The 110,962-nt window shown below is 72.1% G+C and carries 104 protein-coding genes and 2 pseudogenes (2 of these 106 running past the window's edge); 57 read left to right on the top strand and 49 right to left on the bottom strand.

Translation table 11 applies throughout. The features are described 5' to 3' along the window. From AB0K12_RS15115 to AB0K12_RS15090, 6 genes are all read left to right on the top strand, one after another. Positions 1-894 carry the 3' portion of an MFS transporter gene (locus tag AB0K12_RS15115; protein WP_364560370.1) on the top strand. 531 nt of this gene lie to the left of the window's left edge, so the window shows 894 of its 1,425 coding nt (coding positions 532-1,425); its start codon lies off the left edge, out of view; it ends in the stop codon at positions 892-894. A gap of 14 nt (positions 895-908) precedes the next feature. Further along, complete coding sequence (locus tag AB0K12_RS15110) at positions 909-1,997, top strand: LLM class flavin-dependent oxidoreductase (protein WP_364560368.1); 1,089 nt, start codon at positions 909-911, stop codon at positions 1,995-1,997. 3 nt (positions 1,998-2,000) lie between these two features. Next, on the top strand, positions 2,001-3,836 hold the full coding sequence (gene asnB / locus AB0K12_RS15105; RefSeq protein WP_364560365.1) for an asparagine synthase (glutamine-hydrolyzing): 1,836 nt from the start codon (positions 2,001-2,003) through the stop codon (positions 3,834-3,836). Between the two features lie 91 nt (positions 3,837-3,927). Next, positions 3,928-4,122 carry an MbtH family NRPS accessory protein gene (locus tag AB0K12_RS15100; RefSeq protein WP_364560362.1) on the top strand — a complete coding sequence of 65 codons (195 nt, stop codon included), beginning with the start codon at positions 3,928-3,930 and terminating at the stop codon, positions 4,120-4,122. Between the two features lie 23 nt (positions 4,123-4,145). After that, positions 4,146-4,781 (top strand): DUF2461 family protein, encoded by a 636-nt coding sequence (locus AB0K12_RS15095; protein WP_364560360.1) that lies wholly within the window; start codon positions 4,146-4,148, stop codon positions 4,779-4,781. 1 nt (position 4,782) lies between these two features. Further along, positions 4,783-5,607, top strand: a complete 825-nt coding sequence (locus AB0K12_RS15090; RefSeq protein ID WP_364560358.1) for a class I SAM-dependent methyltransferase — start codon at positions 4,783-4,785, stop codon at positions 5,605-5,607. An 87-nt stretch (positions 5,608-5,694) separates the two neighbouring features. Here the strand turns inward: AB0K12_RS15090 and AB0K12_RS15085 are convergent, their stop codons facing one another. The 3 genes from AB0K12_RS15085 to AB0K12_RS15075 are packed head-to-tail and all read right to left on the bottom strand — an operon-like array spanning position 5,695 to position 10,212. Continuing rightward, complete coding sequence (locus tag AB0K12_RS15085) at positions 5,695-7,080, bottom strand: FAD-dependent oxidoreductase (RefSeq protein ID WP_364560355.1); 1,386 nt, start codon at positions 7,078-7,080, stop codon at positions 5,695-5,697. After that, complete coding sequence (locus AB0K12_RS15080; RefSeq protein ID WP_364560352.1) at positions 7,028-9,028, bottom strand: molybdopterin oxidoreductase family protein; 2,001 nt, start codon at positions 9,026-9,028, stop codon at positions 7,028-7,030. The genes AB0K12_RS15085 and AB0K12_RS15080 overlap by 53 nt, the downstream gene beginning before the upstream one ends. Further along, the gene (locus AB0K12_RS15075) at positions 9,025-10,212 is read right to left on the bottom strand and encodes an MFS transporter (protein WP_364560350.1); all 1,188 of its coding nucleotides are present in this window, start codon (positions 10,210-10,212) and stop codon (positions 9,025-9,027) included. Before AB0K12_RS15075 ends, AB0K12_RS15080 begins: the two co-directional genes overlap by 4 nt. Before the next feature lie 221 nt (positions 10,213-10,433). On the opposite strand from AB0K12_RS15075, the gene AB0K12_RS15070 reads away from it, so the two are divergent. From AB0K12_RS15070 to AB0K12_RS15020, 11 genes are all read left to right on the top strand, one after another. Beyond that, entirely contained in the window at positions 10,434-11,675 is a 1,242-nt protein-coding gene (locus AB0K12_RS15070) for a cation:proton antiporter (protein WP_364560348.1), read from the top strand. Positions 11,676-11,732: 57 nt separating this feature from the next. Beyond that, positions 11,733-12,749, top strand: a complete 1,017-nt coding sequence (locus AB0K12_RS15065) for an LLM class flavin-dependent oxidoreductase (RefSeq protein ID WP_364560345.1) — start codon at positions 11,733-11,735, stop codon at positions 12,747-12,749. Between the two features lie 41 nt (positions 12,750-12,790). Next, on the top strand, positions 12,791-12,979 hold the full coding sequence (locus AB0K12_RS15060; RefSeq protein ID WP_364560343.1) for a tautomerase family protein: 189 nt from the start codon (positions 12,791-12,793) through the stop codon (positions 12,977-12,979). A gap of 5 nt (positions 12,980-12,984) precedes the next feature. Further along, the gene (locus AB0K12_RS15055; protein WP_364560340.1) at positions 12,985-19,224 is read left to right on the top strand and encodes an amino acid adenylation domain-containing protein; all 6,240 of its coding nucleotides are present in this window, start codon (positions 12,985-12,987) and stop codon (positions 19,222-19,224) included. Next, the gene (locus AB0K12_RS15050; RefSeq protein ID WP_364560337.1) at positions 19,221-21,689 is read left to right on the top strand and encodes an AMP-binding protein; all 2,469 of its coding nucleotides are present in this window, start codon (positions 19,221-19,223) and stop codon (positions 21,687-21,689) included. Before AB0K12_RS15055 ends, AB0K12_RS15050 begins: the two co-directional genes overlap by 4 nt. Continuing rightward, positions 21,686-22,486, top strand: coding sequence for an alpha/beta hydrolase (locus tag AB0K12_RS15045; RefSeq protein WP_364560334.1), 801 nt, complete (start codon positions 21,686-21,688; stop codon positions 22,484-22,486). The genes AB0K12_RS15050 and AB0K12_RS15045 overlap by 4 nt, the downstream gene beginning before the upstream one ends. Next, positions 22,467-22,862, top strand: coding sequence for a RidA family protein (locus AB0K12_RS15040; protein ID WP_364560331.1), 396 nt, complete (start codon positions 22,467-22,469; stop codon positions 22,860-22,862). Before AB0K12_RS15045 ends, AB0K12_RS15040 begins: the two co-directional genes overlap by 20 nt. Continuing rightward, positions 22,859-24,034: a SagB family peptide dehydrogenase gene (locus AB0K12_RS15035; protein ID WP_364560328.1), complete on the top strand. Its 1,176-nt coding sequence runs from the start codon at positions 22,859-22,861 to the stop codon at positions 24,032-24,034. Before AB0K12_RS15040 ends, AB0K12_RS15035 begins: the two co-directional genes overlap by 4 nt. Continuing rightward, the gene (locus AB0K12_RS15030; protein ID WP_364560325.1) at positions 24,034-25,068 is read left to right on the top strand and encodes a zinc-binding dehydrogenase; all 1,035 of its coding nucleotides are present in this window, start codon (positions 24,034-24,036) and stop codon (positions 25,066-25,068) included. Before AB0K12_RS15035 ends, AB0K12_RS15030 begins: the two co-directional genes overlap by 1 nt. A gap of 124 nt (positions 25,069-25,192) precedes the next feature. Next, a complete protein-coding gene (locus AB0K12_RS15025) occupies positions 25,193-26,677 on the top strand; it encodes a DHA2 family efflux MFS transporter permease subunit (protein WP_364560322.1) in 1,485 nt (494 codons plus the stop codon). Between the two features lie 521 nt (positions 26,678-27,198). After that, positions 27,199-28,488, top strand: a complete 1,290-nt coding sequence (locus tag AB0K12_RS15020; protein ID WP_364560319.1) for an MFS transporter — start codon at positions 27,199-27,201, stop codon at positions 28,486-28,488. Here AB0K12_RS15020 and AB0K12_RS15015 read toward each other — a convergent pair. Together AB0K12_RS15015 and AB0K12_RS15010 are read right to left on the bottom strand one after the other, a co-directional pair. Further along, positions 28,449-29,621: a globin domain-containing protein gene (locus AB0K12_RS15015; protein WP_364560316.1), complete on the bottom strand. Its 1,173-nt coding sequence runs from the start codon at positions 29,619-29,621 to the stop codon at positions 28,449-28,451. The genes AB0K12_RS15020 and AB0K12_RS15015 overlap by 40 nt on opposite strands. A 440-nt stretch (positions 29,622-30,061) precedes the next feature. After that, a pseudogene (locus tag AB0K12_RS15010) lies at positions 30,062-30,202 on the bottom strand (transposase); the annotation flags it as partial. 276 nt (positions 30,203-30,478) lie between these two features. Here AB0K12_RS15010 and AB0K12_RS15005 point away from each other — a divergent pair. The 5 genes from AB0K12_RS15005 to hypF are packed head-to-tail and all read left to right on the top strand — an operon-like array spanning position 30,479 to position 34,776. Next, entirely contained in the window at positions 30,479-30,970 is a 492-nt protein-coding gene (locus AB0K12_RS15005) for a helix-turn-helix transcriptional regulator (protein WP_364560313.1), read from the top strand. Further along, positions 30,949-31,533 (top strand): SIS domain-containing protein, encoded by a 585-nt coding sequence (locus AB0K12_RS15000; RefSeq protein ID WP_364560310.1) that lies wholly within the window; start codon positions 30,949-30,951, stop codon positions 31,531-31,533. The genes AB0K12_RS15005 and AB0K12_RS15000 overlap by 22 nt, the downstream gene beginning before the upstream one ends. After that, on the top strand, positions 31,530-31,739 hold the full coding sequence (locus AB0K12_RS14995) for a HypC/HybG/HupF family hydrogenase formation chaperone (RefSeq protein ID WP_364560307.1): 210 nt from the start codon (positions 31,530-31,532) through the stop codon (positions 31,737-31,739). Before AB0K12_RS15000 ends, AB0K12_RS14995 begins: the two co-directional genes overlap by 4 nt. Next, entirely contained in the window at positions 31,736-32,494 is a 759-nt protein-coding gene (locus AB0K12_RS14990) for an SIS domain-containing protein (RefSeq protein ID WP_364560304.1), read from the top strand. The genes AB0K12_RS14995 and AB0K12_RS14990 overlap by 4 nt, the downstream gene beginning before the upstream one ends. A 5-nt stretch (positions 32,495-32,499) precedes the next feature. After that, entirely contained in the window at positions 32,500-34,776 is a 2,277-nt protein-coding gene (gene hypF, locus AB0K12_RS14985; protein ID WP_364560301.1) for a carbamoyltransferase HypF, read from the top strand. Positions 34,777-34,868: 92 nt separating this feature from the next. Here the strand turns inward: hypF and hypE are convergent, their stop codons facing one another. The 12 genes from hypE to AB0K12_RS14925 all read right to left on the bottom strand — a co-directional run bounded on the left by hypE (position 34,869) and on the right by AB0K12_RS14925 (position 45,273). Next, positions 34,869-35,954 (bottom strand): hydrogenase expression/formation protein HypE, encoded by a 1,086-nt coding sequence (hypE, locus tag AB0K12_RS14980; protein WP_364560298.1) that lies wholly within the window; start codon positions 35,952-35,954, stop codon positions 34,869-34,871. After that, positions 35,951-37,090 carry a hydrogenase formation protein HypD gene (gene hypD / locus AB0K12_RS14975; RefSeq protein WP_364560294.1) on the bottom strand — a complete coding sequence of 380 codons (1,140 nt, stop codon included), beginning with the start codon at positions 37,088-37,090 and terminating at the stop codon, positions 35,951-35,953. Before hypD ends, hypE begins: the two co-directional genes overlap by 4 nt. Before the next feature lie 11 nt (positions 37,091-37,101). After that, entirely contained in the window at positions 37,102-37,374 is a 273-nt protein-coding gene (locus AB0K12_RS14970; protein WP_345392733.1) for a HypC/HybG/HupF family hydrogenase formation chaperone, read from the bottom strand. Positions 37,375-37,527: 153 nt separating this feature from the next. Next, complete coding sequence (locus AB0K12_RS14965; RefSeq protein WP_364560291.1) at positions 37,528-37,737, bottom strand: hypothetical protein; 210 nt, start codon at positions 37,735-37,737, stop codon at positions 37,528-37,530. A gap of 10 nt (positions 37,738-37,747) precedes the next feature. Next, entirely contained in the window at positions 37,748-38,416 is a 669-nt protein-coding gene (locus AB0K12_RS14960) for a DUF5947 family protein (RefSeq protein ID WP_364560288.1), read from the bottom strand. Continuing rightward, positions 38,413-38,814, bottom strand: coding sequence for a hypothetical protein (locus tag AB0K12_RS14955; RefSeq protein WP_364560285.1), 402 nt, complete (start codon positions 38,812-38,814; stop codon positions 38,413-38,415). Before AB0K12_RS14955 ends, AB0K12_RS14960 begins: the two co-directional genes overlap by 4 nt. Further along, entirely contained in the window at positions 38,807-40,600 is a 1,794-nt protein-coding gene (locus AB0K12_RS14950; protein WP_364560282.1) for a nickel-dependent hydrogenase large subunit, read from the bottom strand. The genes AB0K12_RS14955 and AB0K12_RS14950 overlap by 8 nt, the downstream gene beginning before the upstream one ends. A 36-nt stretch (positions 40,601-40,636) precedes the next feature. Then, positions 40,637-41,695, bottom strand: a complete 1,059-nt coding sequence (locus AB0K12_RS14945) for a hydrogenase expression protein HypE (protein WP_364560279.1) — start codon at positions 41,693-41,695, stop codon at positions 40,637-40,639. Continuing rightward, the gene (locus AB0K12_RS14940; protein ID WP_364560276.1) at positions 41,692-42,051 is read right to left on the bottom strand and encodes a hydrogenase maturation nickel metallochaperone HypA; all 360 of its coding nucleotides are present in this window, start codon (positions 42,049-42,051) and stop codon (positions 41,692-41,694) included. Before AB0K12_RS14940 ends, AB0K12_RS14945 begins: the two co-directional genes overlap by 4 nt. Further along, positions 42,044-42,541 carry a hydrogenase maturation protease gene (locus AB0K12_RS14935; protein WP_364560273.1) on the bottom strand — a complete coding sequence of 166 codons (498 nt, stop codon included), beginning with the start codon at positions 42,539-42,541 and terminating at the stop codon, positions 42,044-42,046. The genes AB0K12_RS14940 and AB0K12_RS14935 overlap by 8 nt, the downstream gene beginning before the upstream one ends. Further along, positions 42,538-43,842, bottom strand: coding sequence for a hypothetical protein (locus AB0K12_RS14930; RefSeq protein WP_364560270.1), 1,305 nt, complete (start codon positions 43,840-43,842; stop codon positions 42,538-42,540). The genes AB0K12_RS14935 and AB0K12_RS14930 overlap by 4 nt, the downstream gene beginning before the upstream one ends. Positions 43,843-44,046: 204 nt before the next feature. Then, the gene (locus tag AB0K12_RS14925; RefSeq protein WP_364560267.1) at positions 44,047-45,273 is read right to left on the bottom strand and encodes a riboflavin synthase; all 1,227 of its coding nucleotides are present in this window, start codon (positions 45,271-45,273) and stop codon (positions 44,047-44,049) included. Between the two features lie 303 nt (positions 45,274-45,576). Here AB0K12_RS14925 and AB0K12_RS14920 point away from each other — a divergent pair, with 303 nt between their 5' ends. Together AB0K12_RS14920 and AB0K12_RS14915 are read left to right on the top strand one after the other, a co-directional pair. Next, the gene (locus AB0K12_RS14920; RefSeq protein ID WP_355412840.1) at positions 45,577-45,804 is read left to right on the top strand and encodes a hypothetical protein; all 228 of its coding nucleotides are present in this window, start codon (positions 45,577-45,579) and stop codon (positions 45,802-45,804) included. A 127-nt stretch (positions 45,805-45,931) separates the two neighbouring features. Further along, positions 45,932-46,720, top strand: coding sequence for a hypothetical protein (locus AB0K12_RS14915; RefSeq protein WP_364560264.1), 789 nt, complete (start codon positions 45,932-45,934; stop codon positions 46,718-46,720). Positions 46,721-46,766: 46 nt separating this feature from the next. Here the strand turns inward: AB0K12_RS14915 and AB0K12_RS14910 are convergent, their stop codons facing one another. Beyond that, positions 46,767-47,684: an NADP-dependent oxidoreductase gene (locus AB0K12_RS14910; protein WP_364560261.1), complete on the bottom strand. Its 918-nt coding sequence runs from the start codon at positions 47,682-47,684 to the stop codon at positions 46,767-46,769. A gap of 103 nt (positions 47,685-47,787) precedes the next feature. On the opposite strand from AB0K12_RS14910, the gene AB0K12_RS14905 reads away from it, so the two are divergent. Next, on the top strand, positions 47,788-48,627 hold the full coding sequence (locus AB0K12_RS14905; RefSeq protein ID WP_364560258.1) for a helix-turn-helix transcriptional regulator: 840 nt from the start codon (positions 47,788-47,790) through the stop codon (positions 48,625-48,627). Here AB0K12_RS14905 and AB0K12_RS14900 read toward each other — a convergent pair. Beyond that, positions 48,624-49,097, bottom strand: coding sequence for a MarR family transcriptional regulator (locus AB0K12_RS14900; RefSeq protein WP_364560255.1), 474 nt, complete (start codon positions 49,095-49,097; stop codon positions 48,624-48,626). The genes AB0K12_RS14905 and AB0K12_RS14900 overlap by 4 nt on opposite strands. Before the next feature lie 95 nt (positions 49,098-49,192). Here AB0K12_RS14900 and AB0K12_RS14895 point away from each other — a divergent pair, with 95 nt between their 5' ends. Continuing rightward, on the top strand, positions 49,193-49,615 hold the full coding sequence (locus tag AB0K12_RS14895; protein WP_364560252.1) for a Rid family hydrolase: 423 nt from the start codon (positions 49,193-49,195) through the stop codon (positions 49,613-49,615). Between the two features lie 6 nt (positions 49,616-49,621). Here AB0K12_RS14895 and AB0K12_RS14890 read toward each other — a convergent pair whose 3' ends face one another. The 3 genes from AB0K12_RS14890 to AB0K12_RS14880 are packed head-to-tail and all read right to left on the bottom strand — an operon-like array spanning position 49,622 to position 52,008. Next, positions 49,622-50,668, bottom strand: coding sequence for a LacI family DNA-binding transcriptional regulator (locus AB0K12_RS14890; RefSeq protein ID WP_364561413.1), 1,047 nt, complete (start codon positions 50,666-50,668; stop codon positions 49,622-49,624). Positions 50,669-50,705: 37 nt separating this feature from the next. After that, positions 50,706-51,041: a hypothetical protein gene (locus AB0K12_RS14885; protein WP_364367939.1), complete on the bottom strand. Its 336-nt coding sequence runs from the start codon at positions 51,039-51,041 to the stop codon at positions 50,706-50,708. A gap of 4 nt (positions 51,042-51,045) precedes the next feature. Beyond that, positions 51,046-52,008 (bottom strand): DUF6772 family protein, encoded by a 963-nt coding sequence (locus AB0K12_RS14880; RefSeq protein WP_355417244.1) that lies wholly within the window; start codon positions 52,006-52,008, stop codon positions 51,046-51,048. Between the two features lie 538 nt (positions 52,009-52,546). Here AB0K12_RS14880 and nikB point away from each other — a divergent pair. From nikB to AB0K12_RS14840, 8 genes are read left to right on the top strand one after another with little or no spacing between them, the layout of a single operon-like run. Beyond that, positions 52,547-53,470, top strand: a complete 924-nt coding sequence (gene nikB, locus AB0K12_RS14875) for a nickel ABC transporter permease (protein ID WP_345392793.1) — start codon at positions 52,547-52,549, stop codon at positions 53,468-53,470. A 2-nt stretch (positions 53,471-53,472) separates the two neighbouring features. Next, complete coding sequence (locus tag AB0K12_RS14870) at positions 53,473-54,390, top strand: ABC transporter permease (protein ID WP_364560248.1); 918 nt, start codon at positions 53,473-53,475, stop codon at positions 54,388-54,390. Further along, positions 54,390-55,394, top strand: coding sequence for an ABC transporter ATP-binding protein (locus AB0K12_RS14865; protein ID WP_364560245.1), 1,005 nt, complete (start codon positions 54,390-54,392; stop codon positions 55,392-55,394). The genes AB0K12_RS14870 and AB0K12_RS14865 overlap by 1 nt, the downstream gene beginning before the upstream one ends. Continuing rightward, positions 55,378-56,391 (top strand): dipeptide ABC transporter ATP-binding protein, encoded by a 1,014-nt coding sequence (locus AB0K12_RS14860; RefSeq protein ID WP_364560242.1) that lies wholly within the window; start codon positions 55,378-55,380, stop codon positions 56,389-56,391. Before AB0K12_RS14865 ends, AB0K12_RS14860 begins: the two co-directional genes overlap by 17 nt. Beyond that, a complete protein-coding gene (locus AB0K12_RS14855; protein ID WP_364560239.1) occupies positions 56,388-57,035 on the top strand; it encodes a histidine phosphatase family protein in 648 nt (215 codons plus the stop codon). Before AB0K12_RS14860 ends, AB0K12_RS14855 begins: the two co-directional genes overlap by 4 nt. A gap of 48 nt (positions 57,036-57,083) precedes the next feature. Next, entirely contained in the window at positions 57,084-57,863 is a 780-nt protein-coding gene (locus tag AB0K12_RS14850; RefSeq protein ID WP_364560236.1) for a hypothetical protein, read from the top strand. Positions 57,864-57,875: 12 nt separating this feature from the next. After that, complete coding sequence (locus tag AB0K12_RS14845) at positions 57,876-59,387, top strand: ABC transporter substrate-binding protein (protein WP_364560233.1); 1,512 nt, start codon at positions 57,876-57,878, stop codon at positions 59,385-59,387. Positions 59,388-59,411: 24 nt separating this feature from the next. Continuing rightward, on the top strand, positions 59,412-60,614 hold the full coding sequence (locus tag AB0K12_RS14840) for a phospholipase D-like domain-containing protein (protein ID WP_364560230.1): 1,203 nt from the start codon (positions 59,412-59,414) through the stop codon (positions 60,612-60,614). A gap of 55 nt (positions 60,615-60,669) precedes the next feature. Here AB0K12_RS14840 and AB0K12_RS14835 read toward each other — a convergent pair whose 3' ends face one another. From AB0K12_RS14835 to AB0K12_RS14825, 3 genes are all read right to left on the bottom strand, one after another. Beyond that, positions 60,670-62,109 (bottom strand): NAD(P)/FAD-dependent oxidoreductase, encoded by a 1,440-nt coding sequence (locus AB0K12_RS14835; protein ID WP_364560227.1) that lies wholly within the window; start codon positions 62,107-62,109, stop codon positions 60,670-60,672. 1 nt (position 62,110) lies between these two features. Further along, on the bottom strand, positions 62,111-62,671 hold the full coding sequence (locus AB0K12_RS14830) for a hypothetical protein (protein WP_364560223.1): 561 nt from the start codon (positions 62,669-62,671) through the stop codon (positions 62,111-62,113). 72 nt (positions 62,672-62,743) lie between these two features. Then, a complete protein-coding gene (locus AB0K12_RS14825; RefSeq protein WP_345392820.1) occupies positions 62,744-63,172 on the bottom strand; it encodes an organic hydroperoxide resistance protein in 429 nt (142 codons plus the stop codon). A 236-nt stretch (positions 63,173-63,408) separates the two neighbouring features. Between AB0K12_RS14825 and AB0K12_RS14820 the strand changes: the two genes are divergently transcribed. From AB0K12_RS14820 to AB0K12_RS14810, 3 genes are read left to right on the top strand one after another with little or no spacing between them, the layout of a single operon-like run. Further along, complete coding sequence (locus AB0K12_RS14820; RefSeq protein ID WP_364560220.1) at positions 63,409-64,722, top strand: molybdopterin-dependent oxidoreductase; 1,314 nt, start codon at positions 63,409-63,411, stop codon at positions 64,720-64,722. After that, positions 64,719-65,204, top strand: coding sequence for a hypothetical protein (locus AB0K12_RS14815; protein WP_364560218.1), 486 nt, complete (start codon positions 64,719-64,721; stop codon positions 65,202-65,204). The genes AB0K12_RS14820 and AB0K12_RS14815 overlap by 4 nt, the downstream gene beginning before the upstream one ends. 43 nt (positions 65,205-65,247) lie before the next feature. Further along, a complete protein-coding gene (locus AB0K12_RS14810) occupies positions 65,248-65,859 on the top strand; it encodes an SAM-dependent methyltransferase (RefSeq protein ID WP_364560215.1) in 612 nt (203 codons plus the stop codon). Positions 65,860-65,871: 12 nt separating this feature from the next. Here AB0K12_RS14810 and AB0K12_RS14805 read toward each other — a convergent pair. The 7 genes and pseudogenes from AB0K12_RS14805 to AB0K12_RS14775 form a co-directional block, all read right to left on the bottom strand. Beyond that, positions 65,872-66,015, bottom strand: a pseudogene (locus AB0K12_RS14805) (transposase); the annotation flags it as partial. Between the two features lie 10 nt (positions 66,016-66,025). Beyond that, positions 66,026-67,390 carry a glycosyltransferase 87 family protein gene (locus AB0K12_RS14800; RefSeq protein ID WP_364560212.1) on the bottom strand — a complete coding sequence of 455 codons (1,365 nt, stop codon included), beginning with the start codon at positions 67,388-67,390 and terminating at the stop codon, positions 66,026-66,028. An 84-nt stretch (positions 67,391-67,474) separates the two neighbouring features. After that, positions 67,475-68,464 (bottom strand): NAD-dependent epimerase/dehydratase family protein, encoded by a 990-nt coding sequence (locus AB0K12_RS14795; RefSeq protein ID WP_364560208.1) that lies wholly within the window; start codon positions 68,462-68,464, stop codon positions 67,475-67,477. Continuing rightward, the gene (locus AB0K12_RS14790) at positions 68,461-69,105 is read right to left on the bottom strand and encodes a TIGR04282 family arsenosugar biosynthesis glycosyltransferase (protein WP_364560205.1); all 645 of its coding nucleotides are present in this window, start codon (positions 69,103-69,105) and stop codon (positions 68,461-68,463) included. The genes AB0K12_RS14795 and AB0K12_RS14790 overlap by 4 nt, the downstream gene beginning before the upstream one ends. Further along, the gene (locus AB0K12_RS14785) at positions 69,102-69,767 is read right to left on the bottom strand and encodes a glycosyltransferase family 2 protein (protein WP_364560202.1); all 666 of its coding nucleotides are present in this window, start codon (positions 69,765-69,767) and stop codon (positions 69,102-69,104) included. Before AB0K12_RS14785 ends, AB0K12_RS14790 begins: the two co-directional genes overlap by 4 nt. Positions 69,768-69,944: 177 nt before the next feature. Then, on the bottom strand, positions 69,945-70,292 hold the full coding sequence (locus AB0K12_RS14780) for an STAS domain-containing protein (RefSeq protein WP_364560199.1): 348 nt from the start codon (positions 70,290-70,292) through the stop codon (positions 69,945-69,947). A 23-nt stretch (positions 70,293-70,315) separates the two neighbouring features. After that, positions 70,316-71,380: an AraC family transcriptional regulator gene (locus AB0K12_RS14775; protein WP_364560196.1), complete on the bottom strand. Its 1,065-nt coding sequence runs from the start codon at positions 71,378-71,380 to the stop codon at positions 70,316-70,318. Between the two features lie 112 nt (positions 71,381-71,492). Between AB0K12_RS14775 and AB0K12_RS14770 the strand changes: the two genes are divergently transcribed. After that, positions 71,493-72,971 (top strand): nitrilase-related carbon-nitrogen hydrolase, encoded by a 1,479-nt coding sequence (locus AB0K12_RS14770; RefSeq protein WP_364560193.1) that lies wholly within the window; start codon positions 71,493-71,495, stop codon positions 72,969-72,971. Here AB0K12_RS14770 and AB0K12_RS14765 read toward each other — a convergent pair. From AB0K12_RS14765 to AB0K12_RS14750, 4 genes are all read right to left on the bottom strand, one after another. Further along, a complete protein-coding gene (locus tag AB0K12_RS14765; RefSeq protein ID WP_364560190.1) occupies positions 72,925-73,920 on the bottom strand; it encodes an AraC family transcriptional regulator ligand-binding domain-containing protein in 996 nt (331 codons plus the stop codon). The two genes, AB0K12_RS14770 and AB0K12_RS14765, sit on opposite strands and share 47 nt — an antisense overlap. A gap of 110 nt (positions 73,921-74,030) precedes the next feature. Beyond that, positions 74,031-74,855: a patatin-like phospholipase family protein gene (locus AB0K12_RS14760; RefSeq protein ID WP_364560188.1), complete on the bottom strand. Its 825-nt coding sequence runs from the start codon at positions 74,853-74,855 to the stop codon at positions 74,031-74,033. A gap of 42 nt (positions 74,856-74,897) precedes the next feature. Further along, positions 74,898-77,099 carry a polysaccharide lyase 8 family protein gene (locus tag AB0K12_RS14755; protein ID WP_364560186.1) on the bottom strand — a complete coding sequence of 734 codons (2,202 nt, stop codon included), beginning with the start codon at positions 77,097-77,099 and terminating at the stop codon, positions 74,898-74,900. Between the two features lie 33 nt (positions 77,100-77,132). Beyond that, positions 77,133-77,600, bottom strand: a complete 468-nt coding sequence (locus AB0K12_RS14750; protein ID WP_364560183.1) for an ATP-binding protein — start codon at positions 77,598-77,600, stop codon at positions 77,133-77,135. 195 nt (positions 77,601-77,795) lie between these two features. Between AB0K12_RS14750 and AB0K12_RS14745 the strand changes: the two genes are divergently transcribed. Continuing rightward, on the top strand, positions 77,796-77,954 hold the full coding sequence (locus AB0K12_RS14745; RefSeq protein ID WP_364560180.1) for a hypothetical protein: 159 nt from the start codon (positions 77,796-77,798) through the stop codon (positions 77,952-77,954). Positions 77,955-77,972: 18 nt separating this feature from the next. Here the strand turns inward: AB0K12_RS14745 and AB0K12_RS14740 are convergent, their stop codons facing one another. Beyond that, positions 77,973-80,261: a xanthine dehydrogenase family protein molybdopterin-binding subunit gene (locus AB0K12_RS14740; protein WP_364560177.1), complete on the bottom strand. Its 2,289-nt coding sequence runs from the start codon at positions 80,259-80,261 to the stop codon at positions 77,973-77,975. A 74-nt stretch (positions 80,262-80,335) separates the two neighbouring features. Between AB0K12_RS14740 and AB0K12_RS14735 the strand changes: the two genes are divergently transcribed. The 5 genes from AB0K12_RS14735 (at position 80,336) to AB0K12_RS14715 (ending at position 84,007) form a co-directional block, all read left to right on the top strand. Beyond that, a complete protein-coding gene (locus AB0K12_RS14735) occupies positions 80,336-80,815 on the top strand; it encodes an MSMEG_6728 family protein (RefSeq protein ID WP_364560174.1) in 480 nt (159 codons plus the stop codon). Between the two features lie 100 nt (positions 80,816-80,915). After that, complete coding sequence (locus AB0K12_RS14730; RefSeq protein WP_364560172.1) at positions 80,916-81,515, top strand: sulfite oxidase-like oxidoreductase; 600 nt, start codon at positions 80,916-80,918, stop codon at positions 81,513-81,515. Between the two features lies 1 nt (position 81,516). Continuing rightward, the gene (locus AB0K12_RS14725) at positions 81,517-82,245 is read left to right on the top strand and encodes a ferredoxin reductase (protein ID WP_364560170.1); all 729 of its coding nucleotides are present in this window, start codon (positions 81,517-81,519) and stop codon (positions 82,243-82,245) included. A gap of 1 nt (position 82,246) precedes the next feature. Beyond that, the gene (locus AB0K12_RS14720) at positions 82,247-82,513 is read left to right on the top strand and encodes a DUF6510 family protein (protein ID WP_345392893.1); all 267 of its coding nucleotides are present in this window, start codon (positions 82,247-82,249) and stop codon (positions 82,511-82,513) included. A 93-nt stretch (positions 82,514-82,606) separates the two neighbouring features. After that, a complete protein-coding gene (locus AB0K12_RS14715) occupies positions 82,607-84,007 on the top strand; it encodes an LCP family protein (protein WP_364560167.1) in 1,401 nt (466 codons plus the stop codon). Between the two features lie 69 nt (positions 84,008-84,076). Here the strand turns inward: AB0K12_RS14715 and AB0K12_RS14710 are convergent, their stop codons facing one another. Continuing rightward, complete coding sequence (locus AB0K12_RS14710; RefSeq protein ID WP_364560164.1) at positions 84,077-84,247, bottom strand: DUF3073 domain-containing protein; 171 nt, start codon at positions 84,245-84,247, stop codon at positions 84,077-84,079. Between the two features lie 86 nt (positions 84,248-84,333). On the opposite strand from AB0K12_RS14710, the gene AB0K12_RS14705 reads away from it, so the two are divergent. Continuing rightward, entirely contained in the window at positions 84,334-84,666 is a 333-nt protein-coding gene (locus tag AB0K12_RS14705; protein WP_043615149.1) for a metalloregulator ArsR/SmtB family transcription factor, read from the top strand. Here AB0K12_RS14705 and AB0K12_RS14700 read toward each other — a convergent pair. Then, positions 84,663-85,076, bottom strand: a complete 414-nt coding sequence (locus AB0K12_RS14700) for a hypothetical protein (RefSeq protein WP_364561440.1) — start codon at positions 85,074-85,076, stop codon at positions 84,663-84,665. The genes AB0K12_RS14705 and AB0K12_RS14700 overlap by 4 nt on opposite strands. Between AB0K12_RS14700 and AB0K12_RS14695 the strand changes: the two genes are divergently transcribed. From AB0K12_RS14695 to AB0K12_RS14685, 3 genes are read left to right on the top strand one after another with little or no spacing between them, the layout of a single operon-like run. After that, the gene (locus tag AB0K12_RS14695) at positions 85,068-85,214 is read left to right on the top strand and encodes a hypothetical protein (protein ID WP_364561410.1); all 147 of its coding nucleotides are present in this window, start codon (positions 85,068-85,070) and stop codon (positions 85,212-85,214) included. The two genes, AB0K12_RS14700 and AB0K12_RS14695, sit on opposite strands and share 9 nt — an antisense overlap. Before the next feature lie 10 nt (positions 85,215-85,224). Next, positions 85,225-86,103: a 1,4-dihydroxy-2-naphthoyl-CoA synthase gene (locus AB0K12_RS14690; protein WP_345392905.1), complete on the top strand. Its 879-nt coding sequence runs from the start codon at positions 85,225-85,227 to the stop codon at positions 86,101-86,103. A 9-nt stretch (positions 86,104-86,112) separates the two neighbouring features. After that, positions 86,113-87,042, top strand: a complete 930-nt coding sequence (locus AB0K12_RS14685; protein ID WP_364560159.1) for an aminoglycoside phosphotransferase family protein — start codon at positions 86,113-86,115, stop codon at positions 87,040-87,042. An 84-nt stretch (positions 87,043-87,126) separates the two neighbouring features. Here the strand turns inward: AB0K12_RS14685 and AB0K12_RS14680 are convergent, their stop codons facing one another. Next, positions 87,127-88,050 carry an NADP-dependent oxidoreductase gene (locus tag AB0K12_RS14680; protein WP_364560156.1) on the bottom strand — a complete coding sequence of 308 codons (924 nt, stop codon included), beginning with the start codon at positions 88,048-88,050 and terminating at the stop codon, positions 87,127-87,129. 133 nt (positions 88,051-88,183) lie between these two features. On the opposite strand from AB0K12_RS14680, the gene AB0K12_RS14675 reads away from it, so the two are divergent. Genes AB0K12_RS14675 through AB0K12_RS14665 form a run of 3 tightly spaced genes read left to right on the top strand, consistent with a single transcriptional unit; the run spans position 88,184 to position 95,681 of the window. Continuing rightward, positions 88,184-88,735, top strand: coding sequence for a hypothetical protein (locus tag AB0K12_RS14675; protein ID WP_364560154.1), 552 nt, complete (start codon positions 88,184-88,186; stop codon positions 88,733-88,735). Next, positions 88,735-90,828 (top strand): flotillin family protein, encoded by a 2,094-nt coding sequence (locus tag AB0K12_RS14670; protein WP_364560152.1) that lies wholly within the window; start codon positions 88,735-88,737, stop codon positions 90,826-90,828. The genes AB0K12_RS14675 and AB0K12_RS14670 overlap by 1 nt, the downstream gene beginning before the upstream one ends. Next, positions 90,825-95,681, top strand: coding sequence for a DNA repair ATPase (locus tag AB0K12_RS14665; RefSeq protein WP_364560150.1), 4,857 nt, complete (start codon positions 90,825-90,827; stop codon positions 95,679-95,681). Before AB0K12_RS14670 ends, AB0K12_RS14665 begins: the two co-directional genes overlap by 4 nt. Positions 95,682-95,771: 90 nt before the next feature. Here the strand turns inward: AB0K12_RS14665 and AB0K12_RS14660 are convergent, their stop codons facing one another. Next, the gene (locus tag AB0K12_RS14660; RefSeq protein WP_364560147.1) at positions 95,772-97,400 is read right to left on the bottom strand and encodes a TlrC/CarA/OleB/SrmB family ABC-F type ribosomal protection protein; all 1,629 of its coding nucleotides are present in this window, start codon (positions 97,398-97,400) and stop codon (positions 95,772-95,774) included. Positions 97,401-97,546: 146 nt separating this feature from the next. Then, on the bottom strand, positions 97,547-98,416 hold the full coding sequence (gene dapA, locus AB0K12_RS14655; protein ID WP_364560144.1) for a 4-hydroxy-tetrahydrodipicolinate synthase: 870 nt from the start codon (positions 98,414-98,416) through the stop codon (positions 97,547-97,549). Between the two features lie 71 nt (positions 98,417-98,487). On the opposite strand from dapA, the gene AB0K12_RS14650 reads away from it, so the two are divergent. Then, positions 98,488-99,357: a LysR substrate-binding domain-containing protein gene (locus AB0K12_RS14650; protein ID WP_364560142.1), complete on the top strand. Its 870-nt coding sequence runs from the start codon at positions 98,488-98,490 to the stop codon at positions 99,355-99,357. Between the two features lie 11 nt (positions 99,358-99,368). Here the strand turns inward: AB0K12_RS14650 and AB0K12_RS14645 are convergent, their stop codons facing one another. From AB0K12_RS14645 to AB0K12_RS14630, 4 genes are all read right to left on the bottom strand, one after another. Next, the gene (locus AB0K12_RS14645) at positions 99,369-100,298 is read right to left on the bottom strand and encodes a serine hydrolase (protein WP_364560139.1); all 930 of its coding nucleotides are present in this window, start codon (positions 100,296-100,298) and stop codon (positions 99,369-99,371) included. A 2-nt stretch (positions 100,299-100,300) separates the two neighbouring features. Then, positions 100,301-100,804, bottom strand: a complete 504-nt coding sequence (locus AB0K12_RS14640; RefSeq protein WP_364560136.1) for a flavoprotein — start codon at positions 100,802-100,804, stop codon at positions 100,301-100,303. Between the two features lie 43 nt (positions 100,805-100,847). Further along, positions 100,848-102,209, bottom strand: coding sequence for an MFS transporter (locus tag AB0K12_RS14635; protein WP_364560133.1), 1,362 nt, complete (start codon positions 102,207-102,209; stop codon positions 100,848-100,850). Between the two features lie 113 nt (positions 102,210-102,322). Further along, positions 102,323-103,054, bottom strand: a complete 732-nt coding sequence (locus AB0K12_RS14630) for a class I SAM-dependent methyltransferase (RefSeq protein ID WP_364560130.1) — start codon at positions 103,052-103,054, stop codon at positions 102,323-102,325. Between the two features lie 178 nt (positions 103,055-103,232). On the opposite strand from AB0K12_RS14630, the gene AB0K12_RS14625 reads away from it, so the two are divergent. The 3 genes from AB0K12_RS14625 (at position 103,233) to AB0K12_RS14615 (ending at position 106,114) form a co-directional block, all read left to right on the top strand. Beyond that, positions 103,233-104,564 carry an LCP family protein gene (locus AB0K12_RS14625; protein WP_364560127.1) on the top strand — a complete coding sequence of 444 codons (1,332 nt, stop codon included), beginning with the start codon at positions 103,233-103,235 and terminating at the stop codon, positions 104,562-104,564. A gap of 147 nt (positions 104,565-104,711) precedes the next feature. Further along, a complete protein-coding gene (locus AB0K12_RS14620) occupies positions 104,712-105,650 on the top strand; it encodes an ATP-binding protein (RefSeq protein WP_364560124.1) in 939 nt (312 codons plus the stop codon). Positions 105,651-105,727: 77 nt separating this feature from the next. After that, complete coding sequence (locus tag AB0K12_RS14615) at positions 105,728-106,114, top strand: SCO5389 family protein (protein WP_364560121.1); 387 nt, start codon at positions 105,728-105,730, stop codon at positions 106,112-106,114. Between the two features lie 128 nt (positions 106,115-106,242). On the opposite strand, the gene AB0K12_RS14610 is transcribed toward AB0K12_RS14615, so the two are convergent. The 3 genes from AB0K12_RS14610 to AB0K12_RS14600 form a co-directional block, all read right to left on the bottom strand. Beyond that, positions 106,243-107,223 (bottom strand): LLM class flavin-dependent oxidoreductase, encoded by a 981-nt coding sequence (locus AB0K12_RS14610; RefSeq protein WP_364560118.1) that lies wholly within the window; start codon positions 107,221-107,223, stop codon positions 106,243-106,245. Between the two features lie 64 nt (positions 107,224-107,287). Next, on the bottom strand, positions 107,288-107,959 hold the full coding sequence (locus tag AB0K12_RS14605; protein ID WP_364560116.1) for a ribonuclease HII: 672 nt from the start codon (positions 107,957-107,959) through the stop codon (positions 107,288-107,290). Positions 107,960-107,986: 27 nt separating this feature from the next. Continuing rightward, positions 107,987-109,006 carry a LysR family transcriptional regulator gene (locus AB0K12_RS14600; RefSeq protein WP_364560113.1) on the bottom strand — a complete coding sequence of 340 codons (1,020 nt, stop codon included), beginning with the start codon at positions 109,004-109,006 and terminating at the stop codon, positions 107,987-107,989. Positions 109,007-109,085: 79 nt separating this feature from the next. Here AB0K12_RS14600 and AB0K12_RS14595 point away from each other — a divergent pair, with 79 nt between their 5' ends. Both AB0K12_RS14595 and AB0K12_RS14590 read left to right on the top strand, forming a co-directional pair. Further along, positions 109,086-110,369 carry a pyridoxal phosphate-dependent aminotransferase gene (locus AB0K12_RS14595; RefSeq protein WP_364560111.1) on the top strand — a complete coding sequence of 428 codons (1,284 nt, stop codon included), beginning with the start codon at positions 109,086-109,088 and terminating at the stop codon, positions 110,367-110,369. A gap of 141 nt (positions 110,370-110,510) precedes the next feature. Next, positions 110,511-110,962 carry the 5' portion of a GNAT family protein gene (locus AB0K12_RS14590; RefSeq protein WP_364368876.1) on the top strand. Its footprint extends 193 nt past the window's final position, so only the first 452 of its 645 coding nucleotides appear in the window; its start codon is at positions 110,511-110,513; its stop codon lies off the right edge, out of view.

The raw sequence follows: 110,962 nt of genomic DNA, 5'->3' as shown, positions 1-110,962 counted from the left end.
GGCGTCTTCGCCTCCACGCTCACCCTGGCGACGGAGTCGGTGCCGGCGCGCTGGCGCGGCCTGGTCTCCGGGGTGGTCGGCGGCGGCGGCACCGCGATCGGCAGCCTGCTGGCCGCGCTGGCCCTGTTCGCCACGACCAGGATCTTCCCCGGCGAGGCGTTCAACGAGTGGGGCTGGCGGGTGATGTTCCTGGCCGGCGGCCTGCCCGTGCTGGTCAGCGTGCTCGTGGTGAAGTACGTCGACGAGTCGCCGCTCTGGAGCGCCAAGGAGGACGGCGCGGAGAACCCGCTGACCCCGCTGCTCTCCCGTGGACCGCACAGGAAGGCGCTGGCGGCCAACATCGCCGTGGTCTTCGGCGTCGCCACGTTCTTCCTGCTCACGCTGGGGTTGCTGCCCAGCTTCCTGCAGCTGGTCAACGGGCTGAGCGTGGCGACGGTGAGCGTGGTCCTGGTCTGGGTCAACCTCGGGGCCTTCGCCTTCGCGCCGCTCAGCGGCCATCTCAGCGAGCGGTACGGCAGGCGCCGCGTGCTGCTGTGCGCCTCGGCGCTCAACATGGTGGCGCTGCCCTGCCTGTACCTGTGGCTGGCCGGCGTGTACTCGCCCCTCCTGGTGGCGCTGCCCGCGCTGCTGCTGTCGGGGCTGACCATCGCCGCGTTCGGGCCGCTGCCCATCTTCCTGAACGAGCGCTTCCCCACCGCGATCCGCGCCTCGGGGACGGCCCTGTCGATCAACGGCGGGTTCGCCCTGGCGGGGCTGGTGCCTCCGGTGGTCAACGCTCTGAGCGGCGGTCCCGCGCAGCTGCCCGTCTACGTGGCGGCCGGCCTGGTGCTGGCCGGCGTGGTGAGCGTGACCACACTCTCCCGCACCTCGGAACCGAAGCGCGGGCTCACCTGACCGAGAGGACGATCATGACAACGCTTTCCGGGACCCGGCCTTCGGGGGTCCAGATCGCTCCGTGGGTTCCCGCCGACGAGATCCTGGCCGCCAGCTCGGTGCTGAGCAGCGGGTTCCGCACCATCTGGGTGCCCGACCAGATGCTGGCGCGCAACTCCCACGTGCTGATGTCGGCGATCGCCGCCGGCCGGCACGTGGGCGTGGCCAGCGGCGTGACCATCCCGTTGTCGCGCAACCCCATCGACATCGCCGCCGCGATGGCCACGATCGCCGAGCTGGTGGCGCCCGGCTACGCGGTGCAGATGGGCGTCGGGACGGGTGGCTCGCTGGTGACCAGCATGTTCACCAGGCGTTCGGTGCTCACCCTGCTGCGGGAGAGCATCGGGCTGATCAGACGGCTGTGGGCGGGCGAGATCGTGCTGCTGCGCGACTATCCGTCATTGAGCGAGCGGCTGGGCTGGCGCGACGACGCCATCGCGCGGCTGTCGTTCCCGCTGACCAGAGACATCCCGATCCTGATGGCCATCGGCGGGCCCAAGAGCAGGGCACTGGCGGAGGACCTCGCCGACGGGCTGATCTGCACGAGCACCTACCCCGCGGTGTCGTACGCGGCCCTGGAGGCCGGCGACCACGAGACCGTGGGCGACGTGGTGGCGCTGGCACGGCGGCGGGCGGCGGCCGGCCGGCCGTTCCGCCTGCTCTACGGCCTCAACTGCTGCGTCTCGAACGACGGCGCCGCGGCCAGGGAGTTCGGCCGCAGGCAGGCGGCCATCGTGGCCGGCAACCCGGTCCTCTGGCCCGACCTGGAGCGGGCCGGGTTCGACATGGAGTCGGCGGCCATGGTGCGCGCGGCCCTGCGCGGCGGCAGACCGCTGCCTGAGGCCGCCCAGTACGTCTCCGACGACCTGCTGGACGGGCTCATCGTGTCGGGGACGCCCGAGGCGTGCGCCGCGCGCCTGGAGACCCTGGCGAGCCTCATCCACTCCGTCGGCTTCGACGACTTCTACATCGGCTCGCCGCTGGGCCCCGACATCGCCGAGGCGTCCCGGCTGCTGGTCGACAAGGTGCTGCCTGCGGTGTGGCCGCAGGAGCTGGGGAGGTAACGCATGTGTGGAATCACCGGATGGGTCGCCTTCGACCGCGACCTGCGCCATGAGCGGCCGACGCTCGAGGCGATGACCCGCACGATGACCTGCCGCGGGCCCGACGCGGAAGGGCTGTGGACGGCCCCGCACGCCGCTCTGGGGCACCGCCGCCTGGCCGTCATCGACCTGGAGGGCGGCCTCCAGCCGATGACCGCCTCCGTGCCCGGCGGCGAGGTGTGCCTGGTCTTCAGCGGCGAGGTCTACAACTTCACCGAGCTGCGCGGCGAGCTGGAACGGCTCGGCGAGCGGTTCACGACCTCCAGCGACACCGAGGTCGTCCTGCGCGGTTACCTGCGCTGGGGCGAGCAGGTGGCCGAGCGGCTGAACGGCATGTTCGCCCTGGCCATCTGGGACGACCGCGTGGAGAAGCTGGTGCTGATCCGCGACAGGCTCGGCGTCAAACCGCTCTACATCGCCCCCACCAGGGACGGCCTGCTGTTCGGGTCCGAGCCGAAGGCGATCCTGGCGCACCCGGCCGCCGAGCGCGTGGTCGACGCCGAGGGGCTGCGCGAGTGGCTGGCCTTCGTCATGACGCCCAGGCACGCGATCTGGCACGGCATGCGGCAGGTCGAGCCGGCGACCGTGGTCACCGTGGACGCCTCCGGCGTGCGGGAGCGTACGTACTGGCGGCTCGCGACACGGGCGCACACCGACGACCTGGAGACCACGATCGCCCAGGTGGGCAACCTGCTCGGCGACACCGTGCGCCGGCAACTGGTCGCCGACGTGCCCCGCTGCGTGCTGCTGTCCGGCGGCCTCGACTCCAGCGCGCTGACCGTGCTGGCCGCCGCGCACCTCGGGGCCGAGGCCGTGCCCACGTTCTCCGTGGACTTCGTCGGCCAGTCGGACGGCTTCCTGCCCGACGACCTGCGCGGCACCCCCGACGCGCCGTTCGTGCACGCCGTGGCCGAGCACGTCGGCGCCGACCACCGCGACATCGTGCTCGACCACGCCGCGCTGGCCGACCCGCAGGTGCGCCGCAAGGCGCTGGAGGCCCGCGACCTGCCCGTGGGCTTCGGCGAGATGGACTTCTCCCTCTACCTGCTGTTCAAGGCGATCGGCGAGCGCTCGACCGTCGCCCTGTCAGGGGAGGCGGCCGACGAGGTCTTCGGCGGCTACCGGCAGTTCCACGACGACCGGATCCGGTGGGCCGACGAGTTCCCGTGGATCGCGGTCAACGCGGGGCCGCTCGACCGGGACGCGCTGTGGCTGAAGCCGGACGTACGCGACGCGCTCGACCTGGACGGATACCGGCGTGACCGCTACGCCGACGCCGTACGCGAGGTGGAGCGGCTGGACGGCGAGAGCGACCTGGAGTTCCGCATGCGGCTCATGAGCCACCTGCACCTGACCCGGTTCGTGCGCTTCCTGCTGGAGCGTAAGGACCGGCTGAGCATGGCGGTGGGGCTGGAGGTCCGGGTGCCGTTCTGCGACCACCGGCTGGTCGAGTACGTCTACAACGCCCCGTGGGCCATGAAGAACCACGACGGCAGGGAGAAGAGCCTGCTGCGCAGCGCCGTCCGCGATCGGCTCCCCGCGGCCGTGGCGGAGCGGGTGAAGAGCGCCTACCCCTCCACCCAGGACACCTCGTACGTCAAAGCGCTGCAGGAGCAGACCAGGGAGCTGCTCAGGCAGCCGGGACACCCGGTGTTCGCCCTGGCCGACCGGCGCCGGCTGGAGGCGGCCACCCGGCAGGAGCCTTCCGCGGTCGACAAGCTCGCCAGGCTCGGCATGGAACGCGTGCTCGACGTCATGCTGTGGCTGGACATCTACCGCCCTGACGTGCGGCTTCCCTGACGGGCGTACCGCCGGCAGGACACATCGATGACGGGCGGCTTCGCAGAATGGCATCATGCGAACACCGCTCCCCTTACTTAAGGAGTTCCGCATGCCCGAGAAGTCATTTGCAGTCGTGCGCAACCACGAGGAGCAGTACTCCATCTGGCCGGCCGGTCAGGATATTCCGAGCGGCTGGGAGGCCGTCGGCGTGGAGGGCACGAAAGAGTTCTGCCTTTCCCGCATCCAGGAATTGTGGACCGACATGCGCCCGCTGAGCCTGCGCACCGCGACGGCGGACGCCTGACCCGAAAGAAAAGGGGGATCCAGGTGACCGCGTTCACCGGATGGAGCAGCGAACTCGTCACTTTCTTCGCCGGCCTGGAAAAGGACAATTCGCGAAGTTACCTGGACGCCCACCGCGACCTCTACCGGCGAGCAGTCTTGGAGCCTGCCGAGGCGCTCGCCGCCGCACTCGAACCCACGTACGGTAAGGCGCACATCTTCCGGCTCCGCAAGGACGCCCGGTTCGCAGACGGCCGGCAGCCGTACCACACCCATCTCGGCGTGCAGTTCGCGGGAGACGGGACGCACCACTACCTGTCGGTGTCCGCGCACGAGCTGATCGCGTCCGTGGGGGTGGTCCGCGCCCGCGGGGCCTGGCTGAGCCGCTTTCGCGCGGCGGCGGCCGGCCCCGCGGGCGCGCGGCTCCTGGCGATCATCGCGGACCTGGAGACCGGCGGCTTCACCGTGCCGGGGGAGACGCTGAAGACGGCTCCTCGCGGCTACCCGCGGGACCACCCCCACATCGCCCTGCTGCGCCGCACCGGCCTCGCGGCCACCCTGCGCCGGCCGGCGTCGCTCTGGCTGGACGACCCCGGGGTCACCGAGCTGATCACCGGGGCGTGGGAGCGTGCGGCTCCGTTGAGCGGCTGGCTGCGCCGCTATTCGCCTTTGGAGGATTGACGTGCCCATCTCCCCTGCGACGGTCCGTTCATCGTCGCTCAAGCACTATCAGCGTTCCGCGTGGTCGGCGGGTGACTACACCTCCGTCGCCGGCACCACCACGATCGCCAGCGAGCTTCTGATCGAGCACCTCGACGTACGGCCGGGCGAGCGCGTGCTCGACGCCGCCTGCGGCAGCGGCAACGCCACCATCGCCTGCGCGCGGCGCTTCGCCGACGTCACGGGGCTGGACTTCTCCGCCTCGATGCTGGACGACGCGCGGCGGCGCATGGAGGCCGAGCGGGTGTCCGCGCGGCTCATCGAGGCCGACATCGAGAACATCCCGCTGCCCGACGGGGACTTCGACGTCGTCGTCTCCGCCTTCGGCGCCATGTTCGCGCCCGACCAGAAGCGCACCGCGGCCGAGCTGCTGCGGGTCTGCCGGCCCGGCGGCCGGATCGGCCTGGCGTCCTGGACGGCCACCGGGTCCCTGGGCGGCCTGTTCGAGATCATGTCCCGCTACATCCCGCCCACCCCCGGCACGCCGCAGCCCACCGGCTGGGGCGACCCCGACCGGCTGCGCGAGCTGTTCGGCGGCGGGATCGCCGGCGTCAGGACGGCCCGCAGGGACTTCGTCTTCCGCTACCGCTCCCCCGAGCACTGGCTGGAGCACTTCAAGACCAACTTCGGGCCCACCAGCATGGTCTTCTCCGTGCTGCCGCCACGTCAGGCGGCGGCGCTGGAGCGGGACCTGATCGAGATGTGGGTCCCGTGGAACAGGGCCACCGACGGCACGCTGGTCGCGCCCGTCGAGTACCTGGAGGCCATCCTGGTCAAGCAGCCCTGAGGCGAGTAGGAGAGGCCGGCCGCACGTGCGGCCGGCCTCTCGTCGTGCCGGCCGGTTCCCCGTGGTGTCAGCCGGTTCCTCGTAGTGTCAGCCGGCCTCGGCGATGGGGGTGAGCGGGGTTCCGAAGGAGCCGAGCAGGGACTCGATGGCGGGCAGGCAGGTGCCGCAGCCGGTCCCCGCGTGGGTCTCCCTGCCGATGGCCGCTGCCGTGTCGGCGCCCGCCAGCCACGCGGTCCTGATCCGTTCCTTGGAGACGGCGTTGCAGTGGCAGATCGTCGCCGTACTCGGCAGCCTGGCCAGGTCATGCGCCGGGCCGTGCGCCGGGTCGCGGGCGGCCAGCTCGGGGAAGAGCAGGCTCTCCGGCCCGGCGGGCAGGCGGGCCTGCCGGTCGTACAGCTGGGTGAGCACGCCCGCCGCGTCGCCGCGGCCCAGCAGGATCGCGCCGGCGAGCCGGTCGTCACGGATGACCAGCTTCCTGTAGACCCCGGCGGCGGGATGGCTGAAGGTGACGGTCTCGCCGTCCGCGTGCACGTCGCCCAGCGAGGCCACCTCCAGACCGGGCGCCTTGAGCCTGGTGACCAGCCGCGACCCGCGATAACGGGCCGGCTCGCCCGCGAGGTGGGCGGCGAGCACGGCGGCCTGCTCCCAGCAGGGCCCGACCAGGCCGTAGACGACGCCGCAGTGCTGGGCGCACTCGCCGATGGCGTACACGTACGGGTCGTCGGTGCGCAGCAGGTCGTCCACCACGACACCGCGCTCGACGGTCAGGCCCGACTCGCGCGCGAGCGACGTGACGGGACGCACCCCGCAGGAGGCGACCACCAGGTCGGCCGCGATCGGCGTGCCGTCGCTGAGCACCACCCCGTCGGGCTCGACCGCCGCGACGCTGACGCCGACACGGACGGTGATGCCGAGGCCGGCCAGCGTCCTCGCGAGGATGTCGCCTCCGCGGGCGTCGAGCTGGCGTTCCATGAGGTGGCCCGCGAGGTGCACGACGGTCACCCTGACGCCCCGTACCGCGAGCCCGCGTGCCGCCTCGATGCCGAGCAGGCCGCCGCCGATCACCACGGCGTGGTGCGCGGTGCTGGCGCGGGCGACGATGCGGTCGCAGTCGTCCAGCGTGCGGAACGGCAGGGCGCCTTCGATGCCGGGCACGGGCGGCACGAGCGGCTCGCTGCCGGTGGCGAGGACGCAGACGTCGTAAGGGGTGCGGCCGCCGTCCTCGGCGACGACCTGCCGCGCCGCCCGGTCGATCGCGGTGACCCGCACGCCCGCGCGCACCTCGACGTCGCCGGGCAGCGGCGTCGCGAGCTGGCTCGCGCGGGTGGCGCCGGCGAGCACGCCGGAAAGCAGCACCCTGTTGTACGGCAGGCGCGGCTCCGCCCCGAACAGGGTGATGTCCGCGCCGCGCAGCCGTGCGTCACTGACCAGCCGGGCGCCGGCCATGCCGCCGCCTATCACTACCACTCTCACGGACGGCCTCCACGCGTACGGCGCACACCTTCAGCTCCGGCATGCGCGACAGGGGATCCAAAGCTGGATTCGTCAGGAAATTGGCTCCCGGCCAGTGGAAGGGCATGAACACCGTGTCGCGCCGGACGCCGGCGCTGATCCTGGCGGGCACGACAACGCTGCCCCGCCTGCTGCTCACGCGGACGGCGTCGCCCTGCGCCACGGACAGCCGGGCCGCCAGGTCGGGGTGCAGCTCGACGAACGGCCCTGGGACGGCACGGTCGAGGTCACGGACCCGGCGGGTCTGCGCGCCGCTCTGGTAGTGCTGCAGCACCCGTCCGGTGGTGAGATAGACCGGGTAGTCGGCGCAGACGTCCTCGGCAGGCGGGCGGAACCCGACGGGCACGAAGCGCGCCCTGCCGTCCTCGGTGGCGAAGCGGTCGAGGAACAACCGGGGCCCGCCCCAGAAGCCGCCGGTGTCGTAGTCGATGGGCGCGTAGTCGACGGGGCCGCCGGCGCCGGCCCGCCGGAGCTCGGCGAAGACGCGCCGGGGGTCGGGGGTGAAGTCGCCCGGGGCGTCCATCCGCCGCGCGAGCTCGTGCATGACCTCCAGGTCCGATCGCACCTCCGGCGGCGGTACGGTCGCCCGGCGGCGGCGGACGACCCTGCCCTCCAGGGTCGTCATGGTGCCGTCCTCCTCCGCCCATTGGGTGACGGGCAGCACCACGTCGGCCATGCGGGCGGTCTCGGACGGGACGACGTCGCACACCAGCAGGAAGTCGAGGGCGCGCAGCCGCTCCCGTACGCGGGCCGTCTCCGGCGCGGAGACCGCCGGGTTGGAGCCGAAGACCAGCAGCGCCCTCGGCCCGTCCTCGGTGCCCAGCGACTGGAGGAGCTCGTACGCCGACCGCCCAGGCCCCGGCAGGTCCTCGGGGCGCACTCCCCAGACGCGGGCGACGTGCGCGCGGGCCTCGGGGTCGCGGATGTCGCGGCAGCCGGGCAGCTGGTCGGCCTTCTGCCCGTGCTCGCGCCCGCCCTGGCCGTTGCCCTGCCCGGTGAGCGTGCCGAAGCCGGAGCCGGGACGGCCGGGCAACCCGAGTGCGAGCGCCAGGTTGACGAAGGCCGTCACCGTGTCCACGCCCTTGGCGTGCTGTTCCGAGCCGCGCGCGGTGAGCACGACGGCGGGCCGCCGCGCGAGCGCGCGTACCGTCTCGCGCAGCAGCCGCACCGGCACCCCCGTGATCCGCTCGGCTCGCTCGGGCCAGTAGGCGTTGGACTCCGCGACCGCCGCGGCGAAGCCGCTGGTCCGTTCCGCGATGTAGCCGGCGTCGATGAGGTCGTCGGCGACCGCTATGTGCAGCAGCCCCAGCGCCAGCGCGAGATCCGTGCCGGGGGTGAGCTGCAGGTGCAGGTCCGCGAGCCGGGCGGTGGCCGTCGCCCGCGGATCCACCACGATCAGCCGCTTCGCGCCGCGCAACCGGCGGACGAGGGGCGGCATGGTCTCGGCCGGGTTGGCCCCGGCCAGCAGCACCGTCTCCGCCCGCGCGAGGTCGTCGGCGGGGAACGGCAGGCCGCGATCGACGCCGAAGGCGCGCCGCACCGCGACGGCCGCCGACGACATGCAGAAGCGCCCGTTGTAGTCGATCTGGCTGGTACGCAGCGCGACCCGGGCGAACTTGCCCAGCAGGTACGCCTTCTCGTTGGTCAGGCCGCCCCCGCCGAACACGGCCACGCCGTCAGGCCCGTGGGCGTCCTGGATCTGCCGGATGCGCGTGACGGCCAGATCGAGCGCCTCGTCCCACGTCGCCGCCCGGCCGCCCACCAGGGGCGTGGTCAGCCGGTCGGGCGCGCGCAGCACCTCAGCCGCCGTCCAGCCCTTCTGGCACAGGCTCTCGGCGGAGATCAGCCCGCCGGCCGAGACGTCCATGCCGCACTGGAGGGCGCAATAGGGGCAGTGCGTCCTGGTCATACCCGCGCCTCGGCCAGGCTGGGCCGCCACCACAGCAGCACCGTGCGCAGGTAGCACCACCACGTCACCCCGCAGCAGGCGAGGTAGAACAGCACGAACGCGGCCAGCGCCGCGCCCGCGCCGCCGAAGGCCGCGTACGACTCGCCGAACGCCCGGTTGATGAAGAAGCCGCCCAGCGCGCCCACGGCCGACACCAGGCCGAGCGCGGAGGAGGTCGCCCGCCTGCCGCCCTCCACGCTGCCTTCGACCGCGGTGAAGATGGCCGGGATCATCCGGTAGGTGGAGCCGTTGCCCGCGCCCGACGCGACGAACAGCAGCATGAACCCCGCGAAGAACGCCAGGAACGCGCCAGAGGCGAGCGCCGCCCACACCGCCAGCGCGCCGGCGCCCATGACGGCGAAGGTCCAGAAGGTCACCTTCGCGCCGCCGTACCGGTCGGACAGCCAGCCGCCGAGCGGCCTGGCCAGCGACCCGGCCAGCGGGCCCGCGAAGGCCGGCGCGGCGACGGCGGCGTACGGGAACTCGTTGCTCATCAGCAGCGGGAAGGCGGTGGCGTAGCCCATGAACGAGCCGAACGTGCCGATGTAGAGGAACGACATGATCCACATCTGCCGGTGGCGTACCACCCGGAACTGCTCGCGCACACTCGCCCTGGCCGAGGCCAGGTTGTCCATCCCCCACCAGGCGGCGAACGCCGCGACCAGCAGCAGCGGCACCCAGACCCACCCGGCGGCGGCCGCCCCGTAGGCGGCGACCACCGCGGGGATGAGCACCTGGACGGAGCTGACCCCGATGTTGCCTCCCGCCGCGTTGAGTCCCAGGGCGACGCCCTGCTTGCCGGCGGGGAAGAAGTTCGTGATGTTGGCCATGCTGGAGGCGAAGTTCCCGCCGCCGAGCCCGGCCGTCGCCGCGATCACCAGGAACATCCAGTACGGCGTCCCAGGGTCGCGTACCGCCACCACGAGCAGCAGGGCGGGCACCAGCAGCAGCAACGCGCTCAGGACGGTGAAGTTCGCGCCGCCCATCCGCGCGGGCAGGAACGTGTAGGGGATCCGCAGCACGGCGCCCACCAGATTGGGCAACGCCACCAGCCAGAACAGCTGGTTCACCGAGAGATCGCGGCCGCCGAGCTCCAGGGTGACCACACTCCAGACCGTCCACACGGCGAATCCCAGATGTTCCACGACTATCGACAGCACGAGATTGCGCCAGGCGACTTTCCGGCCCACCGCCCGCCAATAAGCCGCGTCCTCGAGTCGTAAATCGTCGATACCGCGACGCCGGGAAAGACGAATGACCATGCTTTCTATAATGAGGCAGATAGCGGGCGCGAAAACAATCACAGAAACAAAGGATGGTCGTGGTGATAGAATCCCCCGTCGCGCTTATCCCCCATCATCAGCTATTGATCTTCCTGTTGCAAGGCTGCGCGCTGTTAGTGGCCGCCCGGCTGCTCGGCGCGCTGGCCAGGTCCGTCGGGATTCCCGCGATCGTGGGCGAATTGACGGCGGGTGTGCTGCTCGGGCCGACCGTGTTCGGCAACGTGGCGCCCGAATTCTTCGCGTGGCTGTTTCCGCGCGATCCCGCCCAGTTCCACCTGCTCGACGTCGTGGCCCAGCTGGGCGTGCTCCTGCTGGTCGCGCTGACCGGCGCCGAGCTGGACGCCGGCGTGCTGCGCAGCCGCCGCCGCGCGGTCGTCGCCATCAGCGTCGCGGGGATGCTCGTGCCGCTGTGCCTGGGCGTCGCGACAGGGTTGCTGATGCCGGCCTGGCTGCGGCCCGACGGCGCGGATCCGCTGGTGTTCGCCCTGTTCCTGGGCGTGGTGATGGGCGTGAGCGCGCTGCCGGTCATCGCCAAGACGCTGATGGACCTCGGCCTGCTCGGGCACCGCGTCGGCCAGCTGATCATCGCATCAGGCGTGCTGCAGGACGTCGCCGGCTGGCTGCTGCTCATGGTCGTCTCGGCGCTGGCGGCCTCCGGCCTGTCGGGGGGCGGCTGGGCCGTGTCGCTCGCCGCCCTGCCCGTGCTGGCGTTCGTGCTGCTCATCGGCAGGCCGCTGGCCCGCTGGACGGTCCGTACCGCGCCGAACTCCGGGGTCACCGCGATCGTCACCATGACGCTGGTGGGGGCGGCGACGGCGCACGCCATGGGGCTGGAGCCGGTCTTCGGCGCGCTGCTCGCGGGCCTCGCCATCGGCTCCGTACGCGCGCACGTCGGCCAGGCGCTGGCCGTGGTGCGTACGTGGGTGATGTCGGTGCTCGCGCCGCTGTTCTTCGCCACGGTGGGCCTGCGCATGGACCTGACGGCGCTGGCCGAGCCCGCGATCCTGGCCGTGTCGGCGGCGGTGCTCTGCGTCGGCGTGACAGGCAAGTTCGCCGGCGCCTGGATCGGCGGCGCCTGCTCCCGCATGGACCGCTGGGAGCGCCTGGCGGTGGGCGCCGGAATCAACGCCCGCGGCGTGGTCGAGGTCATCATCGCGGCAGTCGGCCTGCGCCTCGGAATTCTCGACGCCACCATGTACACGGTCATCGTGCTGTTCGCCGTCGCCACGTCATTGGCCGCCCCGCCGATCCTGCGATTCGCCACCCGCAGGCTGCCCGCGGACGAAACGGCGGTGTCCCGCCGGCGAGACCTCATCGTTGACTGAATGGCCGTCCCGAGTATCGTCGTGGCCACATGAATTTGTTTCGCCGTGGAGCTGCTCATGAAATTCGGGATTGGCATCGGCCGCACTTTGTCGGCCTATCAGGCGGCTAATGTCGCGACGCTTGCTGACGAACTTGGATACGAGCACTGCACCTTCATCGAGTCGCAGAACCTGTGTCGCGACTCGACCGTCATGATGGCGCTCGCAGCCGAGCGCACGACGCGCATCAAGCTCGGCCACGCGGTCACCAATCCGTATATCCGGCATCCCGCCGTATTGGCCAACACCATTGCCACGATCGACGAGCTGTCCGGCGGCCGTGCCTTTCTCGGCATCGGCGCGGGCGGCAGCGCGGTCGCCATGGTGGGCCGCAGCGCGCGCCCGCTGGGCGAGCTACGGGACGTGGTCTCCTTCTTCCGCTCGTTCGTCGCGGGCGAGGAGGCGACCTGGCACGAGGCGCCGATGCGGTCGGGATGGTCGCGCAGAGACATCCCCGTCGTGCTCGGCACCCACGGCGCGCGCAGTTGCCGGCTCGCGGGAAGCATCGCCGACGGCGTGTTCCTGCCGGGCCTCGACCCGCGCATCGCCGCGTGGAAGCGGGAACGGGTGGCCGAAGGCGCCGCGCAGGCCGGCCGGACGCCGGCCGACCTGCAGCTGTGGAGCAGGGGCGCGGTGTTCGTCCACGAGGACGTGGACTACGCCAGGGAGTTCGTCCGCTCCTACGCCGCCACCTCGGCCTTCTTCCTGTGGCGCTCGGCGGTCAGCCGCCCTGAGCCGGTGAACCGCCTGCTCGCCTCCGCGCTGCCCGCGGGCGTGGTGGAGGAGATGGCCAAGCTGGCCGAGCGCTACCAGTGGGAGCAGCACGAGGCCAAGGGCGCGGCACACGCCCGCGACCTGTCCAGCGAGCTCATCGACTGCTTCGCGATCTACGGCCCGCCTGAGCGCTGCGTGGAGCGCCTGGCCGCCCTGGCCGACGTCGGCGTGGACGCGGTGTCGTTCACCCTGTACGGCGTCCCGGACAAGGCCGACATGATCACCCGCATCATCCACGACGTGGCCGGTCAGCTCCGCTGACGACCGGTCGGCTCCGCTGACGATTCGGAAGGAATGCGCCAATGCCGTTCATCACGGTGCTCATGCTCAGCGGCAAGGATCTCGACCAGCGCCGCAGATTCGCAGAAGAGGTCACCAAGTCGGCCGAGGCGACGCTGGGCGCCAGGCCCGAGGAGGTGCGCGTCCGGTTCGTGGAGATGACACGCAGGGATTTCGCCCGCGCCGGACGACTGATGTGTGACGAGGTGTGAGGAACATGGGTGTGGCTACGCTGACCGGCACGGGCGTCCGGGCGTCGGCCCGGCAGTCCCGGTTGTGGTATTTGCAGCATCTGCACGACGCCGTCGCCCCCTTCACCACGGGCGACGCGGTGATCGTCGACGGCCCGCCGCGCGAGGAGCGGCTGCGCGCCGCGATCGCCCAGCTCCATCTGCGGCACGCGGAGTTGCGCTCCGGTTTCGCCGCCTCCGACGGAGTGATCCGCAGGGTGCCGGCCGACCAGCCGCCGCCCACCGTGGTCGTGGAGGAAGGCGAGGAGTACGCCGTCGCGCGATGGGCGGCGCAGGCGGCCAGGATCCCCTTTGACATCGCGGACGGCCCGCTGTGGAGAGTGCGCGTCCTGTCGTTGCCGGACGGGCGGCACGTGGTGCTGCTCGTCGCCCACCATGTGATCGCCGACGACTTCCGGGTCCGCGACCTGCTGGACGAGCTGCTCACCTGCTATGACGGCGGCTCGCCAGGTCCTTGCGCCGACCCGGTGCCGGCGCTGGAGTCGGATGACGCCGTGGAGGCGGCGGCCTGCCGGCTGCACGGCGCGCCCACCGGTCTCGAACTGCCGGCCGACCGGCTGCGCCCGCCCGTGCTGAGCTACCGGGGCGGCCGGGCCCGCGCCGACGTCGAGGCGGCCGTGCTGGAGCGGGCCGGCGGCGAGGAGGCGCTGCTCGCCGCGTTCGCGGTGCTCGCCCACCGCTACACCGGGTCCGAGGAGATCGTCGTCGCGGTGCACGACCCGGCGGTGACCGTCGAGGGCGCGGTCAACCCGCTCCCCGTGCGCATCGACCTGACCGGCGACCCCGTCTTCGCCACCGTGCTGCAGCGCGTGCGCGGCGCCGTCGAGGAGGCGCGCGCCCACGGCGCGGTGCCGTTCGAAGCGGTGATCGGCCGCGTGGAGCGCGAGCACGACCCCAGCCGCCGGCCGCTGTGCCAGCTCGCCTACTCGTCGTCGCAGTCGTCGCGGCCGCGGCACCGCGCGGTGGAGGTGGACACCGGCGTCGCCCTGTTCGACCTCGCCCTGTCCGCCCGGCCGCACGAGCACGGCGCGTCCCTGACCTTCGACTACGACGCCGATCTGTTCACGGCCGAGACCGTGCGGCGCTTCGGGGCCAACCTGGTCACGCTGCTGACGAGCGTCGCGGAGCACCCCGAGGTGCCGATCTCGCGGCAGCGGGTCCTGACCGGCGAGGAGAGCGCGCTGATCGCCCGGCACCAGGACGGCGGCCCCGTAGCGGGTGACGCGCTGGTGCACCGGCTCATCGCCGAGCAGGCCGCCCGCCGGCCCGGCGCGTGGGCGCTGATCTCCGAGTCCGCGCGGCTGACCTTCGCCGAGCTGAACGGCCGGGCCAACAGGATCGCCCACCACCTGCGCGACCTCGGCGTACGCCGCCAGACCCCCGTGGGCGTGTGCCTGCCCAGGTCGGCCGAGATGGTCGTGGCCGTGCTCGGCGTGCTCAAGGCGGGCGGCGCGGCCGTCCTGCTCGATCCCGCGCAGCCCGCGCGGCGGCTGGCGATGATGCTGGACGACTCCAGGCCGCTCGCCGTGCTCACCGCCGAGGAGCAGCTCGGCAAGGTGCCCGGCACGTACGCCGGGCACATCTGGTGCCTCGACCGCGACGGCGACCTGCTGAACCGGTCGTCCGCCGCCGACCCCGACGAGTGGGCGCACCCGCTGTCGGTCTGCCAGATCGCCTACACGTCCGGCTCGACCGGCGAGCCGCGCGGCGTGGCGTTCAACCACGCGGCGGTGATCAGGGGCGCGATGGGCACCCGGCAGTGCTACCGGCTGACCGAGGACGACCGGGGCACGTGGATCTCGGCGCCCGGGTTCGGCATCTCGTTCGTCAACGAGCTGTGGCCGTTCCTGACCGCGGGCGCGGCGGTGCACATCGCCGGCGAGCTGACCGTGAGCACGCCGTTCCGGCTGCGGGACTGGCTGGTGGACAACGGGATCACGGTGTCGCTGGTGACCAAGGCGCTGGCCGAGCGGCTGTGCGCGGTCGACTGGCCGGAGGAGGTGGCGCTGCGGACGCTGCTGGTGTCCGGTGAGCGGACCGGTTGGCTGTCGTCCACGGTGCCGTTCGAGGTGGCCGTCATCTACGGCTCGACCGAGACCACGAACGCCACGACCTGCCTGAACGAGACGGCCGGCACTCGCATCACGCCCAGGCGGATCCCCGAGGAGGAGCGGCGGTCGATCTCGTCGCCCATCGGGCTGCCGGTGCCGGGCGCGCGCGTGTACGTGCTGGACGCCAACACGCAGGTCGTCCCCATGGGCGTGCCCGGCCAGATCCACGTGGGCGGCGAGCTGCTGCAGAGCGGCTACGTCAACAGGCCGGGCCTGACCGCCGCCAAGTGGCTGCCCGACCCGTACGCGGGCCGCGCCGGCGCCCGCATGGTGGCCAGCGGCGACATCGGCCGCATGCTGCCCGACGGCTCGATCGAGATCCTCGGCCGGGTGGACGACCAGATCAGCCTCAACGGCTACCGCGTCGAGCCCGGCGAGGTGGCCGCGCGCCTGCTCGAACATCCGGCGGTGCGGCACGCCGCGGTCGTCGTCCGCGAGGACGAGCCGGGCGAGCGGCGGCTGGTCGCCTACGTGGTGCCGGAGGTCAATCGCCGGGTGCACAAGTCGGAGCTGCTTGAGCTGCTGCGCGAGCAGCTCCCCGGCTACATGGTGCCGGGGGCGTGCGAGCTGATCGACGCGCTGCCGACGCTGCCCAACGGCAAGCTCGACAAGAGCCGCCTGCCCGCGCCCGACCGGGGCAGCCGCTCGGTCACCTACGAGGAGCCCGCCACCGAGGTGGAGCGGGAGCTGGCCGAGATCTGGCGCTCGGTGCTGCGCACCGACACCGTGGGCGCCGACGACAACTACTTCGAGCTGGGCGGCGACTCGCTGACCGGCATGGAGCTGATGGCCGCGATCAGCGCCGCCTTCGGCGTCGAGCTCGCGCTGTCCGTCCTGTTCGAGGCGCCCACCGTCCGGGAGATGAGCCGGGCGATCGAGCGGGAGCGCGACGGTGACGGGGCCCGCGCCGCGGACAAGGACGCGCTGCCGGTGATCCGCACCGACCCCGCCGCCCGGTACGAGCCGTTCCCGCTCACCGACATCCAGCACGCGTACTGGATCGGCCGACTGACCGGCATGGAGCTGGGCGACGTCGGCTGCCACGGCTACCAGGAATGGGACGTCGCCGACCTCGACGTCGAGCGCCTGCGTGAGGCCATCGACCGGCTGGTGCGCAGGCACGACATGCTGCGCGCGGTCGTGACCGGCGACGGCCGCCAGCGGGTGCTGCCCGAGGTGCCGCCGTACCAGGTGGAGGTGACCGACCTGCGCGGGGCCGGCGCGTCCGAGCGCGCGGCCGCGCTGGCCGAGATCCGCGAGCGGCTCTCCCACGAGGTGCTGGCCGCCGACCGGTGGCCGCTGTTCGGCGTGCGGGTGACCCGGGTGGACGAGGTCGTCTCCCGCGTGCACATCAGCTTCGACCTGCTGATCTTCGACGCCAGGAGCGCCCGCGTCTTCACCCAGGAGCTGTCCAGGCTCTACCGGGACCCCGACGTGCCGCTGCCGCCGATCGAGCTGTCGTTCCGCGACTACGTGCTGGCGGAACGCGCCGCGCGGGAGAGCTCCCCGCTCTACCGGGCCGCCCGCGAGTACTGGGAGGGCAGGCTGGCCGAGCTGCCGCCCGCGCCCGAGCTGCCCTACCTGCGCAGCCTCGGCTCGGTCGAGAACCCCAGGTTCGAGCGGCACGCGGGCCGCGTCGAGCCCGACGTGTGGCTGCGGCTGCGGCACGCGGCGGCCGGCGCCGGCATCACCCCGTCGGCGCTGCTGCTCGCCGCCTTCGCGGAGATCCTCGCCACCTGGAGCGCGGGGCCGCGGTTCACCGTCAACATGACGCTGTTCAACAGGCCGCCGCTGCATCCGCAGCTCAACGACCTGCTGGGCGACTTCACCTCCGGCCTGCTGCACGCGGTCGACCACCGCGGCGCCGACTTCGCCGCCCGCGCCCGCGACGTGCAGGAACGGCTCTGGCAGGACCTGGAGCACCGGCACGTCGGCAGCGTGCAGGTGCTGCGGGAGCTGGGCAGGCGGCAGGGCGGCGCGCCCAGGGCCGCCATGCCGGTCGTGTTCTCCAGCCTGGTCGGCGTGCCCCGCATGGACTGGGGCAACATCGGCCGCTACGTCTTCGGCGTCACGCAGACCCCGCAGGTCGCGCTCGACCACCAGGTGATGGAGGTGGACGGCGGGCTCGACTACTGCTGGGACGCGGTGGCCGAGCTCTTCCCCCCTGGGCTGATCGGCGACATGGCCGAGGCGTACGGCAGGCTGCTGCGCCGCCTGGCCGACTCCCCCGAGGCGTGGCGGGAGCCCAGCCCGGTCACGCTCCCCCAGGCCACCGTCGAGCGCCGCGCCGCGGTGAACGCCACCACGTCGGGGGTGACGGCGGAGCTGCTGCACGAGCCGTTCCTGCGGCAGGCCGCGCGGACGCCCGACGCCGCCGCGGTGATCGACGAGCGGGTGATCACGTACCGGGAGCTCGCCGACGCGTCGTCGGCGCTGGCCGCCCGCGTGATCGACGCGCGCGGCGGGCCCGAGCGGCTGGTCGCGGTGCTCATGCGCAAGGGCTGGGAGCAGATCGCGGCCGTGCTCGGCGTGCTGCGGGCCGGCGCCGCGTACCTGCCGGTCGATCCCGACCTGCCGGCCGAACGCATCGCGTACCTGCTCGAGAACGGCCAGGCCGACATCGTGCTCACCCAGGAGGGCGTGGACGTCCCGTCGGCGGCCAGGGTGATCGACAAGGTCATCACGGTGCCGGGCGACCCTGCCGCGTTGCGGCCGGCGCCGGTGCCCGACTGCCCCGCCACGCCCGACTCCCTGGCGTACGTCATCTACACCTCCGGCTCCACCGGCAGGCCGAAGGGCGTGATGATCGAGCACAGGGCGGCGTGGAACACGATCGCCGACATCAACGAGCGGGTCGGCCTCGGGCCCGACGACCGCGTGCTCGCGCTCTCCTCGCTCAGCTTCGACCTGTCGGTCTGGGACGTCTTCGGGCTGCTCGCCGTCGGCGGCGCCCTGGTCGTCCCGCCGGTCTCGGCGAGCCCGGACCCGCGCGCGTGGGCCGACCTGGTCGCCCGCGAACGCGTCACGATCTGGAACTCGGTGCCCGCGTTGTGGCAGATCCTCGCCGACTACCTGCGCGGACGCGGCGAGCGGGTCGCCCCCAGCCTGCGCACGGTGATGCTCAGCGGCGACTGGATCCCGCTCACCACGTACGAGCACCTGACCGAGGTCTCCCCCGGCACCCGGCTGATCAGCCTGGGCGGCGCGACCGAGGCCGCCATCTGGTCCATCGCGCACGACGTCGGCCCCGGCACGCCGGACTGGCCCAGCGTGCCGTACGGCAGGCCGCTGCGTAACCAGCGCTGGCACGTCCTGGACGACCGGCTGGAGCCGTGCCCCGACTGGGTCACCGGAGCGTTGTTCATCGCCGGTGACGGGCTGGCCCGCGGCTACTGGGCGCGGCCCGAGCTGACCGCCGAGCGGTTCATCACGCACCCGCGGACCGGCGAGCGGCTCTACCGGACCGGCGACCTGGGCCGCTACCGCCCGTCGGGCGACCTGGAGCTGCTGGGACGTGAGGACTTCCAGGTGAAGATCCTCGGCCACCGCATCGAGCTGGGCGAGATCGAGACGGCGCTGGCCGCCCACCCGCAGGTCGCCGCGTGCTGCGTGGTGGCCGTGGGCGAGCGCACGGCGAAGCGGCTGATCGCCCACCTGGTGCCGGAGCAGGGCGCCGAGCCCGATCCCGCCGAGATCAGGGAGTTCCTGGCCGGCAAGCTGGTGCGCGACGTCGTGCCGACGCACTACAACGTCCTCACCGAGCTGCCGCTGACCTCCAACGGCAAGGTGGACAGGCCCGCCCTGGCCGCGCTCGGCGCACCGGAGCGCAGACACTCAGGCGGGGGCGAGCCCGCGTCCCCCGCCGAGGCGGCGCTGGCCGGCATCGCGGCGGAGATCCTCGGCGTCGACGAGCTCGGCCCCGAGGAGGACTTCTTCGCCGCGGGCGGCGACTCGCTGCGGGCCATCGCGTTCATCAACGAGGCCGCGAACGCGGGCTACGACATCCCCGTCGAGTCCTTCTTCCAGTTCCCGACCATTCGCGCCGCCGCGGCCGCGGGGCCGGTCGTGGTGGACATGAGAGGAGAGTCGGCGTGAGCGTACACGCCCTGATCGAGGAGCAGGCCAGGCGCGGCCCGCACCGGGCCGCCGTGGTGTCCGGCTCCACGGTGCTCCACTACGGCCGGCTCAACAGCCGCGCCAACCAGGTGGCCCGTCTGCTCAGGAAGCTGGGGGTGAGCGCCGACGAGCCCGTGGGCACCTGCCTGTCCCGCTCACCCGACGCGGTGGTGTCCGCGCTGGCCATCGTCAAGGCCGGCGCGGCGCCCGTCCTGCTCGACCCGGCGGTGCCCCTGGAGCGCACGGTCGCCCAGATCCGCTCCTGTCGCGTCAAGGTGCTGGTCACGTCCACGGTGAACGGCGACGTCGCGGCGCGGCTCCAGTCCGCCGTGGCGGAGCTGGGGGTGCGCGTCGTGCGGCTGGACGCCGACCGGGAGCAGATCGACGAGCTGCCCGCCGACGACCTCACGGACGTGCGCGTCACCCCCGACAGCGCCGCGCACATCGTCCACACCTCCGGCTCCGTCTCCACCCCCAAGGCGGTGGTGGCCAGGCACGAGACCGTCAGCGAGTGCGTGGCGCTGGCCCGCGAGAAGTTCGGCTTCTCCGACGAGGACCGGGTGGCCTGGTGCTCCTCGCCCGGGTTCGGCGTGTCGCTGGTCAACGAGTTGTGGCCGGCGCTGGCATCGGGCGCCGCCGTGCACATCCCGGACGCCGAGACGCTGCTGGTGCCGCAGCGGCTGCAGGAGTGGATCCTGCGGTCGCGGATCACCGTGGTGCACCTGGTGGGGACGCTCGCCGTACCGCTGTGCGAGCTGAGCTGGCCCGCGGACACCCCGCTGCGGCTGCTGCTCACCACGGGCGAGCGGTTCCGGCTCGGGCCTGACGCGGCGCCGCCGTTCGCGATCGCCGTCACCTACGGCTCCACCGAGACCACCCACATCACCGGGCGGACCGGCCCCCGCGAGACGGTCGGCCGCCCGCTCGGCGGCGCCGCCGTTCACCTGCTGGACGAGGCGGGCCGGCCGGTGCCCGACGGCGAGGTCGGTGAGGTGCACGTCGGCGGACGGCGCCTGGCGCGCGGCTACCTGGACGACCCCGCGCTGACCGCGGCCAGGTTCCTGCCCGACCCGTTCTCCGGCGACCCGGGCGCCCGCATGTACCGCACGGGCGACCTCGGCAGGTTCGACGCCGAGGGTGAGCTGGTCCTGATCGGACGGGTGGACCGGCAGGTCAAGATCCGGGGCGTCACCGTCAACCTGGACGAGGTGGAGGCGGTCGTCGCCGCGCACGCGGGCGAGGCGGCCGTGGTGACCGCCGGGGACGAGCCGCGGATCGTCGCGTACCTCGCCGATGTCGCGGGCTCCGGCGTGACCGCCCTGCACAGGGCGCTGGCCGCGCGGCTCCCGCGTACCCACATCCCCGCCGAGTTCGTGCTGCTCGACCGGCTGCCCCGCACCGTCACCGGCAAGGTGGACAGGGCGGCGCTGCCCGCGCCGCGCCGCTCCTCCTCCCCCGCTCCTGCGGACACGCCGCAGGAGCACGGCGACCTCGCCGCTCTCTGGCGGGAGCTGCTCGAACGCGACCCCGTCGGGATCGACGACGACTTCTTCGAGCTGGGCGGCCACTCACTGCTCGCGGCCCGCATGGTCATGGAGATCCAGGAGCGGCACGGCGTCAAGGTCGACCTCACGGCCTTCTACGAGCGGCCCACCATCCGCGCGCTGTCCGGCCTGCTGGCCGCCGCCGACCAGCCGGACAACGTGCTGGTCCGGGTGAGCGGGCCTGAACGGCCGCTCGCCCGGCTGGTGTGCTTCCCCTACGCGGGCGGCGGCGTCAACGCCTACTCCACGTGGGGCGAGCTGCTGCCGCCCCAAGTCGAGCTGGTCTGCGCGCAACCGCCGGGCCGCGGGCCCCGGCTGGCCGAGCGGCCACTGGAGTGGGTGGCCGAGCTGGTGGCCGGGCTGGGGCCGCGGCTGGCGGCCGACCCGCATCCGCGTACGTTCCTGTTCGGGCACAGCCTGGGCGCGATCGTGGCCTTCGAGGTGGCGCGCTGGCTGCGCAGGAACGGGCACCCCGAGCCCGCCGGGCTGCTGGTCGCCGGTTCCGCCTCCCCGCAGACGCCGATCACCGCGCGCGTCCACCTGCTGCCCGACGACGAGCTGCTCGCACACGTCGGCACGCTGGGCGGCACCGACCGGCGCCTGGTCGGCGACGAACGGCTCCGCCCCGTGCTGCTGCCGGCCCTGCGCGCCGACTTCGCCATGCACGAGACCTACCGCTACACGCCGGACGAACCCCTGGACTGCCCCGTCACCGCCTTCGCGGGCAGCCACGACGACGACGCGCCGGTCGAGGACGTGCTGGGCTGGCGGGAACAGACCGGCGGCACGTTCCGGCTGGAGGTGCTGGACGGCGGCCACTTCTTCATCGCGTCGGAGCGGGAGCGCCTCCTGGCGCTGATCGGCGACGCGCTCGCGGTGGAAGCGGAGCCGGTGACATGAGGATCGCATCGGGACACACGTCGATCGACGTCGCGTCCACCGGCACCGGGCCCGCGATCCTGCTGGTGCACGGGACGGGCGACGACAAGACCTGCTGGCGGCAGGTGGTTCCGCTGCTCGCCGGCCGCCGCCGCGTCCACGTCATGGACCGGCGCGGCAGGGGCGGCAGCGGCGACGCGGGCGGGTACGCCATCGAGGCGGAGGCCGGCGACATCGTGGCCGTGCTCGACCACCTCGGGCCCGCGACGCTGGTCGGGCACTCGTACGGCGCGATCTGCGCCCTGGAGGCGGCCTCCCGCGCACCTTCCTCGGTCACCGGGCTGGTGCTGTACGAGCCGCCCGTCCCCGTCCCAGGCACGCCTGACTTCTCGGGCGTGGCGGCCAGGGTCGCCGGCCTGTGCGCCCAGGGCCTCAGGGAGGAGGCGCTCTGCGTCTTCCTGGTCGAGGTGACCGGGCTGGATCCGGGGCTCGTCCGGCTGCTCAGGCGCGTACCGGGGTTCGCCGAACGGGCGGCGGTCGCCGACACCGTCGCCCGCGAGATCGACGCCACCCACCGCTACGTCCTCGACCGCGCGCGACTGGCCGCGCTGGACGTGCCCACCCTGCTGCTCAAGGGCGACAGGAGCGCGCCCGGCCTGCACGACGCCGTCGCGATGATCGCGGAGCTCGTGCCGCGCGCGGTCACCGAGGTGCTGCCCGGGCAGGCGCACCGGGCCATGGAAGGAGCGCCCGCCCTGCTGGCGGACGCCATCGACACCTTTGCTGGGAGGTACTCACATGAAGCGCACACCCGTTGACCCGTGGGAGTGGAACATCAAGTTCGGCTTCCACCAGGGCGAGGTCGTCGAGGGGCACCGCAGGATCCTCGTGTGCGCGGGCCAGACGGCGCTGGACGAGAACGGCGAGGTCGTCCACGCCGGGGACATGGCCGCCCAGATCGGGCTTGCCCTGGACAACGTGGAGGCCGTCCTGCACGAGGCCGGCATGCGGCTGTCAGACGTCGTCAGGCTGAACCAGTACACCACCGACATGGAGCTGTACCTGCAGCACGTGGGCGTGATGGGCAAGCGGCTCGAGGCCGCCGGCATCGCCCCGCCTGGGACCCTGCTGCAGGTCTCCGGGCTGGCCTTCCCCGGTCTGGTGGTGGAGCTGGAAGCCACCGCGGTGGCATGAGCATCCATGAGACGGTCGTGCCCCGCCCGGGCACGGCCCTGGAGCGCCTGACCAGCGCGGACGACGACCTGTGGGGGCGCGGGCTGCAATCGCTGGTCGTGAGCAGGAACGACACGCCCGTCCTCACCCTGCACCCGCACGCCGCCCCGCCGCCGCGCCCGTCGCACGGCGGGACCGGCCGGCCGGTCTCGGAGCTCACGGTGCTGCGCCGGGTGGGCGAGCAGTACGCGCTGGAGTCGGCCCGGGCCTGGTGCTCGGTACGCGTGGAGCAGCCCGACGAGCTGCCCGCCCTGCTCACGGGGAAGGGCGACCTGTGCCACTACCTCGACTGGGCCGGCCTGACCGCCGACGAGAGCGAGTCGTCGCAGTTGTCGCTGGCCCAGTGGACGCCGCACGAGCTGGCCTTCCACCAGCAGACGCGCGTCCCCGGCGCCCATCGGGACGCCGGCTTCGGCCGCTCCCGCTGGGGGGCGCGGTTCGCCGAGCTGCCGGCGCGCCACGAGCGCTTCAGCGGCGAGGGGATCGCGCTGGCCAAGCCGGACCTCGCCGAGCTGCGGCGCTCGGACCCGACCGTCACGGCCGTGCTGGAGCAGCGGCGGAGCATCCGCGAGCACGACGACGGTCATCCGCTCACCGCCGCGCAGCTCGGGCACTTCCTGTTCCGCTGCGCGCGCAACCGGTGGCTCGTGCAGCGGAACGGGTCCGAGTATCTGAGCAGGCCGTACCCGGCGGGCGGCTCGGCGTACGAGCTGGAGATCTACCCCGTGGTGCGGAACGTCGCGGGGCTCGATCCAGGCCTGTACCACTACGACCCGCAGGATCACGTGCTCAGACGGGCCGGTGAGCGTACCGGCGAGCTGCTCGCCCACGCCGCCGTCGTCGCGGGCACCGAGCGGCAACCGCAGGTCCTGCTGGTCATCGCGGCCCGGTTCGGCAGGGTCATGCGCACTTACCGGGGCATGTCCTACGCCCTGATTCTCAAGCACGTCGGCGTGGTCCAGCAGGTCATGTACACGGTGGCCACGGCCATGGGACTGGCGGTCTGCGCCCTGGGCGACGGCGACGCCACGGCCTTCGCCGACGCCACGGGCCTGGACCCGATGAGCGAGGCCAGCGTGGGCGAACTCGCCCTGGGGAGCAGGCCGGCTCGTACGAACGCGGGAGGAGTCTGATGTCCACCACCATGGTGACCAGCCACGGCCGCTGCGCCGTGCTGGAGGAGCCCCGGGGGCCCAACGGCATCCGGATGCACAAGCGCGCCGTGCCCGACCCGCCTCCTGGGAAGGTGAACGTACGGCTGCGGGCCTCCGGGCTGAACCACCTCGACCTGTGGGTGGTGAACGGCGCCCAGCGGGTCAGGACGCCACGCGTCATCGCCGCCGACGGCGCGGGCGAGGTCGTGGCCAGCGCCGCGGAGGGCTGGTCGGCGGGTGACGAGGTGGTGCTGTACCCGGTGGCGGCCTGCTGGACCTGCGCCAACTGCAAGGCGGGCCGCCACATCTACTGCAGCGGCTTCGCCGTCCTCGGCGAGCACGCGGACGGCAACGCCTGCGAGGTGGTGCAACTGCCCGCGCGCAACCTCGTACGCAAGCCCGCGGCCCTGTCCTGGGCCGAGGCCGGCGCCCTGCCGCTGGCCTTCCTCACCGCCTGGCGGATGCTGGTCTCGCGGGGCCGGCTGGCCGAGGGCGAGACGCTGCTGGTGGTGGGGGCCGGCGGAGCGGTCGGCACGGCGTCGGTGCTGATCGGCGCGCACCTCGGCGCCCGGGTCCTGGCCACCACCCGCGACCTGGGCAAGGCCGACGAGCTACGGGCGCTCGGCGCGGCCGACGTCTTCTCCTCCGACGGGTTCTCCAAGAAGGTCGTCGACCGTACCGACGGTGACGGTGCCCACGTCGTGATCGACCACGTGGGCGCGGCGACGTTCGACGAGTCGCTGCGCTCGGCGACGGTCGGGGGCCGGGTGGTGACCTGCGGCGCCACCACCGGGGTGAGCGTGCCGCTGAACCTGCCGCGGGTCTTCGTGCGCCAGCTGGAGATCCTGGGCTCGACGACGGGGACGCTGGCGGAGTTCGAGGACCTGGTCGCCGCCACGGAGGCGGGTTTGCGGCCGGCCATCGCGCGCGAATTCGGACTTGACGAAATTCGGGAAGCCCTGACGTACATGGAATCGTCCACCAATATTGGCAAGGTAATTCTGAGGCAATAGTGGCGCATTGCGATGGTTTGTCATAGGCGTATCCGGCCGGCCGCCCGTGATGTCGCGGGAAATTGTCGGACCCACCGCCTACCGTCACCTGTACGTGATCCCTCATTCGACAGGAGGAAGTCTTATGACGGCCCCCCAGCAGACGGGCCCGGTGCTGAGGCACAGTCCGTGGCTCGCGCTGATCACCATCGCGCTCGGCTATTTCATGAATGTGCTCGACAGCACGGTGGTGAACGTCGGAATTCCGCACATCATGACCGACCTGGGCGCCGCGATGGGTCACATGCTCTGGGTGGTCAACGGATACCTGCTGCCCTACGCGATGCTGCTGCTCGTCGCGGGCAGGCTGGGCGACCTGCTCGGGCACCGGGCCGTGTTCGTCTTCGGGCTCGGCGTGTTCGTGGTGGCCTCGCTGCTGTGCAGCCTGGCCACCGCGCCCGAGCACCTCATCGCGGCCCGGGTGCTGCAGGGCATCGGCGCCGGCATGGCCGCGCCGCAGGCGCTCGCGATCACCGCGGCGGTCTTCCCGCCGCAGCGCAGGGGCATGGCCTTCGGCGTGCTGGCCTCGATCATCGGCACGGCCGCCGCCATCGGGCCGTTCCTCGGCGGGCTCATCACCCACGTGCTCGACTGGCGCTGGATCTTCCTGATGAACCTGCCGATCGGCGTGGCCGGGCTGGTCTGCACCTTCATCTTCGTGCCGAAGACCCGCCTGGGCGGCCGGCCGCGGCTGGCGCTCCTCCCCGTCGTCCTGGCCACGGCCGGCCTTCTCGGGGTGCTCTACACGCTGATCGACGGTCCACGCGTCAACTGGGGCGTGATCGCCGCCGGAGTGCCCATTGGTGTCGTTTTTCTCCTCGGGCTGGTGATTTTTGCCGGTTTCGTCTATTGGGAATGGTCGCGCAGTGACGGATTGCTGCCGCGCGCGCTGTTCGCCAACAGAAACTACGGCCTGATGGCGTGGGCCTCCTGGGCCACCTATTTCTGCATTTTCGGCACGCAACTCGCCATGACCCTCTATCTGCAAGCGGTCCTGCACATCAGCGCGCTTGAAGCGGGTCTGGTGCTGTCGCCGATGTGGCTGGCGTCCTCGCTGGTGGCTCCGCTCAGCGGCGCACTGATGCAGCGCGTCCAGCCGCGCTGGATTCTCGTCGGCGGCTTCGCGGCCTTCTTCCTCGGCACCGTTCTCACCGCGCTCCTGGTCAGCCCGGAGGCGCCGTGGGGCGTGTTCGTCGTGACCCTGCTCGTCGCCGGCGCCGGCGCCGGCTTCACCTTCGCCCCGCTCACGACCGTGGCGATGGGCGAGGTGCCGCCGCAGGAGGTGGGCGGCGCCTCGGGGACGCTGGAGATGGCCCGCATGCTCGGCAGCGCCGTGGCCACGGCCGTGGTGGGCGCCGTCCTGGGCGGCACCGCCACCTCCTCCCTCGCCACGCTGTCCGCCGACTCCCGCAACGCCCTGCTGGTCACCGCCCTCGGGGTCGCCGCCGCCATCGTCACCACCCTGTTCCTCAAGAACGGCGGCCTCCCCACTGCCGCCCCCGACACCCAGGAGCAGCACGACGGCACCTCCGCGTCCGCCACCACAGCAGGCCGCCCCATCAAGCCCTGACAGATGTGCCCCCCGCCGGGGTTTCCGCCCCGGCGGGCGCTGAATTCCGGTTTTTGACCGGCGCGCCGCCTTGGGCGTGCGAAGGGGCCATCGCGTGCATCTCTGCGTCGAACCGCCACATGCACACGCAGACAACAAGCACACGATGGCCCCGACCGGCCTCCCGGTGAGAGGCCCTTCCGACGCTGCGGCATCCGATGCTGCGGCATCCGCCCCTGCCACCGCCCGAACCTCAGCTCCGGCGGACCGCCCCCTGCCTGTGCCGCCGCACGGGCCTGGACTCCGACGACGTCCCCCCTCTGGTGTCGGCCGTACCTCGGCTCCCGCGCCCTGGCCGGGTGGTCGCCGCTGGGCGGACATGCGTCCGATTTGGCGGCCCCACCCTCCTCACAAGCCTCATCACCCCCTTGACAGGTGTCGCACCACGCATCATTCTGAGGCCAACCTGTGCCGACCGCTGTACGGACGAGTGTCCGATGATGGGCGCGGGTTCACCCCCTGCACCACTGAGGAGCCACTTGATGAGCAGCGCCACCGAGGGCGGAAGTGCCCCTACGAGCTCCGACCATTTGACGAAGACCTCCATCGCGATCGGCTTCGCGGTCCTGTGCGCCTCGTACATGCTCAACGCGATGGACCGGCAGATCTTCTACCCCCTCCTGCCCGAGATCAGGAACGAGCTCGGCTTCTCCCTCGAACAGGGCGGGCTACTCGCCACCGGCTTCACCCTCGGCCTCGCGCTCGCCGGACCGCCTGCCGGATACCTGGCCGATCGGCTCTCCCGCAAGGCCATCGTCGTCGTCAGCGTGCTCGTCTACTCGCTCGGCACCCTCGCCATCCCGCTGGCCGTGGGCTTCGTCGACATGAGCATCTACCGGCTGGTCTCCGGTGTCGGCGAGGGCGTGCAGGCCACCGCCCTGTACGCGGTGATCGGCGCGTTCTTCTTCCACCGTCGCGCGCTGGCCGCCGGTGTCGTCGGCGTCGCCTTCGGCCTGGGCGTCTTCCTCGGCCCGCTCCTCGGCAACGGGCTCGCCGCGGGCTGGGGCACCTGGCGGGCGCCGTTCTTCCTGTTCGCCGCCGCCGGTCTGCTCATGAGCCTGCTCATCGCGGCGACGGTGTCGCGCAGGATGACCGAGGCGGTCACCGGCGCCGCCGCGGAGACGGCAGGGGCGACGTACGACCACGTGCCGGCCTCGCCGTACAACCGCAACACGCTCGGCATCGGCATCGCCTGCGCCGTCTCCGGCCTGGTCTTCTACGGCTACCTCGGTCTCTACCCGACGTTCCTGCGCGAGGCGCTCGCCTTCACGCCCGACCAGGCCGCGTTCGCCGTGTCGATGGGCGGGCTCGGCGCCATGATGGCCCTGCCGGCGGGCTGGCTGGGCGACCGGTTCAACCAGGCGCGCCTGCTGATGTTCGCGATGGTCGCGACGGGCGTCACCGCCTACCTGATGTACCAGATCGCCACCTCGGCGCCCGCCCAATACCTGCTGTCGTTCCTGATGGGCACGTTCGCCAGCGGTTTCCTGTTCACCAACTGCAGCACGGCCATGCAGCGAGCCGTCCGCCCGCACCACGTGGGCCGCGGCGCCGGGCTGTTCATCCTCACCTACTACGTCGCCGCCGCCTTCTCGGGGCTGCTGTTCGCCCGCCTGGTGGGGGCGCTCGGCTGGGACGGCGCCGGTCTCTGGCAGCTCACCCTGCTTCCGATCATCGGGATCGCCGGTCTCCTGCTGGTGGACGCGTCCAGGATGGTGCTGCCGAAAGCGGCTCAGCCGGCCAGCCAGAGGTCAGGGCCGAAGACCTCGTAGTTGATGTCGCGGGCGGCCACCCCTGCCTTCAGCAGCTGTGCCCGTACGTCGCGCATGAACGGCAGGGGGCCGCACAGGTAGGCGACCGCGCCGGCGGGGATCTCGACGTCCGCGAGGTTCATCAGGCCGTCGCGGTCGGGGGTGGCGGCGCCCTGTTCGTACCAGAAGATGCGCTCGTCGGCGAGGTTCGCCATGTCCTCGCGGAGCGCGTGGTCGGCGGGTGAGCGGTCGGCGTGCAGCATCAGGACGCGGCGGTCCGAGCCGCTGGCGGCCAGGTGCTGGAGCATCGCCACGATCGGGGTGCCGCCGATCCCCGCCGAGGCCAGCACGAGCGGCGCGCCGCCATCGTCCAGCGTGACGTCGCCGAACGGCGCGGACAAGGTCAGCTCGTCGCCCGCGCGTACCGTGTCGTGCAGCAGCGTCGACACCTCGCCGTCCGGGACGCCCGTCACGCGCTTGACCGTGATCCTGCGCAGGTCGCCCGCGCTGGACCCCGTGTCGGAGAGGGTGTACTGGCGTAGCTGGTGGACGCCGTCGGGCATGCGGACGCGGACGCTGACGTACTGGCCGGGACGCGCGGGCGGAACGGGGGCGCCGTCGAGCGGGCGCAGCAGGAAGGAGACCACGTCCGGCGTCTCCTCCCGGCGGGCCACCACCCGCCACCGCCGCCACGTGTGGCCGTTACGCGCGTGGGCCGCGGCGTAGAGCCTGGCCTCCTGGGCGATCAGCGCACCGGCCATCAGCCAGTACACCTCGTCCCAGGCCGCCGCGACCTCCGGAGTGACGGCGTCTCCCAGCACGTGGGCGATCGCGGCGAAGAGGTACTTGTGCACGATCACGTACTGGTCGTCGGTGACGCCCACGGCGGCGTGCTTGTGCGCGATGCGGGTGAGCAACGCGTCGGGACGCTCGTCCGGGTGCTCCAGCAGCCGCGTGGCGAACGCGGCGATGGATCCGGCCAGCGCCCTGCGCTGCTCGCCGTTGGCCTGGTTGCCGCGGTTGAACAGGCCGTCGAGCAGCTCCGGCCGATCGGCGAACATCGTCTCGTAGAAACGCGCGGTGATGGCGTCGAGCGAGGCGCCGACGACGGGCAGCGTGGTACGGACGATCGCCGCCGAATCCGCGGACAACATGGAACCCCCCAGAAAGCAGATGGACACGGCCTGCGGAAGCGTGCGGGCCGGAGTCCAACCTACGAACCCGGGCAGGTGCCTTCATCAGGGCGAACGTCCGTATTCGCAGGGCCGAAAGTCCCTAATCGGACCGCCGCGATCAGGTGACGGGCAGTGCGGCGGCCAGCAGGACGACGCCGAGCGACCTGCCAGCGAACTCACCGCCATGACCCGGGCCAGCAGGGGACGGCCCGCACCGCTCGCGCAGCCGTGCACGCCGGCCGCGGCCATGACCGCGCAGAACACCAGGAGCTTGGCGGCCAGGATCCGGCCATAACGGGGCTCGGCGAGCGAGGCAAGAGCGCGGCCCCGAGCACGTGCAGGAACCGCACCACCGACCACCACGTCTTGACATCCTCCCCCTCGTAAACGAGGGGGATTCTCACGGTCGCCCGTGAGGCTCGGACGGTCAGGTCTTCCACGGCGATCACTTGATTCGCGTGAACAAGCCGTGTCGTGACCTTGTGCAGGTGATCTCTTCTGCGGTCGGCGATCCGGGCGTACACCCTGGCGACCCTGGCCCGGGCCTTGGCGCGGTTGGCCCCCGGTCGAGGAGGGCACGCCGGATGGCCAGTCGCTCGGCGGGGTGCCGCAGATCGTGCTGTGCGTGGAGGGCATCGTGCTGCGTGTGAAGGGGGTGCGTGGAGGGCGAGGCCCTCGTCGGCGACGGCTCTGACGCTGCGCGGGGCGTTCGGGAAATCCTTGGCCTGCCCACGGCGATGACTCGTGCAAATGCCGGACGTGCCGCCCTGGCCTGTGGCATGCGGCGGCCTACTGTCCTTACCGACCGGCCGTTCCCGCACCGGAGGAGGGGATTCATGTCGGGCAGTGACGTTCGCGGGCTGCTCTCCCCCTTCCTGTTGCTGCTCATCTGCGAGCGGCCCGGTCACGGATACGACCTGATCGAGCGGCTGGCGCGGCTGGGGGCGTCCGACGCGGAGCCGGGGCAGGTCTATCGGGCTCTGCGCTCGCTCGAACGCGCCGGCCACCTGGCCTCCGACTGGGTCGCCTCCGAGGCGGGGCCCGCCCGCCGCCGCTACGAGCTGACCACCGGCGGGATGGCCGAACTGCAGGCGTGGATGCGCCGGTTGACCGAAGTGCGCGGGTTGCTGGAGACCTGCCTGGACAGATGGACGCGGATCAGCTCGGGAGCCGATACGCACGGCGTCCCGGGTGAGGGCACCCGGAGTATCTCGGCTGTGGCGGGTGGGGACGGGCGAGGCGTCTCAGGCGGGCCGGGTGGGCGGGGCTCGGGCGTGCGTGAAAGGTCGGGGTGGGAGGAGGCGTCGTGGGAGAGGACCCGGCGATGAGCGCCGTGTCCGCCGCGTTCGAGCGGCGGGCGCAACCGGCGGCGGCCGTGGGTGCGGACGCCGAACTGATCGTCCGTGCCTGCCAGGAGATGGCGGAACGGTTCCGCGCGGGCGGCACGCTGCTGGTGTTCGGCAGCGGCGGGTCGGTGGCCGATGCCCAGCATGTCGCTGTCGAGTTCGCGCATCCTGTCGTCGTCGGCAAGCCGGCGCTCCCTGCCCTCTCGCTGACCACGGACCTGGCCCTGGCCACGGGGATCGCCCGCACCCAGGGTCTGGACGGGATCTTCGCCGCCCAGCTGCGGCTGCTGGCCGCGCCGCACGACATCGCGCTCGGCCTGTCGGCCGAGCCCGGCTGCCCTGCCGTACGCGGAGGGCTGGCGGCGGCGCGCGAGCTGGGCCTGCTGACGGTGGCGCTCGCCGGAGGGCACCCGGTGCCGGAGGCGGATCACGTGGTGGTCGTGCGCTCCGGCGATCCGCTGGTCGTCAAGGAGGTGCACATGACGATCTATCACGTGCTGTGGGAGCTGGTGCACGTCTTCTACGAGCTGGAGGCGGTCCGATGACGGAGTCGTGTCACGACGGGGTCTGCGTCACGTGTTCGGACGTGGCGGTGCCGGTGCGCGTGGTGCGGTTGCTGGAGGACGGGATGGCGCTGGTGGAGATGGAGTCGGGGACGGCGGAGGAGGTCAGCGTGGCGCTGGTGGACGCGCGGCCCGGTGACGTCGTCCTGGTGCACGCCAAGGAGGCCATCGCGAGGAGAGAGCCTTGAGTACGGTCGGTGAGCCCGGCGGGATCGAGGCCCTCTACCCGTTCCTCGCCTCGGCACCCGCGGACGGGGAGGCGGTCGTCGCCGATCTGTGCGCGTCCACGCGGAGGAAGGCCGGCGAGATCGTCGCCTTGCGCCGGTCCCTGGTCGCCCTGCACGGCGAGCGGCTGGTGGCGTGCGCGCGGGCGACAGCGGCGGCAATCGAGGCAGGGGGCCGGCTGTTCACGTTCGGCAACGGCGGCAGCAGCACGGACGCCCAGGCCGTCGCCCAGCTCTTCGCCGCCCCACCCGAGGCAGCCCACGCGACCGCCACCCCACCCGAGGCAGCCCACGCGACCGCTGCCCCACCGCAACCGGCCGGCACGGCCGCCGCCCCGCCGCGACCGGCGCGGGCGGTGGCGGCGGTGGCGTTGGCGCAGGATGTTGCGCTGGTCACGGCGTTGTCGAATGACGTCGGGTACGAGCTGGTGTTCGCCAGGCAGCTCGCCGCGCTCGGGCGGCGGGGTGACGTGGCCGTGGGGTTGTCCACCAGTGGGGGGTCTCGGAACGTGGTCGATGCCATGGCGGAGGCGTCCAGGCGGGGCATGGTGACCGTGGGGATGGCGGGTTATGACGGCGGGGCGATGGCGCAGGAGGGGCGGGTGGCGTACCTGTTCGTGGTGCCGTCGGCGTCGGTGCACCGCATCCAGGAGGCGCAGATCACGCTCTGCCACGTGCTGTGGGAGCTGACCCAGCGGGTGCTGGCCGGCGAGATGTGACGGGCATGGCCGGTACGGGGGTGCGCCGGGTCAGGGTGCGGGTCGAGGGGCTGGTGCAGGGGGTGGGGTTCCGGCCGTTCGTGTGCGGGCTGGCCGGGACGTACGGGGTGTCGGGGTTCGTCGGCAACGACCCCGGCGGGGTGTTCATCGAGGCGGAGGGCGAGCCGGGGAGGCTGGAGGCGTTCACGGCCGGGCTGACGGGCCAGGCGCCGCCGCTCGCGCTGGTCGAGCGGGTTTCGGTGGAGGCGGCGGAGCCGGTGGGCGAGCCGGGTTTCCGCATCGTGCCGAGCAGGCGCGGCGAGCGGCCGAACCCCGCCCTGGTGCCCCCGGACGCCGGTACGTGCGCCGCCTGCCTGCGCGAGCTGCGCGACCCCGGGGACCGCAGGCACCGGTACGCGTTCGCCAACTGCACCGACTGCGGGCCGCGGTTCACGATCGTCACCGGCGTCCCGTACGACCGGTGCGCCACCACGATGGCGGACTTCGCGATGTGCGCCGCCTGCGCGCGGGAGTACGGCGACCCCGGTGACCGCCGCTTCCACGCCCAGCCGGTGTGCTGCCCCGCGTGCGGCCCCGAGCTGCGCGCTCTCGACGCGGCCGGCCGGCCGGTGCCCGGGGATCCGGTCGAGGTGGCGGCCGGGTGGCTGGAGGAGGGGCGGGTCGTGGCAGTCAAAGGGCTGGGCGGCTATCACCTCGCCGTCCTGGCCGCCGACGGCATCGCCGTGGCCACGCTGCGGGCCCGCAAGCGCCGCGAGTCGCGGCCGTTCGCCGTGCTGGCGCAGGACGTGGCGGCGGCCGGGAGGCTGGTCCACCTGGGCTGGGCGGCCGAACGGCTGCTCACCGGCACGCCCCGCCCAATCGTGCTGGCCCCGCGCCGCCGCGACGCCCCGGTGGCCGACGCCGTGGCGCCCGGGGCCCGCGACCTGGGGGTGATGCTGCCGTACACGCCGCTGCATCACCTGCTCGCCGACCGGCTGGCCGCGCCGTACGTGCTGACCAGCGGGAACCTCACCGACGAGCCGATCGCCCACCACGACGAGGACGCGCTGCGGCGGCTGGCGGGCGTCGCCGACGGGTTCCTCGTGCATGACCGGAGGATCGAGGCGCCCGCCGACGACTCGCTGGTGCGGGTCTTCCGCGGCAGGGAGCTGGTCGTACGCCGATCGCGCGGCTACGCCCCCGCCCCCGTCTCCGTGCCGTGGCGCTTCTCCCGGCCGGTGCTCGCCTGCGGCGCCCAGCTCAAGAACACCTTCTGCGTGGCCAGGGGCGACCAGGCGTTCCTGTCGCAGCACATCGGCGACCTGGAGAGCTACGAGACTTTGCGCCTTTTCACCGAGTCCGTCGAGCGCTTCTGCCGGCTGTTCGGCGTCCGCCCTGACGTGGTCGCCCACGACCTGCACCCGGAGTACCTGTCGACCGCCTACGCGCGCGACCGCACCGGCGTGGACCTGGTCGCGGTGCAGCACCACCACGCGCACGTCGCCTCCTGCCTGGCCGAGCACGGGCACGGCGGGCCCGTCATCGGGGTGGCGTTCGACGGGCTCGGCCTGGGCGACGACGGCACGCTGTGGGGCGGGGAGCTGCTGGTCGCCGACCTGCTCTCCTACCGGCGGGCCGGGCACCTGGAGGCGGTGCCGATGCCGGGCGGCGCGGCGGCGGTACGCCAGCCGTGGCGCATGGCGGCGGCCTGGCTGGACCGGCTCCACGGCGGCGCGTTGCCCGATCTGGCGGTGGCCGCGCGGCATCGGGAGCAGTGGCCGGTGGTGGCCGGGATGGCGCGGTCCGGGCTGAACGCGCCGCTCACGTCCAGCGCGGGGCGGCTGTTCGACGCGGTGGCGGCGATCGCGGGGGTGCGCGATGTCATCGGGTACGAGGGGCAGGCCGCCGCCGAGCTGGAGGCCCGGGTGGATCCCGGGGAGCGGGGGGCGTACCCGGCGCGGGTGATCGCGGGCGAGCCCCTGGTCATCGCCGCGAGCGACCTGGTCGGAGCCGCGGCGGAGGACGTCGCGGCCGGTGTGGACGCGGGACGGATCGCCGCCCGCTTCCACCACGGGCTGGCCGCTGCGGTGGTCCGCGCGGTCACGATCCTGGGCGAGGAGACGGGCCTGCGGACGGTGGCGCTCTCCGGCGGCGTCTTCCAGAACACGGTCCTGCTGGAGGCGGTGGTGTCGGGCCTGGAGCGCGAGCGCTTCCGGGTCCTGACCCATTCGCGAGTCCCGCCAGGCGACGGCGGCCTCGCCCTCGGCCAGGCCGTCATCGCAGCCGCCCACGACCGCCGCTGACCGCGCCACCGGCCGGCGCGCGGCCCCCCGGTGAACAGCACGCCCGCGCCCGGCATCTGCGCGTGCCCCCCATAGGCGCCGGCGGGTGTCGGTCAGCAGATGCGGGGCAGGGGGTCGCCGACCAGGAGGTCGACGATTCTGGTGCCGCCGAAGGCGGTGGTGAGAAGGACCATTCCTGCGGGGTCGGGCTCGATCGTGCCCACCACCGCCGCGCCCTCGCTCACCGGGTGCCGCCGGAGCGCCGCGACGGCCGCGTCGGCGTGTTCCCCGTCCACGACGGCGACGAACCTGCCCTCGCAGGCCACGTACAGCGGGTCGAGGCCGAGCAGTTCGCAGGCGCCGCTCACGATCGGGCGGACCGGGACCGCGCGCTCGTCCACCCGTACGGCCACCCCCGCGCCGCGGGCCACCTCGTTCAGGACGGTCGCGACCCCGCCCCTGGTGGCATCGCGCATCATCCGCACGGGGGCGGCGTCGAGGAGGGCGGCGACCGCGTCGTGCAGGGGCGCGGTGTCGGAGGTCAGGTCCGCCTCGATGCCGAGGTCGCCCCGGGCGATCATGACGGTGATGCCGTGCTCGCCGATCGGCCCCGACACGATCACCGCGTCCCCCGGTCTGACCTGCGCGTCCCCCAGCGTGACCGGCCGTTCGAGTGCCCCGACGCCGGACGTGGTCACGTAACAGCCGTCGGCCTTGCCGCGCTGCACCACCTTGGTGTCGCCGGTCACCACCCGCACGCCGGCCCGCTCGGCCGCGGCCGCCATGGAGGCGGCGATCCTGCGCAGGTCGGCGATCGGGAACCCCTCCTCCAGGACGAACGCCGCCGACAGGTACATCGGCCTGGCCCCGCACACCGCGAGGTCGTTGACGGTGCCGTTGACGGCGAGGTCGCCGATGTCGCCGCCGGGGAAGAACAGCGGCGAGACCACGTACGCGTCGGTGGTGAGGACCAGCCGGCCGGTGCCGAGGTCGAGCGTGGCGCCGTCGTCGAGCGGGTCGAGCGCCGGGTTGCGGAAGGCGTCGGCGAAGACCGCCTCGATCAGCGTCCGCGACGCCTTGCCGCCCGCGCCGTGCGCCAGCGTGACCCGCTCATCGGTGAGCTTGGGCCGGCGCCGCCGCGCCCGTTCGATCCGCTCCAGCACCTGAACCTCACGGGAGGCCACCGCTTCGTCATTCATGGCCGGCTCTCCAAAGTCAGCGCTACGGGCTCACGCCGCCGGGCGAAGCGGCCGAAGTTGTAGTAGGCGGCGCAGGCCCCCTCGGACGACACCATGCAGGTGCCGATGGGCGTCTCGGGCGTGCAGGCGGTGCCGAAGACCTTGCACTCCCACGGCTTCAGCACGCCCTTCAGCACCTCACCGCACTGGCACGCCTTGGGATCGGCCACCCGCACCCCCGGTACGGCGAAGCGCACCTCGGCGTCGTACGCCGCGTACGCCTCCCGCATCCGCAGCGCGGAGTGCGCGATGAACCCCAGCCCGCGCCACTCGAAGTGCGGCCGCAGCTCCATCACTCGCGAGATCGCCGACAGCGCCCGCGCGTTCCCCTCCCACGGCACCACCCGCGTGTACTGGTTCTCCACCTCCGCCCGCCCCTCGGCGAGCTGGCGGAGCAGCATGTAGACGGACTGTAGGACGTCCAGCGGCTCGAACCCGGCGCACACCAGCGGCCTGCCGTAGTCGCGGGCGATGAAGGAGTAGGGCGCGCAGCCGATGACGGTGGAGACGTGGCCGGGCCCGATGAACCCGTCGATCCGCTGGTCGGGCGAGTCGAGGATGGCCTTGATGGCCGGGATGATCGTCACGTGGTTGCAGAAGACCGCGAAGTTCGGGAGGTCCTCGGCGGCGGCCCGCAGCACGGTCATCGCCGTGGACGGGGCCGTGGTCTCGAAGCCGATGGCCATGAAGACGACCGTGCGGTCAGGGTGCTGCCGGGCGATCTTGAGCGCGTCCAGCGGCGAGTACACCATGCGGATGTCCGCGCCCGCGGCCTTGGCGTCGTAGAACGAGCCCTGGCCGCCGGGGACCCGCATCATGTCGCCGAACGACGTCATGATCACGCCGGGCTCGCGGGCGATGGCGATGGCGTCGTCCACCCGCCCCATCGGGATGACGCAGACCGGGCAGCCGGGGCCGTGCACCAGCGACACCGGCTCGGGCAGATAGTCCTCAAGGCCGTGCTTGTAGATGGTGTGCGTGTGGCCGCCGCACACCTCCATGAACGTGTAGCGCCGCCCTGGCTCGCACAGGTCGCTGATCCGCGCCGCCAGCCTCCTGGCCTCGCCCGCGTCGCGGTACTCATCGACGAACCGCACTGTCCCGCCTCTCAGGTGATGTCGGATTCCGCGAGCGCTTCGAGCTCGTCGGTGTACGCCTGTCCGAGACCGCGCAGGAGCGCGAGCGTGGCCGCCGCCTCCCGCTCGTCGATCTTGGACATGGCGAAGCCGACGTGCACGAGCACCCAGTCGCCCGGACGGATGCCGTCCTGGTCGACCAGCCCGACGTTGATGACCCGCCGCACGCCCGCCACCTCGACCTTGGCGAGTTCGGGCTGTCCGGGGATGAGTTCGACGATCTCGCCGGGAATGCCCAGGCACATCGGCCGCCTCGCTCCTCTCACATTCGTCGCATGGTGATGTAGCGCTTGAGGGCGGGCAGTTCCCGCCAGATCATCGCGATGACCGCGGCCCCGGCGAACAGGGCCAGCAACTTGCCTAGCTGCCGCATGTCGGCTTCCACCTCCTCTCGCGTCTCAGCTGGGAGACAGGTTCGGCATGGTCGGCGCGATCGGGTTCCCGTGGCGGGGACGTACGCCGGTCGAGCGCCGCGCGTCGGCGGTGCCGTCCTTGCGGTGGCCCCGCTGACGGCGGTAGGAGCCCTTCGCGTTGCCCTGGGGCACGCCCTTGACGTGCGAGGGCGTGTCGGGCGCCACGTCGGGTACGCCTACGCGAATCCGTGCCATGTCGTCCTCCTCATCGGTCGAGTTCGGCGAAGAAGGCCGCGATCCGGTCCCAGAGCGAAGGGCCGCCGGACATGCCCGTCCATTCCTGGCGTACCAGGGCGACGAGCCGGTGACAGTCGTCGATCGGGACGAGCCAGCGCTCGTCCAGGCCGCGCACGACGGCGACCAGGAACGCCTCCACCGCCGGCCGCATCGACGCCAGCTCCGCGTAGTGGCCGGCGAGGCGGTCCCACGCGTCAGCGTCCACGTCCCAGCGGGTGGCGCCCACCGGGCTCGGGTAGTGCGCGACGACCGTGCCGTCGGAGCGGCGGACGAAGAACGCCAGGCCCACGGGCACGCCCAGCTCGGACGGCGGCGGCCCGGTGAGGCGCAGCCGCCGGTCGGGCACCAGCAGGAACCTACCGGGACCATTCGTCCCGTGCTCGAACAGCAGCGCGCAGGCGCGGCAGGCGCACAGCACCAGGTCCTTGCGCTCCTCCAGCAGGTGGGCGTGCGTGTCACGCAGCGGCTCACCGCACAGCTCACACGGCTCCGGGGCCCGCCGCCCACCGACCGGCCGGCTCACCACCCGCCCAAGCGCCCCCGCCCCCACCACGGGGCCGACCACGGGGCCGACCACAGGGCCGGTCGCGGCGCCCGTCGCGGCGCTCGCCCCGGGGCCGGTCATGGGGCCGGTCATGGGGTCGCCCTTGAGGTGGCGGGGCGGCGGGTGAGCGCGTCGAGCGGGATGAACGCCGCACCGCCGGCAGCCGCCGCACTCCCCTGAACCGCGCCGCTCCCCTGAACCGCGCCGCTCCCCTGGGCGGCCGCGCCGACGGACACCCCGTGCAGCACGAACAGGTGCGCCAGCAGGAGGTCGTCCGCCAGCGCCGCCCCCACCTCGGGCGCGGCGGCGACGACCCGCTCGGCGATGCGGGCGAGCGCCTCCCCGTACACCCCGGCGAGCGTGGCGAGCGCGTCGAGCGCCAGTGCGGCCGTGGGCCCGGAGGCCGACTCCAGCTCGCTCAGCAGCTCGTCGAGCAGCTCCAGGTGCCCGGCGACGGCCCGCTCGTCCAGCCTCGGCCGCTCGTCAGTCATGGCCGCCGCCGAACATCGGCGAGTGCAGCTTCCGCACCGTACGCCCCTTGCCGACGTACATGTGGACGCCACACGGCAGGCAGGGGTCGAAGCTGCGCACGGCACGCATGATGTCGACGCCCTTGAAGTTCTCCGGCCCGTTCTCCTCGAAGATCGGCATGTCCTGGACGGCGTCCTCGTACGGCCCAGGAGTGCCGTAGCGGTCGCGCGGGCTGCCGTTCCACGGCGTCGGCGGGTACGGATGATAGTTGGCGATCTTCCCCTTCTCGATCACCAGGTGGTGCGACAGCACGCCGCGCACCGCCTCGTGGAACCCGACCCCGATGGCCTGGTCGGGCACGTCGAAGTCCTGGAACACCTTGGTGTCCCCGCCGCGCACCCGCTCCAGCGCCCGCTCGACGAACCACACCGCCATGGCGGCCGCGTAGGCCACGAAGTACACGCGGGCCCGGTTGCGCTCAAGGGCGTTGGACCACTGCGGGATCCGCCACTCCAGCGTCACCTCGGGCAGCTCGGGCCCCTTGGGCAGGTTGATCTGCACGCTCGACCCGGTGGACTTCACGTACGGCGTGTCCACGAGCCCGGCCAGCGCGGTGGTGTAGAGGCGCGCGAACGGGCCGCCGCCGGTGTCCAGCGCCAGGTGCTCGCCGGTGCGCGGGTCGAGCCAGCGCGGGCTCATCACCCAGCTGTAGTTGCCGTCGAAGTCGCGCTTCTGCGGGGCGGGCAGCGTGGTCTGGTTCCACGGGTGGCGCATGTCCACCGGGTTGCCGAGCGGGTCGTGGGTGACGAACGGCTCCTCGTTCACCCAGTCCTCGTAGTAGGAGCTGCCGAGCAGGATGCGGATGCCGAGGTTGATGTCCACCAGGTTCGTCGTGATGAGCTCGCCGTCCACGACGATGCCGGGGGTGACGTACATCGCCCTGCCCCACTCGTTCATCGTCTGGTAGCGGTAGTCGACCACCTCGGGGTCCTGGAACGCGCCCCAGCAGCCGAGCAGCACCCTGCGCCGGCCGACCTCCTCGTAGCCGGGCAGCGCCTGGTAGAAGAAGTCGAAGACGTCGTCGTTGAGCGCGACGGCCTTCTTGACGAAGTCGATGATGTTCATCAGCCGCGACAGGTAGTCGGTGAAGACCGACGGCGACGGCATCGTGCCGACGCCTCCCGGATAGATCGTCGAGGGATGCACGTGCCTGCCCTCCATCAGGCAGAACATCTCCCGCGTGACCCGGCTGACGGTCAGCGCCTCCTTGTAGGCGTCCCCCTCGAACGGGTTGAACGCCTGCATGATGTCGGCGATCGTGCGCTTGCCGTGGATGGCGGCGTTCGGCGCCTCGGTGGTGGTGGCCCGCTTGAGCACGCTCGGGTTGGTGCCCTTGACCATCGCCTCGCAGAAGTCGACGAACACCAGGTTGTCCTGGAAGAGGGTGTGGTCGAACATGTACTCGGCGGCCTCGCCGAGGTTGATGATCCACTCGGCGAGCTTCGGGGTCTTGATCCCGTACGCCATGTTCTGCGCGTACACCGAGCACGTCGTGTGGTTGTCGCCGCAGATGCCGCAGATGCGGCTGGTGATGAAGCCGGCGTCGCGCGGGTCCTTGCCCTTCATGAAGACCGAGTAGCCGCGGAACAGCGAGGACGTGCTGTGGCACTCCACCACGCGCTGGTTCTCGAAGTCGATCTTGGTGTAGATGCCGAGGTTGCCGATGATCCTGGTGATCGGGTCCCAGGACATGTCGACGAGCTGACCCTTCGTGGGCGCCGCCTTCTCCTGCTGTTCGATGGCCATCGGCCGTGCTTTCCTCTCTTGTCGGAGCCGACGGCTCTACGGGCGCCAGCGCGGGTCGTAGCCGCTGGTCAGCGCCTCACGGTTGTGCCGCCACCGGGGTTCCCTGTTGACGGTGTGGTTGGTGATGCCGCGCATCCGGCGGATGAAGGCGCCGTACGGCTTGATGAGCATCGAGGACAGGCCACCACCGGGCGGCATGTCCATGAACGGCATGAACTTGTCGGGGAAGCCCGGCATGGTGCAGGCGATGCAGATGCCGCCCACGTTCGGGCAGCCGCCGACGCCGCGCATCCACCCGCGCTTGGGCACGTTGCAGTTCACCACCGGGCCCCAGCAGCCCACCTTCACCTGGCACTTCGGCGAGTTGTAGCCGTGCGCGAAGTCGCCCTGCTCGTAGTACGCGCCCCGGTCGCACCCCTCGTGAACCGTCTTGCCGAACAGCCACTGGGGACGCAGCAGCTCGTCCAGCGGAGGCGGCGGCGCGCTGCCGGCGGCGTGATAGAGCACCCAGGTCAGGGTCTCCATGAAGTTGTCCGGCTGGACCGGGCAGCCAGGCACGTTCACGATCGGCAGCCCGCCCGCCGAGCGGAAGTCCCAGCCGAGGTAGTCGGCCAGGCCCATGCAGCCGGTCGGGTTGCCGGCCATCGCGTGGATGCCGCCGTACGTGGCGCACGTGCCGATGGCGACGACCGCCCACGCCCGCGGCGCGAGCCGGTCGATCCAGGAGTTCAGGGTGAGCGGCTGCCCGGTGCTCGGGTCGTTGCCGAACGACGTCCAGTAGCCGTCGCCGTTGATGTTCTCGTTGGGCACCGAGCCCTCGATGACGAGGATGAACGGCTCCAGCTCGCCGCGCGCGGCGGCCCTGAACGGCGCCAGGTAGTCCTCGCCGCCGAGGCTGGGCGAGAGCACCTTGTTGTGCAGGTGCACCTTGGGCAGGCCGGGGATGGTGCCGGCGACGACGTCCTCGATCGCGGGCTGGGTCGCCGCGGTGATGGAGACGGTGTCGCCGTCGCAGCTCATGCCCTCGGATATCCACAGGATGTGCATCTCGTCGTAGCCGGCGGTCTGACCGCCCTTCTGCTCCGTCTGCGTCATGCGCGCACCTCGTCCCGCTGGTAGGTGATCGACTCGACGACGACCCCGGCGTCGGGCGCGAGCTCGACGTCCACGCCGCCGCAGCGCGGGCAGGCGACGAGCGCGAGCGCGTCGGTCGCGGGCGTCCGCGCGCCGCAGCCGCCGCAGCTCACCGCGGGCGGCTCGGCGACCAGCTCGATCCGCGCGCCCTCGGCCGGGGTGCCGGCCGCGGCCACGCGGCAGCCCTGCTCGACGACCGCGGGATCGGGCCGGTGGCCGGCGAAGGGGGCGCGGACGCGTACCGCGGCCACCTGCCGTCCCCCCGCTTCGCGCAGGACCGCCTCCACGATCTCGTCGCACATCCCTGTCTCATGCATCGGCGCGCTCCCTGTCGGTTCGTCGGTACGCCTCATCACGCGCCAGCGCCGTCACCGCCGCGACCGCGCCTTCGACGGCGGCGGCCACCGGCTCCGACAGGCCCATGACCTCGTCGACGGTCTGGGGCCTGCAGCCCACCAGCAGCACCCTGGACACCCGGCCGCCCAGCCTGGCCAGCAGGTCGAGGACGGCCTGGGGATGCATGCCGTGCCCGTCCACCTGGGCCACGCCCACCGGCTCGTCGTCGTCGACCTCCAGCACCGCGACGGTGCCGGGCGGGCCGTCGATCTCGACCGCGTCCACCATGATCAGCGTGTCGTACGCGCCGCCGAGCAGCTCGTACGCCAGGTGCACGCCGCGGATCCCGTAGTCGGACACCGACACCGAGCCGGGCAGCGCGGCGGCGTCCATCCGCCTGACCACCTCGACGCCGAACCCGTCGTCGCCCAGGAACACGTTGCCGATCCCGGCCACCAGCACCCTGTTCATGCGGGCTCACCCTCCAGCGGCTCGGTCTCCTCGGGGGCGAAGTAGCGGTAGCGGCCGTACCACTGGTTCAGCTCGGCCGCCGGGTCGTCCTCCAGAGTCACGGCGAGGTGGCGGGCGCCGTCCACGTCCAGCAGCACCGCCTCCACCACGGCCGTCCTGCCGTCGAGGAACATGTCCTGCGGGTCGGTGCCGCGCAGCCGGGGCCGCAGCCGCACCCTGCTGCCCTTGCGGACCAGCGTCCCCGCCACCTCGACGACAGCGGTGTCCGCTTCCGTTTCCTGATCCCTGATCGTGCCGTGCAGGCGGGCGAGGTCCTCAGGGGTCATCGCCTCGACCCGGTCGATGATGTCGGCGGCGCGCGGGTCGGTGGCGCGGGCCTCGCGCTTCTCCGCGTCGGTGAGCGTCAGCGTGCGCAGCGACAGGATCTCGTCGATCTCCGCCGCGTCGTGCAGGTCGCCGTGGCTCTCCGGGGCGACGCGCGGATTGTCGTAGAGCAGGATCGGCGACGACAGCACCACCTGGTCGCCGCTCAGCACCGGGTACGTGTGCGCGTTCACGCACTCGGCCGCCGCCTTCTCCGCCCAGTCAGGCGGGTCGAGCAGCGAGACGAACCGGCCGCCCGGCACGGTCAGCAGGGTGTGGCAGGCGATCAGGGCGTGCCGGAGCGCCTCATCCCTGGGCGTGTCCGGTGACGGCTCCCGCGCGGCGTTCTCCGTCCGTACGCGGAGCCTGAACAGCGACTCCCCCTCGCACGGGGTCAGCGACAGCGTCACCCGCGCGGTCAGCGGCCACGTGCGGCGACGCGTCCGCCCGGCCGAACCGGGCAGCGGGGTAACCGTGTCGGAGCCGGGAACCCGCAGGTCGAGCCGCTTGTCACCGGACAGCAGCTCCGCCACCGACGCCTGGACGTCCAGCTCGCACGGCACCGCCTCGTCGAAGCTCAGCGCCTCACCGACCCGATCCGCCGCGCGGTGACCACCGTCGGGCAGCCGCTCCTCGGGCGTACGGCGGCGCAGCTGCAGGAACCGGAGCCGGCCGCTGACGACCGCGTCGGCGGGCGCGACGAGCAGGCACTCGGTCTGCTGCCACCACGACTCGGCGGAACCCGCGACCCCGCCGCCCTCCAGCCCGTGCGCCCTGGCCCACCGCTCCGGCAGCAGCACCCCGAACTGCCACCTGACCTGGTTCTTCGGCGAAGATCGCCGGTAAGGGTAGAGCAGGTAGCCCTCGTACAGGACGGAGTCAGCCACCGCCAGCGCCGCGCGGAAACCGGGCGCGGCGTCGATGCCGTTCGCGTCCACGGCGAGTGGCCCCCTTGCTGCCCTGGTCGTACGTGACCCTTTCGGTATAGCCACGCCGTCCCAGGCCAAGTAGGTGAGCCACTCCCCTAGGTGCGGACCGCACTTAGCGGCTCTTGGTGCTCCACCCGGGCGGGCACCGGCACTCGCGCCTCCAAGCCCCGCTCAACCCCAACAGGATTTGAACGTGACCTTGCCGAGGCCGGCTCACAACCACGTACGCAGGTCGTCGATGTCGACCAGGGGCAGGCCCCAGCGGAGCGCGGAGGCCTCCAGGTCGGCCGCGCCGGCCATCGTGCCGTCGCGGCGCATCACCTCGCAGCACACACCCACCGGCGGCAGGCCGGCGGCCAGGCACAGCGCGACGGTCGACTCCGTGTGGCCGGCGCGCTCCCGCAGCAGGCCGGGGCGGGAGGCGATCGGGATGACGTGGCCGGGTGCGGTGAAGTCGGCGGGGGTGGAGCCGGGGCGGGCGAGGTGGCGTACGGTGGCGGCGCGTTCTGCGGCGCTGACCCCGGTGCCGGTGGAGGCGGCCAGGTCGACGGGCGTGTGGAAGGCCGTGCCGTGGCGGTCTCCCGCGCCCTCCAGTGCCGGGATCTCCAGCCGGTCGAGGACCTCGGGCGCGCATGGGACGCACGGGTAGCCGTACACCTCGGTCAGCAGGAACGTGAACGCGGCGGGACGCAGGTCCGCGCCGGCGAAGATGACGTCGCCCTCGGCCTCGCGCGCCGGATCCCACACCATGACCCCGCCGCCGGCGGCGAGCTGGCGTACCACCTTCTCCACCCCGACCCGGCCGGACAGATGCCCGGCCCAGCCCAGCGCGGCGACCGCCTTGGCGACGTGGGCGCTCGCGGAGGCCGGGCCGCCCGCCGCCAGCCGGCTCACCATGTCGGACTCCAGGTTGACGCGGTCGCCCACGGACAGCGCGGCCAGGGTCGTCCCGGCAAGCGTGGACGGGATCAGCGCCACCGAGAAGCGGTCCTTGACCACTTCGGCCACGGTCAGGCTCACGCCGTCGACCGCGATGGAGCCCTTGGCCACGACCTTGCCGATGAACCGGTCAGGCGGCCTGATCCACAGCCGCCGCCCCAGCCCGGGGTCGTCGTCGACGCGCACGACCTTGCCGACCCCGTCGACGTACCCCTGGACCAGGTGCCCGTCGAGCGGGTCGCCGACGGCGAGCGGCGCCTCCAGGTTCACCCGCCGTCCCGGCTCCCGCATCTCGTCGAACGTGGTGCGGCGCCGGGTCTCGGTGCTGACCGACACCCTGATCAGGTCGCCCTCGACGTGCTCGGCGGTCAGCTGGACGCCCGCGACGTTCAGCGAACCGCCCTTCGCCAGCCGCTCCGCGCTCTTGGCCGCCCTGATCTCGATGGCGTTCGCGCCGACGGACTCGATCAGGCCGATCTCGTGGATTCTGCCGGTGAACATGCCCTTCCCCTTCGCACAAGTGACTGATGGCGTCAGGGACCCGGTCTTCGGAGTCCGAGAAGGGGCGGGGTATCACCGCATGGCTCCGGAATCGCACCGGATCGTTCCTCCGCGGGGAGGAACCGGCGGGCTGTCACCGCCGCACCTGGCTTCGCACCACCGTCCACGATAACCGCCCCGGCCGGACCGAGGAAGGGGCCTCTTCCGCTCCGGGAAATGTCCGGTGAATGCCCTGCTTATTACCTGACATTATTTCGCGGCGAACATTAGCGTTTCCATGACAACGACGAGAGGATGTGCGCAATGAAACGGAAAGTCGCCGGAAGAATCGCCGTCGCCGCGGTCGGCGGGCTCGCGGCCCTGGTGGTCTCCGTCAGCCCCGCGCAGGCCAAGGAGGCGGCGGGCCACTGGTACGGGCCCTACTCCACGCAGGGCATCTGCGAATACTGGAGAAACGGCGTGCAGGCGGGCGGCACACAGACCCGCCCTTGCTTCTATGACATCGGCTGGTATTTCTGGGCCGCGGCCTGATTTTCTCGTCACCGGGCCAGGCGATCTTTCACGGATCGCCGGACCCGGCGACGAGCGGGGACCTGCGGGTCTCGCGCTGATCGCCGCGTCCAGCATGCGGGTCAAGGCGCTTTTGTAGCATGGCCGGATGTTGCGCTTCCCGGTTGTAGCGGCCTTATTGCTGGTGCTCGCCACGGGTTGCACCACGGCCGCTGACCGACGGGCTCTGGTGTGGGTGAACGCCTTGGCCGTCGCCCGGCCGGACTATCACGTCGTGCACGAAGAACAGCTGCTCAAACGCCATCAGCTCGAAGACGACGAGGCGGTCCGCGTCATCGTCGAACCGCGGTGGGCCAATTGGTCGCATACCGAGGTCTTCGGCCGGCGAACCCTGGAACTGCGTGACGGTCACATCAGCGGAGCCGAGCTGCCCGGCTGGAAGCTGACCGGCGCCATCCGTGCCCTCTCCGGCGCCGGCGACGATCGTCACCTCGTCCTGAAGCGACTCGATGCGCTCGCCGAGGTGGAGGACGTGAAGGTGACGGTGGTCGTCGGCTTCAAGAAGCCGATGCGGGAGAACGACGTACGTCACTTGTGGGAGAAGGTCCCCGACGTGGCGCTGTTCTCACCTCCCGAGCCTGACGGCCTGCCGACGTCATGGGATTACTCCGGCTATTGCCACGCCCGCGGCTTCGATGACTGCGATCCCGATGTCCGTTCCTCCCTCACCTCGTCGTTCAGGCTGTGGACGAGCCTGCTGCGGGAATCCGACAGAGAGGCGCTGGCCGCGTTCGGCGTCGACCTGGACGACGTCCGGATGAGGGCGGAACAGGGTCTCTGGTACGGGATGATCACCACCGCGTGGCCCGAGGATGTGAAGGAGATGGTCGAGGACCCGCGGGTGGGCTCCTTCGCGATCGGGCAGGTGGCCCTCTGAGCTGACCTGCCTCAGGAGGGTCGGCGGGCGGGCAAGTGGGTCGTCTCTACGCCTTGAGCGGCTGGACGACGACCTTGCCCTTGGCATGGCCCGCGGCGACGTGGCCGTACGCGGCGGCGGCGTCCGCCAGCGGGACGACGCGGTCGACGACGATCTCCAGGCCCGCCGCGGCCACCTTCGCGAGGCGGGCGGCGTCCGTCTCGTGGTGCACGAACGCGGCGCGCAGGCCGTGGGCGGCGGCGCGGTCCGCGTCCGGGGGGACGTTCAGGGCGAGCAGCAGGCCGCCGGGGACGAGGACGTCGAGGGAGGCGGTCTCCACGTCGCCGCCGATCGGGTCGATGACCACGTCCACCCCCGAGGCGCGCTCGCGGAAGTCGGTCGCGGTGTAGTCGATCACTTCGTGGGCGCCCAGCTTCCCGGCGAGCGAGGCGCCCGCCGGCGAGGTGGTGGTGAGGACGTGGGCGCCCGCCTTCCTGGCCAGTTGCAGGGCGAAGCCGCCCACTCCCCCGGCGCCGCCGTGGATCAGCACCCTCTGGCCCGCCCGGAGCCCGGCCACCTCGTACACCGCCTGCCAGGCCGTCGCGGCGGCGGTCGCGAGCCCTGCGGCGAGGCCGAGCGGGAGCGCCGGCGGCGCGGCGGTGAGATGGGTGACGGGGACGGCGGCGTACTCGGCGACGGCCCCGCCCGCCGTCGGGTCGGTACGGGCGAGCACCGCCTCGCCGACGCGCCGGCCGGTGACGCCCGGCCCGAGCCGGACGACGGTGCCGGCGAGGTCGGTGCCCACCACCGAGGGGAGGGTGACCGGGAAGAAGTCCTTGACGCGGCCGTGGCCGATCTTCACGTCCAGCGGGTTGAGCGCCGCCCCGGCGATCGCGACCAGGACCTCGCCTGGGCCGGGCTCCGGCCGGGGGATCTCGGTGACGACCGGGCGGACGCCGTACGCGGTGTACTGCAGTGCCTTCATGCGACCCACGCTCGCCTGGCTCGGGTCCGTACGGGAAGGCGGAGCTCACCCTGGTGATGACAGCGCCTGCCTCCACCCCGGCCGCGGGAGGACAATGAAAGGCATGGATCTGCAGGAGTTCGGGGCGTTCCTGAGGTCGCGGCGCGACCGCATCAAGCCGGGCGAGGTGGGGCTGCCGTCGGGGACGCGGCGCCGGGTCCCCGGGCTGCGCAGGGACGAGGTGGCGGTGCTCGCGGGGGCGTCCACCGACTACTACAACCAGCTTGAGCAGGGGCGCGGCGCGCAGCCGTCCGAGCAGATGGTGGCGGCGCTGGCCCGCGCGCTCCGGCTCACCGCGGACGAGCGCTCCCACCTCTACTTCCTGGCAGGACGCCCGGTGCCGCCGCGGCACAGCCTGTCCGCCCACGTGCACCCCGGCATGCTCGACCTCCTGGATCGCCTGCCCGCGACGCCCGCCGCGGTGATCACGGACCTGCACGCCGTCCTCGTCCAGAACCGCCTGGCCACCGCGCTCCTCGGCCCGATCCCGCCTGTTCAGGGCCGCGCGGCCAGCTTCGTCCATCGGTGGTTCACCGACCCGGACGCCCGCTCCCGTTACCACCCGGACGAGCACGGTCATCAGTCGCGCGTGTTCGTCGCCGACCTGCGGGCCGTGGCGGCGCGGCGCGGCGGTGACGAGCAGGTGAGCGGGCTCGTCGACGAGCTGCTCGCCACGAGTGCCGAGTTCGCCGGGCTCTGGGCGCGGCAGGAGGTGGCCGTGCGCCGCGCCGACCGCAAGCGGCTCGTCCACCCCGAGCTGGGCGTCATCGAGCTCGACTGCCTCAGCCTGCTGAGCGAGGACGGCTCGCAGCGCCTGCTGTGGTTCACCGCGCCGGCCGGGGGCGACGCGGCCGAGAAGCTCGCCCTGCTCGACGTCCTCGGCAGCCAGGACGTCGGAGCCTAGGCCAGGTCGGCCGGACGGATGCGCAGCTTGGCGGCGATGCGGGCCAGCGCCTTCTGGTCGGCGGCGGTGAGCGGGTCGAGCACGAAGCGCCGCACCGAGCGTACGTGCGTGGGCGCGGCGGCGACGACCACCTCATAACCGGCGTCGGTGAGCGCGGCGATCGTGTAGCGGCCGTCCTCGGGGTCGGGCGAGCGCTCCACCCAGCCGCGCTGCTCGAAGCGCTTGACCACGTTGGACAGGCGCGAGAGCGAGCCGTTGGCCAGGTAGGCCAGCTCGCTCATGCGCAGGCGGCGGCCGGGGGCCTCGGAGATGTGGCTGAGCGCCAGGTATTCGAACAGGGTCAGGCCGGACTCGTGCTGCAGGGGCGCCTCCAGCCTGCCCGGCAGCAGGAGGACGAGGGAGACGAGCCCGGTCCACGCCTCTTTCTCGTCCGGGGTCAGCCACAGCGGCTCGTCAGGGGTGCTGGCCATGAGGTTCAGCCTATCGGGGGCCCGTCACTTCACGCTTGAAGTGAATAGGTGGTAGCTTTCACTTCAAACGTGAAGTCAACCAGTGAGGAATCGTGATGAGTGAGCCGGAGTTCTTCGCCACCCCCGGGTACGGCGATCGGCAGCTGACCACCATGCATTACCACCAGGCGGTGCGCATCGGCGACCGGGTGGAGATCTCGGGGCAGGGCGGGTGGGACGACGACTTCCACTTCCCCGAGTCCCTGGAGGAGGAGATCGTGCGGGCCTTCGACAACGTGGAGCGGACCCTCGCCACGGCCGGCGCCACCTGGCGCGACGTCGTGGCGGTGGACTCGTACCACATTCCGGACTCGCCGGACTTCATCGGCGAGGTGCACAACCGGGTGATGGTGGAGCAGTTCCGCAAGCGCATGGGCGACCGCGCCCCCATCTGGACGGAGATCGGCGTCGCCGCACTCGGCGCCCCGAAGATGCGCGTCGAGATCCGCGCCACCGCCGTGGTCGGAAGCGGCGTCTGAGCGAGGCTAGGGGCGCAGTGTGGAGCCGCGTTCCACCAGAATGGGGGCGATGAGCTGCTTCAACGGGCGGGCGTTGCGGCCGCCCGCGATCTCCTCCAGGAGCAGGTCCACCGCGATGGTGCCGATCTCGTCGGCGGGCAGGCGCACGGTGGTCAGCGGCGGGGAGAGGAAGGCGGAGAAGGGGTGGTCGCCGAAGCCGATCACCATCATGTCGCCGGGCACCTTGAGCCCGTGCTCCTCCAGCGCGCGGTAGAGACCGAGCGCGAAGTAGTCGTTGCCGACCACGACCGCGTCGGGCAGCCGCGAGCGGCGCAGCATGCGGCGGGCCACCTGGTACGCCTGCTGCGGCTGCCACGGCAGTGCGGCCTCCTCGTGGCGGCGGGTGGGGACCCGCATGATGCTGCCGCGCGGCACCGGCAGCCCCGCCTCCGCCATGGCCCGGCGGAAGCCGGCGATGCGGTGGTCGATGGTGGTGATGGGCAGGTCCTCTTCGAGCACCACGATCGAGCGGGCGCCACGGGCGATGGCGTGCGCGGCGGCGCGGTAGCCGCCCAGCTCGTTGTCGGTGCCGACGAAGCGGTAGCCCAGGTCGGGCAGATCACGGTTGATCAGCACGGTCGGGACGCCGACCGAGCCGAGCCGCCGCCACGCGTCGGCCCCCGCCTGGACGGGCACCACGATCGACCCGCTGACCGAGGAGCGCAGCAGCGACTCGGCGGCGCGCATCTCGTGCTCCTCCGACTCCTCGGTCACCGTCAGCAGCAGCGAGTAGCCCTGGGCGCGGGCGCGCAGCTCGATGGTGGAGATGAGCTGCGCGTAGAAGGGGTTGGACGGGTTGGTGATGACCAGGCCGAACGTCATCGCGGAGCCCAGGACGAGCGACCTCGCCATGGAGTTGGGGACGTAGCCGACCCGTTCGGCCTCGGCGCGTACGCGGGCCCTGGTCTCCTCCCCTATGCCGTCCTTGCCGGAGAGGGCACGCGAGACGGTGTTGACGGAAAGGTTCAACGTCGCGGCGATGTCCCGCAGGGTGTGACGCCGAGCCCCAGCCATTCGCATGCCCTCTCTCGTTAGAACCCCGCGGCCGTTCTCAGCTCTTGACCGTGAGATAGATGCGCAGTTTGGCGGACGGGTCGGCCCCCGTCACCGTGCCGCGCAACCGTAGCCATTGTCCGAAATGATCGACCGGCCATGTGACCAAACCGGGTTCTGTGATGACATGTTCTTCGCCGTCCAGGTCACACCAGGTCAGGCCGTCGGGCGAGATCTGGGTGACCAGCCGCACCTCGGCGTCGTCGCCGGACGTCGCCAGGGTGTGGACGAACCACCGCGCTTCGCCGGCCCACGCCACTTCGTAGGGCTCCGTCGCGAAGTCGGAAACGAACGTCGTGTCCCGTTCGAGGACCGCCGTCTGCACCTGCCGCATTACGTCACCACTCCGTGGAAATGAGGACCGAGTCAAGGAAGAGGAAGTTGCGGACCTTCGAGTGGGTCCGTACGGAGAAGTAGAAATTCAGGAGGTTCTCCAGGGAGTCGTACCGCTCCTTGTACGGCGGGACCGGGACGTCCGACATGTCCATGACCCGATCGTTGATCTGCAACTCGACGTTACGCCGGGCCTCGGTGTCGATGACCCAGCGCAGGTAATGCCAGTTGACCTTCGTCGGCACCTCGTTGTAGCAGAGTTCCTGCGGTTCACCGAACGGGTGCCAGTCCTCGGGATTCGGCGCGGTGAAGTCGGCCCCGTACTTCAGCTTGATCTTGCCTTCGAGGTGCTCGCGCGGCGTCGGCTCGGGGACGCTCGGGTAGACCCACTGCCGGGCGAGCTTGTTATCCAGCGACGTGTTCAGGTAGCGGGCCACCGTGTGATAGCGCAGGCCGCCGTCGCCGCACAGGTCGGTCGCGACGGTGAAGCAGCCGAACTGAGCCTCAGAAGGGTGCAGGTTGCCGTCCCAGGTGACGTCGCCGAACTCGTCGCTCGCGCTGCCGTCGATGGTCGCCTCTGCCTTGTAGGTGAAGTACGCCTCGAGCTGCAGCAGGCCGCGCCCGCTCATGGTGAGCCGGCGGATGGCGGTGGCGGTGTGGCCCTGGTAGGGCCGGGTGGCGAGCTTGAGCGCGTACGAGCCGGTCATCGCGCCGTGGCTGCCGATGTCGAAGAACGTGCAGTTCGACAGCTGCGGGGGCCGGAAGTCCCGCATGTGGTCGTCGACCGTGGACAGGTCGCCGTTGCCGTTGTAGTTGCCCAGCAGCTCCGTCCAGCCGTGGGTGCCCGAATTGAAGTCGTCGTACGCGAGAATGCGCCGAAGCGGGTTGAACTTCGACAGCCTCGGATCCGCCGACAAAATGGCGGATCGAAGTTCTGCGGCCAGGTCGGGCCGCTCCATCGTGGTCATTGCCGAATGCTCCTGAAAAGGTCTTGGCAAAAGAAAGTAGCGAATACCTACGCCTGACCGATCGACCGGAGTGAGTCATGCGGTCGCAGTCGGACGTTAACGTTAATGTTTCGCGGCAGTCAACCCCGCCGCCTACCGTGCAGAGGATGCGCCACCCCCTGCCGACAGTCGTTACGAACCGTTACGATGCCACATCTATGCAGGTCAAGAGCCTAGAACTGGGTTCGGGAGAGCCGCATGAGAGGCAGGAGATGTCGGCGGGACCCTTGACGCTCAGGGCCGGTCACCCTAGCATCGGCGATCAATCGCATTAACGTTAATGTTCCCGGCGCGAAACCCGGCCGCCACACCGGTGACCGACGATCCGCCGCCTCCGCACCGCTCCCCCCACGACCGGACGGCCCCGCCGCCGGCCCTCGTCCTCGAAAACCCCGAACCCCTCGAAAGCCCCGCCATACGCCCACGGGCGTCGTGGCTCGATCAGGAGTTGCCTGTCGATGCTGAAACGGGATGCCGACCGACAGCGATCGGGCCGGCCATGACCGCGTACCTCATCCGGCGCACGCTCTTCGCCGTGTTCGTGCTGTGGGGCGCCGTCACCATCGTCTTCCTGGTGCTGCGGCTGGTGCCCGGCGACCCGGCCCTGCTCATCCTCGGCTCCGACGCCACACCGGTCGAGATCGCGGAGCTGCGCGAGCAGATGGGCCTCAACCAGCCCATGCTCGTGCAGTACGGGATCTACCTGGCCGACGTGGCCCGCTTCGACTTCGGCGACTCCTACCGCTACCACGCCGACGCGATGGGGCTGGTGCTGGACAGGTTCCCGCTCACCCTGCAGCTGGCCGTCGTGGCGATGGTGATCGGCATGGTGCTGGGCATCGCGCTCGGCGTCGTCGGCGCGCTGCGGGTGAACCGGCTGGCCGACCGCATCGTGTCGGTGTTCGCGCTGCTCGCCCAGTCGATGCCGTCGTTCTGGATCGGCATCATGTTCATCCTGGTCTTCGCCCGGCAGCTGCACATCTTCGCGAGCGGCGGTCACGGCGGGCTGGACAAGCTGATCATGCCGGGCATCACGCTGGCGCTGCCGCTGATCGCGATCCAGATCAGGCTGACCCGCAGCGGCCTGCTCGACGTCGTGCACGAGAACTACATCCAGACCGCGCGGGCCAAGGGCCTGTCGGAGCGGGTGGTCATCTTCCTGCACGCCATCCGCAACGCGATCATCCCGATCGTGACGGTGGCCGGCCTGGAGTTCGGCAAGCTGCTCGGCGGCGCGGTCATCGTCGAGACGGTCTTCTCCTGGCCCGGCGTCGGGCGGCTGCTCATCGACTCCATCTCGGCCCGCGACTACAACGTCGTACAGGCCTCGATCCTGCTGATCGCCGGCGGGTTCGTCCTGATCAACCTGGTCGTGGACGTCCTGTACGGCTACCTCGACCCGCGCATCCGGCTGGGACGGTGACCATGGACAGGCCAATGGACCAGGTGCTCGCCGACGACCCGATCGCGCCGGCGGACACGCCCGCGCCCCGCCCCGGCAAGACCAGGGTGAAGCTCGGACGGCTGCGCATCATCGTCTCGCTGTCGGTGATCGGCTTCTACGTGCTCGCCGCCATCGTGGGCCCGATCCTGCTCAAGTACGACTCGGTCGCGACGAACCTGAGCGCCCGGCTGAAGCCGCCCGGCACCACGCTGCCGAACGGCCAGCTCGCCCTCTTCGGCACCGACCAGGTCGGCCAGGACGTGCTCGCCCAGATGATGCAGGGCGCGCGGGTGTCGATCACCGTCGGCGTCGCCACGCTGGTGCTGGCCGGCGTCATCGGCGTCGCCGCCGGCATCGCGGCGGGCTATTTCGGCGGCTGGCTCGACATGGTGCTCATGCGCCTCGCCGACGTGCAGCTCACGTTCCCGTCGATCCTGCTCGCCATCCTCATCGCGGCGATCCTCGGGCCGAGCGTGGTGAACGTCGTCATCGTCCTGTCGATCTCGAACTGGGTGACGTTCGCCCGGGTGACCCGCAGCCAGGTGCTCGGGCTCAAGAACAGGGACTTCGTGGACGCCACCCGCACGCTCGGCGCGCGGACCTGGCACCTGCTGACCCGCAGCATCCTGCCGTCGATGATCGCGCCGATCCTGGTGGTCGCGACCGTCGAGCTCGGCCACGTGATCCTGGCCGAGGCGTCACTGAGCTTCCTCGGCCTCGGCACCCCGGCCAGCACGCCGAGCTGGGGCATGACGATCGCCAACGGCCGGGACTACCTGTCCAACGCGTGGTGGATCTCCACGATCCCCGGCATCGCCCTGGCCGTGCTGGTCATCAGCTTCGGCGTGCTGGGCGACGCCCTGCGCGACCGGTTCGACCCGCGGCTGAGGAGCATGTGATGGCCGACCCCCTGCTGTCGGTGCAGGACCTGACCGTGCGGTTCCGCACCAGGGCGGGCACGATCACCGCCGTCGACAAGGTGAGCTTCGACCTCGCAGAGGGCGAGACGCTGGCCATCCTGGGCGAGACGGGCAGCGGCAAGAGCGTCACCGCCCAGGCCCTGATGGGGCTGGTGCCGCGCCCGGCGGGCGAGGTCGCCGGCGGCCGGATCGTCTACGCGGGCCGGGACCTGCTGGCCCTGCCCCGCTCGGAGACCCGCAAGCTCAACGGCACCGACCTCGCCATGGTCTTCCAGGACCCGCTCAGCTCGCTCAACCCGGTCTTCCGGGTCGGCGCGCAGATCGGCGAGCTGTTCCGGCGCCGCCAGGGCCTGTCCAGGGCCGAGGCGCGGCGCAAGGCGATCGAGCTGATGGACCGGGTCGGCATCCCGGCGCCCGACCGCCGCGTGGACGACTACCCGCACCAGTTCTCCGGCGGCATGCGGCAGCGGGTGATGATCGCGATGGCGATCGCGCTGAAGCCGCGCGTGCTCATCGCCGACGAGCCCACCACCGCCCTCGACGTCACGGTCCAGGCCCAGGTCATGGCACTGCTCGCGGAGCTGAAGGCGGAGCACCGCATGGCGATGATCCTCATCAGCCACGACCTCGGCGTGGTGGCCGGCGTCGCGGACCGGGTGCAGCTCATGTACGCCGGCCGGGTGGTCGAGACCGGCGGCCTGCGGGAGGTCTACGAGACGACCGGGCACCCGTACACGCGGGGCCTGATGGCCTCGATCCCCGAGCTGGACGGCCCGCGCGAGCGCCTGACGCCCATCAAGGGCTCGCCGCCCGATCTGACCCGGCTGCCGTCGGGCTGCGCGTTCCTGTCGCGGTGCGGCTTCGCCACCGACCTCTGCGGCGCCGAGCGGCCCGAGCTGGCGCCGGTGCCCGGCCGCCCCACTGCGCACCGCGCCGCCTGCCACCACGCGAAGGAGGTCGTCACCGATGTCGTCACCGGCTGAGCCGCTGCTGTCGGTCAAGGACCTGCACACCAGCTTCCCCGTCCGCTCCTCCCTGCTGCGCCGCAAGATCGGCGCGGTGCACGCCGTGTCGGGCGTCTCGTTCGACCTGCCCAAGGGCCGTACGCTCGGGCTGGTCGGCGAGTCCGGCTCGGGCAAGACGACGCTGGCGCGCACGGTCATCGGCCTCGCGCCGCCGGAGTCCGGCCAGGTGCTGTTCGACGGCCAGGACCTGCTGACCCTCTCGGGGGACGAGCTGCGCCAGGTGCGCAGGCAGATCCAGATGATCTTCCAGGACCCGTACGCGTCGCTGAACCCCCGCCTCACCGTCGAGCAGATCATCAGCGAGGCCTGGCTGGTCAACCCCGGCGTGCTGCCCCGCGACAAGTGGGCGTCCGAGGCGCGCGAGCTGCTGGTCAGGGTCGGGCTCAACCCGGACCACGCCGACCGCTACCCGCACCAGTTCTCCGGCGGGCAGCGCCAGCGGGTCGGCATCGCGCGGGCGCTCGCGCTGCGGCCCCGGCTGGTGATCTGCGACGAGGCGGTCTCGGCGCTGGACGTCTCGGTGCAGGCGCAGGTGCTGAACCTGCTCGTCGACCTGCAGCAGGAGATGGGGCTCAGCTACCTGTTCATCGCCCACGACCTGTCGGTGGTGCGGCACATCAGTGACGAGGTGGCGGTGATGTACCTCGGCAAGGTGGTCGAGCGGGGGACGACGGAGGAGATCTTCGCCGCCCCCGAGCATCCGTACACGCAGGCGTTGCTGTCGGCCGTGCCGGTGACCAGGCCGTGGGCGGCGCCGCCTCGGGAGCAGATCATCCTCACCGGCGACATCCCCTCACCGGTGTCGCCGCCGTCCGGCTGCCGGTTCCGTACGCGGTGCTGGAAGGCGCAGGAGCGGTGCGCCACGGAGGAGCCGGCGCTCACCGACCGGCTGAGCGCGCACGTCTCCGCCTGCCACTTCCCCGAGCTGCCCGCGGCCCCGGCAGGTGCCCGATGACCGCCCCCGTACGCCTGGTGCTGGTCCGCCACGGCGAGTCGCGCTGGAACGTCGAGGAGCGCTACCAGGGCCAGGCCGACTCCGGGCTCACCGGCACCGGGAGAGAGCAGGCCGAGGTGGCCGCGGCGGCGCTGCTCGCCCGCTTCCCGAAGCCCGACCTGGTCGTCTCCAGCGACCTGCCGCGCGCGTGGGACACCGCGCAGGCGTACCTGCGCCACCTCGACATGGAGGCCGAGAAGGACGCCCGGCTGCGCGAGGCCGACATCGGCACCTGGGTCGGCCGCACGTTCACCGAGATCGCCGCCGAACACCCGGACGTCCTCGCCGAGGCCGCGCGCGGCGGCGACCCGCGCAGGGGCGGCGGCGAGACCTTCGCCGACCTGCGCCGGCGCGTGTGGGCCGCGCTCGTCGACGCCGCCGCCAAGGCGGGACCCGGCGCGACCGTCATCGTGTTCTGCCACGGCGGGCCCATCAGGGTGGCCGCGGCCGCCGCGCTGGGCCTGCCCGAGCCGGGCCACCTCAGCTTCGCCCCGCCGGTGAACACCTCGCTGACGGTCATCGGCTACGCGGGCGAGCGGCGCAACGCGGTGGTCGAGTACAACGCGCCGACCGCGTGGGCGGCGCACGCCACGCGTACCGACTGATCGGAAGGACCTCTCAGCATGCTGACCGGATCGTTCACCTTCGTTGCGATGACCTCCAACCTGTGGGGCGACGCGCATCTGGAGCAGCGAGAGCCGGCGATCCGCGACCTGTTCGCCACCCGGCCGCCCGACCTGCTCGCGACCCAGGAGCTGCGTCCCCGCTCGCGCGCGGTGGTGGACGAGATGCTGCCGGGCCACGCGCGGGTGCACGACGACTTCCCCGGCTGGGGCACGCAGAGCAACCTGTGGTGGCGGGAGGAGCTGTTCGAGCTCGTCGAGTACGGCACCCGCGACGTCGGCATCCTCGCCGAGCACGCCGAGCTGTTCTGGGTGCGGCTGCGGCCGAGGACCGCCGGCGCCGAGCCGCTGGTGTTCTCCACCGCGCACCTGACCTGGCCGGGACACCCCCAGGAGCGGGCCGACGGCCGCAACCTGCGCGCCGGCCAGGCCGAGCGGGTGGTCGCGGCGCTCGACGAGATCGCCGCAGACGCGGCCTGCCTGTTCACGGTGGACATCAACGACATCGGGGCGCCGCTGTGGGCGCTCGGCAACGGCGGCTTCCTCGACTCGTTCACCGCGCTCGGCCGCACCTCGCCGGTCACCCACCCCGTCTCGCCGATGCCGTGGGTCGCCGAGCGCGGGACGCGGCTCTCACCGCTGATGTCACCGTCGAAGGCCATCGACTGGATCTTCTCCCGTGGCCCCGTGGTCACCAGGGCCAGCGAGGTCGTCGACTTCTTCTCCGCCGGGAACGCGCCGTCGGACCACAAGCCCGTCGCGGCGACCTTCACCCTGTCGCCCGCCGCGGCTGTAGCCAGAACGAAATGAAGGAGAGAGGCAATGATGTCACGATCCCGGGCCATGGGCTGTCTCGTCGCAGCCGCCCTGGCGCTCGGCCTCGCGGCCTGCGGCGGCTCCGGCGGCACCGCTGACTCCGCCGGCGGCGAGCAGGTGCTGCGCTACGCGCCGCAGCTGTTCCCCGTCTCGCTGGACGTCCAGCAGTACCCGGCGGAGGAGGCGGTGCAGACCACCGTCCAGCAGAGCCTCGAGACGCTGACCGTCATGAAGGACGGCAAGCCGGAGCCGAAGCTCGCCACGTCGTGGGAGAGCCCCGACGACAAGACCTGGGTGTTCCACCTGCGCGAAGGGGTGACCTTCACCGACGGCACCCCGTTCACCGCCAAGGACGTCAAGGGCTCGGTCCAGCGGCTGATCGACCTGAAGGGCTCGCTGACCCCGCTGCTCACCGGCATCGAGGAGATCGAGGCCACCGACGACCACACGGTGACGTTCAGGACCTCGGCGCCGCTCGGCACCCTGCCCAGCACGCTGTCCCTGGTCTTCATCGGCCAGGGCGACAAGGTCACCAGCGACGCGTACTGGCAGAAGCCCATCGGCACCGGGCCGTTCGTGTTCGACTCCTTCAGCCCCGACGACAAGGTCGTGCTCACCCGCAACGACAAGTATTGGGGCGCCAAGGCCAAGGTGGACCGGCTGGAGATCCTCAACATGCCGGAGGTCTCGGCCAGGATCACCGCGCTGAACAACGACGAGGTGGACGTGCTGGCCGCGATCCCGCCGGACCAGGTGCCCGAGGTGCAGGACGCGCCCGGCATCGCGTACGGCAACGGCCCCAGCTACAACTACTACTTCCTGTGGTTCAACCAGAACAACAAGCCGTTCGACAACGTCAAGGTCCGCCAGGCCCTGCTGCACGCGGTGGACGTGAAGAGCATCGTCGGCGACCTGTTCGGCGACCTCGGCGCGGTCGGCCAGGCGCCGATCACGCAGGCGGTCTTCGGGGCGACGCAGCTGGAGCCGTACTCGTACGACCCTGAGCTGGCGAAGAAGCTGCTCGCCGAGGCCGGCTACCCGCAGGGCATCACGACCACCATCCAGTGGCCGCTGGAGGGCGGGCCGAACATCAGGCCCATGGCGCAGGCGTTCATCTCGGCCTGGGAGAAGGTCGGCATCAAGGTGCAGCCGCAGGAGAAGGAGCGGGCGACCTGGCTGAAGGACCTCAACTCCCTCAACTGGGACATGAACCTGCAGACCAACACGACCGGGACCGGCGACGCCGACTTCACCCTCAACCGCCTCTACAACTGCGACGCCAAGCGCATGGGCTACTGCAACAAGGACCTGGACAAGGTGCTCGGCAAGGCGCGCGAGTCGCTCGACCAGGAGGAGCGCAAGACCCTGTACGCCCAGGCCGCCAAGATCATCTGGGATGACGCGGTCGGCCTCTACCCGGTGGACCTCAAGAACAACTACGCCGTCCGCGACGACGTCAAGGGCCTGGAGATGCCGGCCAGCGGACGGCCGGACTTCTCGCAGGTATCCGTCGGCTGACCTTCCCCACCTTGGAGACCCCCCATGCCTCGTAAGCGTTCCCTCCTGATCGCCGGCCTGGCCGCCGCGGTGACCCTGTCAGGGCAGGCGTTCCTCAGCCCGGCGGCGCAGGCCGCGCTCCCCGAGCCGGCCCGCAGCGCGTGCCGCAACGCCGCGACCGTGCCGGTCGAGACCGGCGCCGCCTTCAACGACCCGGTCGCGGGCACCGCGACCGCCGTCGTGGAGCGCCTCTGCTCGCTCATCAAGCAGGCGCCCGCCGGATCGTCCATCGAGATCGCCGAGTTCGTCATCTCGGGCGACGCCGGCGCCGACTACGTGGCCGTGCTGCTCGACGCCTACCGCCGCGGCGTCGAGGTCCGCATGGTCATCGACGGGTATCAGATCGACAACCCGGCCGCGCAGGAGCTGATCACCACACTCGGCACCGACAAGTCGGCGACGTCGTGGGTGCACGTCTGCGGTCACCTGAGCCCGGAGGGCAACACCTCCTCCTGCCAGGGCACCAAGGGCATGCACAACAAGTTCTCGCTGTTCTCGGAGACCGGCGGCCGGCGCGACGTCGTCGTCCAGGCGTCCAACAACATCACCGACGTCAACTCCACCAGCTACTGGAACAACCTGGTCGTGCTGCCCGGCAACCGGGGGCTCTTCCAGAGCTACGGGAAGTACTTCGACGACCTGGCCGCCGAGGTGCAGAACCCCGACTACGACACCACGGTCGTCACCGGCGGGCCGGCCGGCAAGGTCACCGCCCAGTTCTACCCGGTCGCCGACCGCGACCCGATCGCGCAGCGGCTCGCCGAGGTCGGCTGCAAGACCAAGGGCCGCACGAGTGTCGAGATCGGCCAGTCCGAGTGGGACGGCACCCGCCTGGCCATCGTGGACGAGCTGGCGAAGCTGGTGGCGGCGGGCTGCCAGGTGCGGGTGGTGCACGGACTCGCCGACGCCGAGGTCACCGCCGCCCTGGACGCCGCCGGCGTGCAGCGGCGGGTGCTCGACGGCAAGACGCCCGCCGGCCGCATCCACTCCAAGTACATGGTCGTCACCGACTCGACCGGCCCCGGTTCGGGCCGCGGCTGGGTGATGACCGGCAGCCACAACTTCAACGCCACCTCGCTGCGGCGCAACGACGAGGCGATGGTCGAGCTGTCCGAGCGCGGCGTCGTCGCGGCGTACGCGGCCAACTTCGCCCGGCTGTGGGAGGCCGGGGTGACGCCGCAAGCCTGAGCGTGACCGCCGGCTCGTTCCGCCGCCCCCTCCCGGCGGGACGAGCCGCGGCCGGTCAGCGGCCGTAGGCTTCGAGCAGCCGCAGCCAGACCTCGCTGACCGTGGGGTACGACGGGACCGCGTGCCAGAGCCGGTCCAGCGGCACCTCGCCGACGATCGCGATGGTGGCGGCGTGCAGCAGCTCGGCGACGTCCGGCCCGACGAGCGTGAAGCCGACGATCACCCTGCGGTCCTCGTCGACGACCATGCGGGCCTGGCCCTTGAACCCCTCGGCGTGCAGCGCGGAGCCGGCGACGGCGCCGAGGTCGTAGTCGATGACGCGGGTCCTGATGCCGGCCGCCTCCGCGGCGGCCGCGGTGAGGCCCACGGAGGCGATCTCCGGTTCGGTGAAGATCACCTGAGGCACGGCGCGCTCGTCGGCGGTGGCGGCGTGCCGGCCCCAGCGGCCGTCCTCGGCCCGCTCGCCCTTCGCCCTGGCCACGATGACGTCGCCGACCGCGCGGGCCTGGTACTTGCCCTGGTGGGTGAGCAGGACGCGCCGGTTGACGTCGCCGGCCGCATAGAGCCAGCCGTCCCCGACCGGCGTGCCGTCGGCGCCGAGGACGCGCAGCGTGTCGTCCACGGTGAGCCAGGAGCCCGGCGTCAGGCCGACGGCGTCCAGCCCGATGTCCTGCGTGTTGGGGACGCGACCGGTCGCGACGAGCACGTCGTCGGCCTCGATCTGGTCGCCGTCGGCGAGGGTGAGGTGCACCTTGCCGTCGCCGTCGCGCTTGACGGACGCGGTCTCCGCGCCGATCCGTACGGAGACGCCCGCCTCGCGCAGCGCCTCGGCCACCCGCTCACCGGCGAACGGCTCGGCGTGGGGCAGCACGCCGTCGCGGGCCAGCACCGTCACCGACGAGCCGAACGCGGCGAACGCGGTGGCCAGCTCCGACGCCACGACCCCGGCGCCGATGATCGCGAGCCTGCCCGGCACGGCGCTCGCGGCGACGGCCTCGCGGCTCGTCCACGGGGACGACTCGCGCAGGCCGGGAACGTCGGGGACCAGCGCGCCGCTGCCGGTCGCGACGACGACGGCGTGCCGCGCGGTCAGCGTCGTGACGGTGCCGTCGCCGCGCACCTCGACGGTCTTCTCCCCGGTGATCCTGCCCTGCCCGCGATGGAGCGCGATGCCGGCCTGGTCGAGCCAGGCCACCTGGCCATCGTCCTGCCAGTTCGAGGCGAAGGAGTCGCGGCGGCGCAGGACGGCGGCCACGTCGAGGTCGCCGGTCACCGCCTCGCGCGCCCCCGGCACCTGCCGCGCCGCCCTGAGCGCCGCGGCGCTGCGCAGCAGCGCCTTGGTCGGCATGCACGCCCAGTAGGAGCACTCGCCGCCGACCAGCTCGCGCTCGACGATGGCGGCGGTCAGCCCGCCCTGGACGACGCGGTCGGCCACGTTCTCCCCCACCGGGCCCGCGCCGATGACGATGACGTCGTACGTGGTGCTGGTGGTCATGTCACTTTCCCTTCGCGGCGCGGCCGAGGCGCAGGGCGGAGATCAGGAAGAAGATGCCGCCGAGGACGGCGTAACCGGCGATGTTGGTGAGCATCGGGTTCGGCGCGGCGGCGCCCATGAAGAACGAGGCGCCGGCCAGGACGGAGATGCCGCCGCTGAGGATCATCGGCCACTGGCCGCCCATCCTGCGCCGGACGACGCCCACGACGAGCTGGACGATCCCGGAGACGATGGCCCAGACACCCCACACGCGCAGGATTCCCGGGACGCCGGCGGTGCCGGCGACGCCCAGGCCGATGGCGGCCAGGGTGCTGATGGCGATGTTGACGTACAGGCCGTAGGGGGTGCCCGCGGCCTTGGACGAGCGGGCGTCCACGATGGCCGCGCCCACGTCGAACAGCGGGTAGATGACGACGAGGGCGATGCCGAGCGGGCCGAGCTGGGAGGCGGTGGCGAACACCAGGCCCGCCCAGATGAGCTGGAAGGCGAAGCGCACGAAGTAGAGCTTGCGCAGGGCTTGGGCGATGCTGCTGGTGGTGGCGGGCGTGTCGACGGTGGTCACGATGATCCTTTCAGGGGGTCGATTTCGGGAGGCGGCCGGGCCGGTGGGTCCGTCACGGCCCGGCCACCGGCTTCATGCGACGGTCGCGTCCACGGTGACCGGGATGTTGCCGCGCGTGGCGTTGGAGTAAGGGCAGATCGCGTGGGCGGCCTCGACGAGCTGGTCGGCCACCTCCTGCTCGATGCCGGACAGCTCGGCGTGCAGGGCGGCGCTGAGCGTGAACCCGCCCTCCGGCGTCGGGTGCACCTGCACCTCGGCGATCACGGCGGAGTCGGTCACCGGGGTCTTCCGCTGGGCGGCGACGGCCTTGAGCGCCGAGTGGAAGCATGAGGCCCAGCCGGCCGCGAACAGCTGCTCCGGGTTGGTGGCGCCGCCGGGGCCGCCCATCTCCTTGGGGATGGCCAGGGTGACGTCGAGCAGGCCGTCGCTGGTCCTGGCCTGTCCTCCCGCCCTGCCGTCGCCGGTGGAGGTGGCGATGCCGGTGTAAAGGGTGTCGCTCATGATGGGCCTCGGCTTTCAGTAGACCGAACGTTCTATCTTGCACATCATGCACCCAGGAGAGCCGAGACGTCAAGACCGAACGTTCTGCTTCTCTGGAAGTGGCCGCCCGGGACGTCCAGGCCGCCGCGCCCGGGCAGTCTGGCGCAATGTTTACCGAGGTCAGGCATCGAGGACGGCGCTTTCGGTAAGGACACCTGGCAAACGCATGACGCCGTCCGGGGGAGCCAGTGCCTGACATGCCGCCTGAGGGGGAAGCGCCGGGACGGCTCGCACGATGGTGGCGGGCGGGACCGCCCGGGCCGTTCCGTCCGGGGTTCTGGCGCAGCCCGCTGCGCGGGCCGTGGCTCACGGCGGTGTTCGGGATGGCGCTGCTGCCCGGGCTGGCCGTCGTCGTGGTCACCGGGCTGCTGTCGTACGCGGCGTACGAGCCGCGGCTGCCGGGCAACGACACCACCCCGGGTAGGGGGCTGCTGGGTTTCTACCTGTTCGAGTGGCCCACTGATCCCGCCTGGCTCTACCGGGTCACCCAGGGAGCGCACGTCATCCTCGGGCTGACGCTCGTTCCGGTGTTGCTGGCCAAGCTGTGGTCGGTGATCCCCAAGCTGTTCGACTGGCCGCCCGCGCGGTCGGTGTCGCAGGCCGTCGAGCGCGTCAGCCTGGTGCTGCTGGTCGGTGGGGCGGTCTTTCAGTTCGTCACCGGGATACTCAACATCCAGCTCTTCTACGTCTTTCCGTTCTCCTTCTATCCGGCCCACTTCTACGGGGCGTGGATCTTCCTGGCGGCGCTCGTCGTGCACGTCGCCGTGAAGCTGCCCACCGCCGTGCGGGCCCTGCGGTCCAGGGACTTCCGGCGCGAGCTGCGTACCGGCCTGGCCGGCACGCGGCCCGAGCCGCCCGATCCCGACGGGCTGGTGGCGGCCTCCCCGGCCGAGCCGACGATGTCGCGGCGCGGGATGCTGGCGTTCGTCGGTGGCGGGTCGCTGCTGATGTTCGGGCTGTCGGTCGGGCAGACGCTGGACGGGCCGCTGCGGCGTACGGCGTTGCTCGCGCCGCACGGCCGCGACTACGGGCCAGGCCCGAACGACTTCCAGATCAACAAGACGGCCGCCGGCCTGGGGGTGAGCGCTGCCGACACCGGTGACGCGTGGCGGCTGACCCTCGCGGGGTCTCGTCCCGTGGTCCTGACCAGGGCCGAGCTGCTGGCGATGCCGCTGCACACGTACGCGCTGCCGATCGCCTGCGTGGAGGGCTGGTCCACCGAGCAGGAGTGGACGGGCGTCCGGCTGGCCGACCTGGCCCGGCTGGCCGGCTTCGCGCCGGGGACGGCCGGGGTCACCGCCACGTCGGTGCAGCGGGTCGGCTACTTCGGCTCGGCGTCCTTCAGCCCCCGTCAGGTGGCCGACCCGCGCTCACTGCTCGCCCTGCGCGTCAACGGCGCCGACCTCTCACTCGACCACGGCTTTCCCGCCCGGATCATGGTGCCGAACGCGCCCGGCGTGCACACCACCAAGTGGGTGCACAGACTCGACTTCCACCAGGAGCTCTCGTGAGCGGCCCCGGCCCCGGCCCCGACCGGCGGCGGGCCTCCGGCGGTCGGTGGCGGCGGGTTTACGGTGCCTCGCCGTGGCATCTCGCCGGGCTCGCCGCCTGCTTCGCGGTGGCGGGTTACGCGCTGACGCGGGTGGTGGGGGCGGGGATCCTCATGGGATTCGCCGTGTGGTTCATCGGCGCGATCATCCTGCACGACCTGGTCATGTGGCCGCTCTACACCGCCGCCGACGGTGCGTTGCGCGGGCGGAGGCGTCGCCCGTGGCTCAACCACGTGCGGGTGCCCGCCGCGCTGTCGCTGCTGCTGTTGCTGGTGTGGTTCCCGCTCATCCTGGGCGGGGCCGAGGCCAACTATCGGACGGCGGCGGGGCTGAGCACCGCCCCCTACCTGCTGCGGTGGCTGATCGTCACGCTGGTGCTCTTCGCCGCCTCCGGCCTGCTCTACGCGATGCGGCGGCGGGCCGCGGGACGGCCGGATCGTTGAGCGGCCGCGCGACGAGCGCGAGCCACGCAGACGGCGCAGCGGCATGATCGGCGCCTTCTACGAGCACGGCCTGCGCGGCGGGTACGTCGAGGTCGAGTACGCCGACGGCCGCGTCACCCCGCTCGCCGCCGAGCGGTGGCTGCGTCCCATCGAGGGCGACGAGGGCGTGCTGGCCCGCTGCGGCGGCCCCACCCTGGACGTCGGCTCCGGCCCCGGCCGGCTGACCGTGGCGCTCACCAGGCGCGGGGTGTTCGCGCTCGGCATCGACGTCACGCCGCTCGCCGTCGAGCTGACCCTGCGGGCCGGCGGTCTCGCCCTGCAGCGCTGCGTCTTCGGCCCGCTCCCCGGCGCGGGCCGGTGGGCCGAGGCCCTGCTGACGGACGGCAACATCGGCATCGGCGGCGACCCGGCGGCGCTGCTGCGCCGGATGCGGCAGCTCGTCAGGCCCGGCGGGACCGTGCTGACCGAGGTCTGCCCGCCCGGCTCCAAGAGCTCAGTCGACCGGATCAGGCTGCGGTACGGCGGGCGTGCCGGCGACTGGTTCACCTGGGCCACCGTCTCGGCCGACGACATCGGGCCGCTCGCCAGGCGCTGCGGGTTCCCGCACGTCGAGCAGTGGAGCGTGGCCCGGCGGTGGTTCGCCGCCCTGTCTTGACATCCTCCCCACGGCATGAACACGGGCCACCTTCAGCCGGGCCTTGGCCCGGTTCGCACCGCCCTTGACCTTGCGCGCCAGGGCACGCTGCGCTCTGGCCAGCCTGCGGCGGCCGGCACGCTCATGCCTGGGATTGACGATCTTCTCCCCGGGGCTGAAGCCCGGGCTATCCACGCTCAAGGAGTTTTGATGACCGGCTCCTGCGAACGACGGCTCCCGTCACCACGGCGATCGCCGCCAGCGCGTACGCCACCGTGCCGACGTCTTGCTGGATGCCCAGGTAGGCGGCGGCCCCGGCGAGCGGGACGCCCAGCCACTCCCACCGGCCGTCGAGCGCGACCAGCGCCACGACCAGCAGGGCGTACCAGGGGTAGCCCGGCGTGAACGCCAGGAACGCCACCCCCGTCACCACCAGCGCCCCCTGCCACGGCCGGTCGGGGGCGGCGCGGCGGAGCACGAGCAGGGCCGTGGCCGCGAGGACCGCGAGCGCCGCCGCCGGCGCCGCCGCGCCGGGCAGGAGCAGGCGTAGCAGCGCGTACCGGGTGCCGCCGCTGCCCGCGTAGCCCTCCTCGTCCAGGTAGCCGGACAGGTAGCCGAGGACCGAGCCGCCGGACGTGAGCGCGTACGGCAGGTAGGCGAGGGCGACGACGAGCGCGGCGGGGACGAGGATCGCCGCCGCGTCGCGTACCCGCCGCCGCAGCGGCACTCCCCCGGCGAGCAGCCCGGACAGCGCGCCCGGCACCGCCAGCGCGGGCACGAGCTTGACCGCGATCGCCGCCCCGAGCAGCGCGCCCCTGCCGCGCGTGACGACCCCCAGGGCGAGCACGGTGAGCAGCACGCCGAGAACGTCCACGTGAGCGTTGTTGACCGCTTCGAGCGGCACGGCCGGGCACCACGCCCAGCACGCCGCCATGACGGGATCCCGACCGCGCCCGCGCAGCGCCGCGAGCAGCGCCAGCGACGTCCCCACTGCCAGCAGCGCGCCGCCTGCCTGGAGCGCCTTGTGGCGGCTCGCGTCGGGTGAAAGCAGGTGCACGACCAGGAAGTACGCCTCCGCCAGCGGCGGGTAGACGGTGTGGACGGCCGGACGGTTGATGCGGGTGCAGCCTTCGGGGTCGTGGACCGGGTACCGGTAGGGGTGATGGCAGGCCGTGCCCCTCGGGAACAGCCAGGGGTCGCGCAGCGTGGCGAGGACGGGGTCGCCGGGCGCGTGCGCGTACGGGGAGATGCCCGCCGCCTGGACCCGCCCGTCCCAGACGTACCGGTAGGAGTCGGTGCTGGTGGTCGGCAGCGCGAGCAACCCGGCGGCGGGTACGAAGACGGCCCCCGCGACCAGCAGGAACACCGCCCACCGCCCCGGCACCCTGCGCACCGCCCACACGGCCGCCGCGAACAGCACCCAGGACACCGCATACCAGCGGATATGCCGCGAGAAATCCCCCGTGAGCGACCCCGCCGTAACGGTCAGAACGAGCGCAGCGACCAGCGCGAGCAGCAGCACCCCCGCCCCCACGCCCCACCCCCACGGCACGGTGCCGGGCGTCGCCTTTCCCCGCCGCCCTCTCCTCAGGAGGGGCTCGTCCGGGCGGGTCGCATACTCCTCCACTGTCGGGCCTCAGGCGAGGGGGGCGGTGGCGAACTCCTTCATGCCTTCCGTGAAGGCGATGCGGGCCTGGAAGCCGAGGTCGGTGGCGGCGCGGCGAGGGCTGGCGACGATGTGGCGGACGTCGCCGAGCCGGTACTCGCCCGTGACGACCGGTGCGGGGCCGCCGCGCTCGGCCGCCAGGGCCTCGGCGAGGTCGCCGACCGTGTGCGGGACGCCGCTCGCGACGTTGTAGGCCGTCAGAGTGCCGGGAGTGCCGCCGCCGAGGGCGGCCACGTTGGCGTCGGCGACGTCGCGCACGTGGATGAAGTCGCGCGTCTGGCCCCCGTCCTCGAACACGCGCGGCGCCCGCCCGGCCTCCAGCGCCGACCGGAAGATCGCCGCCACCCCCGAGTACGGCGTGTCGCGCGGCATCCCGGGCCCGTACACGTTGTGGTAGCGCAGGGCCACCGCCGTGCCGCCGCTCTCACGGGCCCAGTTGCCGGCCAGGTGTTCCTGGGCCAGCTTCGTGGTGGCGTACGCGTTGCGCGGGTCCACCGGCGCGTCCTCGTCGATCTCGGCCAGGACAAGCTGGTCGCCGCAGCGCGGACAGCGCGGCTCGAACGACCCCCGCGCCAGGTCGTCGGCCGAGCGCGGGCCGGGGCGCACCCGGCCGTGCCGCGCGCAGTCGTACGCGCCCTCGCCGTAGACCACCATCGACGAGGCCAGCACCAGCCGCCGCACCCGGTGCCTGGCCATCGCGGCGAGCAGGACCGCGGTGCCGTACACGTTGACCGAGGCGTAGTCGGGCAGGTCGGCGACGTCCACGCCGAGCCCCACCTTGGCCGCCTGGTGCACGACCGCGCCGGTGCCGGGCAGCAGCCGGTCGAGCCGTTCCGCGTCGCGTACGTCGTCGCCCGACCGCAGGTCGAGCCCGGTCACCCGGTGGCCCTGCGCCTCCAGCGCCGCCACCACGTGGCCGCCGATGAAGCCATCGGAACCGGTCACCAGCACCGTCGTCATCGTCGTGCTCCCATTCCGGCGAGCGCGGCCGCGTACCGGGAGCCCCGGGCCAGCGCCGCCACCTCGATCGCGTCCGTCATCGTGTCCACGTCGGTCAGGCACGGCATCAGGGCGACGCTCATCCCGGCCTCCCAGAGTCTGCGCAGCTGGATCTCGCCCGTGGTGGGCGCCGACATCGGCACGCCGACCAGCAGCCCCCGATCGGGCGCGCGCAGCCCGAGCAGCCAGAAGCCGCCGTCGGCCGCCGGGCCGAACACCGCGTCGTACTTGTCGAGCAGCGCCAGGGCGTCGGCCAGCATGCCGGGGCCGACCTGCGGAGTGTCCATGCCGATGAGCACCATGGGGACCGGCCGCAGCCGGTGCGCGTCCTCGAAGGCCGCCGCCAGCCGCTCGTCCAGACCGTCCCCACGCTGGGAAAGCACGGTGAACCCGGCGGGCAGCCACGGACCCGGCGCCCCGTCGAGTGCGAGCACCCGCCCGGCGCCAGGGACGCGGGCCACCGTGCGCAGGGTGTCCTCCAGCGCGGCGCCGGCCAGCTCGGCCGCCTCCTCAGGCGTGAGCGGCGGCACCAGCCGCGTCTTCACCCGCCCCGGCACCGGCTCCTTGGCGATCACGATCACCTGCCCGTCAGGCGTGGTCATGCGGCGGTGCGGTGGCGGGTCATGACGCGGCGCATGTCGCCGACCGCGCGCAGCGTGCCGCATACCGTGCCGGTCACCTTCGAGCGGCCCCTGCGCGGCAGGTAGGCGACGTCGGCCTCGCCGATGCGCCAGCCCGCCGCGCCGGCGCGCAGCACCATCTCCAGCGGGTAACCGAAGCGGCGGTCGATCAGCCCCAGGTCGAGGAGGGGTACCCGGCGGGCCGCGCGCATCGGGCCGAGGTCGCGCAGCGGCACCCCCGTACGCCGGCGCAGCACCGAGGCCAGCACCGCGTTGCCGAGCCTGGCGTGCACCGGCCAGGAGGCGCCGGGCGCCAGAACGCGGCGGCCCAGCACCAGGTCGCGCTCCCCTGCCAGGACCGGCCCGGCGACGCGGGGCAACTGGGCGGGGTCGAGCGAGGCGTCGGCGTCCATGAAGCACACGACGTCGGAGGCGGCGGCCGCCAGCCCCGCGTGGCAGGCGGCGCCGAACCCGCGCCGGGGCTCGCTCACCACCGTCGCGCCCAGCTCGGCGGCGATCCGCGCGGACCCGTCGGTCGAGCCGTTGTCCACCACGATCGGGTGGAAGTCATCCGGCATGCGCCCGAGCACCCACGAAAGGGCGGCCGCCTCGTCGAGGCAGGGCAGCACCACGTCGATCTTCATGCCGCCGACGCTAGGCCGACCGGCACCCGCACCCCATGACGGGACGTGGCGGTCTTCCCGAGAAATTACCTGCTATGAGGGCATTGCTGGGGCCGAGCGGACGCCTAGGACTCGTCCTCGGCCGGCTCGACCGGTGGCGCGGTAGAGGACACGATCACGGAAGTCGTATGACAGGTGTCATGTGGTGCCATGCGCGTGCATGGCCGTCTGGGCGTCGGGGTGGATGTCGAAGGCCGGCCAGGCGCCCGAGATCCGCAGCACGCGCGCGGGCGCGTCCTGGACGGCCGCCAGACGCAGCGCGCCGCCCCGCTCGCGTACGGCGGCGTCGAGGCGGAGCAGCAGGTAGAGCCCGCGGCTGTCGATGAAGGTGAGCCCGCCGAGGTCGAGGATCAGGTCCTGGCCCGGGCGGTGGTGCTCGTGGACGAAGGACTCCAGCCCGCGTTCGTTGGTGGAGTCGAGCTCGCCCCCCACGGTGATGAGCAGGCCGCCGGGCAGGTCACGGCGATCGTAGGTCAGGGGCGACATGGCGGTGCGGGTTTCCGTTGCAGCTAGGGCTCCGTGGTGCTCGTCGTTTCCTCACCGTCCACTGTCGTCCCGGTTCGGGGGCCGGTCAGCACGTCAGACGAAGCGCCGAGCGGCCCGCCGTCCACGGAACGAAGGCCGTGCAGGGTCTCGCTCGGCGTGCGGCCGTAGACGGCCCGGTAGGAGGCGGCGAAGCGGCCGGGGTGGAAGAACCCCCAGCGGGCGGCGACCGACGTGACGGTGAGGGTGGCGGGGTCGCCGGCGCGCAGCTCGTCATGCGCCCCGGCCATGCGGACCTGACGCAGATAGCCGAGCGGGGTGGTGTTCAGGTGCCGGCGGAAGGCGTACTGGAGGGCGCGCGGGCTGACGCGGGCGGCTGCGGCGATCTCGGCGATGCCGAGCGGCGCGTCGGCGTGCTCGTCGATGAAGGCCACCGCGCGGCGCAGCGTCTGGGTGTGGGCGTCGCGGCGGTCGGCGGCGACCTCGTCACCGGGCAGCGCGGCGTTGCTGGGCAGGGTGGTGAGCACGGTGGCGGCGAGCAGTTGCCCGGCGCCGGCGGCCACGAGCGGCTCCGCGGCCAGGCCGGGGTCCGACAGGACGTCGTCGCGTACGTACGTCAGCGTCCTGTACAGGTGGCGCGCGGCGGCGGCGGAGACGGGCCGGTGGCCGAGCACCTGGACCGGCTCCGGCGGCCGGCCCGGCAGGACGGCCGCCACCTGCTGTAACAGGCCGGTGTCGAACATGATGATGGTGAAGCCGGCCCGGCTGATGAGCCCCCTGTAGGGCCGGTCGGGCGGGGTGATCAGCACCGCGTCGCCCGGCCGGAAGACGTCCTCCTCCTCACCCTCGACCCGCTGGTCGATGCGGCCCGACTCGACCACGCACAGGCACACCTTGCCGAGCGGGTCGACGGCGTAGCTCATGTGGAAGTCGAACTCCACGTGATCGACGCTCACCGGCCCCGCGACGCAGCGCGAGACGCGGGTGTGCGGGCGGTCGACGTCGGAGCCGATGCTCATGCTGGCGTACGCCCTGCTGAGGAACTCCTCGGCCTGGCCGAGATCACGGCTCTCGAAGGTCAACGGCTCCATCGGTCGCTCCGCTCGTCAGCCCCTTAACGAGATGGTACGGCGCGCCTCGGTCACGGATCACGCGTGTTCCTGTCACAGACCGGCACCGGACCGCGCACTTAGCGTCGCCGGCATGGTGAAGAGACTCGACCGGCGGTGGCTGTGGCTGGCCGCCGGAGCGTTGTTGTGGTTGTTCTCCGTGCACGGGCGGTTCGACGTCCCCGTGGCGGCCTGGCTGTCGCCGGTCTTCCTGCTGCGGTTCGTCAGGACGGGTCCCGCGCTCACCGGGCTGCTCGCGGTGTGGGCGGCGTCGGTGGTGTCGGGGGTGTTCTGGCTGGTGGAGACGGCGGTGCCGGTGGCGCCGCTGGTCGTCGTGGGCATCATCGCCCTAGGCACGCTGACCGTGGTGCCGTACGTCGTGGACCGGCTCGTCACCCCGCGCGCCGGGCTGCTGACCGGCCTGCTGGCGTTTCCCGCGGCGTCGGCGGCGTGCGCCTTCCTGATGACGGTGCTCAGCCCGTTCGGGACGGCGTTCGGGGTGCCGGCCGCCACCCAGCACGGCAACCTGGCGCTGCTGCAGGTGGCGGCGGTGACGGGGCCTTATGGGATCGGGTTCCTCATCGGCTGGTTCGCGACCGTGGTCAACCACGTGTGGGCGCGCGGGGCGGCGAAGCGGGTCGTGGGCTCGTACGCGGCCGTGCTGCTCGTGCTGCTGCTGGCGGGCGGGGCGCGGCTGGCGTTCGCCCCGGTCGGCGAGCCGAGCGTGCGGGTGGCCGGGATCAGCCCCGACACCTCGGTGACCCGCGAGCTGCGCGGCGTGATCGGCGACGACTTCACCGCGCGCAGCGTGGCGGAGCAGGACCGGCAGGCGGTAAGCGCGGCGTTCGCCAAGGCCAACGACAATCTGCTGGCCAGGACGCGGGAGGCGGCCCAGGCCGGGGCGCGGATCGTGATCTGGTCGGAGCAGGCGGCCAACCTGCTGGAAGGGGACGAGGAGGCGTTCCTCGGGCGGGTCGCGGCGCTGGCCGAGGAGCAGCGGATCTATGTCCAGGCCGCCGTGTACCACTTCCTGCCGGCCGAGCCGTACGCGGCGAACCGCACCTACCTGTTCGGCCCCGACGGCGCCCGCTTGTGGCGGTACGACAAGTCGCACCCCATCCCTGGGCTGGAGTCGTACCCGGCGGGGCCTGGTGTGGTGCCGGTGGTGGACACCCCGTACGGGCGGCTGGCCACCGTGACCTGCTTCGACGCGGACTTCCCCGAGCTGATGCGGGTGGACGCGGACATCATGATCGTCCCCGCCCGCGACTGGGCGGAGATCGGCCCGGTGCACAGCCAGAAGGCGAACCTGCGCTCGATCGAGAACGGCTACGCGATGATCAGGCAGGCGGAGTTCGGCGTGTCGGGCGCCTTCGACGCGCGTGGCAGGAGTCTGGCCATGCACGACCACGGCGGCTCCGAGCGGCACGTGGTCTTCTCCGACGTGCCCACGGGCGGCGGCGGCGCGACGCCCTACCGGGTGATCGGGGACGCGTTCGCCTGGGCGTGCCTGGCCGGCGTGGCCGTCATGATCGGGCTCGCGGTCCGGAAGCGGCGAGTCCGGAAGCAGTGAGTCCGGAAGCGGCGAGCGCGGCGCGGTACTCGCCCGGCGGGATGCCCGTCCAGCGCGCGAACGCCCGGCGGAACGCGCTGGGCTCGGAGAAGCCGAGCCGCCGGGAGATCTCCTCGACCGGCACGCCGCCGAGCCTCAGGTCCGCGACGGCGAGGTCGCGCAGCACCTCCTCCTTGATGCGCTGGAACGAGGTGCCCTCCTGGCGCAGCAGCCGCCGCAGGTGCTGGGGGCTGATGGACAGCCGGGCCGCCACATCGGCGGCCTGGGTGCGGCCTGCGGCCTGCGCGCGTTCGATGATCGTGCGTACGCGGTCGGCGGTCGTCGTACCGTAGTCGCGGTGGTGGATCAGGTCTGCGGGCGACCTGCAAAGATACGCCAGCAGGTCGCCCTCCTCGCGGACGACGGGAGCGCTCAGCTCGCGGGCGTCGAACTCGATGGCCGCCACCGGCGCGTCGAAGGCGGCCACGACGCCGAACACGGACACGTACTCGGCGCTGTGGCCGGGCTCGGGAAAGGGCAGCTCCAGAGCCGTCAGCGGCACCCGCCGCGCCGCCAGCCACGCCGCGAACCGATGCACGAGCGCGAGCATCAGCTCGGCGGCGAGCGGCCTGACGACGACCCCCGGCTCAGCGGCGATCTCGACCCGGCACGTCCCGCCGCCGACGACGAGCCGGCTGCGCGAGAACCCGGTGGTGAGCGCAGCGAACTGGACAAACCGGTCGAGCGCCGTCCTCAGGTCAGGAGTGTGGATCAGGCCGAGAAAGATCATCCGGAACGTGCCCGGCGGCACCGGACGCGGTCCGAGGGCCAGCAGCTCGTCACCCGTGCGCTGCCAGAGCTCCCGCACCAGCCCGATCGCCTCGTCACACGCGACGCGGGTGGCGCCGGGCCGCCACGGCGCAGGCAGATCCGCATCCGCAGCGGCCACCGCCTCACGCACGAACTGCACGGCGACCCCACGATCCGACGCCATGTCGGCCGCCGCGCGAACGGCGATCCCGTGATGCGGCACCGCGCCTGCCACCGCGCGAACGGCGATCCCCTGACCCGGCACCTCCGTCAGCCCCAGAGAGCGGCGACCTTGGCGGCGACGGCGCGGCCCTGGGCGTGGCCGGCCTTGGCGCTCGGGGTGCGGGAGGAGGGGGCGAGCGCGTTCGTGCCGAAGGCGGCCAGCGAAGCCTCGTCGGGCTCGATCACCTCGACCGCGCCCTTAAGCCCGGACCAGGCCGGCTCCCCCATGTCGGGCGTGGGCGCCAGCACGAGCACCCGCTCGAACCCGGCCGCCAGGTCGGCGTTGGTGCTGGAGCGGATGCCGCCGTCCATGTAGCGGGCGCCACCGATCGTCACGCACGGCCACACGGCCGGCACCGCGCAGCTGGCCGCCACCGCGTCCACCAAGGACACGCCGTCGTCCGGCCCGAACAGGCGAGGCTCGCCCGTCCGCGCGTCCACGGCGACGACGACGAGATCGCGCTCCGGCCAGTCGTGAACGGGCAGCCGAGCCTCGATCACGGCCCTGCGCTCCGCCTCGGCGACGGTCTCGGCGGCCAGCGCCAGCGCGCCGATCTCGCGCCGCTGCGCCTCGGGGTCAGGCGTGCTCTCGGCGATCTGCTGGAAGCGAGCCCACAGCTCCTCCATCGGCACCCCGGAGTCCAGCTCGGGCGTGTGCAGGGCGGGATCGGTCTGGCGGGCGAGCAGATGGGGCAGCGGAACACCGCTGGTGATCTGCGCGGCCACCGTGGACCCCGCCGACGTGCCGATGATCCGATCGGCGCCCAGCACGTCGACGCCCTGCTCCGCCAGCCCCGCGATCACCCCCGTCTCCCACGCGATGCCGGCGATCCCGCCGCCACCCAGGACCAACGCCCGCCCGTTGCCGCCCATCGGTACCTCCATAGGATCGTTCAACCCCGGCACCCCCGGTTCTCATCCCGTGTCGAGGCGCAAGGTGACGGTCACCGAGCCGCCCTCCATGTCACCGAGCCGCTCGAAGGTCAGCGTCCTTCCCGATGACCGGGCAGGCCCGCGCAGCAGCCCCACCACCGGAGCCGCCCAGGTGACGGCCAGCTCGGCGAGGTCGCGGCGGGGGTCGGCGACGGTCAGCGTCGCGGTGCCGTCGGCGTGCTCCTGGGCCAGCACGGCGCACGGTGCGGACGCAGTCAGGCCGCCCGCGGTGCCCGCGTTCCAGAAGCAGGCGGCGGTGAGACGCAGCGCCGGCACGTGGACGGCCTGGATCCGGGCGGTGTTGGCGAGCACCCGCACCCGCCCGGGGTCCGCGGCCCAGGCGCGGGTCCGCTCCAGGTCCGCGCCGGGCAGCAGGGTGTACTGGTAGGAGGCGGCGCGCGGATCGACGCCGTGGTCGAGCCAGAGCGTCACGTAGTCGCGCCGGGCTCCGCCGCCGGATCGGCGTTCCCGCAGTGTGCGGAGCTGCTGCCCCGGGACGACGTAGCCGCCGTGGCCCTCAAGGTGGGCCCAGCCGTCGGCGACGGTGAGGGGGGCGGTGGTTCTGCGGTTGTCCACGATCGTCTCGACCGGTACGCCGTCGCGCGCGGTGACGCCGGCCCCGAGGCAGACCACGGCGTCGTCGAGGAAGAACCACGACTTGAACGCCTCCATCGTGCTCTCCAGCCCGCTCAGGTGCTGGCCCACCGCCGCGTACGTGCCGTCGGTCGCGCCGCCCACCCACCGCCACGGCGTCCGCGTGCCGCCCCACGCCTCCCCCGCCCCGTCGGGCAGCCGCCGGGTGGAGACCGTCGTGCCGGGCAGCCGGTAGGGGTCGACGGTCGCCCAGAAGCCGTCGGAGTAGTGGTCGCCGTGGCCGTCCGCCCACCAGTAGAGCAGGCCGGAGCCGGTGTGCCAGCCGCGCGGGTTCTCGCCGTTGCCGTGCTCGTAGTGGCCGATGCGGTCGGAGGCCATGCTGAGCGCCGCGCACCAGCCCGGCCTGCGGTGCACGGCTCGGGCGCTCATCGGCAGCAGCCGGTGACCGACCGGCTCGGGCGCGGCGGGCACGGCGGCGTCGGACATGACCGGCGCCAGCCGGGCGTGCAGGGCCGGCGCGGCGTGCTCCAGCATCGGCCGGTACGTCCCGCGCACCGCCCACCCCTTGACCATGGCCTGCCACCGCTCCCGGTACGCGGCCGGTGCGCTCTCGCCCAGCAGCAGCACGGCGGCGGCGATCTCCCTGCCGCGCTCGTGGTCGCCCCACGACCTCCTGCTGATGCCCCGGCCGCGTACGAGATCCATGCAGGCCCCGTCACGAACGAAGGGCGCGAAAGACCGCTCCACCAGGTCGAACACCCTCCCGTCCGCGAGCTCCCACGGCGTGCCGCGCAGCGCGGCGTACAGGGTGGCGAGGCCCGACAGCAGCGTGACGCCGTAGCCGCCCTGGTAGGGCACGGACGTGTGCTGCACGAACGAGCCGTCCCGGTAGAACCCGTCGCCCTCCGACACCGGCACGAGCACCGGCGCCAGCGCCGAGACCGCCAGCTCGGCGCGGACGTGGTCGTCGGTCAGCATGGCGCGCAGCAGCGTCACCAGGCACAGGTCCACCCGGTTGGCGGCGGTGCTGGTGCCGGTGTAGTGGCGCAGCCGGCGCGGCGGCACGAAGTGGTCTACCGACTCGGCCAGCGCGGGATCGTCCGCTCCGGTCAGGACGACGGCGTCGAGCAGCGCCCGCGGGATGCCGATCTGCCAGTGCCACCAGTTGCCGACGGCCTCGGCTCCGGCGGCGTAGACGTGGCGGCGGTAATGGGCGACGCCCTCCTCGACCGCCTCGGCGAGCGCCGGGTCGCCGGTCAGGCCGGTGCCGTCGATCACGTACGCGTGCGCCATCGTCCGCAGCCGCCCAGGCGTGACCGTGGACGAGGGGAAGGGCTCGTCGGGCCAGAGCGAGGAGGAGCGAGGGGCCATCGTGGCGAGGTGGCGGGCGGCGGCCCGGCCCAGCGCCCGGTAGGGGCGGGCCCGCGGATCGTGCGGCGGCCCCGCCGTCACCTCCCGCCAGCGGCGGCGCAGCAGCACGAACGCGGTGTCCGGCGTGTACGCCGCCCGCGCGGGCGCCAGCGCCCCGACCGTCCCGGCCGCGGCCACGCCGCCGAACCGCAGTAAGGAACGCCTCGATGGCCGCAGCACGCCTCGATTATCACGCCGCGGATCACCGCCAGGTCAGAGCCCCGCCCTGATCGGTACGACGTCGCCCGCCGCCCCCTGGCGCGGGATCGCGAACCAGGTGGCCTTGCCGACCAGGTCGGGCCGGGTGACGTAGCGCTGGGGATGGCAGCCGTAGAAGCCGTCGGACAGCCGCGCCACGATGCGCAGGCCCCGCCCGTGCTCGGCGGCGAGGTCGTGCGGCGCGGGCGCGGGCAGCAGGGGGCTGCCGTCCACGACGACGCACATGACCTCCCTCGGGTCCACCAGGAGCAGCAGCTCGTACGGGTCGTCGCCGTACATGAGGGCGTTGGTGACGAGCTCGCTCACCATGAGCACCGCGTCGTCCACCAGGGAAGGAGGGAGGGCGAGTTCCGACAGCTGCTTCCGCATGAGGGCTCGGGCGTGACCGGCCGTCCGTGCGTCCTCGCGCAACGGCCACGCATACTGCTGACGGCTCCGGCGAGTCGATCGCAGCCTGGTCATGGCGTCTCTTTCCGATGCTGAGGGGCGGCTGACGCGCGTGTCTCTCAACAAGAGGACCTGCCTAGGGGTTGACGTACACGGCCGTCGAAACGTGTACGTATGAAAGGCCGCAACGGGTCAAAGTTTCGGGGAGAAATCGGCAGGGATTTGCCTGTCGCCGCGCACGGCGGCGCCGGGCCGGGTACGCACACCCGCATGAGCAGTGCAGACCACAACGCACCCAAGAACGACGCCAAGCGCCGCAAGCGGCCGGAGCCCGAGCACAAGCCGGCCGGCCGGCAGGCGCTGGAGCGGGCGCTGTCGGAGTCGGGCAAGGCCCTGGAAGACCTCATCGGCGGCCCGTCCCCGGCCTGATCACCGGCAGGAAGGCTCCTATCGCGCCCGCCGGAGCAGGGACCAGACGGTGGACGGGGTGAGCGGGACCTGGGTGATCGCGCCGGCGATCTCCGGGAGGGCGTCGGCGACCGCGTTGGCGATGGCCGCGGGCGGCCCGATCGTCCCGGCCTCACCCGCGCCCTTCATGCCACCGGGCGTCACCGGCGACGGCGTCTCCGTCATCACGACCTCGATGTCGGGTATCTCGCGCGTCGTCGGCAGCAGGTACTCGGTGATCGGCTGCCCCTCCTCGGTGTAGACGATCTCCTCGGTCAGCGCCTGCCCGATGCCCTGCGCCACGGCGCCGCGCAGCTGCCCCTCGACGACGGTGGGGTTGACCAGCACGCCGGAGTCGTTGACCACCCAGTAGCCCTCGACCTCGACGGCCCCTGTCTCGGGATCGACGGCCACGGCCGCCGCGTGCGCGCCGTACGCGAAGGTGTAGGCGGGCGGGTCGTAGCTGACCCGCTCCTCAAGGCCGGGCTGCATGCCGTCGGGCAGGTCCCAGCCGCGCCAGGCCGAGGTGGCCAGCTCGCGCAGCGTCAACGCGGCCCGCGGGTCGCCCTTCACCCGCACGGCGCCGTCGGCGATCTCCAGGTCGTCGGCGGCCGCTTCGAGCCGGTGGGCGGCGATGGCCAGCAGCTTGCCGCGCAACCGGTCGGCGGCCTGGGTGAGCGCGCCGCCGCCGAGCGGCAGCGAGCGGCTGGCCACGGATCCGACCGACGAGTACGGGGTCGCCGCCGTGTCGCCGAGCACCACCCGTACGGACTCGATGGGCACGCCCATGCGGTCGGCGGCGAGCTGGGCCAGCGTCGTCTCGATGCCCTGGCCGATCGAGACGACGCCGGAGGTGACGACCACGGAGGCGTCCTGGTCCATGCGCAGCACGGCGCTCTCGTAGCCGGCGGCCAGCATGCCGATGGCCTTCATGTCCATCGAGGGGCCCATGCCGGTGGACTCGACGTGGCAGGAGTAGCCGATGCCGCGCCTGCGCCCGTCGTCCTTCGCGACCGGCCTGACCAGGTCCTTCACCATGCTCAGGGCGCGCGGGTAGTCGCCTGAGTCGTACGTCTGGTACACCCGGGTCGTGCAGGGCAGCTCGTCCGGCCGGTACATGTTGCGCAGCCGCAGCTCGACGCGGTCGATGCCGAGCCTGCGGGCCGCCTCGTCGATCAGCCGTTCCCTGGTCAGGGTGGCCTCGGGCATGCCGAAGCCGCGGTAGGAGCCGGTCGGGGTGGTCGTGGTGAGGACGCCGCGCACGCGGACGGCGAACCGGTCGAACCGGTACGGCCCCGGCAGCAGCGTGGCCGTCACCGCGAACGTCGAGCAGCCCACGTTCGACGGATGGGCGCCGAGGTCGCCGAGCACGTCCACGTACATCGCGACGAAGCGCCCGTCGTCGTCGAGCGCCAGCCGCGCCCGGTGCACGGCCTGCCGGGCGGGCAGCGTGGCGATCACCCGGTCGCCCGGCGACTCCGTCCAGCTCACCGGGCGGCCGGTGCGCATCGCGGCCAGGCAGATCAGCGCCTCGTCGGGATAGACGTGCTCCTTGCCGCCGAAGCCGCCGCCGGTGTCGCGGCTGATCACGCGTACCCGGTCGTGGACCATGCCGAACGCGTCGGCCAGGTGCTCGCGCACGTGGTGGGGCGCTTGGGAGGAGATGTGCACGGTCAGCTCGTCGCCGTCGTACGCGGCCACCACGCCGCGCGGCTCCATCGGGTACGGCGAGACCCGGCCCATCCTGAACGTCATCTCGACGACGTGCGCGGCCCCGTCCACGGCGGCCTGGCAGTCGTCGTCGCCCATCGTGTAGTCGGCGAGCACGTTGCCGCCCAGCTCGGGGTAGATGGCGGGCGCGTCGTCCTCCAGGGCGTGTTCGACGCCGACGACGGCGGGCTGTTCGTCGAGGTGGGGGTCGAGGAGGTCGGCGGCGTCCCTGGCGGCCTCCGGCGTACGGGCGACGACGACGGCGAGCGGCTGGCCCGCGTACCTGATCGTGTCGTCGAGCACCGGGTAGGAGTCGAGCCGCTGCCCCGGTGTCACGCTGACGCAGGGCAGGCGCAGGCCGGCGGCCTCCTCGGAGGTGATGACGTCGATCACCCCCTCCAGGGCCCTGACCGCCTTGGCGTCGCAGCCGAGGAACCGGCCGTGCGCGATGGGGCTGCGCAGCACGTACGCGTGGAGCGTGCCGGGCAGGCGCACCGCGCCGACGTAGCGTCCCTTTCCGGTAAGCAGCCTGGCGTCTTCCCGTCGCGGCGTCCGAGCACCGACATAGGCGTCTCCCATGCGCTGATTGTGAGCGACGGGCGGCGGCAGGTCTATACCATCCGCGAGAAGGGGCACGTCAGCCGGGGGGACCGATGCAAACATTCCTGCCTTATCCGGATTTCGCGGCATCGGCGGCGGTTCTTGACCCGCTGCGGCTGGGCAAGCAGCGCGTCGAGGCGCTCCAGGTGCTGCGCGCCCTCACCGTCCCCGGCTACGGCTGGCGCCACCACCCCGTCGTCAAGATGTGGACCGGCTACGCGGAGTCCCTCGTCCGCTACGGCCTCGAGGTGTGCGTGCGCTGGTGCTCCCTGGACCGCTCCGACACGTGCGCGGGCACGATGACGACCGAGCTGGCCGCGCATCTGGGCAGGCCGGGCGTACGCGACCAGAGCGAGCTGGCGGCGGCCGGCGAGCTGCCGCCCTGGCTCGGCGACGAGGCGCTGCACCTCAGCCACCGCTCGGCGCTGCTGCGCAAAGACCCGGACTTCTACCGGCCGGTCTTCGGCGACGAGCCGGACGACCTCCCCTACGTCTGGCCGCGCTCCGACCGCCTGCCCGACCCCGCACCCTGACCCCGCACCCTGACCCCGCACCCTGACCCCGCGCCCCGAGCCCGCGCGTCGCCGGCGACCATCGGGGCGGATCGTGGTGAAATGGCCTCGGGAGGCGGACGTGGCCATCATTTCGCGCGGTTTCACAGGTAGACGCAGGGACGAGAGCGAGCGGCTGCCGCCCGGCCAATATCTGGTCGAGGACTTCCCCGTGCTGTCGGCAGGCCCGACGCCGCGGATCCCGCTCGACCGGTGGGAGTTCGCCATCGACACCGAGGACGGGCAGACCCACCGCTGGTCGTGGCCGGAGTTCATGCGGTTGCCCACCGAGACGCCGACCGTCGACATCCACTGCGTGACCAAGTGGTCGAAGCTCGACACCACATGGGAGGGCGTCTCGCTGGACGCGCTCTTCGAGGAGGTCGAGTCGGCCGCCGAGTACGCCCTGGTCTACTCCTACGGCGGCTACACCACGAACCTGCCGGTCGAGGACCTGCTCGACGGCAAGGCGTGGATCGTGCACCGCTTCGACGGCGAGGAGCTGGAGCCCCGGCACGGCGGCCCCGCCCGGCTGATCGTGCCGCACCTGTACTTCTGGAAGTCCGCCAAGTGGGTACGCGGCATCCGCCTGCTCAACGAGGACTGGCCGGGCTTCTGGGAGACCGCCGGCTACCACAACTACGGCAACCCGTGGCGCGAGCAGCGCTACGAGGGCGACTGAGGTGCGCCGCCGCCTCGTCTGGCGGCCGGCCGAGCTGGTCGCCGCCAGGGCCGAGACCCCGAGCGCGCGCACGCTTCGCCTCCGGGTGCCCGGCTGGCCAGGGCATCTGGCGGGCCAGCACGTGGACGTGCGGCTGACGGCCGAGGACGGCTACACCACGCAGCGCAGCTACTCGCTGGCCGCGCCGGCCGACGGCGACATGATCGAGCTGACGGTCGAGAGCGTGCCCGACGGCGAGGTGTCTCCCTACCTGACCGAGGTTATGGAGGTCGGCGACCAGGTCGAGATCCGCGGCCCGGTGGGCGGCTGGTTCGTCTGGCGTACGGAGAGCAAGCCGCCGGTGCTGCTGGTCGGCGGCGGGTCGGGCATCGTGCCGCTGATGGCGATGATCAGGGCACGCCGGCAGGCGGGCAGCCGCGTGCCTTTCCGGCTGGTGTACTCGGTGCGCGCGCCCGACCGCCGCTACTACGCCGACGAGCTGCGCGGCCCCGACCCCGGCCTCGACGTCTCCTACCTCTACACCCGCTCGGTCCCCGGCGGCGCGTCCCGCCCCGCCCGCCGCATCATGCTGGACGACCTGGCCGAGGGCGGCTGGCCGGCCACGTTCGAGCCCGACTGCTACGTGTGCGGGCCGACCGGGTTCGTGGAGGCGGCGGCCGACCTGCTGCTCGCGCTCGGCCACGCCCCCGAGCGCATCAGAACCGAACGATTCGGTCCCACCGGAGGCTGACATGACAGCGGAACACCTCGACGGCAACGCGCTGGCCGGCCCGCTCGGCGAGATCTTCGCGGTGGACGTGGTCTCCGCGACCGGCCGCTGCGCGAGCTGCGGCCTCACCGGGCCGGTGGCGTCACTGCGCGTGTACGGGCCGGAACCCGGCCTGGTCGCCCGCTGCCCCGGCTGCGACGAGGTGGTGCTCAGGCTGGTGCGCGGCCCCGGCACCGCCTGGCTCGACCTGCGAGGCAGCGTATCCCTGCGCATGAGCGTGCCTGACTGAGTACACTCTGGCACTGTTCACCGGCCGAGATCTGTACGGCGAGGCTCTTGGCCACGGGCGGCTACCCTCGGCCCCGGTCTAGGGGGAAGTCACGTGAGCAGCGGGCCTGTCGAGGTGCCACCGTCCGGTCACCGCACTCCGCGGCGGCGCCGCCACTGGTTGCGCTGGGTCATCACGATCAGCGTGGTCGTCGTGCTCCTCGTCGTCGGGGTGGCGGTGGGCGTCTTCGCCCGGCTGACCGGCAACGTCAAGCACACCGACCTCACCGCCGACGACCTCGGCGCCACCCGCCCGCCCAAGGTGGCAGGCACCGCGATGAACCTCCTGGTCGTCGGCTCCGACCAGCGCAACGGCAAGAACGCCAAGTACGGCCGGGTCGCCGGCGAGCGCACCGACACGATCATGCTGGTCCACGTGTCGTCGCAGCGCGACAACGCGATGGTGATCAGCTTCCCGCGCGACTCGCTCGTCCAGCTGCCCGCCTGCCGGGCCACCGGCGCCTTCCCCGGCCAGCAGGCCCACCTCGGCATGATCAACGAGTCGTTCAACTCCGGCGGCATCGGCTGCACCTGGAAGACGATCGAGTCGCTCACCGGCATCCACATCGACCACTTCGTGAAGGTCGACTTCACCGGCTTCAAGGGCATCGTCAACGCCGTCGGCGGCGTCGAGGTGTGCCTGCCCGAGCCGGTCAACGACAAGAAGGCGCTGCTGCACCTGCCCGCCGGGCGGCAGAGCCTCAACGGCGAGCAGGCGCTCGGCTACGTACGCGCCCGCTACAGCCTCGGCGACGGCTCCGACATCGGGCGCATCCAGCGGCAGCAGATGTTCATCGCCTCGATGGTGAAGAAGGTGCTGAGCGGCGAGACGCTCACCGACCCCGCCAGGCTGCTCGCCATCCTCGACGCGGCCACCCAGGCCGTCACCACCGACCGCGGCCTGACCCTCGGCGTCATGAAGGACCTCGCCACCAGCCTCCAGGGCATCGACGTCGGCAAGATCCGCTTCATCACCACCCCGTGGCACTACTCGCTCACCCAGCCGGGCCGCGTGGAGTGGGTGCAGCCGCAGGCGCGCACGTTGTTCCAGATCGTCGCCAAGGACGAGAGCGTCGAAGGCGTCAAGGGCGGCCAGGAGAAGGTGGCCCGCTCGAAGATCCAGGTCGAGCTGCGCAACGGCACCTGGCGTACGGGGCTGGCGACCGAGGTGGCCGCCGCCCTCGAACAGCGCGGCTATCACATCGCCAAGATCGGCGACACCGCCCGCAAGCCGCAGAAGCGAACCACCGTCTTCTACGGGCCCAACGGCGAGACCCGGGTGCCCACCCTGTCCAAGGACGTGCTCAAGAGCCGGCCGAAGGAGCTGGCGGCGGCGCGTACGAGCCGGTTGGTGCTGGTCATCGGCGACGACTGGCAGGGGCTCAAGCCGCTGCGGGCGGGCGACACCGAGGCGCTCAAGGGTTTCGACGCCACGCACGACACCTGCGCGACCTGACCTGCGGACGCGGCGTCATGGGGGTCGCCGGAGCCCTGGGCTCCGGCGATCCGCGCAGCGGGCCCCTGGTCAACGCCCGCGTTCGGACTCCTGCTCCGACGGCGTAGGCGGGTAGATCTCCTCGCGTCGCGTGTCAGCGCCCAGCTCCTCGCGCAGCCGGTCGTAGTCAATGTTGTGGTTGGCGTACTTCAGCTGGCGAGCGACCTTCGTCTGCTTCGCCTTGGCTCTTCCTCGGCCCATGGCTACTCCCTAGTCCCCGCTGTCATGCTATCCAACAACATAGCGACTTGAAGAATTATGCAACTGAACTGGATTACTCTGAACCTATGCACGTGGAGGTCTATCAGGCCAAGGCCGACTTCTTCCGAACGCTCGGCCACCCCGCTCGCATCCGAGTGTTGGAGCTACTCCAGGAAGGGCCACTGCCCGTCAGGGACCTGCTGGCCCAGATCGACATCGAGGCCTCGAGCCTCTCCCAGCAGCTCGCCGTCCTGCGCAGGGCCGGCATCGTGAGTGCGATCCGCGAGGGCAGCACCGTGGTCTACACGCTGGCCACGCCCGAGCTCGCCGACCTGCTGGGCGCCGCCCGACGCATCCTCACCGACATGCTGGCCGACCAGGGGGAGCTGCTCGCGGAGCTGCGCGCCGAGGTCACCTAGCCGACAGCACCCGCCCGCCGCACGTGGTTCGGATACCACGCGGTGAAGGCGGCGGGCACCACGAACGAGAGCACCTTGATGGCGACCACCGTCGCCGTCGCGTGAAGGGAGGCGTGCAGCACCACGGTCAGGGCGGTGGCGGCGACGGTGAAGGCCACCGCCCAGGCCGTGGTGCTCGCCGACGCCGGTCTGGTGGACGTCAGCGCCGAGGGCCCGCGCGGGCGCAAGGAGTACACGATCACCGAAGCGGGCCTCGCCGAGCTGCGCCACTGGCTCACCGACGTCCAGCCCACCCGGGTGGTGCGCAGCGACATGCTGCTGCGGGTCTTCTTCCTCGGCCGGCTCTCCCCCGAGCAGGCCAAGCCTATCTCAACGGCCAGGCGCAGCTCGCACGCAAGCAGCTGGAGCACATCGAGAGCATCCGCGAGTTCGTCGAGAGCGGCAGCGACGACCTCTCCGTGTACGGCCGCCTCGTCCTCGACTACGGCCGCCGCCTCGCCCAGAGCCAGCGCGAGTGGGCCGAATGGGCGGAAAACCAGATCGGTTAGGCTCTCGGCCATGGTCTCCGAGTTGTTCGATCCCAAGGCGTGGCAGCCCGTCGAGGGCTTCGACTTCACCGACATCACCTACCACCGGGCCGTCGACCACGGCACCGTGCGCGTCGCGTTCAACCGGCCCGAGGTGCGCAACGCCTTCAGGCCCCAGACCGTGGACGAGCTCTACCGCGCGCTCGACCACGCCCGGCAGACCACCGACGTCGGCTGCGTGCTGCTGACCGGCAACGGCCCCTCGCCCAAGGACGGCGGCTGGGCCTTCTGCTCCGGCGGCGACCAGCGCATCAGGGGCAAGGACGGTTACCAGTACGCCGACGGCACCCCCTCCACCGGCCGCCTGCACATCCTTGAGGTGCAGCGGCTCATCCGGTTCATGCCGAAGGTCGTCATCTGCGTCGTGCCCGGGTGGGCCGCGGGCGGCGGGCACAGTCTGCACGTCGTCGCCGACCTCACGCTCGCCAGCGCCGAGCACGCCCGCTTCAAGCAGACCGACTCCGACGTCGCCAGCTTCGACGGCGGCTACGGCTCTGCGTATCTCGCCCGGCAGGTCGGGCAGAAGTTCGCCCGCGAGATCTTCTTCCTCGGCGAGACCTACAGCGCGGCCGACGCCCACCGCATGGGCATGGTCAACGCCGTGGTGCCGCACGCGGAGCTGGAGGCGACCGCGCTGGAGTGGGCCCGCAAGGTCAACGGCAAGTCGCCCACCGCGCAACGCATGCTCAAGTACGCCTTCAACGCCGTGGACGACGGGCTGGTGGGTCAGCAGCTGTTCGCGGGCGAGGCGACGCGGCTGGCGTACATGACGGACGAGGCGGCCGAGGGCCGCGACGCGTTCCTGGAGAAGCGCGAGCCCGACTGGTCGCCCTACCCCTGGCACTACTGATCCGGAGCCATGCGGATCACGGTGCCCGCCGCGCTGACCGCCTCGCACCTGCGTTACGCGGACGACGCGGGGCCCGCCTGGGTGGCCGCGCTGCCCGGGCTGGCCGAGCGCTTCCTCGACGAGTGGGAGCTGCGACCTGACGGCGAGCCGAGCCACGGCATCGTGGCGCTCGTGCTGCCCGTGGTGCGGGCCGACGGGACGCGGGCGGCGCTCAAGCTCCAGCCCGTCACGGAGGAGACCGCCGACGAGGCCCTGGCGCTGCGTGCGTGGGCGGGCGACGGCGCCGTACGCCTCCTCGCCGCCGACCCCGAGACCGGCACTCTGCTCCTCGAACGTCTGCACGCCCACCGCTCCCTGGAGGACGTCCCCGACGTCACCGCGGCCCTGGAGACCCTCACCGCCCTCCTGGGCCGCCTCTCCTCCCGCCCCGCGCCGGCGTCCGGGTTGCGGCGGCTGGAGGACATCGCGTGGCGCATGCTGGACGAGGTGGACGCGGCCGTCGCCGCGTTGCCGCGCGAGCGGGACCGCGCCTGGTTGCGGCGGTGCGCCGGCGCGGTCGCCGAGCTGACCCCTGAGCTGGCGGGCGGGCATCGCGACCGGCTGCTGCATTGGGACCTGCACTACGCCAACGTGCTGGCCGCCGACCGGGAGCCGTGGCTGGTCATCGACCCGAAGCCGCTGGCCGGCGATCCCGGGTTCGAGCTGCTGCCCGCCCTGTGGAACCGCTGGGACGAGGCGGTGGCGACCGGCGACGTACGCGGGGAGACGCTGCGCCGCTTCGACCTCATGACCGAAGGACTCGGCGCCGACCGGCGGAGGGCGGCCGGCTGGACGCTCGGCCGGGTGCTGCAGAACTGCCTCTGGCTGGTCCGCGAAGGCGATCGCGAACTGGACGACGTCCAGCTCAGGATCGCCGAGGCCGTGCACACGCGCTGGTGACCGGCCGAGCGACCAGAGACACTCCACCCACCCCGAACGCCTGCCGGCCGCCCGGGCGGCCCGCCCCATGACGGGGTGCGGGCGTCAGGGGGTGATGACGACCTTGCCGGCGCCGTGGCGGCCCTCGACGTCGCGGTGGGCCTCCGCCGCCTCCTCCAGCCGGTACGTCCGCCGCACCCGCCAGGAGAAGGAGCCTTCCGCGTACAGCCGCGCGTACCGTCCGAGCCGCTCGGCCGACCGCTCCCCCTGCACCAGCCGTACCCCGAGCGCGCCGGCCTTGTCGTGCTCGACCATGGTGACGATGCGCCCCCGGTCGGCGACCAGGTCGAGCGATACCTCAAGCGCGTGCCCACCGGCCCCGTCGAGCGCGGCGTCCACCCCGCCGGGCGCCAGCGCGCGGACCCGGTCGGCCAGCCCCTCGCCGTAGGTGACGGGGATCGCCCCCAGCTCACGCAGGTAGTCGTGGTTGGCCTCGCGGGCGGTGCCGATCACGGTGGCCCCGCGCCGCCTGGCGATCTGGACAGCCGCCGTGCCCACACCGCCCGCCGCCGCGTGCACGAGCAGCGTCTCGCCGGCGGCCAGCCCGAGGTTGTCGAGGGCCATCTCGGCCGTCTGCACCCCGGCGGTGAGGCTCCCCGCCACCTCCCACGGCACCCCGGCCGGCTTGGGCGTCACGTTGGCGGCCGGCACCACGACGTACTCGGCGCAGCAGTTGAGCACGCTGAACCCGAGCACCTCGGCGCCCGGCGAGAACCCGGTCACCTCCGGCCCGACCTGGTCGATCACGCCGGCGAACTCGTTGCCTGGAATGCGCGGGAAGGGGATGTCATCGAGGTAGCCGGGCATCCAGCCCGCCCGGATGGCCGTGTCGAACGGCTGCACGCCCGCGGCCCGCACCCGGACCCGCACCTGGCCGGGCCCCGCCTGGGGAGCGGGCAGTTCCATCAGCTTTAGCACTTCCGGTCCGCCCGTTTCTGCGAAGGCGGCCGCTCTCATCAGATCGCTCATGCGATCAAGCCTGCTACCTCAACTGAGCTTGAGGTCAACACCATATCGACTCGGGAACTTTTTCCTTTACTCGTGCTTTATCTAGATATAGTCCGAATGGACACACACGGGGACGGGGCAACACCGGGGCGGCATGACCGACTTCTTCAGCATCGCGTTAGGTTTTCCGACTGTCATTTTCACCTTCCTGCTCGGGGTGGTCGTCGCCTATTGGCTGGCCGTGATCACCGGTCTGTTCGAGATCGAGGACGACGCCGCCTGGCTGGGGTTCGGGGGAGTTCCCGCCGGCGTCGCGCTGTCGCTGCTCGTCGCGCTGGCCTGGCTGCTGTGCCTCATCGGCGCCGTGCTGACGAGCGGCGGCCTGCTGATCGTCGTGCCGCTCGCCGCGTCGGCCCTGGCCTGGCTCGCCGTCCGTGCCCTGCTGAGACCGCTGCGCGCACTCTTCCCCCAAGGGGAGACCCGCTCACGCGATGAGTTCGCGAGCCAGATGTGTGTGATCCGCACCGGCACCGCCACGCCCGACTTCGGCCAGGCCGAGGTCACCTCCGCCGACGGCTCGTCCGCGATCGTGCAGGTGCGTACGACCGGCGCCGACCGCCTGAAGCGCGGCGACGCCGCCCTCATCTTCGACTACGACAAAGACGGCGAATTCTTCTTGGTCATGCCGTACGAAAGTGAGCACTGATGGACGTCATCTCCACCGGCTTCGGCGTATTCCTCGCCGTCGTCCTCGTCATCGTGATCGGCCTGCTGCTCGTGATCGGCCGCCTTTTCCGCAAGGTCGAACAGGGCAAGGCACTCATCGTGTCGAAGGTCAACAAGGTCGACGTGACGTTCACCGGCGCGGTGGTCCTTCCGGTCGTCCACAAAGCCGAGATCATGGACATCTCGGTGAAGACGATCGAGATTGAACGCACCGGCCGCGAGGGCCTGATCTGCCGCGACAACATCAGAGCCGATATCAAGATCACTTTCTTCGTCCGCGTGAACAAGACCGCCGAGGACGTCATCAAGGTCGCCCAGGCCATCGGCACCACCCGCGCCAGCGACGAGGCGACCCTGCAGGAGCTGTTCAACGCGAAGTTCTCCGAGGCGCTGAAGACGGCGGGCAAGCACCTCGACTTCGTCGACCTCTACACCAAGCGCGACGAGTTCCGCGACGAGATCGTCCGGCTGATCGGCACCGACCTCAACGGCTACAGCCTTGAGGACGCGGCCATCGACTACCTGGAGCAGACCGCGCTGCACCAGCTCGACAAGAGCAACATCCTCGACGCGCAGGGCATCCGCAAGATCACCGAGCTGACGGCGATCGAGCACGTGCGGACCAACGAGTACCAGCGCAACGAGGAGAAGGAGATCACCCGGCAGAACGTGGACGCCCGCGAGGCCATCCTGGAGCTGGAGCGCCGCCAGGCCGACGCCGAGCTGAAGCAGCGCCGCGAGATCGAGACCGTCAAGGCCCGCGAAGAGGCCGAGATCGCCCGCGTCCAGGCCGAGGAGCGGCTGCGCGCCCACGCCGCGAACCTCAAGACCGACGAGCAGCTCGGCGTCGCGAACGAGAACAGGGCCCGCGAGATCGCCGTCGCCGAGAAGAACCGCGAGCGCGTGATCGCCATCGAGGCCGAGCGCATCGAGAAGGACCGCCTGCTGGAGGTCATCGCCCGCGAGCGGGAGACCGAGCTGTCGCGCATCGCGAAGGACAAGGAGGTCGAGACCGAGAAGCGGTCGATCGCCGAGGTCATCCGCGAGCGCATCGCGGTGGACAAGACCGTCGCCGAGCAGGAGGAGTCGATCAAGCGGCTGCGCGTGGTCGAGGAGGCCGAGCGCACCCGCCAGCAGGTCATCATCGCCGCCGAGGCCGAGGCCCAGGAGAACCTGGTCAAGGACATCAAGGCAGCCGAGGCGGCCGAGGCCGCGTCCAAGTTCAAGGCCCGCGAGGAGCTCGTGCTGGCCGAGGCCAGGCAGCAGGCCGCCGATCTGGACGCGCGCGCCAAGATCAGGCTGGCCGAGGGCATCCAGGCCGAGACCGCCGCGGCCGGCCTCGCGGAGGTCCAGATCAAGGAGCGCGACGCCGAGGCCATCGAGAAGGTGGGCCGCGCCGAGGCGCTGGCGCTGAAGGAGCGGCTGGCCGCCGAGGCCGACGGCGCGAAGGCGATGGCCCTGGTCGAGGGCGAGCGGCTCAAGGCCCGCGCCGAAGGCGAGCAGGCCATGGCGCTGGCCGGCGCCGCGGCGGTGGGCGAAAAGCTCAAGGCCGAGGCCGAAGGTTTGACCGAGAAGGCCGCCGCGATGGCCGCGCTGGACGAGGCCAGCAGGGCGCACGAGGAGTACCGCCTGCGGCTGGAGGCCGACAAGGAGATCAGGCTCAAGCACATCGACGTCAACAGGCAGGTCGCCGAGTCGCAGGCCAGCGTGCTCGCGGCCGGTCTGGCCAAGGCCAACATCGACATCGTCGGCGGCGACACCATGTTCTTCGACAAGGTGGTCGGCTCGATCACCGCGGGCAAGGTCGTGGACGGGTTCGTGGGTCACTCGCAGGTCGCCGAGGCGGTCGTGTCGCCGTACGTGAACGGCAGCGCGAGCCTGGCGTCCGACCTCGCCCGCGTGGTCGGCGGCATCAGCACCGAGGACCTCAAGAACGTCACCGTCTCCGCCCTGCTCATGAAGCTCATCCAGGACGGCGGCCCGCAGTCGTCGGCCCTCGGTGAGCTGCTGGAGACCGCCCGCAGGCTGGGTGTCGCCGACTCGCCGGTGGCGGCGCTGGCCGGCGCGAAGTGAGCACGCTCGAAGCGAGCCTGGAGGCGGGGACGTACGAGGTCCTCAGGAACCGCCTCCAGGCTCAGGCCAAGGCGCTCGCGGAGGCGGCGGTCAGGCTCAACGACGAGCGGCTGAAGGTGTTCGGCGGTGCCGAGCTGCGCCTGCTCGGCACCGAGCGCATCCGTACGGAGCACAACTGCGTCCCCAGGGACATCGTCTCCCTGGGTGAGGTGATGTTGTTCGGCTACAACGTCTTCATCGGGCTCAAGCCGGAGACGACGGTGGCCGACGTGTTCGCCGTGCACCGCTTCTCCAGGGAGGGCGACGCCTTCAGGTTCGACGCCGACCGGCTGGCCGCGCTGGACGACGAGGCGTTCAGGAAGGACTTCGCCGAGCTCTACCGCTACTACAAGGAGACCCGCCTGCAGCAGCTCAGGCGGGTCGAGGGCAAGCTGCTCGCGGTCTTCAGGACCGGTCCTGGGGACACGCGGGTGCTGCGCTGGACGGTCAGCACCGCCGGAGTCCTGAAATATCTGGATAACAGGGGTGAGCGCGACCACGAGTTCCCGCCGTCCCACGACTTCGAGTGGACCGCCACCACCCGCGACGACCACGTGCTCGGCCGCCACCCGCACATCTCCATCGACGGCGAGGTCTTCGTCGAGACCGTCGGCGGCGACCTCACCATCAAGGTCGAGGACAACACCGAGACAGGGGCCGGCATCTACTCCGAGCCCGTGGCCGAGCCGCTGCAGAGCCTCGGGGACGCCGACGTCGAGTACGCCCGCGTCGGGCCGCTCATCCTCATGCGGATCCGGCCGTACAAGGAACCCGACTGGCGCCACCTCGTCTTCAACACCCGCACCAAGGGCGTCGAGCGGCTCGACGGCATCGGGCAGGCGTGCCAGCGGCTGCCCGAGGACCAGGGGCTCATCTTCCCCGGCGGCTACTACCTCGCCACCGGCGTCAGCAAGACGTTCGACACCGACGTGACGGACCTGGAGTTCGAGCGCATGGTGCGCTCCCCCAACGGCGAGGACGTCCTGTACGTCTTCCACGCCAGGGGCGACGGGCGCTCACTGCTCCTGCCGTACAACGTGATCAGGAAGGAGGTGGCCACCCCGATCGTCTGCCACGGGTACTCGCTGTTCGACGACGGCACGATGGTGGTCTTCCGCGCCACCTCCGACGAGCCCACCCGGGTGCACCCGATGCAGGTGTGGCAGACGCCGTACGTGTCCGACACCTACGCCGCCACCCAGCCCGTCGGCACCGGGCCGCTGGAGCGCATCGGCAACGCCGAGCTGGTCCGCGGCATCTCCGACTGCCTGTCGGTGGCGCGGATGGTCGAGGAGATGGCGCCGTCCACCGGCACGTTCGAGGGGCTGATCGGGGCCTGCACCCGCGCGTTCGACTCCTACCACTGGCTCGGCGAGCACGGCCTGCTCGGGCCGCTCACCGACGTCCGCGCCACCGCCGAGCAGGTGCTCGACGAGTACGAGAACGTCGAGCAGCTCACCCGCCAGGCCGCGCGCACGCTGGAGTCGGCCGGCGAGGAGACCACGCAGCTCGTCCGCCGCGCCCAGGCCGACGACCCGGACACCGCCGACGCGTGGGTGACGCTGCTGGCCACGCTGCGCCGCGCCCAGGGCCACCTGGTGACGCTGCGCGAGACCCGCTACATCGACCTCGCCGCGCTCGACGAGCTGTCCGCCGCCGTCACCGAGGCGGTGGCCGGCGCCGGCCAGCGGGCCGTCGCGTTCCTGTCCGGCGAGGACGCCTTCACCGCCTACCACGCCGCCGTCGAACGCCTGGCCGCCGACGCCGCCGCCATCGGCACCGCCGCCGAGGCCGCGCCCGTCGCCGACCGGCTCGCCGAGCAGGCAGAAGGGCTCGAAGTCGTCACCGAGGTCGTCGGGTCGCTGGACATCGCCGACGCGACCGTCCGCACCTCCATCCTCGGGCGCATCGCCGAGGTGCTCGGCGGCGTGAACCGGGCGCGGGCCGTGCTCGACGGCCGCCGCCGCGAGCTGCTCGGCGCTGAGGGCAGGGCCGCGTTCGCCGCCGAGTTCGCGCTGCTCGGGCAGGCCGTCACCGGCGCGCTCGCGATGGCCGACACGCCCGCGCGGTGCGACGAGCAGCTCGGCCGGCTGATGCTGCAGATCGAGACCCTGGAGTCGCGCTTCGGCGAGTTCGACGACTTCGCGGGGCAGCTCGCCGCCAAGCGCGACGACGTCTACGAGGCGTTCTCCGCCCGCAAGCAGACCCAGCTCGACGAGCTGGCCAGGCGCGCCGACCGGGTCTTCGCCTCAGCCGAACGGGTGCTGGCCGGCGTCACCAGGCGGCTCGGCACGCTCGGGTCGCTCGACGAGGTCAACACCTACTTCGCTACCGACCCGATGGTGGCGCGGGTCCGCTCGGCGGCCGGCGAGCTGCGGGAGCTGGGCGACGCCGTACGGGCGGAGGAGCTCGAAGGCCGGGTCAAGTCGGCGCAGCAGGAGGCGGGACGGGCGCTGCGCGACCGCCTCGACCTGTACGACGACGGCGGCGAGACGCTGCGCCTCGGCCACCACCGCTTCGCGGTCAACACCCAGCCGATCGACCTGACACTGGTGCCCCACGACGGCTCGATGTTCTTCACCATCACCGGCACCGACTACCGGGCGCCCGTGCCCGAGTCGTTCGCCGACACCCGGCCGTTCTGGGAGCAGTCGCTGGTCTCGGAGACGCCGGAGGTGTACCGGGCGGAGTACCTCGCCGTCTCCCTGCTCGACGGCGTCACGGCGGGCGCGCCGCTCGCCGACCTGGTCAGGCAGGCCGCGGAGTCGCGCTACGACGAGGGGTACGAGCGCGGCGTCCACGACCACGACGCCACGCTCATCCTCGACACGCTCGTCCGGCTGCGCGAGGGGGCCGGGCTGCTGCGTTATCCGGCCGAGGTACGGGCGGCGGCGCAGCTCTTCTGGGCCTTCGGGACCGACGAGGTTTCACGTAAAACATTGGCCACCCGGGCCGTGTCGCTGGTGCGCGCGTGTGAGCTCTTCGGCGCCGCACCCGCCGTGACCGAGCTGGCCGCGGAGCTGGGCACCGCCATCGCCCGCTTCATCGGGGACAACGCCGCTCACCCCGGACAAGCCGGCACCCCCTCCGGGAAAGCCGGAGCCCCCGATCAGGAGGCGATCGCGCGGCTCGCCGGCGAGTACCTGGTGGAGGAGCTGGGCGGGACGCCGGCCGGTTTCGTGACCGGGAAGGCGGCGCGCGACCTGCTCGACGGGTTCAGGCACGAGCTCGGCCCGGCCAAGAACCGCGAGTTCGAGGACGATCTCAAAGCACTCTCCCTCCCCGAACGCCTCCAGCTCGCCCGCGCCTGGCTCACCGCCTACCGCCAGGGCCCCGAGCTGCCCGAGGCCGTCGCCGTGCTGCTGTGCGACCTGCCCCGCCACGACTCCAGCGCCGCCACCGCCGAGACCGTGCACGGGCTGCTCGGCACCCACCCCCGCATCCGGGATCGCGCGCTGGAGCTGCGGCTGGACGAGATCCTGCCGCGCATCAGGCGGTTCGCGGCCGAGCGGGTGCCTGCCTTCCGCGCCTACCAGCGGCGCCGAAGCGAGCTGGTCGAGGCCGAGCGCCGCCGCCTGCGCCTCGACGAGTACAAGCCGAAGGTCATGAGCGCCTTCGTCCGCAACCGGCTGCTGGACGAGGTCTATCTGCCGCTCATCGGCGGCAACCTCGCCAAGCAGCTCGGGGCGGCGGGCGCGGGCAAGCGCACCGACCAGAACGGCCTGCTGCTGCTCATCTCGCCGCCCGGCTACGGCAAGACCACCCTCATGGAGTACGTGGCCAGCCGCCTCGGCCTGGTCTTCGTCAAGGTCAACGGGCCCGCCCTGGGCCACGCGGTGACCTCGCTCGACCCCGCCGACGCGCCTGACGCCACGGCCAGGCAGGAAGTCGAGAAGATCTCGTTCGCGCTGGAGAGCGGCAACAACACCCTGCTCTACCTGGACGACATCCAGCACACCTCGCCCGAGCTGCTGCAGAAGTTCATCTCGCTGTGCGACGCCCAGCGCCGCATCGAGGGCGTGTGGAACGGCCGCACCCGCACCTATGACCTGCGCGGCAAGCGGTTCGCGGTGTGCATGGCGGGCAACCCGTACACCGAGTCGGGGCAGCGCTTCCGCATCCCCGACATGCTCGCCAACCGGGCCGACGTGTGGAACCTGGGCGACGTGCTGGCCGGACGCGAGGAGCTGTTCGCGCTGAGCTACATCGACAACGCCCTCACCTCCAACCCGGTGCTCGCGTCCCTCTCCGGCCGCGACCGCTCCGACGTCGAGCTGCTCGTACGCCTGGCCAAGGGCGACACCGCGGTCCGGCCGGACCAGCTCGCGCATCCGTACACCAAGCCCGAGCTGGAGCGGATCCTGGGCGTGCTCGCCAAGCTGGTGCGCGTCCAGGAGGTGGTGCTGGCCAACAACCGGGCCTACATCGCCTCGGCCGGGCAGTCGGACGCGGCGCGCACGGAGCCGCCGTACCGGCTGCAGGGGTCGTACCGGAACATGAACAAGCTGGCCGAGCGCATCGTGCCCGCGATGAACGACGCCGAGCTGGAAGCCCTGATCGACGACCACTACCTGGGCGAGGCCCAGACGCTGACCACCGACGCCGAAGCCAACCTCCTCAAACTGGCCGAACTCCGCAACCGCCTGACCCCCGCCCAGGCGGAACGATGGGCCGCGGTAAAAGCCGCCTACCTGAGGGACAAGGCACTGGGCGGCGCCGAGGACGACCCGATGACGCGCGCGGTAGGCGCCCTCGGCCTGCTGGCCGACCGGGTGGGCGAGGTAGGCACCGCCATCAGGGCATCAGACCGCTGACTCCACCCGGCCGCCCCGCAACCGACCGCCCGCCCGGCGGCTGGTCCGCGGCCGGGCGGGCGAGTGGCGGGTCGGCGGGGCGGTCGTGGGTCAGGCTGGGGCGCCGTTGCGGAGCTCCAGGTGGGAGCCGGTGAAGGTGGCGCGTAGGCGGCGGTCGTGGGTGACGATCACCAGCGCGCCCTGGTAGGAGGCAAGGGCCTCTTCGAGCTGCTCGACGAGGTCCGGCGACAGGTGGTTGGTCGGCTCGTCGAGCAGCAGCAGGTCCACCGGGTCGCTGACCAGGCGGGCCAGCTCGACCCTGCGGCGCTGCCCGTACGACAGCTCGCCGAGGCGCAGCCGCAGGTCCGCGGGCCGGAACAACCCCAGGGCCAGCAGCGCGTCCGCGTGCTCGTCCAGCGACCCGGGCCGCCCGTGCGCGTAGGCGGCCAGCAGGGTGCGCTCCGGCGGCCCGGCCGCCTCGTCCTGGCGCAGGAGGCCGGCCCGGCCCGTGCGCACGACCGTCCCGGCGTCCGGCCGCAGATCCCCGGCCAGGACGCGCATGAGCGTGCTCTTGCCCGCCCCGTTCGGCCCGGTGACGAGCAGCCGCTCCCCGGCCCGCACGGTGAGGGCGTCCAGCCGCAGCCGCCCCACCACCTCCACCCCATCGAGCGCCACCACCGCCACCGGCTCGCCGGTCGCAGACACGCCGGTGGTTGTGGGGACGGTGGTGAAGCGTAGGGGGTCGGGGGGTGGGGTCCGCGGGTTGGCGGTGAGCCGCTGCACGCGCTGCTGCGCCTGACGGATGCGGCCCGCGGCGCCGTGCGTGCGGGAGCGGGCGCGCCACGCGCCGGTGCCCATGCTCGCCAGGGTCAGCTTGCGGGGGACCGCGGCCAGCCGGCCGGCGTTGGCGGAGACCAGCGCGGAGTGGCGGGCCAGCTCCTGGCGCCACTCCTCGTACGCCCGCAGCCGCGCCGCCCGCTCGGCGGCCTTGGCGGCGAGGTAGCCGTCGTACCCGTCGCCGTAGCGGCGCACCCGCCCCTCGCCGACCTCCAGGACGGTGGAGGTCACCCGCTCCAGGAACATCCGGTCGTGGGTGATCGCCACGACCGTGCCCCGGTGGGCGCGAAGGCGCTGTTCGAGCCAGGCCACGGCCCGGTCGTCCAGGTCGTTGGTGGGCTCGTCCAGCAGGAGCAGCTCGGGCTCGGCGGCCAGCGTGGCGGCCAGCGCCAGCCGGGAGCGCTCGCCCCCGGACAGCGTGGCCACCGGGCGGGACCGGTCGAGCCCCGGCAGCCCGAGCCCGTGCAGCGCGGCGTCCACCCGCGCGTCGGCCTCGTACCCGCCGCGCGCCTCGAACTCCGCGACCAGCCGGGCATAGGCGTCCATGGCGGAACCGCCGACGGCCAGCGCGTGCCCGGCCTCGCTGATCCTGGCCTCCAGGTCGCGCAGGTCGGCGAGCGTACGGTCGATCGCGTCGGCCACGGTCGCGTCCGGCGGCAGCTCCAGAGACTGCGGCAGGTACCCGACGCCGCCCGGCGCGACGACGGTCAGGTCGCCGTTGTCCGGCCGTTCGGCTCCCGCCATGAGCTTGAGCAGCGTGGACTTGCCCGCTCCGTTGTCCCCGATGACCCCGATCCGCTCGCCGGGGCTGACGGTGAAGGAGACCCGGTCGAGGACGACCCGGGTGTCGTAACGCTTGGTGATGTCGTGGAAAGTCAGTTGGGCTTGGGCAGCAGTACGCATGAAGCGCGTTCCCCTTTGATCGGTACGGAAGATGACCGATGCGGGGCGGCACGGGCGGAGCTCAGGCTCGACGCGCGTGCGCCCCGGGGGCGAAGATCACAGAGTTCCCATTAGGGGAAGAAGCTAGCCCGATACCCACGCAAAGGTCAAGCCCTCAGCGCGGCCAGGGCGCGGGACACCGTCTCGTCGGCGGCGGGCAGCAGCGGCAGGCGTACGTCCGGCGTCGGGATCAGCCCCTGCGCGTGCAGCACCCCCTTGATGACGGTGGGGTTGGGCTCGGCGAACAGCGCCGCCGACAGCCGGGCCAGCCGCCGCCCGAGGTCGCGGGCGCGTGCGACCTCGCCGGTGTGCCAGGCGTCGGCCAGGTCGGCGAAGCTCCTGGTCTCCAGGTGCGCGGAGGCCAGGATCCCGCCCGCCGCGCCCAGCGCCAGCAGCGGCGAGATGACCGCGTCGTCGCCGCCCAGCACCGCGAAGCCTTCGGGCACGTCGCCCACCAGGTCGATGGCGTCCTGATCGACGCCGCCCGTCGCGTACTTGACACCGGCGATCCTCGGGTGCGCGGCGAGCCGCCGCAGCGTGGCGGCGCCGACGGCCTGCCCGGTGCGGTAGGGGATGTGGTAGATCACCAGCGGCACCGGCGACTCCTCGGCCAGCGCCTCGAAGTGCGCGACGACGCCGCGCTCGCCGGGCCGCAGAAAGTACGGCACGGTGACCAGCGCCGCGCTCACCCCGGCGGGCAGCTCGCGCAGGGCCGCCGCCGTCGTCCGCGTGTCGTTGCCGGTGACCCCCACGGTCAGCGGCGCCTGCCGCTCCTCGCAGACCCGCGCGCACGCCTCGATGACCCGCGCCCGCTCCTCCGGGGTGAGCGCCGCCACCTCGCCGGTGGTGCCCAGCGCGACCAGCCCGGACGCGCCCTCGTCGAGCATGTGCCTGCCGAGCTTCTCGACGGCGTCCACGGCCACCGCGCCGGCGGCGTCGAAGGGAGTGATCAGCGGTACGTGGATTCCTGTCAGCATGCTTCGAGCCTGCCGCCCGTCGACCCGTTAGGTCCAGCACGGATTTCTGACTTCGAGCTTAAGCTGAACTTATGCTCGACCCGCGCAAGCTCCGCCTGCTCCGCGAACTCGCCCGGCGCGGCACCATCGCCGCCGTGGCCGAGGCGGTCACGTTCACCCCGTCCGCCGTCTCGCAGCACCTCGGCGCGCTGGAGCGGGAGGCGGGCGTGCCCCTGCTGGAGCGCACCGGCCGTACGGTGGCGCTGACCCCGGCGGGGTGGCTGCTCGTCGAGCACGCCGACGCCGTCCTGGAGCAGCTCGAACGCGCCTCGGCCGCGCTCGCCGCCGTGAAGGGCGGCCCCGCGGGGGCGCTGCGGATCGGCGCGTTCCCGACCGCCGCCCGCGTGCTGCTCCCGCCCGCCCTCGCCGAGCTGGCCGGCGCGCATCCCCGGCTGGAGCCGATGGTCTCGGAGATCGACCCGGCGGACGTCTCCGCCGCCCTGCGGGCCGGTGAGCTGGACGTGGCGCTCGTCCACGAGTACGACTTCGTCCCGCCCGTCACTGACGCGTCCATCGAGACGGAGCCGCTGTTCAGCGAGCCGATGTACCTGACCGACCGGCCCTCGATCGCCGCCGCCCGCGCTGACGCGTGGATCACCGGCAAGCCCGGCACGCTCTGCCACACGATGGCGATCAGGGCCTGCCAGGCGGCCGGCTTCGAGCCGCGCGTCCGCCACCACATCGACGACTTCGACACCGTCCTGGCCTTCGCCGCCGCCGGCCAGGGCGTCGCCCTGGTCCCCCACCTGGCCGCCACCACCCCGCCGAACGGCGTGACCCTCACCCGCCTCGACCTGGGCCGCCGCACTCTGGCAGCCTTCAGGCGCGGCAACAGCGCCCACCCCGCGATCAAGGCGGCGGTGGCCTCCTTCCGCACCGCCACCGCGACCCTCCCCCTCTGAGCTGCGGCGCGTCAGCGGCCCAGGACGGCGTCCAGGGCCGCTTCGGCGCTCGATTGCTCCCGGTCGTACTCGCCGGCCGTCACCGCCACCACCAACCGGTCGTCCGGGGCGATGAGGAGGCGCTGGCCGCCGTTGCCGATGGCCTGGGCCCGGCCGTCGTGGAGGTACCACTGGTAGCCGTAGCGGGTGCCGGCGTCGAGGGCTACCCGGGGGCGCAGGGTCTCCTCGATCCAGGAGCGGGGCACGATGTCACGGCCGCCGTCGAGCACGAGCTGCCCGATCGCGGCCAGGTCCACCGGACGCAGCCGCAGCCCGGACGCGGCCCTGGTGACGCCGTCGTCGCCCCTGGACCACTCGTACCGCGTGATGCCGAGCGGGCCGAGGAGCCGGTCGGCGGCGTACTCGGCGAGCGGCCGCCCGGCGCCCCTGGTGATGATCTCGCCGATGAGCGCGCTGGCCCCGCCGCAGTAATGCCACCGCTTGCCCGCCTCCTCGACGACGGGCCGCTCCAGCACGTACCGGTGCCGGTCGGGGGCGAGCTCCATGGCGATCTCGCTGTTGGCCGCGCTGGTGTAGGGGGCGTCCTCGTTCCATTCGAGGCCGAGCGTCATGGTCAGGGCGTGCTCGATCGTCAGGTGCTCGCGCCCGGCGGGCGAGCACTCGGGAAACGACGCGAGCAGCGGCGCCCCCACCTCGGGCACCAGCCCTTCGCGCAGCGCGATGCCGTACACCAGCCCGACCACGCTCTTGGACACCGAGCGCAGGTCGTGCAGGGTGTCGCGGTCGAAGACGACGTGCCCGAGCGGCTCGTCCAGCCGATGGTCGGGGCCGGCGCCGTAGCGTTCGAGCACGACCTGCCCGTCCCGCAGCACGACGAGCCCGTGCAGTCCCGGCGCCCGCCCGGCCTCCAGCACCGCGTCCACCCGCTCGGTCAGCCCCATCCTCATCCCTCCAGAGAACCCGCGGTCGCCGCACGCAGCTCGCCCAGCGCCCGCCGCCAAGGGTCGCCGCCGTCCTGGTCGAGGACGACGCGCACGCCGTCGGCCCGCAGGTCGCGCAGGCTGCGCCGGTACGCGGTGCGCGCCGACAGCGCCTCGTTCACGAACGGCAGCACGACCACGGGGATGCCCAGCCCAGGCGCCTCGGCCAGCACGCCCAGCGCGTACGTGTCGGCGATGCCCTGGGCGAACTTGTTGATCGTGTTGTACGTCGCCGGCGCCACCACGAACGCGTCGGCCCTGGGCGGCTTCGGCTCATGGGGCTTGCGGTAGCGGCTGCGCACGGGCCGGCCCGTCTGCCGTTCGAGTGCGGGAACGTCGATGAAGTCGAGCGCCGACGGCGTCGCCACGACCTGCACCACCCACCCGTCGTCCCGCGCCAGCGCGACGAACCGGCCAACGTCGGCGGCGGCACCGGCGGCGCAGACGACGAGGTAGAGCACACGCACCACGCCAGCATCCCCTATTTCACCGGGAATGACGAAACGACCGTCAGGTGGCCTTGGTCGCCTCGGCGGCGGTGAGCGGCGCCGCGATGTCCTCCAGCCCCTTGCGTTCGGCCTTGACGCCCAGGAACAGCTCCACGAGCCCGCCCGCGATCATCACCAGCCCGCCGATGGTGAACGCCAGCGCCGTGTCCCCCGGCACCCCGCTCTCCACCAGCGTGGCGAACACCAGCGGACCGGCGATGCCACCGGCCGCCGTGCCGGTGGCGAAGAAGAACGCGATGGCCATCGCCCTGGTCTCCATGGGGAAGATCTCACTCACCGTCAGATACGCCGAACTCGCCCCCGCCGACGCCACGAACAGCACCACCGACCAGCACGCCGTCAGCGTCACCGCCGTGAGCACCCCCTGGTTGAACAGCCACGCCGTGCCCAGCAGCAGCACCCCTGACCCGATGTACGTGGCCGAGATCATCGGCACCCTGCCCACGGTGTCGAAGAGGTGCCCGAGCAGCAGCGGCCCGAGGAAGTTGCCGACCGCGATGACGGCGAAGTAGTAGCCGGTGTGCGTGTCGATGTTGAAGAAGGTGGACAGGATCTGCGCGTACCCGAAGGTGATGGCGTTGTAGAGGAACGCCTGCCCGATGAAGAGCGACAACCCCAGCACCGTGCGCTTGGGATAGAGCGCGACCATGGTGTGCGCGATCCGGACGAACCCGATCGACTTGCGCTGGTGGATGGTCATCGACTTCTCGGGCTCCGGCAGGTCGTCCCGGCCGATCTGCCGCTCGACGTCGTCCACGAGCTGCTCGGCCTCGCGGTCCCTGCCATGGATGAACAGCCAGCGCGGGCTCTCGGGGACGTTGCGGCGTACAAGGAGGATGGCCAGGCCCAGCACCACGCCGAGCCCGAACGCGACTCGCCACCCGATGTTGACCGGCAGGTCGTTGAGCAGCGGCACGGTCAGCAGCGCGCCGCCGGCGGCGCCGAGCCAGTAGCTGCCGTTGATGATGATGTCGATGCGCCCGCGGTGCCTGCTCGGGATCAGCTCGTCGATGGCGGAGTTGATGGCCGCGTACTCGCCGCCGATGCCGAACCCCGTCATGAACCTGAACAGGAAGAACCACCACGCGCTGAAGGAGAACGCGGTCAGCAGCGTCGCCACGAGATAGACGACCAGCGTGATGATGAACAGCTTCTTGCGGCCGAACTTGTCGGTCAGCCAGCCGAAGAACAACGCGCCGGAGCAGGCTCCCGCGACGTAGAGCGCGGCCGCCACGCCCGCCACCTGCGCCTGCGTGATGTCGAGTCCGCTGCCCGGCTTGGCCAGCTGCGCCGAGAGGTTACCGACGATGGTGACCTCGAGACCGTCGAGGATCCAGACGGTGCCGAGGCCGATGACGATCATCCAGTGCCAGCGGGACCATGGGAGCCGATCAAGCCGGGCTGGCACTTTCGTGGTGATGGTGCCGGTTTCAACATCGCTCATAAGGTCCCGTGGCTACCCGGCGAGCGGAATTTCTATCCGGTCGGCTTCCTGGCCTCGATGATCGTGGTGGCGAACCAGGGCCCGCCGTACCAGAACCGCCGGCCGGCGTCGCGCCGCCGCACGTCGATCACGCCGAGGTCGCGCAGCGTCTGCTCGTAGTCGGGGGTGTGCTGGAAGTCGGCGAGCAGCATGAGCCCGCCCGGCCGCAGCACCCGGTACGCCTCCCGCACGGCCTGCGCCCGCCCGTCGGCCGACGGGATGTTGTGCAGGGCCAGGCTGGAGAGCACGACGTCGAACGCGTCCGCGCTGAACGGCAGGTCGCGCAGGTCACCGGTGACCAGGTCCACCCGCTCGGCGACGCCTTCCGCCTCGGCGTTGGCCTTGGCCGCGGCCTCGGTGTTGCCGGTCTGGTCCTTCGAGCGCCACAGGTCGATGCCGGTCGCCCGGCCGCCGTCGGCCAGCCGCGCGGCGGCGGCCAGCAGCACCGCGCCCCTGCCGCAGCCGAGGTCGAGCACCCGCTCGTCGCCGCGCAGCCGCCCCAGCTCCTCGTCCCAGACGGCGAACTTGCCGTGCCTGGTCGTGTAGAGGTAGCTGAACGCGCTGGCCAGGGTGTAGAGGCCGCCGAAGGCGAAGGCGACGCCCGCGGCGAGGATGTCGAGGACGAACGAGAGCGTCGCCAGGGCGAGTAGCGCGAACGCTCCGATGAGCAGGCCCACGAGGGGCCAGGGCGCGTCGAACCCGTAGTGGCCGTGTCGCTTTCGCACATTCACGTTATATCTCAAGTTTCGCTTGACCGCTATTTGACCCAACCCCTCCCTTTCGTTCCGGAGGCCGGGCGCGCAGCATAACTAGGGTTGCTTGGATGGGCCGTCTATGGGGGTTTGACCAGGCATGACGGGAGTAAATCGACGCTTCGGGCTCGGCGCGAGCCTCGCGCTGACAGTGGCATCGACCCTGCTGTGGGGGGTCGCTCACCTCGCCGTGGAGCGCCGCAAAACGGGGCTGGCGCTGATGGCCGCGTACGTGCTGATGCTGGCCGGGGTGCTGACCGTGTTCACCGCGTACAGCACCAAGCTGCTGTCGCTGGCCGTGCAGCCGTACTGGCTGGCCTGGCTCACCGTCGGGGTGGCGGTGATCGCGCTGGCCTGGACCGGGGTGATCGTCTGGTCGTTCCTCCTCGTACGCCCCGAGCGCTCCGACACCGTCGGCCGCTTCCTGACCACCACGCTGACGGTCGCCCTGTGCGCGCTCATCCTGGCGCCCACCGCGTACGCGACCCGCCTCGCCTACCTCTCCCGCGACGTCGTCAACACCCTGTTCACGCCCAGCAGCACCGCCGCGCCCGTGCTCGCCCAGGACCCGTGGAACGGGGCCGAGCGGGTCAACTTCCTGCTGCTCGGCGGCGACGCCGCGCCGGGGCGGCCCGGGGTGCGCACCGACAGCATGACCGTGGCCAGCGTGGACGTCGAGACGGGCGCCACCGTGCTGTTCGGCCTGCCGCGCAACCTGCAGCGGGTGCGGCTGCCCGCGGGACCGGCCAGGGACCGCTTCCCGTACGGCTTCACCGGCGAAGGCCCCGACACGCCGGGCCTGCTGAACGAGATCTACCAGTTCGCGGAGGATCACCCGGAGATGGTGCCCGGCGTGGAGAAGGGCAAGCGCGGATCAACCCTTCTCAAGGCCACCATCAGCGACATCCTCGGCATCCCGGTGAGCTATTACGCCATGGTCGACATGAAGGGCTTCGCCGAGATCATCGACGCCATGGGCGGCGTCCAGGTCACGATCAAGGACCCCATCGTGTACGGCAAGTACCGCGAGGGCCTGCTGCCCGCCGGCACCCGCAGGCTCTCCGGCCAGGAGGCGCTCTGGTACGGCCGCTCGCGCACCGACAGCGACGACTACGTGCGCATGGGCCGGCAGAAGTGCCTGCTCAACGCCGTCGCCAAGCAGGCCGACCCGGTGACCGTGCTGAACAGCTTCGAGCGCCTCGCGGCCGCCACCAAGCGCGCCATTTCCACTGACCTGCCCCAGGACCTGCTGCCCGCCGTCGTGGACCTGGCCGGCAAGGTCAAGAACGCGCGGCTGCGCAGCCTGAGCTTCGTGCCGCCGCTGATCAACACCGCCTACCCCGACTGGTACCTCATCCGCCGCAAGGTCAAGGAGGCCCTCGACCCGCCCGCCTCGACCAGGACCGCACCCGCCCACGCCGCCTCCACCACGCCCACACCCACCCCGGACGACCCCCTGACGCTGGACGCGGTCTGCCACTGAGCAGTCGCAGATAAGCCGCGAACCGCCCCAAAGCGCCCGCAGCCCGCGCGACGCTGGGTCGAACACGCCCTCATCCCGCCTGCGCTGTGGCATGATGATGTCCGTCCCCAGTGGAAACGGTTTTCATCATCATTCTTGGAGCATCCCGTGAGAGTGGCCTTCGTCGGAAAGGGCGGCAGCGGCAAGACCACGATGTCGGCCCTGTTCGCCAGGCACGTGGCGGCCCAGGGCGCCCCCGTGGTCGCCATCGACGCCGACATCAACCAGCACCTCGCCCTGGTGCTCGGCCTGGACCGCCAGCCCGAGCCGCTGGGCGCCCACCTCACCGAGATCAAAGACCGGCTGCGCGGCGCCAACCCCCGCATCCCGTCCGCCGACGCCATGGTCAAGACCACCCCTCCCGGCCGCGGCTCCACCCTGCTGAGCTTCGATGACCTCGCCACCGACCCCTATGGCCTGACCACCCCCGAGGGCCTGCGCCTGCTCGCCACCGGCCCGTTCAGCGAGGACGACCTCGGCGTGGCCTGCTACCACTCCAAGGTCGGCGCCGTCGAACTGCTGCTCAACCACCTGATCGACGGCCCCGGCGAATACGTCGTCGTCGACATGACGGCCGGCGCCGACTCCTTCGCCTCCGGCCTGTTCACCCGCTTCGACCTGACCTTCCTGGTGGCCGAGCCGACCCGCCAGGGCGTCGGCGTCTACCGCCAATACCGCGACTACGCGGCTCAATACGACGTCGCCCTGGCCGTGGTGGGCAACAAGGTGCACGGGGAGTCCGACGTCGCGTTCCTGCGCGAGCACGTGGGTGACGATCTCCTCACCTGGATGGAGCACTCCGCCGCCGTACGCGCGATGGAGCAGGGCCGCCACTTCACCCTCGACGACCTCGAACCGGCCAACGCCGACGCGCTGGCCGTGCTCCGCAAGACCCTGGACGAGCAGGACAAAGACTGGGCCAGGTTCGGCCGCCAGACCGTCGAGTTCCACCTGCGCAACGCCAAGGCGTGGGGCGACGAGCGCACCGGCCTCGACCTCGCGGAGCAGATCGACCCCGGTTTCGTCTACGGCCCGGCGACCACATGACTGTGCCCGTCAAGGCTCTGGAGCGTGCCCGCCCCAGCGATCTAACGTCCGATTTGACCCATCCGAGAGGAGACAGCATGTCGCTGACCGTTCCGAACGATCTGCTCGACCAGGCCAGAGCCGGCGAGGTGGACGACGAGGCGTTCCTCGCCTGCGTCCGCGACTCGCTCCCCTACGCGTGGTCGCTGATCAGCGAGCTGGTCAAGCAGCGCGAGCACAGCGGGGCCGCGTTCGCCGACAACGAGGTGCCGCCGCCGTCGGAGGAGGCGCGCGGCCAGCTCCTGCGCTGCATGGCGAGCGACTCGATGCGCGGCGCGCTCGAGCGCCACTACGGCGTGCGCCTGGCCTTCCAGAACTGCCACCGCGTCGCCGTCTTCGACCCGTCGGCCACGCAGGAGCTCGCCGAGTTCGTCACCCCGCGCGCGCAGATCCTCAACCAGAAACCGGAGCTCGTCGACTGCTGACCCATGGCCGGCGAGCCGGGCGCGCGCCCGGCTCGCCGGCCGGCTCTTCGAGCGGAAGCGGGCCGAGCAGGCCGAAGAGGGCCCGCGCGGGCGCGCAGGCTTGAGCGAGGCGGAGAGCCGGGTCCGTGTCAGTCGCGCACCAGGGGCAGCACCTCGGCGCCGAAGCGACGGATGTTCTCCAGGGTCCGCTCGTGCGACCCCATCCCCTCCACCAGCAGGACGAAGTGCTCGATCCCGGTGCGTTCGGCGGTCCGCCGCAGCGTCTCGGCGCAGTGCTTGGCCGACCCCACCGGGTGGATCTTGGTGAGCAGCTCGACGTAGTCGTCCACGTCGCGGTGTGGCCGCGGCCGGTCGTCCACCGGCTCGTACCCGTCGATCCCGGGCCCCAGCCAGGCCGGCATCGCCCGCATGAGGTCGCGAGCCGCCCCGATCGTCGAGTCCGCGATGTACGCCACCCCGGCGGCCACGTGCTCGACCGGCGGCCCGCCGAAGGCGCGATACCGCTCGACCATGACGGCCTTGTCGTCGTCCCCGATGTGCAGCCCCAGCAGCATGGGCAGCCCGCGCTCGGCCGCCAGCCGCACGGTCGGCTCCGAGGTGCAGGCGACGACCGGCCGCATCCGGGCCGGCGGCACCATCGCCACCTCCCTGAACCGGAAGAACTCCCCGTCGGCCGCCACACGGTCACCCGACAGGGCGGCGAGCAGCAGGTCGAGCGACTCGGGGAAGCCCCGCTCGTACCGGTCGAGCCCGGTGCCGAACACCTCGAGGTCCACCCACGGCCCGCCCCTGCCGACGCCGAGCGTGAACCGCCCGCCCGACAGGTGGTGCAGCACGGCCGCCTGCTCGGCCAGCGCGACGGGATGCTGCGTGGACAGCACGCTCACGGCCGTGCCCAGCCCGATGCGGCCGGTCCGCCCGGCCGCGACGGCCGCCAGCGTGGTGGGCGACGGGCACACGCCGTACGGCATGAAGTGGTGCTCGGCGATCCACGCGTCGTCGAACCCCGCCTGCTCGGCCGCGACGATCCACTCGACGGCGTCGGCCAGCACCCGCCCGGCCTCCTGCCCGGGAAAGAGCCCCGCGACGACAAAGATCCCGATCCGCATGCAGGAAATAGTGACCGATGACCGCCGCGAAGGCGGGCAGACATGCGGAGCTCGCCGATACCCGTCAGGAGAAGAGGCTGGCCTGGCCTTCTCCGACGAGTGGGTCGCGGTGATGCTTCAAGTGCCGCCATTGGGGCAGCTCGTCAAGGTATGACCAGGAGAGCCGGTGGTGCGCGGTGGGCCCAAGTCGTGCCAGCGCCTCCTGATGCGCGGGCGAGGGGTAGCCCGCGTTCTCCGCGAAGCCGTACTCGTCGCAGCCGATCGTCGCCATGTAGGCGTCGCGCCGGACCTTGGCGAGGACGGAGGCGGCGGCAACCGAGATGCTGGCCGCGTCCCCCTTGACCTCAAGGCGCACCGGCCACGGCGCTCCGATGTAGTCGTGCTTGCCGTCGAGGATCACCGCGTCCGGGCGTACCGGCAGGGCCTCCAGGGCCCGGCGGGCGGCCCGCCGCAGCGCCTCGGTCATGCCGAGCGTGTCGATCTCTTGGTGGCTCGCCTCGCCGTAGCCGACGCCGGTGGCCCACTCGGCCAGCTCGGCGGCCAGCGGCCCGCGCTTGACCTCCGAGACCTGCTTGGAGTCCGTGAGCCCGGCGGGCGGCTCCGACAGGTCGGTGACGACCGCGCAGACCAGGACGGGCCCGGCCCAGGCGCCGCGGCCGACCTCGTCGACGCCGGCGACCGTGCGCGTGCTGGGCTGGGCGAGCAGGAGCCGCTCGATGTCGTACGTAGGCGCCATGAGCGCAGACGTTATCGCGATCGCGCGTCACTCTCCGAACGATCGGCCGACCACGTCACTGGCCGAACGTACGGGGAGGTCGAGTCCGTCGAGCGACGGCCGGCCCAGCTGGGAGCGCTCGGCCGGGCGTACCGGATCGAGGTCGGCGGCGATGTAGCGGGCGGCCACGTGGATGGCCCGCAGCGTCACCGACACCGAAGGCCGGTGCACGCTGGAGCTGCGCGCGACGGCGTGCACGTCGCGCCCCACCGGGTTGCCGGGGAACTGCCGCACGGCCAGTCCCCGGATGCCGGCGGCCAGCGCGAGCGCGGGCACGGCGGCGATGCCGATGCCCTTGGCGACGAGCGACAGGATGGTCCCGAGCCCCTCGAACTCCCAGGGGCTCGGCCGGGTGCCGCCGACGTCGACGAGCAGCCGGTCCACGGCCAGCCGTGAGGGCTCGCCGTCGGGGGTGGCCATCCAGGGCTCGTCGCGCAGCTCGCGCAGGTCGACCGGCACGTCGGGGTCGGCGAGGCGGTGCTTGCGCGGCACGACGAGCACGAGGGGGTCGTGCAGCAGCGGGAAGACGCGCACGCTGTCGCTGTCGCGGACGCGGCCGTACCAGTCGTCCACGAGCGCGATGTCCACCTCGCCCGACTGCACCTCGCGCAGGCCGCGCCCGGACCTGCTCTGCCCGAGCCGCAGCGCCAGCTCGGTGTGGCGGCGCAGGGAGCGGGCGAGCGCGGGCGCGAAGGCGACCGCGGCGGTGGGGAAGGCGGTGACGACGACCCGGCCGGCCGGCTTGCCGGCGTGGGCGGACAGGTCGGACTCGGCCTCCTCGACCATCGACAGGATGCGCTCGGCGTGCATGACGAGCCGGCGTCCCGCGTCGGTCAGCTCGGCGCTGCGCGCCGTCCTGTCGATGAGCGCCGTGCCCGTCTCGCGTTCGAGCGCGACGAGCTGTTGGGAGACGGCCGAAGGACTGTAGCCCAACGACTCGGCCGCCGCCGCGATACTTCCCTTCCTTGCGAACTCGCAGATCAGGACCAAACGCCGCAATTCGAGCATCAGACTTCCTTATGCCTACCCACAAAAAGCCTCGCTTGTGCTGATGCCTTCATCCAATCACCCTGGGAACGTGACAAACATGACCGTAACCCTGTCCGCCACATTGGCGGCCAACGAGGACATCGAGCGAAGACGGCGCGCCGGGGAACGCGTGCTCCACCTCGCCTTCGGCGAGGCCGGGCTGCCCGTCCACCCGGCGCTGCGCGACAGGCTGGCCGCCGCATCCGATTGCAACGGCTACGGGCCGGTCGCGGGGGCGGCCGAGCTGCGCGCCGCGGCGGCGGGCTACTGGACAAGACGGGGGCTCATCACCGATCCCGACCTGGTCGTCTGCGGCCCGGGCAGCAAGTCCCTGCTCTACGGCCTGCTCCTGGCGATCGGCGGCGACGTCGTCCTGCCGGTGCCCAGCTGGGTCAGCTACGCCGCGCAAGCCGATCTGGTGGGTTCGCGTCCCATCCTGGTGCCCGCACCGCCAGGAGAGGGCGGCGTGCCCGACCCGGACGCGGTGGCGGCCGAGGTGCGCAGGGCCAGGACGCTCGGCAGGACCGTGAGCACGGTCGTGGTGACCCTGCCCGACAACCCGACGGGCCGGCTGGCCACACCCGAGACGGTGGCCCGCCTGGCCCAGGTCGCCCGCGAGCTGGACCTGACGATCATCTCGGACGAGATCTACCGCGACCTCGTGCACGAGCCGGGCCTGACGTACACCTCGCCGGCCGAGCTCGCGCCCGAGCGCACGATCATCACGACCGGCCTGAGCAAGAGCCTCGCGCTGGGCGGCTGGCGGATCGGCGTGGCCAGGCTGCCGGAGAACGGCGACCTGCGCAGGAGCCTGCTCGCGGTGGCCAGCGAGATCTGGTCGGCGCCCGCGGCGCCCGTGCAGGAGGCCGCGACGTACGCCTTCGGCGACCCGCCCGAGCTGACCGAGCGCATCACCCGCAGCCGCCGCCTGCACGGCAGGCTGGCCAGGGCCGTGCACGAGCGCTTCGCGGAGATCGGCGCCGACGTGCCCGTCCCGCAGGGCGGCTTCTACCTCTATCCCGACCTCGGCCACCTCAGGCTCGGCGGCTCCGCCGAGATCACCAAGATCCTGCTTGAGGAGCACGGCCTCGGCGTCCTGCCCGGTCACGCCTTCGGCGACGACCCCTCGGCCGCCCGGGTCCGCGTCGCGGTGAGCCTGCTCTACGGCGACTCCGCCGAGCAGCGGCAGGCCGCTCTCGACAGTCCCGATCCGCTGCGACTGCCGTGGATCGCCGACAACCTCGACTTCCTGACGACGGGTCTCAAAGAGCTGGCCCTGGTCCGTCACGGGGCAGTGAGCAGGCCGCATCCGGCCCTCGTCCCCGCCCCATGTCACGGTTAGGCGAATCTTTCCCCAAGAGCGGGTTTACCTTCCCCCAAAAGGGGCCTTTGACCTGCGGAAACGCCGCCACCGTCACACCGGTGAAAAGTTGTCCCGTTACGCCTGGTCACAGGGATGCCCGGCAGCCTCCATCATGTGCTCATGCCCGCTCTTGTCACCTTGTCCGGGCGCTTCGTGCGCCTGGAACCTCTCAGCCTCGCGGCGGTCGATGACCTGGTCGCCGCGGCGAGTGAAGACCGCACCATTTACGCCTTCACTCGCGTCCCGCAAGGCCGGGACGAGGTGGTCTCCTACGTGGAGGCCGCCATGGCTGAGCAGGCGGAGGGCCGCTCGTTGCCCTTCGCCATCCGGTGGCTGAACACCGACCGCGTGGTCGGTGCCACCCGTCTCATGCACCTGGAGTACTGGCAGGGCCCCATGCCCTGGCCGCCGGGTACACGAGGTGCGGTGGGCGACATCCCGTCCGTGGCCGACATCGGTTACACCTGGCTGGGCGCGAGCGCCCAGGGCACCGGGGTCAACCGGGAGAGCAAATACCTCCTGCTCTCACACGCCTTCGAGGACTGGAACGTCCACCGCATCACTCTGAAGGC

Origin of the sequence: Nonomuraea sp. NPDC049419, assembly GCF_040676995.1 — a bacterium.
Taxonomy (GTDB): Bacteria; Actinomycetota; Actinomycetes; order Streptosporangiales; family Streptosporangiaceae; genus Nonomuraea; species Nonomuraea salmonea.
This window is presented reverse-complemented; position numbering and strand designations above follow the sequence as displayed.

What these genes read in the sequence shown, in the direction of transcription:
- AB0K12_RS15110 (WP_364560368.1), top strand. Translation starts at nt 909, where the DNA reads ATGACAACGCTTTCCGGGACCCGGCCTTCGGGGGTCCAGATCGCTCCG.
- asnB (WP_364560365.1), top strand. Translation starts at nt 2,001, where the DNA reads ATGTGTGGAATCACCGGATGGGTCGCCTTCGACCGCGACCTGCGCCAT.
- AB0K12_RS15100 (WP_364560362.1), top strand. Translation starts at nt 3,928, where the DNA reads ATGCCCGAGAAGTCATTTGCAGTCGTGCGCAACCACGAGGAGCAGTAC.
- AB0K12_RS15080 (WP_364560352.1), bottom strand. Translation starts at nt 9,028, where the DNA reads ATGACCAGGACGCACTGCCCCTATTGCGCCCTCCAGTGCGGCATGGAC.
- AB0K12_RS15065 (WP_364560345.1), top strand. Translation starts at nt 11,733, where the DNA reads ATGAAATTCGGGATTGGCATCGGCCGCACTTTGTCGGCCTATCAGGCG.
- AB0K12_RS15060 (WP_364560343.1), top strand. Translation starts at nt 12,791, where the DNA reads ATGCCGTTCATCACGGTGCTCATGCTCAGCGGCAAGGATCTCGACCAG.
- AB0K12_RS15055 (WP_364560340.1), top strand. Translation starts at nt 12,985, where the DNA reads ATGGGTGTGGCTACGCTGACCGGCACGGGCGTCCGGGCGTCGGCCCGG.
- AB0K12_RS15045 (WP_364560334.1), top strand. Translation starts at nt 21,686, where the DNA reads ATGAGGATCGCATCGGGACACACGTCGATCGACGTCGCGTCCACCGGC.
- AB0K12_RS15040 (WP_364560331.1), top strand. Translation starts at nt 22,467, where the DNA reads ATGAAGCGCACACCCGTTGACCCGTGGGAGTGGAACATCAAGTTCGGC.
- AB0K12_RS15035 (WP_364560328.1), top strand. Translation starts at nt 22,859, where the DNA reads ATGAGCATCCATGAGACGGTCGTGCCCCGCCCGGGCACGGCCCTGGAG.
- AB0K12_RS15030 (WP_364560325.1), top strand. Translation starts at nt 24,034, where the DNA reads ATGTCCACCACCATGGTGACCAGCCACGGCCGCTGCGCCGTGCTGGAG.
- AB0K12_RS15025 (WP_364560322.1), top strand. Translation starts at nt 25,193, where the DNA reads ATGACGGCCCCCCAGCAGACGGGCCCGGTGCTGAGGCACAGTCCGTGG.
- AB0K12_RS15020 (WP_364560319.1), top strand. Translation starts at nt 27,199, where the DNA reads ATGAGCAGCGCCACCGAGGGCGGAAGTGCCCCTACGAGCTCCGACCAT.
- AB0K12_RS15015 (WP_364560316.1), bottom strand. Translation starts at nt 29,621, where the DNA reads ATGTTGTCCGCGGATTCGGCGGCGATCGTCCGTACCACGCTGCCCGTC.
- AB0K12_RS15005 (WP_364560313.1), top strand. Translation starts at nt 30,479, where the DNA reads ATGTCGGGCAGTGACGTTCGCGGGCTGCTCTCCCCCTTCCTGTTGCTG.
- AB0K12_RS14995 (WP_364560307.1), top strand. Translation starts at nt 31,530, where the DNA reads ATGACGGAGTCGTGTCACGACGGGGTCTGCGTCACGTGTTCGGACGTG.
- hypF (WP_364560301.1), top strand. Translation starts at nt 32,500, where the DNA reads ATGGCCGGTACGGGGGTGCGCCGGGTCAGGGTGCGGGTCGAGGGGCTG.
- hypE (WP_364560298.1), bottom strand. Translation starts at nt 35,954, where the DNA reads ATGAATGACGAAGCGGTGGCCTCCCGTGAGGTTCAGGTGCTGGAGCGG.
- AB0K12_RS14970 (WP_345392733.1), bottom strand. Translation starts at nt 37,374, where the DNA reads ATGTGCCTGGGCATTCCCGGCGAGATCGTCGAACTCATCCCCGGACAG.
- AB0K12_RS14965 (WP_364560291.1), bottom strand. Translation starts at nt 37,737, where the DNA reads ATGGCACGGATTCGCGTAGGCGTACCCGACGTGGCGCCCGACACGCCC.
- AB0K12_RS14960 (WP_364560288.1), bottom strand. Translation starts at nt 38,416, where the DNA reads ATGACCGGCCCCATGACCGGCCCCGGGGCGAGCGCCGCGACGGGCGCC.
- AB0K12_RS14955 (WP_364560285.1), bottom strand. Translation starts at nt 38,814, where the DNA reads ATGACTGACGAGCGGCCGAGGCTGGACGAGCGGGCCGTCGCCGGGCAC.
- AB0K12_RS14950 (WP_364560282.1), bottom strand. Translation starts at nt 40,600, where the DNA reads ATGGCCATCGAACAGCAGGAGAAGGCGGCGCCCACGAAGGGTCAGCTC.
- AB0K12_RS14945 (WP_364560279.1), bottom strand. Translation starts at nt 41,695, where the DNA reads ATGACGCAGACGGAGCAGAAGGGCGGTCAGACCGCCGGCTACGACGAG.
- AB0K12_RS14940 (WP_364560276.1), bottom strand. Translation starts at nt 42,051, where the DNA reads ATGCATGAGACAGGGATGTGCGACGAGATCGTGGAGGCGGTCCTGCGC.
- AB0K12_RS14935 (WP_364560273.1), bottom strand. Translation starts at nt 42,541, where the DNA reads ATGAACAGGGTGCTGGTGGCCGGGATCGGCAACGTGTTCCTGGGCGAC.
- AB0K12_RS14925 (WP_364560267.1), bottom strand. Translation starts at nt 45,273, where the DNA reads ATGTTCACCGGCAGAATCCACGAGATCGGCCTGATCGAGTCCGTCGGC.
- AB0K12_RS14920 (WP_355412840.1), top strand. Translation starts at nt 45,577, where the DNA reads ATGAAACGGAAAGTCGCCGGAAGAATCGCCGTCGCCGCGGTCGGCGGG.
- AB0K12_RS14915 (WP_364560264.1), top strand. Translation starts at nt 45,932, where the DNA reads ATGTTGCGCTTCCCGGTTGTAGCGGCCTTATTGCTGGTGCTCGCCACG.
- AB0K12_RS14910 (WP_364560261.1), bottom strand. Translation starts at nt 47,684, where the DNA reads ATGAAGGCACTGCAGTACACCGCGTACGGCGTCCGCCCGGTCGTCACC.
- AB0K12_RS14905 (WP_364560258.1), top strand. Translation starts at nt 47,788, where the DNA reads ATGGATCTGCAGGAGTTCGGGGCGTTCCTGAGGTCGCGGCGCGACCGC.
- AB0K12_RS14900 (WP_364560255.1), bottom strand. Translation starts at nt 49,097, where the DNA reads ATGGCCAGCACCCCTGACGAGCCGCTGTGGCTGACCCCGGACGAGAAA.
- AB0K12_RS14895 (WP_364560252.1), top strand. Translation starts at nt 49,193, where the DNA reads ATGAGTGAGCCGGAGTTCTTCGCCACCCCCGGGTACGGCGATCGGCAG.
- AB0K12_RS14890 (WP_364561413.1), bottom strand. Translation starts at nt 50,668, where the DNA reads ATGGCTGGGGCTCGGCGTCACACCCTGCGGGACATCGCCGCGACGTTG.
- AB0K12_RS14885 (WP_364367939.1), bottom strand. Translation starts at nt 51,041, where the DNA reads ATGCGGCAGGTGCAGACGGCGGTCCTCGAACGGGACACGACGTTCGTT.
- AB0K12_RS14880 (WP_355417244.1), bottom strand. Translation starts at nt 52,008, where the DNA reads ATGACCACGATGGAGCGGCCCGACCTGGCCGCAGAACTTCGATCCGCC.
- nikB (WP_345392793.1), top strand. Translation starts at nt 52,547, where the DNA reads ATGACCGCGTACCTCATCCGGCGCACGCTCTTCGCCGTGTTCGTGCTG.
- AB0K12_RS14870 (WP_364560248.1), top strand. Translation starts at nt 53,473, where the DNA reads ATGGACAGGCCAATGGACCAGGTGCTCGCCGACGACCCGATCGCGCCG.
- AB0K12_RS14865 (WP_364560245.1), top strand. Translation starts at nt 54,390, where the DNA reads ATGGCCGACCCCCTGCTGTCGGTGCAGGACCTGACCGTGCGGTTCCGC.
- AB0K12_RS14860 (WP_364560242.1), top strand. Translation starts at nt 55,378, where the DNA reads ATGTCGTCACCGGCTGAGCCGCTGCTGTCGGTCAAGGACCTGCACACC.
- AB0K12_RS14855 (WP_364560239.1), top strand. Translation starts at nt 56,388, where the DNA reads ATGACCGCCCCCGTACGCCTGGTGCTGGTCCGCCACGGCGAGTCGCGC.
- AB0K12_RS14850 (WP_364560236.1), top strand. Translation starts at nt 57,084, where the DNA reads ATGACCTCCAACCTGTGGGGCGACGCGCATCTGGAGCAGCGAGAGCCG.
- AB0K12_RS14845 (WP_364560233.1), top strand. Translation starts at nt 57,876, where the DNA reads ATGATGTCACGATCCCGGGCCATGGGCTGTCTCGTCGCAGCCGCCCTG.
- AB0K12_RS14840 (WP_364560230.1), top strand. Translation starts at nt 59,412, where the DNA reads ATGCCTCGTAAGCGTTCCCTCCTGATCGCCGGCCTGGCCGCCGCGGTG.
- AB0K12_RS14835 (WP_364560227.1), bottom strand. Translation starts at nt 62,109, where the DNA reads ATGACCACCAGCACCACGTACGACGTCATCGTCATCGGCGCGGGCCCG.
- AB0K12_RS14825 (WP_345392820.1), bottom strand. Translation starts at nt 63,172, where the DNA reads ATGAGCGACACCCTTTACACCGGCATCGCCACCTCCACCGGCGACGGC.
- AB0K12_RS14820 (WP_364560220.1), top strand. Translation starts at nt 63,409, where the DNA reads ATGCCGCCTGAGGGGGAAGCGCCGGGACGGCTCGCACGATGGTGGCGG.
- AB0K12_RS14810 (WP_364560215.1), top strand. Translation starts at nt 65,248, where the DNA reads ATGATCGGCGCCTTCTACGAGCACGGCCTGCGCGGCGGGTACGTCGAG.
- AB0K12_RS14795 (WP_364560208.1), bottom strand. Translation starts at nt 68,464, where the DNA reads ATGACGACGGTGCTGGTGACCGGTTCCGATGGCTTCATCGGCGGCCAC.
- AB0K12_RS14790 (WP_364560205.1), bottom strand. Translation starts at nt 69,105, where the DNA reads ATGACCACGCCTGACGGGCAGGTGATCGTGATCGCCAAGGAGCCGGTG.
- AB0K12_RS14785 (WP_364560202.1), bottom strand. Translation starts at nt 69,767, where the DNA reads ATGAAGATCGACGTGGTGCTGCCCTGCCTCGACGAGGCGGCCGCCCTT.
- AB0K12_RS14780 (WP_364560199.1), bottom strand. Translation starts at nt 70,292, where the DNA reads ATGTCGCCCCTGACCTACGATCGCCGTGACCTGCCCGGCGGCCTGCTC.
- AB0K12_RS14775 (WP_364560196.1), bottom strand. Translation starts at nt 71,380, where the DNA reads ATGGAGCCGTTGACCTTCGAGAGCCGTGATCTCGGCCAGGCCGAGGAG.
- AB0K12_RS14770 (WP_364560193.1), top strand. Translation starts at nt 71,493, where the DNA reads ATGGTGAAGAGACTCGACCGGCGGTGGCTGTGGCTGGCCGCCGGAGCG.
- AB0K12_RS14760 (WP_364560188.1), bottom strand. Translation starts at nt 74,855, where the DNA reads ATGGGCGGCAACGGGCGGGCGTTGGTCCTGGGTGGCGGCGGGATCGCC.
- AB0K12_RS14750 (WP_364560183.1), bottom strand. Translation starts at nt 77,600, where the DNA reads ATGACCAGGCTGCGATCGACTCGCCGGAGCCGTCAGCAGTATGCGTGG.
- AB0K12_RS14745 (WP_364560180.1), top strand. Translation starts at nt 77,796, where the DNA reads ATGAGCAGTGCAGACCACAACGCACCCAAGAACGACGCCAAGCGCCGC.
- AB0K12_RS14740 (WP_364560177.1), bottom strand. Translation starts at nt 80,261, where the DNA reads ATGGGAGACGCCTATGTCGGTGCTCGGACGCCGCGACGGGAAGACGCC.
- AB0K12_RS14735 (WP_364560174.1), top strand. Translation starts at nt 80,336, where the DNA reads ATGCAAACATTCCTGCCTTATCCGGATTTCGCGGCATCGGCGGCGGTT.
- AB0K12_RS14720 (WP_345392893.1), top strand. Translation starts at nt 82,247, where the DNA reads ATGACAGCGGAACACCTCGACGGCAACGCGCTGGCCGGCCCGCTCGGC.
- AB0K12_RS14710 (WP_364560164.1), bottom strand. Translation starts at nt 84,247, where the DNA reads ATGGGCCGAGGAAGAGCCAAGGCGAAGCAGACGAAGGTCGCTCGCCAG.
- AB0K12_RS14705 (WP_043615149.1), top strand. Translation starts at nt 84,334, where the DNA reads ATGCACGTGGAGGTCTATCAGGCCAAGGCCGACTTCTTCCGAACGCTC.
- AB0K12_RS14690 (WP_345392905.1), top strand. Translation starts at nt 85,225, where the DNA reads ATGGTCTCCGAGTTGTTCGATCCCAAGGCGTGGCAGCCCGTCGAGGGC.
- AB0K12_RS14685 (WP_364560159.1), top strand. Translation starts at nt 86,113, where the DNA reads ATGCGGATCACGGTGCCCGCCGCGCTGACCGCCTCGCACCTGCGTTAC.
- AB0K12_RS14680 (WP_364560156.1), bottom strand. Translation starts at nt 88,050, where the DNA reads ATGAGCGATCTGATGAGAGCGGCCGCCTTCGCAGAAACGGGCGGACCG.
- AB0K12_RS14675 (WP_364560154.1), top strand. Translation starts at nt 88,184, where the DNA reads ATGACCGACTTCTTCAGCATCGCGTTAGGTTTTCCGACTGTCATTTTC.
- AB0K12_RS14670 (WP_364560152.1), top strand. Translation starts at nt 88,735, where the DNA reads ATGGACGTCATCTCCACCGGCTTCGGCGTATTCCTCGCCGTCGTCCTC.
- AB0K12_RS14660 (WP_364560147.1), bottom strand. Translation starts at nt 97,400, where the DNA reads ATGCGTACTGCTGCCCAAGCCCAACTGACTTTCCACGACATCACCAAG.
- dapA (WP_364560144.1), bottom strand. Translation starts at nt 98,416, where the DNA reads ATGCTGACAGGAATCCACGTACCGCTGATCACTCCCTTCGACGCCGCC.
- AB0K12_RS14650 (WP_364560142.1), top strand. Translation starts at nt 98,488, where the DNA reads ATGCTCGACCCGCGCAAGCTCCGCCTGCTCCGCGAACTCGCCCGGCGC.
- AB0K12_RS14645 (WP_364560139.1), bottom strand. Translation starts at nt 100,298, where the DNA reads ATGGGGCTGACCGAGCGGGTGGACGCGGTGCTGGAGGCCGGGCGGGCG.
- AB0K12_RS14635 (WP_364560133.1), bottom strand. Translation starts at nt 102,209, where the DNA reads ATGATCGTCATCGGCCTCGGCACCGTCTGGATCCTCGACGGTCTCGAG.
- AB0K12_RS14615 (WP_364560121.1), top strand. Translation starts at nt 105,728, where the DNA reads ATGTCGCTGACCGTTCCGAACGATCTGCTCGACCAGGCCAGAGCCGGC.
- AB0K12_RS14610 (WP_364560118.1), bottom strand. Translation starts at nt 107,223, where the DNA reads ATGCGGATCGGGATCTTTGTCGTCGCGGGGCTCTTTCCCGGGCAGGAG.
- AB0K12_RS14605 (WP_364560116.1), bottom strand. Translation starts at nt 107,959, where the DNA reads ATGGCGCCTACGTACGACATCGAGCGGCTCCTGCTCGCCCAGCCCAGC.
- AB0K12_RS14600 (WP_364560113.1), bottom strand. Translation starts at nt 109,006, where the DNA reads ATGCTCGAATTGCGGCGTTTGGTCCTGATCTGCGAGTTCGCAAGGAAG.
- AB0K12_RS14595 (WP_364560111.1), top strand. Translation starts at nt 109,086, where the DNA reads ATGACCGTAACCCTGTCCGCCACATTGGCGGCCAACGAGGACATCGAG.